The 115,343-nt window shown below is 53.3% G+C and carries 105 protein-coding genes, 10 tRNA genes, 5 rRNA genes, 1 other RNA gene, 3 pseudogenes and 1 riboswitch (2 of these 125 cut by a window edge); of the genes and pseudogenes, 11 read left to right on the top strand and 113 right to left on the bottom strand.

The window, feature by feature from the left end:
- From ABC395_RS01480 to ABC395_RS01425, 12 genes are all read right to left on the bottom strand, one after another.
- Nucleotides 1-216: the beginning of an S-layer homology domain-containing protein gene (locus ABC395_RS01480; protein WP_413000275.1), read on the bottom strand. Its footprint begins 5,535 nt before the window's first position; only the first 216 of its 5,751 coding nucleotides appear in the window; its start codon is at nt 214-216; its stop codon lies off the left edge, out of view.
- 489 nt (nt 217-705) lie between these two features.
- Nucleotides 706-1,071: a transfer-messenger RNA gene (gene ssrA / locus ABC395_RS01475) on the bottom strand.
- 164 nt (nt 1,072-1,235) lie between these two features.
- Nucleotides 1,236-1,715, bottom strand: a complete 480-nt coding sequence (gene smpB, locus ABC395_RS01470) for an SsrA-binding protein SmpB (protein ID WP_413000274.1) — start codon at nt 1,713-1,715, stop codon at nt 1,236-1,238.
- A gap of 478 nt (nt 1,716-2,193) precedes the next feature.
- Nucleotides 2,194-5,124, bottom strand: coding sequence for a ribonuclease R (gene rnr / locus ABC395_RS01465; RefSeq protein ID WP_413006665.1), 2,931 nt, complete (start codon nt 5,122-5,124; stop codon nt 2,194-2,196).
- A 508-nt stretch (nt 5,125-5,632) separates the two neighbouring features.
- Nucleotides 5,633-5,869: a preprotein translocase subunit SecG gene (secG, locus tag ABC395_RS01460; RefSeq protein ID WP_377630501.1), complete on the bottom strand. Its 237-nt coding sequence runs from the start codon at nt 5,867-5,869 to the stop codon at nt 5,633-5,635.
- A 181-nt stretch (nt 5,870-6,050) separates the two neighbouring features.
- Nucleotides 6,051-6,776 (bottom strand): M50 family metallopeptidase, encoded by a 726-nt coding sequence (locus ABC395_RS01455; RefSeq protein ID WP_413000273.1) that lies wholly within the window; start codon nt 6,774-6,776, stop codon nt 6,051-6,053.
- Between the two features lie 58 nt (nt 6,777-6,834).
- Nucleotides 6,835-8,127: a phosphopyruvate hydratase gene (eno, locus tag ABC395_RS01450; RefSeq protein ID WP_103998175.1), complete on the bottom strand. Its 1,293-nt coding sequence runs from the start codon at nt 8,125-8,127 to the stop codon at nt 6,835-6,837.
- A gap of 160 nt (nt 8,128-8,287) precedes the next feature.
- A complete protein-coding gene (gene gpmI / locus ABC395_RS01445; protein WP_413000272.1) occupies nt 8,288-9,829 on the bottom strand; it encodes a 2,3-bisphosphoglycerate-independent phosphoglycerate mutase in 1,542 nt (513 codons plus the stop codon).
- Nucleotide 9,830: 1 nt separating this feature from the next.
- Nucleotides 9,831-10,583, bottom strand: a complete 753-nt coding sequence (gene tpiA / locus ABC395_RS01440) for a triose-phosphate isomerase (RefSeq protein ID WP_103998173.1) — start codon at nt 10,581-10,583, stop codon at nt 9,831-9,833.
- A gap of 27 nt (nt 10,584-10,610) precedes the next feature.
- Nucleotides 10,611-11,792, bottom strand: coding sequence for a phosphoglycerate kinase (locus tag ABC395_RS01435; RefSeq protein ID WP_009674528.1), 1,182 nt, complete (start codon nt 11,790-11,792; stop codon nt 10,611-10,613).
- Between the two features lie 409 nt (nt 11,793-12,201).
- Entirely contained in the window at nt 12,202-13,206 is a 1,005-nt protein-coding gene (gap, locus tag ABC395_RS01430) for a type I glyceraldehyde-3-phosphate dehydrogenase (RefSeq protein ID WP_413000271.1), read from the bottom strand.
- A gap of 51 nt (nt 13,207-13,257) precedes the next feature.
- Nucleotides 13,258-14,286, bottom strand: coding sequence for a sugar-binding transcriptional regulator (locus tag ABC395_RS01425; RefSeq protein ID WP_103998149.1), 1,029 nt, complete (start codon nt 14,284-14,286; stop codon nt 13,258-13,260).
- A 241-nt stretch (nt 14,287-14,527) separates the two neighbouring features.
- Here ABC395_RS01425 and ABC395_RS01420 point away from each other — a divergent pair.
- Nucleotides 14,528-14,599: transfer RNA gene (locus ABC395_RS01420), tRNA-Arg, on the top strand.
- Nucleotides 14,600-14,670: 71 nt separating this feature from the next.
- Here ABC395_RS01420 and ABC395_RS01415 read toward each other — a convergent pair.
- A complete protein-coding gene (locus ABC395_RS01415; protein ID WP_413000270.1) occupies nt 14,671-15,321 on the bottom strand; it encodes a DedA family protein in 651 nt (216 codons plus the stop codon).
- A gap of 351 nt (nt 15,322-15,672) precedes the next feature.
- On the opposite strand from ABC395_RS01415, the gene clpP reads away from it, so the two are divergent.
- On the top strand, nt 15,673-16,275 hold the full coding sequence (gene clpP / locus ABC395_RS01410; protein WP_009676841.1) for an ATP-dependent Clp endopeptidase proteolytic subunit ClpP: 603 nt from the start codon (nt 15,673-15,675) through the stop codon (nt 16,273-16,275).
- Between the two features lie 84 nt (nt 16,276-16,359).
- Here clpP and ABC395_RS01405 read toward each other — a convergent pair whose 3' ends face one another.
- From ABC395_RS01405 to ABC395_RS01290, 24 genes are all read right to left on the bottom strand, one after another.
- On the bottom strand, nt 16,360-18,117 hold the full coding sequence (locus tag ABC395_RS01405) for a copper amine oxidase N-terminal domain-containing protein (RefSeq protein ID WP_413000269.1): 1,758 nt from the start codon (nt 18,115-18,117) through the stop codon (nt 16,360-16,362).
- Between the two features lie 150 nt (nt 18,118-18,267).
- Nucleotides 18,268-18,537 carry an HPr family phosphocarrier protein gene (locus tag ABC395_RS01400; RefSeq protein WP_016423762.1) on the bottom strand — a complete coding sequence of 90 codons (270 nt, stop codon included), beginning with the start codon at nt 18,535-18,537 and terminating at the stop codon, nt 18,268-18,270.
- A 269-nt stretch (nt 18,538-18,806) separates the two neighbouring features.
- Nucleotides 18,807-19,748, bottom strand: coding sequence for a DNA-binding protein WhiA (whiA, locus tag ABC395_RS01395; RefSeq protein WP_413000268.1), 942 nt, complete (start codon nt 19,746-19,748; stop codon nt 18,807-18,809).
- Between the two features lie 6 nt (nt 19,749-19,754).
- The gene (locus ABC395_RS01390) at nt 19,755-20,741 is read right to left on the bottom strand and encodes a gluconeogenesis factor YvcK family protein (protein WP_413000267.1); all 987 of its coding nucleotides are present in this window, start codon (nt 20,739-20,741) and stop codon (nt 19,755-19,757) included.
- 12 nt (nt 20,742-20,753) lie between these two features.
- The gene (gene rapZ / locus ABC395_RS01385) at nt 20,754-21,641 is read right to left on the bottom strand and encodes an RNase adapter RapZ (RefSeq protein ID WP_009676833.1); all 888 of its coding nucleotides are present in this window, start codon (nt 21,639-21,641) and stop codon (nt 20,754-20,756) included.
- A gap of 67 nt (nt 21,642-21,708) precedes the next feature.
- A complete protein-coding gene (locus tag ABC395_RS01380) occupies nt 21,709-22,656 on the bottom strand; it encodes an ROK family glucokinase (RefSeq protein ID WP_413000266.1) in 948 nt (315 codons plus the stop codon).
- A 173-nt stretch (nt 22,657-22,829) separates the two neighbouring features.
- The gene (gene trxB / locus ABC395_RS01375) at nt 22,830-23,777 is read right to left on the bottom strand and encodes a thioredoxin-disulfide reductase (protein ID WP_413000265.1); all 948 of its coding nucleotides are present in this window, start codon (nt 23,775-23,777) and stop codon (nt 22,830-22,832) included.
- A gap of 131 nt (nt 23,778-23,908) precedes the next feature.
- A complete protein-coding gene (locus ABC395_RS01370) occupies nt 23,909-25,660 on the bottom strand; it encodes a CDC27 family protein (protein WP_413000264.1) in 1,752 nt (583 codons plus the stop codon).
- Nucleotides 25,661-25,732: 72 nt separating this feature from the next.
- Nucleotides 25,733-26,683: a ribose-phosphate diphosphokinase gene (locus tag ABC395_RS01365; protein WP_009676852.1), complete on the bottom strand. Its 951-nt coding sequence runs from the start codon at nt 26,681-26,683 to the stop codon at nt 25,733-25,735.
- A gap of 321 nt (nt 26,684-27,004) precedes the next feature.
- The gene (hisIE, locus tag ABC395_RS01360; RefSeq protein WP_413000263.1) at nt 27,005-27,682 is read right to left on the bottom strand and encodes a bifunctional phosphoribosyl-AMP cyclohydrolase/phosphoribosyl-ATP diphosphatase HisIE; all 678 of its coding nucleotides are present in this window, start codon (nt 27,680-27,682) and stop codon (nt 27,005-27,007) included.
- Entirely contained in the window at nt 27,679-28,437 is a 759-nt protein-coding gene (gene hisF, locus ABC395_RS01355) for an imidazole glycerol phosphate synthase subunit HisF (RefSeq protein ID WP_413000262.1), read from the bottom strand. The genes hisIE and hisF overlap by 4 nt, the downstream gene beginning before the upstream one ends.
- Before the next feature lie 99 nt (nt 28,438-28,536).
- A complete protein-coding gene (gene hisA, locus ABC395_RS01350) occupies nt 28,537-29,262 on the bottom strand; it encodes a 1-(5-phosphoribosyl)-5-[(5-phosphoribosylamino)methylideneamino]imidazole-4-carboxamide isomerase (RefSeq protein WP_413000261.1) in 726 nt (241 codons plus the stop codon).
- A gap of 42 nt (nt 29,263-29,304) precedes the next feature.
- A complete protein-coding gene (gene hisH / locus ABC395_RS01345) occupies nt 29,305-29,922 on the bottom strand; it encodes an imidazole glycerol phosphate synthase subunit HisH (protein WP_413000260.1) in 618 nt (205 codons plus the stop codon).
- 2 nt (nt 29,923-29,924) lie between these two features.
- Complete coding sequence (gene hisB / locus ABC395_RS01340) at nt 29,925-30,632, bottom strand: imidazoleglycerol-phosphate dehydratase HisB (protein WP_413000259.1); 708 nt, start codon at nt 30,630-30,632, stop codon at nt 29,925-29,927.
- Nucleotides 30,625-31,914: a histidinol dehydrogenase gene (hisD, locus tag ABC395_RS01335; RefSeq protein ID WP_413000258.1), complete on the bottom strand. Its 1,290-nt coding sequence runs from the start codon at nt 31,912-31,914 to the stop codon at nt 30,625-30,627. Before hisD ends, hisB begins: the two co-directional genes overlap by 8 nt.
- 101 nt (nt 31,915-32,015) lie before the next feature.
- The gene (gene hisG, locus ABC395_RS01330; RefSeq protein ID WP_413000257.1) at nt 32,016-32,651 is read right to left on the bottom strand and encodes an ATP phosphoribosyltransferase; all 636 of its coding nucleotides are present in this window, start codon (nt 32,649-32,651) and stop codon (nt 32,016-32,018) included.
- Between the two features lie 216 nt (nt 32,652-32,867).
- On the bottom strand, nt 32,868-34,091 hold the full coding sequence (locus ABC395_RS01325) for an ATP phosphoribosyltransferase regulatory subunit (RefSeq protein ID WP_413000256.1): 1,224 nt from the start codon (nt 34,089-34,091) through the stop codon (nt 32,868-32,870).
- 191 nt (nt 34,092-34,282) lie between these two features.
- Nucleotides 34,283-34,867, bottom strand: a complete 585-nt coding sequence (locus tag ABC395_RS01320) for an acyltransferase (RefSeq protein WP_413000255.1) — start codon at nt 34,865-34,867, stop codon at nt 34,283-34,285.
- Nucleotides 34,864-35,517, bottom strand: a complete 654-nt coding sequence (gene ppaX, locus ABC395_RS01315; RefSeq protein WP_413000254.1) for a pyrophosphatase PpaX — start codon at nt 35,515-35,517, stop codon at nt 34,864-34,866. Before ppaX ends, ABC395_RS01320 begins: the two co-directional genes overlap by 4 nt.
- 33 nt (nt 35,518-35,550) lie before the next feature.
- A complete protein-coding gene (lgt, locus tag ABC395_RS01310; RefSeq protein ID WP_413000253.1) occupies nt 35,551-36,486 on the bottom strand; it encodes a prolipoprotein diacylglyceryl transferase in 936 nt (311 codons plus the stop codon).
- A gap of 48 nt (nt 36,487-36,534) precedes the next feature.
- On the bottom strand, nt 36,535-37,476 hold the full coding sequence (gene hprK / locus ABC395_RS01305) for an HPr(Ser) kinase/phosphatase (RefSeq protein WP_042232344.1): 942 nt from the start codon (nt 37,474-37,476) through the stop codon (nt 36,535-36,537).
- Between the two features lie 194 nt (nt 37,477-37,670).
- On the bottom strand, nt 37,671-38,795 hold the full coding sequence (locus ABC395_RS01300; RefSeq protein WP_413000252.1) for an ABC transporter ATP-binding protein: 1,125 nt from the start codon (nt 38,793-38,795) through the stop codon (nt 37,671-37,673).
- A 106-nt stretch (nt 38,796-38,901) separates the two neighbouring features.
- Nucleotides 38,902-40,017: a PucR family transcriptional regulator gene (locus ABC395_RS01295; protein WP_413000251.1), complete on the bottom strand. Its 1,116-nt coding sequence runs from the start codon at nt 40,015-40,017 to the stop codon at nt 38,902-38,904.
- A gap of 119 nt (nt 40,018-40,136) precedes the next feature.
- Nucleotides 40,137-41,084 carry an MraY family glycosyltransferase gene (locus tag ABC395_RS01290; RefSeq protein ID WP_413000250.1) on the bottom strand — a complete coding sequence of 316 codons (948 nt, stop codon included), beginning with the start codon at nt 41,082-41,084 and terminating at the stop codon, nt 40,137-40,139.
- A gap of 257 nt (nt 41,085-41,341) precedes the next feature.
- On the opposite strand from ABC395_RS01290, the gene ABC395_RS01285 reads away from it, so the two are divergent.
- Genes ABC395_RS01285 through ABC395_RS01275 form a run of 3 tightly spaced genes read left to right on the top strand, consistent with a single transcriptional unit; the run spans nt 41,342 to nt 43,892 of the window.
- Nucleotides 41,342-41,734 (top strand): hypothetical protein, encoded by a 393-nt coding sequence (locus ABC395_RS01285; protein ID WP_413000249.1) that lies wholly within the window; start codon nt 41,342-41,344, stop codon nt 41,732-41,734.
- 5 nt (nt 41,735-41,739) lie between these two features.
- The gene (locus ABC395_RS01280; protein ID WP_413000248.1) at nt 41,740-42,336 is read left to right on the top strand and encodes a gluconate 2-dehydrogenase subunit 3 family protein; all 597 of its coding nucleotides are present in this window, start codon (nt 41,740-41,742) and stop codon (nt 42,334-42,336) included.
- A complete protein-coding gene (locus ABC395_RS01275; protein ID WP_413000247.1) occupies nt 42,333-43,892 on the top strand; it encodes a GMC family oxidoreductase in 1,560 nt (519 codons plus the stop codon). Before ABC395_RS01280 ends, ABC395_RS01275 begins: the two co-directional genes overlap by 4 nt.
- A 51-nt stretch (nt 43,893-43,943) precedes the next feature.
- Here ABC395_RS01275 and ABC395_RS01270 read toward each other — a convergent pair whose 3' ends face one another.
- Nucleotides 43,944-44,168, bottom strand: a complete 225-nt coding sequence (locus tag ABC395_RS01270; protein WP_413000246.1) for a hypothetical protein — start codon at nt 44,166-44,168, stop codon at nt 43,944-43,946.
- A 97-nt stretch (nt 44,169-44,265) separates the two neighbouring features.
- Here ABC395_RS01270 and ABC395_RS01265 point away from each other — a divergent pair, with 97 nt between their 5' ends.
- Nucleotides 44,266-44,574, top strand: coding sequence for an MTH1187 family thiamine-binding protein (locus ABC395_RS01265; RefSeq protein ID WP_413000245.1), 309 nt, complete (start codon nt 44,266-44,268; stop codon nt 44,572-44,574).
- 373 nt (nt 44,575-44,947) lie between these two features.
- Here ABC395_RS01265 and ABC395_RS01260 read toward each other — a convergent pair.
- From ABC395_RS01260 to pth, 49 genes and pseudogenes are all read right to left on the bottom strand, one after another.
- A tRNA-Lys gene (locus tag ABC395_RS01260) sits at nt 44,948-45,020 on the bottom strand.
- Nucleotides 45,021-45,030: 10 nt separating this feature from the next.
- Nucleotides 45,031-45,116: transfer RNA gene (locus ABC395_RS01255), tRNA-Tyr, on the bottom strand.
- A 42-nt stretch (nt 45,117-45,158) separates the two neighbouring features.
- Nucleotides 45,159-45,234, bottom strand: a tRNA-Phe gene (locus ABC395_RS01250).
- Between the two features lie 29 nt (nt 45,235-45,263).
- A tRNA-Asp gene (locus ABC395_RS01245) sits at nt 45,264-45,340 on the bottom strand.
- Between the two features lie 16 nt (nt 45,341-45,356).
- Nucleotides 45,357-45,432: transfer RNA gene (locus ABC395_RS01240), tRNA-Val, on the bottom strand.
- 14 nt (nt 45,433-45,446) lie between these two features.
- A tRNA-Met gene (locus ABC395_RS01235) sits at nt 45,447-45,523 on the bottom strand.
- A 7-nt stretch (nt 45,524-45,530) separates the two neighbouring features.
- Nucleotides 45,531-45,621, bottom strand: a tRNA-Ser gene (locus tag ABC395_RS01230).
- 173 nt (nt 45,622-45,794) lie between these two features.
- A 23S ribosomal RNA gene (locus ABC395_RS01225) occupies nt 45,795-48,711 on the bottom strand.
- 198 nt (nt 48,712-48,909) lie between these two features.
- Nucleotides 48,910-48,985 (bottom strand) — tRNA-Ala (locus tag ABC395_RS01220).
- 31 nt (nt 48,986-49,016) lie between these two features.
- Nucleotides 49,017-49,093 (bottom strand) — tRNA-Ile (locus ABC395_RS01215).
- Nucleotides 49,094-49,184: 91 nt separating this feature from the next.
- A 5S ribosomal RNA gene (gene rrf / locus ABC395_RS01210) occupies nt 49,185-49,301 on the bottom strand.
- 147 nt (nt 49,302-49,448) lie between these two features.
- Nucleotides 49,449-51,002: ribosomal RNA gene (locus ABC395_RS01205) — 16S ribosomal RNA — on the bottom strand.
- Together the 16S, 23S and 5S rRNA genes with 9 tRNA genes alongside form the textbook arrangement of a ribosomal RNA operon.
- A 288-nt stretch (nt 51,003-51,290) precedes the next feature.
- The gene (gene lysS / locus ABC395_RS01200) at nt 51,291-52,790 is read right to left on the bottom strand and encodes a lysine--tRNA ligase (protein WP_413000244.1); all 1,500 of its coding nucleotides are present in this window, start codon (nt 52,788-52,790) and stop codon (nt 51,291-51,293) included.
- A gap of 203 nt (nt 52,791-52,993) precedes the next feature.
- Nucleotides 52,994-53,470, bottom strand: a complete 477-nt coding sequence (gene greA / locus ABC395_RS01195) for a transcription elongation factor GreA (protein WP_103997943.1) — start codon at nt 53,468-53,470, stop codon at nt 52,994-52,996.
- A gap of 147 nt (nt 53,471-53,617) precedes the next feature.
- A complete protein-coding gene (gene dusB / locus ABC395_RS01190; RefSeq protein ID WP_413000243.1) occupies nt 53,618-54,628 on the bottom strand; it encodes a tRNA dihydrouridine synthase DusB in 1,011 nt (336 codons plus the stop codon).
- An 11-nt stretch (nt 54,629-54,639) separates the two neighbouring features.
- Nucleotides 54,640-54,852 carry a helix-turn-helix domain-containing protein gene (locus ABC395_RS01185; RefSeq protein ID WP_009671865.1) on the bottom strand — a complete coding sequence of 71 codons (213 nt, stop codon included), beginning with the start codon at nt 54,850-54,852 and terminating at the stop codon, nt 54,640-54,642.
- Complete coding sequence (gene folK / locus ABC395_RS01180; protein ID WP_413000242.1) at nt 54,804-55,340, bottom strand: 2-amino-4-hydroxy-6-hydroxymethyldihydropteridine diphosphokinase; 537 nt, start codon at nt 55,338-55,340, stop codon at nt 54,804-54,806. Before folK ends, ABC395_RS01185 begins: the two co-directional genes overlap by 49 nt.
- Nucleotides 55,337-55,705 (bottom strand): dihydroneopterin aldolase, encoded by a 369-nt coding sequence (folB, locus tag ABC395_RS01175; RefSeq protein WP_413000241.1) that lies wholly within the window; start codon nt 55,703-55,705, stop codon nt 55,337-55,339. Before folB ends, folK begins: the two co-directional genes overlap by 4 nt.
- Before the next feature lie 86 nt (nt 55,706-55,791).
- Nucleotides 55,792-56,622, bottom strand: coding sequence for a dihydropteroate synthase (gene folP, locus ABC395_RS01170; protein ID WP_413000240.1), 831 nt, complete (start codon nt 56,620-56,622; stop codon nt 55,792-55,794).
- A 21-nt stretch (nt 56,623-56,643) separates the two neighbouring features.
- Nucleotides 56,644-57,522 carry an aminodeoxychorismate lyase gene (gene pabC / locus ABC395_RS01165; protein ID WP_413000239.1) on the bottom strand — a complete coding sequence of 293 codons (879 nt, stop codon included), beginning with the start codon at nt 57,520-57,522 and terminating at the stop codon, nt 56,644-56,646.
- On the bottom strand, nt 57,523-58,110 hold the full coding sequence (gene pabA, locus ABC395_RS01160; protein ID WP_413000238.1) for an aminodeoxychorismate/anthranilate synthase component II: 588 nt from the start codon (nt 58,108-58,110) through the stop codon (nt 57,523-57,525).
- A gap of 23 nt (nt 58,111-58,133) precedes the next feature.
- Complete coding sequence (locus tag ABC395_RS01155) at nt 58,134-59,732, bottom strand: anthranilate synthase component I family protein (RefSeq protein WP_413000237.1); 1,599 nt, start codon at nt 59,730-59,732, stop codon at nt 58,134-58,136.
- 288 nt (nt 59,733-60,020) lie between these two features.
- Nucleotides 60,021-60,959, bottom strand: a complete 939-nt coding sequence (gene cysK / locus ABC395_RS01150) for a cysteine synthase A (RefSeq protein WP_218231769.1) — start codon at nt 60,957-60,959, stop codon at nt 60,021-60,023.
- A gap of 126 nt (nt 60,960-61,085) precedes the next feature.
- Nucleotides 61,086-62,021 carry a peptidylprolyl isomerase gene (locus ABC395_RS01145; RefSeq protein ID WP_413000236.1) on the bottom strand — a complete coding sequence of 312 codons (936 nt, stop codon included), beginning with the start codon at nt 62,019-62,021 and terminating at the stop codon, nt 61,086-61,088.
- A gap of 18 nt (nt 62,022-62,039) precedes the next feature.
- Nucleotides 62,040-62,915: an Hsp33 family molecular chaperone HslO gene (hslO, locus tag ABC395_RS01140; protein WP_413000235.1), complete on the bottom strand. Its 876-nt coding sequence runs from the start codon at nt 62,913-62,915 to the stop codon at nt 62,040-62,042.
- Between the two features lie 23 nt (nt 62,916-62,938).
- Complete coding sequence (locus ABC395_RS01135; protein WP_413000234.1) at nt 62,939-63,712, bottom strand: type III pantothenate kinase; 774 nt, start codon at nt 63,710-63,712, stop codon at nt 62,939-62,941.
- Nucleotides 63,709-64,578 carry a carboxylating nicotinate-nucleotide diphosphorylase gene (gene nadC / locus ABC395_RS01130; protein ID WP_413000233.1) on the bottom strand — a complete coding sequence of 290 codons (870 nt, stop codon included), beginning with the start codon at nt 64,576-64,578 and terminating at the stop codon, nt 63,709-63,711. The genes ABC395_RS01135 and nadC overlap by 4 nt, the downstream gene beginning before the upstream one ends.
- Nucleotides 64,559-66,190, bottom strand: coding sequence for an L-aspartate oxidase (gene nadB / locus ABC395_RS01125; protein ID WP_413000232.1), 1,632 nt, complete (start codon nt 66,188-66,190; stop codon nt 64,559-64,561). The genes nadC and nadB overlap by 20 nt, the downstream gene beginning before the upstream one ends.
- A 40-nt stretch (nt 66,191-66,230) precedes the next feature.
- Nucleotides 66,231-67,169 (bottom strand): quinolinate synthase NadA, encoded by a 939-nt coding sequence (gene nadA / locus ABC395_RS01120; protein WP_413000231.1) that lies wholly within the window; start codon nt 67,167-67,169, stop codon nt 66,231-66,233.
- A 213-nt stretch (nt 67,170-67,382) separates the two neighbouring features.
- Entirely contained in the window at nt 67,383-69,359 is a 1,977-nt protein-coding gene (ftsH, locus tag ABC395_RS01115) for an ATP-dependent zinc metalloprotease FtsH (protein WP_413000230.1), read from the bottom strand.
- Nucleotides 69,360-69,454: 95 nt separating this feature from the next.
- A complete protein-coding gene (hpt, locus tag ABC395_RS01110; RefSeq protein WP_009671909.1) occupies nt 69,455-69,994 on the bottom strand; it encodes a hypoxanthine phosphoribosyltransferase in 540 nt (179 codons plus the stop codon).
- Between the two features lie 40 nt (nt 69,995-70,034).
- Nucleotides 70,035-71,552, bottom strand: coding sequence for a tRNA lysidine(34) synthetase TilS (gene tilS / locus ABC395_RS01105; protein WP_413000229.1), 1,518 nt, complete (start codon nt 71,550-71,552; stop codon nt 70,035-70,037).
- Between the two features lie 83 nt (nt 71,553-71,635).
- On the bottom strand, nt 71,636-72,556 hold the full coding sequence (locus tag ABC395_RS01100) for a protein kinase domain-containing protein (RefSeq protein ID WP_413000228.1): 921 nt from the start codon (nt 72,554-72,556) through the stop codon (nt 71,636-71,638).
- Nucleotides 72,540-73,259, bottom strand: a complete 720-nt coding sequence (locus ABC395_RS01095) for a vWA domain-containing protein (RefSeq protein ID WP_413000227.1) — start codon at nt 73,257-73,259, stop codon at nt 72,540-72,542. Before ABC395_RS01095 ends, ABC395_RS01100 begins: the two co-directional genes overlap by 17 nt.
- Before the next feature lie 324 nt (nt 73,260-73,583).
- Nucleotides 73,584-76,076, bottom strand: coding sequence for a stage II sporulation protein E (spoIIE, locus tag ABC395_RS01090; protein ID WP_413000226.1), 2,493 nt, complete (start codon nt 76,074-76,076; stop codon nt 73,584-73,586).
- Nucleotides 76,077-76,406: 330 nt separating this feature from the next.
- Entirely contained in the window at nt 76,407-76,889 is a 483-nt protein-coding gene (locus ABC395_RS01085) for a S1 domain-containing RNA-binding protein (RefSeq protein ID WP_016424266.1), read from the bottom strand.
- Nucleotides 76,890-76,995: 106 nt separating this feature from the next.
- Complete coding sequence (locus ABC395_RS01080) at nt 76,996-77,337, bottom strand: FtsB family cell division protein (protein ID WP_413000225.1); 342 nt, start codon at nt 77,335-77,337, stop codon at nt 76,996-76,998.
- Between the two features lie 55 nt (nt 77,338-77,392).
- Nucleotides 77,393-77,974, bottom strand: coding sequence for a spore cortex biosynthesis protein YabQ (yabQ, locus tag ABC395_RS01075; RefSeq protein WP_413000224.1), 582 nt, complete (start codon nt 77,972-77,974; stop codon nt 77,393-77,395).
- Nucleotides 77,971-78,252 carry a sporulation protein YabP gene (gene yabP, locus ABC395_RS01070; RefSeq protein WP_009671862.1) on the bottom strand — a complete coding sequence of 94 codons (282 nt, stop codon included), beginning with the start codon at nt 78,250-78,252 and terminating at the stop codon, nt 77,971-77,973. The genes yabQ and yabP overlap by 4 nt, the downstream gene beginning before the upstream one ends.
- A 130-nt stretch (nt 78,253-78,382) precedes the next feature.
- Nucleotides 78,383-78,643 (bottom strand): RNA-binding S4 domain-containing protein, encoded by a 261-nt coding sequence (locus ABC395_RS01065; protein WP_387544093.1) that lies wholly within the window; start codon nt 78,641-78,643, stop codon nt 78,383-78,385.
- Nucleotides 78,643-78,916: pseudogene (locus ABC395_RS01060) on the bottom strand (HU family DNA-binding protein). The gene ABC395_RS01065 and the pseudogene ABC395_RS01060 overlap by 1 nt, the downstream one beginning before the upstream one ends.
- Before the next feature lie 87 nt (nt 78,917-79,003).
- Entirely contained in the window at nt 79,004-80,512 is a 1,509-nt protein-coding gene (gene yabN, locus ABC395_RS01055) for a bifunctional methyltransferase/pyrophosphohydrolase YabN (protein ID WP_413000223.1), read from the bottom strand.
- A gap of 124 nt (nt 80,513-80,636) precedes the next feature.
- A complete protein-coding gene (locus ABC395_RS01050; RefSeq protein ID WP_413000222.1) occupies nt 80,637-82,442 on the bottom strand; it encodes a polysaccharide biosynthesis protein in 1,806 nt (601 codons plus the stop codon).
- Nucleotides 82,443-82,488: 46 nt separating this feature from the next.
- Nucleotides 82,489-83,031: a stage V sporulation protein T gene (spoVT, locus tag ABC395_RS01045; protein ID WP_413000221.1), complete on the bottom strand. Its 543-nt coding sequence runs from the start codon at nt 83,029-83,031 to the stop codon at nt 82,489-82,491.
- A 157-nt stretch (nt 83,032-83,188) separates the two neighbouring features.
- On the bottom strand, nt 83,189-83,731 hold the full coding sequence (gene spoVT / locus ABC395_RS01040) for a stage V sporulation protein T (RefSeq protein ID WP_009671922.1): 543 nt from the start codon (nt 83,729-83,731) through the stop codon (nt 83,189-83,191).
- A gap of 231 nt (nt 83,732-83,962) precedes the next feature.
- Nucleotides 83,963-85,141, bottom strand: coding sequence for a peptidylprolyl isomerase (locus ABC395_RS01035; protein WP_413000220.1), 1,179 nt, complete (start codon nt 85,139-85,141; stop codon nt 83,963-83,965).
- Nucleotides 85,128-88,649 (bottom strand): transcription-repair coupling factor, encoded by a 3,522-nt coding sequence (mfd, locus tag ABC395_RS01030; RefSeq protein ID WP_413000219.1) that lies wholly within the window; start codon nt 88,647-88,649, stop codon nt 85,128-85,130. Before mfd ends, ABC395_RS01035 begins: the two co-directional genes overlap by 14 nt.
- Nucleotides 88,650-88,777: 128 nt before the next feature.
- Nucleotides 88,778-89,009, bottom strand: a pseudogene (gene fin / locus ABC395_RS01025) (anti-sigma-F factor Fin).
- Between the two features lie 218 nt (nt 89,010-89,227).
- On the bottom strand, nt 89,228-89,797 hold the full coding sequence (gene pth / locus ABC395_RS01020) for an aminoacyl-tRNA hydrolase (RefSeq protein WP_413000218.1): 570 nt from the start codon (nt 89,795-89,797) through the stop codon (nt 89,228-89,230).
- A gap of 231 nt (nt 89,798-90,028) precedes the next feature.
- On the opposite strand from pth, the gene ABC395_RS01015 reads away from it, so the two are divergent.
- Nucleotides 90,029-90,229 carry a hypothetical protein gene (locus tag ABC395_RS01015; protein WP_413000217.1) on the top strand — a complete coding sequence of 67 codons (201 nt, stop codon included), beginning with the start codon at nt 90,029-90,031 and terminating at the stop codon, nt 90,227-90,229.
- A gap of 117 nt (nt 90,230-90,346) precedes the next feature.
- Here the strand turns inward: ABC395_RS01015 and ABC395_RS01010 are convergent, their stop codons facing one another.
- From ABC395_RS01010 to ABC395_RS00955, 12 genes are all read right to left on the bottom strand, one after another.
- On the bottom strand, nt 90,347-90,976 hold the full coding sequence (locus ABC395_RS01010; protein WP_413000216.1) for a 50S ribosomal protein L25/general stress protein Ctc: 630 nt from the start codon (nt 90,974-90,976) through the stop codon (nt 90,347-90,349).
- An 81-nt stretch (nt 90,977-91,057) separates the two neighbouring features.
- Nucleotides 91,058-92,455 (bottom strand): bifunctional UDP-N-acetylglucosamine diphosphorylase/glucosamine-1-phosphate N-acetyltransferase GlmU, encoded by a 1,398-nt coding sequence (gene glmU, locus ABC395_RS01005; protein WP_413006664.1) that lies wholly within the window; start codon nt 92,453-92,455, stop codon nt 91,058-91,060.
- A gap of 115 nt (nt 92,456-92,570) precedes the next feature.
- Nucleotides 92,571-92,855 carry a septation regulator SpoVG gene (gene spoVG, locus ABC395_RS01000; RefSeq protein WP_009671859.1) on the bottom strand — a complete coding sequence of 95 codons (285 nt, stop codon included), beginning with the start codon at nt 92,853-92,855 and terminating at the stop codon, nt 92,571-92,573.
- 114 nt (nt 92,856-92,969) lie between these two features.
- On the bottom strand, nt 92,970-93,356 hold the full coding sequence (locus ABC395_RS00995) for a RidA family protein (protein ID WP_009671871.1): 387 nt from the start codon (nt 93,354-93,356) through the stop codon (nt 92,970-92,972).
- Nucleotides 93,357-93,372: 16 nt separating this feature from the next.
- Entirely contained in the window at nt 93,373-94,197 is an 825-nt protein-coding gene (gene purR, locus ABC395_RS00990; protein WP_413000215.1) for a pur operon repressor, read from the bottom strand.
- A 171-nt stretch (nt 94,198-94,368) separates the two neighbouring features.
- Nucleotides 94,369-95,223 (bottom strand): 4-(cytidine 5'-diphospho)-2-C-methyl-D-erythritol kinase, encoded by an 855-nt coding sequence (gene ispE / locus ABC395_RS00985; protein ID WP_413000214.1) that lies wholly within the window; start codon nt 95,221-95,223, stop codon nt 94,369-94,371.
- A gap of 327 nt (nt 95,224-95,550) precedes the next feature.
- Nucleotides 95,551-95,730, bottom strand: coding sequence for a small, acid-soluble spore protein, alpha/beta type (locus ABC395_RS00980; protein ID WP_413000213.1), 180 nt, complete (start codon nt 95,728-95,730; stop codon nt 95,551-95,553).
- A gap of 178 nt (nt 95,731-95,908) precedes the next feature.
- On the bottom strand, nt 95,909-96,190 hold the full coding sequence (veg, locus tag ABC395_RS00975; RefSeq protein ID WP_103997908.1) for a biofilm formation stimulator Veg: 282 nt from the start codon (nt 96,188-96,190) through the stop codon (nt 95,909-95,911).
- A 383-nt stretch (nt 96,191-96,573) separates the two neighbouring features.
- Nucleotides 96,574-97,452, bottom strand: a complete 879-nt coding sequence (gene yabG / locus ABC395_RS00970; RefSeq protein ID WP_413000212.1) for a sporulation peptidase YabG — start codon at nt 97,450-97,452, stop codon at nt 96,574-96,576.
- A 62-nt stretch (nt 97,453-97,514) separates the two neighbouring features.
- Nucleotides 97,515-98,435: a 16S rRNA (adenine(1518)-N(6)/adenine(1519)-N(6))-dimethyltransferase RsmA gene (gene rsmA / locus ABC395_RS00965; RefSeq protein ID WP_103997906.1), complete on the bottom strand. Its 921-nt coding sequence runs from the start codon at nt 98,433-98,435 to the stop codon at nt 97,515-97,517.
- A 48-nt stretch (nt 98,436-98,483) separates the two neighbouring features.
- On the bottom strand, nt 98,484-99,029 hold the full coding sequence (gene rnmV, locus ABC395_RS00960) for a ribonuclease M5 (RefSeq protein ID WP_413000211.1): 546 nt from the start codon (nt 99,027-99,029) through the stop codon (nt 98,484-98,486).
- A gap of 105 nt (nt 99,030-99,134) precedes the next feature.
- Nucleotides 99,135-100,256: a resuscitation-promoting factor gene (locus ABC395_RS00955; RefSeq protein ID WP_413000210.1), complete on the bottom strand. Its 1,122-nt coding sequence runs from the start codon at nt 100,254-100,256 to the stop codon at nt 99,135-99,137.
- A 286-nt stretch (nt 100,257-100,542) separates the two neighbouring features.
- A riboswitch (cyclic di-AMP (ydaO/yuaA leader) is annotated at nt 100,543-100,738 on the bottom strand.
- 288 nt (nt 100,739-101,026) lie between these two features.
- Between ABC395_RS00955 and ABC395_RS00950 the strand changes: the two genes are divergently transcribed.
- A complete protein-coding gene (locus ABC395_RS00950; RefSeq protein WP_413000209.1) occupies nt 101,027-101,770 on the top strand; it encodes an ABC transporter ATP-binding protein in 744 nt (247 codons plus the stop codon).
- Nucleotides 101,767-103,029, top strand: a complete 1,263-nt coding sequence (locus ABC395_RS00945; RefSeq protein WP_413000208.1) for an ABC transporter permease — start codon at nt 101,767-101,769, stop codon at nt 103,027-103,029. Before ABC395_RS00950 ends, ABC395_RS00945 begins: the two co-directional genes overlap by 4 nt.
- Here ABC395_RS00945 and ABC395_RS00940 read toward each other — a convergent pair.
- On the bottom strand, nt 103,012-103,779 hold the full coding sequence (locus ABC395_RS00940) for a TatD family hydrolase (protein WP_413000207.1): 768 nt from the start codon (nt 103,777-103,779) through the stop codon (nt 103,012-103,014). The two genes, ABC395_RS00945 and ABC395_RS00940, sit on opposite strands and share 18 nt — an antisense overlap.
- Nucleotides 103,780-103,814: 35 nt before the next feature.
- Nucleotides 103,815-105,090, bottom strand: a pseudogene (locus ABC395_RS00935) (HD domain-containing protein).
- A gap of 340 nt (nt 105,091-105,430) precedes the next feature.
- Here ABC395_RS00935 and ABC395_RS00930 point away from each other — a divergent pair.
- Nucleotides 105,431-105,685: an AbrB/MazE/SpoVT family DNA-binding domain-containing protein gene (locus tag ABC395_RS00930; RefSeq protein ID WP_009671874.1), complete on the top strand. Its 255-nt coding sequence runs from the start codon at nt 105,431-105,433 to the stop codon at nt 105,683-105,685.
- Between the two features lie 483 nt (nt 105,686-106,168).
- Here ABC395_RS00930 and rsmI read toward each other — a convergent pair whose 3' ends face one another.
- The 10 genes from rsmI to ABC395_RS00880 form a co-directional block, all read right to left on the bottom strand.
- Nucleotides 106,169-107,002 (bottom strand): 16S rRNA (cytidine(1402)-2'-O)-methyltransferase, encoded by an 834-nt coding sequence (gene rsmI, locus ABC395_RS00925; RefSeq protein WP_413006663.1) that lies wholly within the window; start codon nt 107,000-107,002, stop codon nt 106,169-106,171.
- A gap of 296 nt (nt 107,003-107,298) precedes the next feature.
- A complete protein-coding gene (locus tag ABC395_RS00920) occupies nt 107,299-108,096 on the bottom strand; it encodes a tRNA1(Val) (adenine(37)-N6)-methyltransferase (protein WP_413000206.1) in 798 nt (265 codons plus the stop codon).
- 74 nt (nt 108,097-108,170) lie between these two features.
- Complete coding sequence (gene yabA / locus ABC395_RS00915; protein ID WP_103997897.1) at nt 108,171-108,509, bottom strand: DNA replication initiation control protein YabA; 339 nt, start codon at nt 108,507-108,509, stop codon at nt 108,171-108,173.
- Nucleotides 108,510-108,545: 36 nt separating this feature from the next.
- Nucleotides 108,546-109,349: a PSP1 domain-containing protein gene (locus tag ABC395_RS00910; protein WP_016424270.1), complete on the bottom strand. Its 804-nt coding sequence runs from the start codon at nt 109,347-109,349 to the stop codon at nt 108,546-108,548.
- Nucleotide 109,350: 1 nt separating this feature from the next.
- The gene (holB, locus tag ABC395_RS00905) at nt 109,351-110,328 is read right to left on the bottom strand and encodes a DNA polymerase III subunit delta' (RefSeq protein WP_413000205.1); all 978 of its coding nucleotides are present in this window, start codon (nt 110,326-110,328) and stop codon (nt 109,351-109,353) included.
- A gap of 20 nt (nt 110,329-110,348) precedes the next feature.
- Entirely contained in the window at nt 110,349-110,795 is a 447-nt protein-coding gene (locus ABC395_RS00900; RefSeq protein WP_413000204.1) for a YaaR family protein, read from the bottom strand.
- A 58-nt stretch (nt 110,796-110,853) separates the two neighbouring features.
- Nucleotides 110,854-111,183 (bottom strand): cyclic-di-AMP receptor, encoded by a 330-nt coding sequence (locus ABC395_RS00895; RefSeq protein WP_009671881.1) that lies wholly within the window; start codon nt 111,181-111,183, stop codon nt 110,854-110,856.
- Nucleotides 111,184-111,202: 19 nt separating this feature from the next.
- Nucleotides 111,203-111,868: a dTMP kinase gene (tmk, locus tag ABC395_RS00890; RefSeq protein ID WP_413000203.1), complete on the bottom strand. Its 666-nt coding sequence runs from the start codon at nt 111,866-111,868 to the stop codon at nt 111,203-111,205.
- A 51-nt stretch (nt 111,869-111,919) separates the two neighbouring features.
- Nucleotides 111,920-113,299 carry an aminotransferase class I/II-fold pyridoxal phosphate-dependent enzyme gene (locus tag ABC395_RS00885; protein WP_413000202.1) on the bottom strand — a complete coding sequence of 460 codons (1,380 nt, stop codon included), beginning with the start codon at nt 113,297-113,299 and terminating at the stop codon, nt 111,920-111,922.
- Nucleotides 113,300-113,544: 245 nt separating this feature from the next.
- Nucleotides 113,545-113,730 (bottom strand): sigma factor G inhibitor Gin, encoded by a 186-nt coding sequence (locus tag ABC395_RS00880; protein ID WP_009671897.1) that lies wholly within the window; start codon nt 113,728-113,730, stop codon nt 113,545-113,547.
- 271 nt (nt 113,731-114,001) lie between these two features.
- Between ABC395_RS00880 and ABC395_RS00875 the strand changes: the two genes are divergently transcribed.
- A complete protein-coding gene (locus ABC395_RS00875) occupies nt 114,002-114,517 on the top strand; it encodes a hypothetical protein (RefSeq protein ID WP_413000201.1) in 516 nt (171 codons plus the stop codon).
- 253 nt (nt 114,518-114,770) lie between these two features.
- Here the strand turns inward: ABC395_RS00875 and rrf (ABC395_RS00870) are convergent.
- Both rrf (ABC395_RS00870) and ABC395_RS00865 read right to left on the bottom strand, forming a co-directional pair.
- Nucleotides 114,771-114,887: ribosomal RNA gene (gene rrf / locus ABC395_RS00870) — 5S ribosomal RNA — on the bottom strand.
- A 134-nt stretch (nt 114,888-115,021) separates the two neighbouring features.
- Nucleotides 115,022-115,343, bottom strand: a 23S ribosomal RNA gene (locus tag ABC395_RS00865) (it continues 2,595 nt past the right edge of the window).

Below are 115,343 nucleotides of genomic sequence, written 5' to 3'. Positions count from 1 at the left end.
CCAACTCACTCCGTCACTGGAGGTCAATATCCTTCCAGCTTGTCCCACAGTCACATACGTACCGTTGTTATAGGCAACGCCATTTAATCCAATTGCGGTTCCCGCCGTGCGGGTCATCCAGTTCATCCCGTCACTGGAGGTCAACACCGCTCCACTTGTCCCCACAGCCACATACATGCCGTTGCCATAGGTCACGCCAACCAAATTATGTCCCATAGACCGTACATACCAATTATCAAGGGAACTCGCAATCGGTGCTGCATTTGCTTCTTGTCCCCAATTGATCGACATAAACGTGCTAAAAAGCAACAAAAACGACAATTTTAGTCGAATGATTTTAGAAGCCATTTCCCTCCAAGCAGGAAAATTCGTGTTAAATTTTCTTGCTGTTTCTCCTTTATTCGACAACTTTCATCTTCCTTCCCCAAGTCTCTATACTTTAGCTCGCTTGACCATATCACATCATTCTGAACAAATTCTGAGCAATAAAAAAAGCAACTCACGCCTTCGACTCATCCTGGGGGTATCGCACCCTCATCCAACCTGCTTTCGCATCCCCACCGCTCACTACCTTAGCGGTCCATTGCAATCCCGTGCTCTTCAGCTGCCGCTCCGTCCGCGCGGACTGAACCCGCGGGCTTCTCCTCCCGCCTCCCGGAACAACAAAAAAGCCCCAGCCTCTAAGGCTGGGACCTTTCTGTTGTTGTATGGAGGCGAGGGGAGTCGAACCCCTGTCCGAAGATAACGACACATAAGCTTCTACGGGTGTAGTCACGGGTTTGATGTCACCCAAGCAAGCGCCCCGTAACCGGCTCTCACTAAGGTCAGCCTGATTGTCTTCTTCAGCACACCCCAGGCGGAGATGTGACAGCGTATCCCACTAAAGGTTAGCCCCTACATCCGGCACATGGGCGATACAGGAGAGGAGCACGCTCACAGGTTATTAAGCTGCGAAAGCGTAGTTTTGTTGTTGTTTGCCGTTTAATAGGCTTTAGCGTTGATGAAGCGGACGCGTCCCCACTACCCGCTACCCATGCTCGAACTACCCCCGTCGAATCCAAAAACGCCCCCGTAATAGAAAAGGAACTCGGATGCAACGGCTCATCGAGCCGGATGCTGTGTTCTTCTTACTCTTTTATTATACCACATTTCCCGCCAAAAGCAGGTGCTGATCCATGGAAGTCCAGGTTCAGTTTCCCACCCGCTCCGCAAGGAGCAGTTAATAAACAAACTTTTTACCTAGCGACCTTCTGCTTCTCACGCAGAGCCCGCTGGATATCGCGCTGAGCATCACGTTTAGCTGCCGTATCGCGCTTGTCGTACTGTTTCTTACCTTTACCGAGTCCGATCAGCAGTTTCGCGTAGCCGTTGCGGATATAAATCTTGAGCGGGACCAGCGTGTAGCCTTCCTGCTTGGAAGCGCCGATCAGCTTGTTTATTTCCGCCTTCTTTAAGAGCAGCTTTCTCGCTCTCGTTGGATCGGTCGGGTTATTTCGGTTCCCCTGTTCAAAAGGACTGATGTGCATATTATGCACGAACGCTTCGGCATTACGTATCGTTGCGAACGAATCCGAAAGATTCGCCCGGCCGTTCCGCAGGGATTTGATTTCCGTACCCGTCAGCACAAGCCCGCACTCGTAAGTGTCTTCAATGAAATAGTCATGCGAAGCTTTCTTATTCTGTGCCAGCACCTTGCCGTCGGCTTTCTTGCTCACGGTCATCCCCTCCCAGTCGTCCATGCTATTAATACCCCATCCGTGCCTTTTTGAAAAGGCGGAGTGTTCTTTATTGTAGCAACTTCCCTGCCAAAAATCAAGAAACGCCCGGAACATGGCATGTCCGATAAAAAGACAACGCGCATCATCCGGGCCGTTTCCTTAATTCTCATTTATTTATTGCCGTGTAAGTATTTAACGGACCAAATTGCTAAGCATTTCAAACTCTGTTTATGCAAAAAGGAAAAAAACTCACCGGCTGCGTACAATCCGCCATCATAATAATAGGCTAACCGTTGCCGCTCCGCGCGCGGGTCGCCACCTGCGCATCTTCGCGCCTCCCTAAGCCGCCGCAAATCACAGCGGCTTAAGACCGCTCAGCCGCGCAGTCAGGGCTAGCACCTTCCCGTTCGCGCCGCCAGAACAGCAGCTTCCGCTCGCACCGCACAGGGCACCCTTCCCCGCCTGCCCCGGCCCGCTACCGGCGCGGACGTCCCCGCCGGCCGCCCGGCTCGGACGGATCGCGCCCGTCCGGCGTGTGCCGGTCGCCGCGCACCGTCTTCGTCAGCGCGTTCACGGACGACGCCCAGTTGCCGGAGTACGTCGACTCCGTCCGCGCGCCGCCGCTCTCGCGGCCTGACGCCGCACCGTCGCCGGCGCCCCGGCTCCGCCGTCCGCGGCCGCCTTGGCCGCCGCCTTCGCCGGACTCGCCGCGCAGCGAGACGCCGCGTGCCGGTCCGTCGCCTTTGCGGCGCTTGCCGCCCGCTTCGGTGCCCGGTGCCGGCGTTACGGCCGCTTCGCCTTCGGCTCCGCCGCCCTTGCGCTTCCGGCGACGCCCGCCGCCATTCTCGCCGGACTCGGACCCGCGTCCGTTTTCGCGGCCTGTATCGGGCGCTGCGGCCGGATTGCCGCCTTTGCGGCGCTTGCGGCCTCTGCCGGCTCCCGGCGCCTCTTGCGCCACGCTGCCGCCCTCAGACGGCGTATCGCCCGGTACCGCTGCCGGCGTAATTCCGAGCGGCGCTTCACCCGACGCGCCTTTCTTCTTCCGTCTGCGGCGCTTGGTACCGCCGCCTTCGGACGCTCCCAGCGCATCTGCGGCACCGGCTGTTCCGGCCGCCGTACCCGGCTTGACGAGGACGTCCCGCACACGTCCGCGGTCTTTGCCGCGTCCGCCTTTGACCGGACGCCCGCCCGCAACGCGCTTCTTCTGGCCGCCGCGGCCGCCGGACTTGCTGCGGTCGAGCATGCTGAACTTGTTGGAACGAGGCTTCATATCGACCATTTCGAAGTCGATGGTTTTCTCATCCATATTGACCCGGCCAACACGGACTTTAACTTCGTCCCCGATCCGGTATATTTTTGAGGTGCGCTCCCCGATTAGGGCATGCTGCATCTCATGATAATGGTAGTAATCGTCGGTCATGTCGCTCAGGCGGATAAGGCCTTCGACCGTGTTTTCCAGCTCCACGAAAATCCCGAAGCTTGTCACACTCGAAATAATGCCCTCGAATTCCTCGCCCACTTTATCCAGCATGAATTCCGCTTTTTTCAGCGCATCGGTTTCACGCTCGGCATCAACGGCCACACGCTCACGCTGCGAAGACTGCTCGGCGATATCGTCCATCCGGCCGCGCAGATATTCACTGCGCTTATCGGTTAGAGCACCACCGTTCTCCAGTACTTCACGGATTACACGGTGAATGATCAAATCCGGATAACGCCGGATCGGAGAAGTAAAGTGGGAGTAAAACTCCGCCGCAAGGCCGAAATGCCCGATGCTGTTGGAATCGTAGCGGGCCTGCTTCATGGAACGGAGCATCACCGTACTAATGACGGTTTCTTCCTTCGTTCCTTTGATCTCCTCAAGAAGAGACTGAAGCGCGCGTGGATGAACGGTATTGCCGCGTCCGCGCACCACGTAGCCGAAATTCGTAATAAACTCCATAAAGTGCGACAGCTTCTCCGCATCCGGATCTTCGTGAATCCGGTACAGGAACGGCACCTTCAGCCAGTGGAAGTGCTCGGCAACCGTTTCGTTGGCCGCCAGCATAAACTCTTCGATAATCATTTCCGCAATGGAACGTTCACGCTTAACGATATCGACCGGGGTTCCGTCCTTATCGACAATAATTTTCGATTCCTGGAAATCGAAATCGATCGCGCCGCGCTGAATACGGCGATTCCGCAGCTTCATGGCGAGCTCTTCCATCAGCTTGAAATCGTCTACCAGATAGCCGTAACGCTCCAGAAGTTCCGCATCGGGCTCTTCCTCGGTCAGCAGCTTGCGGACGTTGTTATACGTCATTCTTTCGCTTGTTTTGATCACGCTTGTAAAAATGTCGTGCCTCACCACATTAAGCTCGGCATCGAATTCCATTTCGCAGGACATGGTCAAACGGTCTACCTGCGGATTGAGCGAGCAGATACCGTTGGACAGCCGGTGCGGCAGCATCGGAATGACGCGGTCCACCAAATAAACCGAGCATCCGCGGTTGTAGGCTTCACGGTCCAGCGCTGAATTTTCCGTCACGTAGTAACTTACGTCCGCAATGTGGACGCCCAGCACATAGTTGCCGTTCGGCAGCCGTTCCACGTTCACGGCATCGTCAAGATCCTTCGCATCCTCGCCGTCAATGGTCACGATGCGTTTACCGCGCAAATCCCGGCGTTTCTGGCTGATAATTTCCTCTTCCGTGATGGAATCGGGCACGCTCTCCGCCTCCGAGATCACTTCTTCGCTGAACGCCTCCGGAAGCTGGAACTTGCGGATGATAGACAAAATGTCCACGCCCGGATCATCCTTGTGGCCGAGAATTTCGATCACTTCGCCTTGGGCAGCCGCACGTCCTTCGGGATACTGGACAATGTTGACGACAACCTTTTGACCGTCGGCCGCACCGAGGAAGGCATTCTTCGGAATAAAAATATCCCGCTGAACACGTTTGTCATCCGGAACGACAAAACCGTAGCTTTCGTGATTTTGGAACGTACCCACGATTCTTGTGTTGGCCCGTGTGACGACGCGGTCCACTTCACCCTCGAGCTTGCCTCCGGCGGCGCCTTTGCTCGTAACGCGGACGAGAATAATATCGTTATTCATGGCTGTATTCATATCGTTGGCATGAATGTACACGTCAGGGTGATCCCGGTCGTCCGGGATCAGGAAGCCGAATCCTTTGGGATGAGCCTGCAGCCGGCCGCGGATGAGATTCATCCGTTCCGGCACTCCGTAACGGTCGTTGCGCGTGCGCAGTACGTGTCCGGATTGCTCCAAATCGTTAAGCAGCTTAACGAAATCCTTAAATTCCGAAGCGCTGTCAATGCCGAAATGCTTTTCAAGCTCCTGATACGTCATCGGCTTGTACGCATTTTCGTGCATAAAGTTTAATATATCCTGCTCTGTCACCATAGTTGTCACCTTCTTATTAGGTTGAGCTTCTCCGTATTCATACCCGATAACCATTTCTTTGAACAGGTTTAGCCGCTGCTGCAAATCGCATTCTCCGCCCGCTGCCGGGCATCTTAAGGGATTTCCAGGTACCTGTCTTCCGCTTCCCCCCTGCCTCCGGGGCATCTCGGTCTGGCGGATGTATGATGTCTGCGGGTGTCCCTGCCGGCCTTTACGGCCGCGGGTAACGGGAGTGCCTTCGTTGGGTCTTCTTGCAGCTTTCCGGTCGTTGATTCGTTTAAGCTTCTGCCTTATCATTCCTCACGGTTCCCGGCGAGACCCACAATTAACCGGTTGACAAGCAGGTGCAAGTTACTAACCAGTATATCCTGAAAAGACGAAAACATAAACAAATCAATTCTTTTCACCGCTGCGCGTCAGTATCCACAATCGGCAAAACTCCATGAAAAAACAGCAGGAGTAGCATCCCCCTGCTGTTTGCAATTTATGTGCACCGTCTGTTCAGTTGTTATATCTTCACTACGTAGGCCACGATGACCGTCAATACAATAAAAATAGCCGCCAAAACCACAGTAATCCGGGCAAGAACCAGGTCCATGCCTCTAGCTTTCGTTTTACCGAATAAATGCTCGGCTCCACCGCTGATTGCACCGGAAAGTCCCGCACTTTTACCCTTTTGTAGTAATACCGTTACAATTAAGCCCAGCGAGGCGATAACCAACAAAACTTTTAACAGGATAACCAATTCGACACCTCATTAGCATGTTCTTATTTTTAGAATGTGCATTAAAAGTCTATCATAAAAGGCCTTTTTCTGCAAGATTCTGGTTGGACATCCTAATTAATTTTCCCTGCTTTATAAAAGAAAACCCGCTGACGGAACAGAACTTCCATACAACGGGTCATTGATTTCTTAAATTACGAGGTTAACGTTCCCCGGGGCCCATCGGATAAGCTCTTTCGGACCTTCGGGCTTTCCTCCGCCTGTTTGCGTCGCCGCCCAGAAAATATTGAATGGCCGCTTTGGCGCACCAGAGGGAAATAATCAGGAAAATAACGCCCCAGATCAGAGCAGGCACAGGCGTGATGGACGCCAGATTCGTTGCGTCTCCCGCTTTGTTCGGGTTGCCCGCCGCAAGCAGCGACAGTGTCAGCGGCCCGTAGACCGACTCCTCCAGACAAAGAAAGGCGACAAGCAGGTAATAGGCGTTGCGTATAAACCCGCTCGTAAAAGCGAGCACAATGATGTTCAGCGCGATAAAGCCGATCAGCCAGCCCACTCCGAATTCATTGCGTACGAACAGCACCAGAGACAGCACGGCGATCACCGTCATCACCTGGAGTCCCAGTCTCTGCTTCCCCCGGGCATACGCCCAGAAAAGAAAAACCGCAAACAAGGACGCCGTCACATAGCCTGCGACCGAAATCGGCAGGAGTTTCCACGAGCCGCTGACCGACGAGTAAGTAACCCCGCTGTGATCGGCATTGAGCACGATAGCCATGACTTTTCCCGAGAGAATCATCGTCATTGCAGCGTGCCCGAACTCATGGACCATGGTGTCCAGGTTGCGGAAATAGGCCGAGAAAGGGATGAATTGAGTTAGTAAAGCCGACCCGATTAACAGCAAAATCGTTTTTACCCAAGCACTCATATTCATAACCCTCCCCGACGTTTAAAAAGCTAAACCGTTAATCTTGTGAAAGGTTTTCTTACTTGAATTTTTTCAAGTTGTAGAAAGCTTCTTTGCCGGCGTATTGAGCAACGCCTTCCAGTTGATCTTCGATGCGAAGCAGCTGGTTGTATTTCGCTACGCGGTCCGTACGGGACGGTGCGCCTGTTTTGATTTGTCCTGCATTGGTTGCCACGGAGATGTCGGCAATCGTGCTGTCTTCGCTCTCGCCGGAACGGTGGGAGATAACAGCCGTGTAGCCTGCGCGTTTTGCCATTTCGATCGCGTCGAATGTTTCGGTCAGCGTACCGATTTGGTTTACTTTAATCAGGATGGAGTTACCGATGTTCTCGTTGATGCCTTTGGACAGACGCTCGGTGTTCGTTACGAACAGGTCGTCGCCGACGAGTTGAACTTTACCGCCCAGTTTGTCGGTCAGCAATTTCCAACCTTCCCAATCGTCTTCGGAACAGCCGTCTTCGATGGTCAGGATCGGGTATTTGTCTACCCAAGAAGCAAGCAGGTCAACGAATTCAGCCGGCGTGAAGGATTTGCCTTCGCCTTCGAGCTCGTATTTGCCGTTCTTGAAGAACTCGGTGGAAGCAACGTCCATACCCAGGAATACGTCAACGCCAGGCTTGTAACCGGCGCGCTCGATAGCGGTGATGATCGTTTGGATCGCTTCTTCGTTGGAGCTCAGGTTCGGTGCAAAACCGCCTTCGTCGCCGACAGCCGTGTTCAGGCCTTTATCTTTAAGTACGGATTTAAGGTTATGGAAAATCTCTGCGCCCATGCGGAGAGCTTCTTTGAATGTTGGAGCTCCTACCGGAAGTACCATGAATTCTTGAACGTCAACGTTGTTGTCGGCATGCTCGCCGCCGTTGATGATGTTCATCATTGGAACCGGAAGAGTTTTGGCGTTGAATCCGCCCAGATAAACGTAGAGAGGCAGTTCCATCGCTTCAGCTGCAGCGCGGGCAACCGCCATGGATACCGCGAGGATCGCGTTGGCGCCCAGCTTGCCTTTGTTATGCGTGCCGTCCAGTTCGATCATTTTCTTGTCGATGGACACTTGATCCAAGGAGTTCAGACCGATGATTTCAGGCGCGATGATCGAGTTGACGTTGTCAACGGCTTTCAGTACACCTTTACCCAGGTAACGGCTTTTGTCGCCATCGCGAAGCTCGACAGCTTCATGAGCGCCTGTGGAGGCACCGGAAGGTACGATTGCGCGGCCTACAACGCCGGATTCAAGATATACTTCAACTTCAACAGTCGGATTGCCGCGGGAGTCAAGTACTTCGCGAGCATAAACGTCGGAAATGATAGTCATTGTGTTTGAACACTCCTTAACAAGGTTATGTGTATGAAAAACTTCGGGAACTCATTCCCTTAAAGGGCAGCGGCGCACCTTACCGATCAAAATAAGATGCTGTATTCCAAGGAATGGTTCCCGAAAACTTGCTGTCTTAATCAAAAAGCGGGAGGGTTACTTATTTCTTCTCTTCGATGATCGAAAGACCTGTCATTTCCGGCGGCTGAGGCAGCTTCAGAAGGTGCAGCAGCGTCGGAGCGATGTCGGCCAGAACGCCGCCTTCGCGCAGAGTGACGTCGTTCGATGTAACAATAAACGGCACCGGGTTCGTCGTATGAGCGGTGAACGGACGTTCGGCATCGTCCAGGACGAGGTCCGCGTTGCCGTGGTCGGCCGTAATGCAGACAACTCCGCCCTTGGCGAGAATGGCTTCAACGACTTGGCCCAGGCACTCGTCCGTGGCTTCAACGGCTTTGATAGTCGGCTCCAGCATGCCGGAGTGGCCTACCATATCCGGGTTGGCGAAGTTCAGAATGATGACGTCCTGCTTGTCCTCATTGACTTCCTTCACCGCTGCGGCCGCAACCTCGTAAGCGCTCATTTCCGGTTTCAGGTCGTATGTGGCGACTTTCGGCGACGGAATGAGAATACGGGTTTCGCCCGGCAGTTCCACGTCACGGCCGCCACTAAAGAAGAAGGTAACGTGCGGGTACTTCTCGGTCTCGGCGATACGAAGCTGTCTCTTGTTATGCTGAGCCAGAACCTCGCCAAGCGTGTTATCGAGATCTTTCGGTTTATACGCGACGTAGCCTTCGACCGTTTCACTGAACAGCGTCAGACAGACGTAGTACAGATCTTTCGGGTAAAGCTCGCCGCGGTCAAAACCACGGAAATCTTTATTCGTAAATACCTGCGACAATTGAATCGCACGGTCCGGACGGAAGTTGAAGAAAATAACCGCATCGCCGGATTCAACGAGTCCCACCGGCTTGTCGTTCTCATCCGTGATCACAGTCGGCATCACGAATTCGTCGAATACGGACTTCTCGTACGATTCGGTGATCGCTTTGACCGGGTCCGTGTAGTGCGGGCCGTCTCCGTACACCATCGCACGGTAAGATTTCTCGGTCCGCTCCCAACGCTTGTCCCGGTCCATCGCATAGTAGCGGCCTTGCACCGTCGCCACTTTGCCGACGCCGATTTCGGCGATCTTGGCCTGGAGTTGCTCCATGTAGTTCTTCGCGGAATCGGGCGCTACATCGCGTCCGTCCAGAAAAGCATGGATGTAAACTTCCTGCAGATCTTCTTTCTTCGCCAGCTCAAGCAGCGCGAACAAGTGCGCGATGTGGCTGTGTACGCCCCCGTCGGAAAGCAGCCCGTACAGATGCAGCTTCTTGTTGTTCTGCTTCGCATGACGTACGGCGCCGATCAGCGTATTGTTGTCGAAAAACTCACCGTCCCGGATCGACTTGGAAATACGAGTCAGATCCTGGTAAACCACACGGCCGGCACCGATGTTCAGGTGCCCCACTTCAGAATTACCCATTTGGCCTTCCGGCAAACCTACGGCTTCGCCGCAGGCAGTCAGCGTCGTATGAGGGAACTGGTTCCAATAGCGGTCGTAGTTCGGTTTCTTGGCTTGAGCCACGGCGTTGCCGTGAACCTCGCCACGAAGTCCGAAGCCGTCCAGAATAATCAGCGCTACCGGTTTAGTCGCCATCTTACTTCGCCCCCTCAACGAGTTGGATGTAAGAAGCCGGCTCCAGGCTGGCGCCGCCCACAAGAGCTCCGTCGATATCAGGCTGAGCCATGTACTCGGCGATGTTACCCGGTTTTACGCTGCCGCCGTATTGAATGCGGACCGCATCGGCTACGGAGGAATCGTACAGAGAAGCGATCAGCTCGCGGATGTAAGCAATAACTTCGTTGGCGTCTTCAGCCGTGGAAGATTTGCCCGTACCGATAGCCCAGATCGGCTCATAGGCCACGATGACTTGTTTCGCCTGATCGGCGCTGAGGCCTTTGAAAGCCGCTTCCGTCTGTACGCGGCAGACTTCTTTCGTTTGTCCCGCTTCGCGCTCTTCGAGCTTCTCGCCTACGCAAACGATCGGCGTCAGACCGTAGTTGAAAGAAGCGAGAACTTTTTTGTTAACCGTTTCGTCGGTTTCGTTAAAATAAGCTCTGCGCTCGGAGTGACCGATAATCACATACGTGACGCCGAGATCTTTGAGCATAGCGCCGGAAATTTCGCCGGTGTATGCGCCGTTTTCTTCCCAGTGAAAGTTCTGAGCGCCGATTCCGATCGACGTGCCTTTCACAGCTTCGACAAGCGCCGGAAGATTAGTGTAAGGAGCGCAAATTACGCTCTCTACCCCTGCCACTTCCGCCTTGCCTTTTATATCATTCACGAAGCTTGCCGCTTCGGAAACGGTTTTGAACATTTTCCAGTTACCTGCGATAACGGGTTTTCTCATGATCTTCAAAACTCCTCTCTGTATCTCTTACTTGTCGTTAAGAGCGACTACGCCGGGCAGAACTTTGCCTTCCATGAACTCCAGGGAAGCACCGCCGCCTGTGGAGATATGGTCCATCTTGTCGGCGAGGTGGAACTTCTCGGCTGCCGCCGCGGAGTCGCCGCCGCCGATGACGGTGTAAGCGGATGTGTCGGCACAAGCCTGGGCTACCGCACGCGTACCGTGGGAGAACGGCTCGATTTCGAACACGCCCATAGGTCCGTTCCAGACGACAAGCTTGGAGTTCTTGATAACGTCGGCGTAAAGTTCACGTGTTTTCGGACCGATGTCGATGCCTTCCCAATCGGCCGGAATGGAATCGATTCCGACGATGTTGGTGTTGGCATTCGCGCTGAAGTCATCCGAAATGACGATATCTACCGGCAGAAGGAAGTTCTTGCCGAGTTTTTTCGCCTTTTCGATGAAGCCGAGTGCCAGATCAAGTTTCTCGTTGTCTACGAGAGATTGTCCGATTTCATGGCCTTGTGCTTTAAAGAAGGTGTAGGAAAGGCCGCCGCCGATAAGGATGTTGTCGGCAATTTCAAGCATTTTATTGATAACATCGATTTTGTCTTTAACTTTGGATCCGCCGACAATCGCGGTAAATGGACGCTCCGGATTGTTAAGCGCTTTGCCCAGCACGTCCAGCTCTTTCTCCATCAAGAGACCGGAAACCGCCGGAAGCTGATGAGCGATGCCTTCCGTGGAAGCATGCGCGCGGTGAGCGGCGCCGAAAGCATCGTTCACGTACAGGTCGGCCAGTGCCGCGAATTGTTTAGCCAGCTCCGGATCGTTCTTCTCTTCACCCGGGTAGAAGCGGACGTTCTCAAGAAGCAGCACGTCGCCGTCTTTCAGCTCGTTTACTTTCGCTTGAACCGCTTCGCCGACAGCCTCGTCCGCTTTCGCTACAGGCTTGCCGAGAAGCTCGGACAGGCGAGCCGCTACCGGCGTCAGACGCAGGTCTTCGTTGACTTGGCCTTTCGGGCGGCCCAGATGGCTCGCAAGGATAACTTTAGCGCCTTTATCGATCAGGAACTTGATCGTCGGCAGTGTTTCACGAATACGTGTATCGTCCGTAATTTGGCCGTTTTCGAGCGGCACGTTGAAATCGACGCGTACAAACACGCGTTTACCGTTAACTTCTACATCGCGAACACTTTTCTTGTTCATGAAATATCCTCCTCAAAGCTTTCCGAAGGAAAGCTGGCATCGTAAGCATTAACTGAGCTTTCCGAAGGGAAAGCTGGCGTCGTAAGCATTGGCTGATCTTCCAGTAGAACTGTCGTCGTAAACTAAAGCCTATCCTTTCCCTTTAAGGGAAGGACGGCAAGCGTGCAGCGGACCCGGGCTCTCCGAATGGACAACCGGAACCGCATATGAGGCACACCGGCAAAAACCGGCGGTCGAAACGGAAAAGCTTTCGTTCAGGAAAACCTTCTTCGCAAGACCTTTGGGGCCAGGCTTTCCTGAGGAAAGCTTCGGATATCCCCTGGGGCTTCCTATATGTAATATTCATGCCCCGATAAGCAATGGGAAGAGGAGAATTTCTTCTCCTCTTCTTGCATGGCTTATTTAAGGATTACAGACCTTTTTTAGCGATGAAAGCGGCCAGGTCAACGACACGGTTGGAGTAGCCCCACTCGTTATCGTACCAGGAAACGACTTTCACCATGTTGTCGCCTACTACCATAGTCGACAGAGAGTCGATTGTGGAGGAAGCAGGGTCACCGTTGTAGTCGCTCGATACAAGCGGCTCGTCGGAGTAGTTCAAGATGCCTTTAAGCGGGCCGTCGGCAGCTTCTTTAAGAGCATTGTTCACGTCATCAACGGTTACGTTGGCGTTCAGCTCGACAACCAGATCCGTTACGGAAACGTTTGGAGTCGGAACGCGCATAGCCATACCGTTCAGTTTGCCTTTAAGCTGCGGCAGAACCAGGGAAACGGCTTTAGCTGCACCCGTAGTGGAAGGAATGATGTTCTCGGCTGCCGCACGAGCGCGGCGAAGATCCTTATGAGGCAGGTCAAGCACTTGCTGGTCGTTCGTATAGGAGTGAACAGTCGTCATCATGCCTTTTACGATACCGAACTTCTCGTCCAATACTTTAGCGAAAGGAGCAAGACAGTTAGTCGTACAAGAAGCGTTGGAGATGACCGTATGAGCGGAAGGATCGTATTTCTCTTCGTTAACGCCCATAACAACTGTGATATCTTCGTTCGTAGCCGGTGCGGAAATGATAACTTTCTTTGCTCCGCCTTTCAGGTGAGACTCAGCTTTCGCTTTGTCTGTGAAGATACCAGTGGATTCAACGACGATTTCAACGCCGTATTCAGCCCAAGGAAGGTTTCCAGGGTCGCGCTCTGCAAATACCTTGATGGATTTGCCGTTAACTTTAATCTCGCCTTCGCCGGCTTCAACCGTAGCGTTAAGTCTGCCGTGAGTCGTGTCATACTTGAGCAGGTGCGCAAGCGTGCTTACGTCCGTCAGATCGTTGATTGCTACGATTTCCACTTCAGTGTTGTTCAGAGCGGCGCGGAATACGTTACGTCCGATACGACCGAAACCGTTAATACCCACTTTTACCATTGTAATTCCTCCCAGTAGAAAGTTTATATTTCAAGACGCGCCTGTGGCCCGTCAAGATAACGTGTACTTTAACATCTCCACGGCTGCCGCTTCGTCCGTCACCAGGATATCCTCCTGGCCGTATTTTAAAACCGAAGCTACAGCCGCGCCTTTGCTTTTGCCGCCGGCTACGCCGATCACGACTTCGCAGTGCTGGATATCTTCCAGCCGAAGCCCTACGGTCGGCATCTTATGGACAACCTTGCCCTCGGGGTTAAAATAGTAGCCGAACGCTTCGGCCAACGCCCCTTCGCCGCGCAGGCTGTCTATCGTCTCGGAGTCTACCTTGCGCCTCTGCGCCATGACGATAGCATCTCCAATGCCGTGAATGACGATGCGGCTGCTGCGGACCACGTCCATCATCTCCTGGATGTTCGGTTCCTGGATCAAAGACTGGTAAGCCTCTTCGCGGAGATGATCCGGAACATGCAGGAGGCGGTACTGCCCGCCGGTCTTTTTCGCCATCTTGGAGGCGATCATGTTCGCCTGCAGCTCCACGCTTTCGCCGAGCCCTCCGCGGGCCGGAACGAACAGGCTGCCCTTGAGGGCGCTCGTCGTGGACAGGTGCTCCGCCACTTCGGCCATTGTGGAGCCGCCGGTAACCGCGATCACGTCATGCTTCGTGACGTGCTTGCGCAGCATCAGCGCGGCCGCCCGGCCCAGCTCCTTCTTCGCAAACAGCGAAGAATCCGAATCGCCGGGCACGACTACGACCTGCTCCAGGCGGAAATGGTCGCGAATCCGCTTCTCCAGCTCGTTGAGTCCGAGCATCTCCTTGATAAGCGGCTGAAGCTTCTCCAGCAGTTCCCTGCCCGATTCGCTGATGCGCATGCCCGATGTTTCCGTTTCAATCAGGCCTTGGCCTTTCAGAAACTCCACTTCGCTGCGCAAAACCCGCTCCGTCATATCGAGAGCGCCGGCCAGGGTTCTGCGGCCCACGCTTCCGAGCAGGAAAATATGCTGCAGAACGGTGTAACGCTTGTTCAGAACCTCCAGCAAGTCCGGCAGGAGCTGTTTCTGGACGTCGAGAATATCTCTCATGCCTTACACTCCTATTGATCGTGTTGGGACCCAAAATGTCCCGCGAGTGCATTTTAAGTCCCACATGGATCAAAAAAAACTTGCCTTGCACATCCCCATTATACCCCAGTTCGCATAAAAGAATCAATGTGTGCAAAGTTTGATTTTTGTAAATGGGCGTCCGAAAAAAAACTGAGCCGGAGGACTTGCTTTTTTTATACCTCTATCATATAATAACCTTTGCTGTTACTTAATGAAACATGCGCCCGTGGTCCAATGGATATGACGTAGGCCTCCGGAGCCTGAGATCGAGGTTCGATTCCTCGCGGGCGCGTCCTGCTTTACACCAAAAAGCTTCTGTCTTCGGACAGAAGCTTTTTTTGTTGCACCCGGCGGCTTCAACCGCTATTCCGCCGAGCCCATAAACATTTTTTGAATTCCCGCATACCGTGCGCGGAGCCAGCCCAAAACGGTTTCCTTGTTCCTTTTTACGACAACCAGACCCGTCAAAGCGATAGCGGCCGCAATAATGGCAACCGTCGAGTACTGGGAAATCACATGCAGCAGTTGCTGGATTTTCGTACCGAACAAGAAACCTACCATCACGTACGTAATGACCCACAGCACGCCGCTCAACCCGTTAAATATCAGGAAAGTCTTCAGGCGGATTTTCAAAATCCCTGACACATACCCTGTAAAATGCCTCAAACCCGGAACAAAATAACTGACGAGAATAATTTTGTCCCCGTACTTATCGAACCATTTTTTTATTTTCAAAAGTCTCTCCGGATTGAGAAGCACATACTTGCCGTACTTATCGAAAAAAGGCGTCCCCAACTTCCGTCCAAGCACATACGTAAAGATGGTTCCCGCAAAAGCTCCCGCAAATGAAACGCCCATAACACCAGCCATATTAAACGTGTTTACATGTACCATATGTCCCGAAATCATCATAGCCAGTTCCCCGGGAAAAGGCAGGGCCACCGATTCTGCGAAGAGGCCCAGGAAGAGCACCAGATACCCGTATTGTGCGAAAAGATCACTAATCCACTCCATAGTCCGCTCCTTAATTCCAATTAATTTCCTCTCTTTGTTAGCCAGTATACCTTTTAAGGAGGAGTTTAATAATGGTCCCCGGTTTAGTTTGGAAACTGGACTTTGGTCGTGGCAGGAACCAGACCCCCTGTCATTTTGTGGATTTAATCCCTGGATTTACGGGCGGCTTGATACATGAGCCTTGCGGAGCCTGAAATGTTTCACCCGTTCCGCTTGAGGGGAAAGAACGAGAGAGGTTTTTCCAAATAAGTTTGACCTTTCTTGACCTTTTGACGTTTTTTCGTTATCATATTTGTAGATACTGAAAATTAACGCAGTTATAGCGGCGTATTATCGAAGGAGGTAACATTAATGAGTTTTATTCCAATGGTTGTCGAGCCTGATGCAAGAGGAGAACGCGCTTACGATATTTACTCCCGTCTTCTTAAAGACCGTATTATTTTTCTGGGTACCCCGGTAAATGATCAGGTCGCCAACGCGATTATCGCCCAACTGCTGTTCCTAGATGCGCAGGACCCCGACAAGGATATTCATTTGTACATTAACAGCCCCGGCGGTTCCATCACAGCTGGAATGGCGATTTACGACACGATGCAGTTTATCAAATCCGACGTTTCCACGATCTGCGTAGGGATGGCGGCTTCCATGGGCGCTTTCCTGCTTGCGGCAGGCGCCAAAGGCAAGCGTTACGCCCTGCCGAACTCCGAAGTCATGATTCACCAGCCGCTCGGCGGTGCGGAAGGTCAAGCGACGGATATCGAAATTCGCGCGAGACGCATTCTCAAAATGCGTGAGAACTTGAACAAAATTCTCGCGGAGCGTACAGGCCAGCCGCTGGAACGTATCGATAAAGATACCGACCGCGACTACTTTATGAGCGCGGCCGAAGCAAGTGCCTACGGTCTTATCGATAAAGTGATCGAGAAGACAACCGAAGGCGGCAAGGAAGCTTAATTTTCTCAGCCAAAAAACCCCGGACTATCGACTTTCGTCGGTAATCCGGGGTTTCTTTTTTCGTGCGGGCGAAATTAAAACGGATCAGTCCAGATCCGCAAGCGGATAGAAAATCAGATCGATCGGGAAAGCCGAACCGGCCGGAGGCGTAAACTCGATATCGAGCGACTTCTCCGTCCCTGTGGTGCGGTGGAGAATTTGCATGCCGTCAAAAGCGGTGATGACACCGGAATACGGGATCGATTGGATCTCTCCGTTGATCTTGATCGGCCCTTTGAAAACACCGCCGCGGGCCAGCAGCATAATCGCCATCTTGCGCGGTTTGTCCGCGTGAATCTTGTAGACAACGCCGTAGTTGCCCCCATTCTTCACGTTTTCCTTACGCATCACGTCGTAGCCGTCCACGAAAGGATCGGTTTTCCCATCCCCGATGACCAGCTTGGACGCTTTGGTGAAGGAAGAGGCGTCGATATTCCACTTAATCTCGGAAACGTCGAATGAGCCCCTTACATGCCCTGTAAAGCCGAGCTGCTTGCTTTCGGACAGTGTCGTGCTCGACAGCTCATCGGCCGCCAGGAAAGAAAACTGCACTTCTCCCGAAGTTTCCAAATCATAGAACAGATTTACGCCCTGACCGGGATAGAAATCCGGAAGCTGGCGGTAAACGAGTGTATCGTGCGGCGGAATGGTCAGCTTCTCGTTATATGTATTGCCCAGCAGGAAGTCTACGGAAGCCTCGCTGCCGATCAGGTTCGCATATACGGAAGGCCATACTTCGCCTTTGTTGGTCGTTTTGACCGTGACGGGCTTATCCGTCGTGTTCGTTGCCATAATGGCGAACGTTACTTTGTTCTTCGTTCCGTTGATGTGGTCCGCATACAGACGGCCCTTGCCGTTAATCATGTCCTGATACAGGATGCCCGGCTCCGTAAATTCTTCGGGGCTATCGCTGACGAGCAGCTTGCGGCCCGGTACGTTGGTCGTTTCTTTGGGAAGCATCGGCAAGTTGTAGAAGTGGGAAGTCAGCGTATCCCAGCTCAGTTTGTAGAAGCTGCCGATCTCATTGTGATAAACCGGATATTCGGCTTCCGATATATACGGGATATCTTCAACGATAACGTTTTTAGTGAAGACCTTGCTCACATGTCCGTGCTTGTCGTAGACTTTAAGGCTTACCGGATAGGAACCCGGCTTGAAGAACGCGTCCTGCTTGCCTGTCCATTCGTACTTCGCCATGCCTTCCGCATCCGGATCGTAGCAGAGGTCGATGTACTTGACGGTCTCGCCCAGGCGGTATTTCTCTTTGTGAGTCGTAAACTTGGCAACGGGATTCGAATTGTTCACTCCGTTGTCGTAAATGCCTTCCGGCTTGGGAACGTAGATGATTTCCACTTTGCGCGATTCGTGGTAATACGTATACTTGGCGCCCATATAATCGGCAACCCAGGTCAGTTTGACGAGCAGCTTGCCCTTTACGATCGCCGCAACCGAATCGAACGGTACTTCCTCGCCGTTGATGTAGGCTTTCTTCAGATCGCTGCTTAAAACGATGTTATAGCCCGGAGGCTGCATCGTGATCGTTCTGGCCGTATTGTCCCACGTAACGGGGAACCCCAGACTGTCACCGATAAATTTAGCCGGAACGAATGTTTTGTCCTTGATGATGGTGGCCGGCGATTCCAGCTCCACTTGATCTTCATTGACGAACGCCTGCTTGTTGTCCAGGTACAAAACAATTAACTGTGATGAGGACGAGATTGCGCGCGCCTGAATCGGCATCAGGAAAACTGCGAACAGCACCAGCGCCATCAGAAGCGAAACCTCTTTCTTCCATTGAATCATGCTCCTACTCCTTTTCCTTCCTTTTTCTAAAAAACGACATGACAAAAAAGCCTTCTCCCGAAAAATCGCCCAATCTTTAGACGTTTTTTGCTGGAAAAGGTTTCTGTTTGACCAAAAATAAAAAGCTCCCTTGGCAGGAAGCCTTCGTTCTTACTGATTTTCAAGTTCTTCTTTGCTGACCAGCGTGACTAAAGCGTTTACAGCCTGTTCAGCGTCCGAACCTTCTGCACTTATGTAAATTTCAGTTCCTGTGCTGATCGCGAGGCTCATAATTCCCATAATGCTCTTGGCGTTTACCTTCTTCTCGTCCTTCTCTACAAAAATCTCGGACGAAAATTTATTGGCTTCCTGAACAAATAAAGCAGCGGGTCTAGCGTGAAGGCCGGTTTTCAATTTCACCACTACTGGGCGTCTCGACATGGATTGGATTCCCCCTACGTTCTTAATTTGCAGTCTATAATGCATCCCCGGCAATATCGCTCGGAGGTTCCCCTTACGTGTAACTTATGTCGGTTAAGCATCAGGCATGATGATTTCTATCCAATTCATGTTGGATGTTCATCGAACGGGGACCTGGCACCGGGCTGCGCTTGTCCGTTCAAGAACCGCGAGTGCCGTAAAATGCGTAATCTGCTTCATATTATACCATTTTACGTCGAAATACTCTAGGAAAAAGTTCCCGTATAGGTCTAACGGATGGCTGCGCCGTTGCGAATTTTGTCGGCCAGTTCGTCTATTTTCCGCAGACGATGATTGACACCCGACTTGCTGACGCTTCCCTTCAGCATGTCTCCGACCTCTTTGAGGTTCAAGTCGGGGTGCTTCATACGGATCTCCGCGACTTCACGGAGTTTTTCCGGAAGGCTGTCCAAGCCGACTTCCCGTTCGATAAGACGGATGTTATCGATCTGACGGACAGCCGCTCCGATCGTTTTATTAAGATTCGCCGTTTCGCAGTTTACGATACGGTTTACCGAATTTCGCATATCCTTCATGATCCGGACATCCTCGAAACGCAACAGGGCCTGGTGTGCGCCAATAATGCTGAGAAATTCAATAATCCGCTCGCCTTCCTTGATGTAGAACACGAACCCTTTCTTGCGCTCAATGCATCTCGCGTTCAAATCGAATCGGTTGGCCAGCTGACAAAGCGCCTGACAGTGTTCTTCATACATGGAGGCAATTTCGAGATGATACGAAGAACCCTCCGGATTATTGACGGAGCCTCCCGCAAGAAAAGCCCCCCGAAGGTAGGCCCGCCGGCAGCAGTTTGTTTTTACGATGCCTTTATCTATGCCCGGAGTAAATTGAAAGCCTTCCGACACGATGTAAAGGTCGGAAAGCAGCTCTTGTACCTGGTTCGGCACGCGGACGATATAGACATTATTCTTCTTAAGACGCATTTTCTTACGGACGAGCAGCTCGGTATGAAGCTCATACCGCTTTTTAAGCAAAGAGTAAATCCTCCTGGCAATAGCGGCGTTTTCCGTTGAAATATCAAGAACGACGCGCTGATTCGTCAGCTGGACGGAACCGTTCATGCGGATAAGAGCCGATAATTCGGCTTTCTCGCAGCAATCCTCCGCTTCGATTAGGGTCAATTCCTTCTTCGTTTGCGCCGCAAAAGACATGGGGACTCACCTCTTCCTGAGCATCCAGCTCTCCACGATCTGATAGATATGCTCGCTTAATTTATCCGCATCATGGCGCAGATAGGTCCGGAAAAGCACCAGCTTGTCGGCGATGACGCGGTATCCGCGCTTCGTCACCTCATCGAGGTCCAGATGGACGGCTTTGGCGCCTTTCTCGGCATATTTATTCTGTACCTGGGGAGGAATCTCCCCGTTGTTTACGATGACATAATCAAACAAATGATGGCCTATATGGTTATGAATGGCCGTCAGATGATCTCCGACGGAGTAATCGTCCGTCTCGCCCGGTTGGGTCATCACGTTACAAATGAACATTTTGACCGCATCGGATTTGAGAATCTCCTCCGCTATTCCCGGCACGAGCAGATTAGGAAGGATACTCGTGTACAGGCTTCCGGGTCCGCACAGGATGGCATCCGCATCGCGGATAGCCTCGACCGCTTCCTCCAGCGGCTCGATGTCCGCCGGCTCCAGCATAACCCGCTTGATGCGTCCTCCGGCTTGGGGAATCTTCGACTCCCCTTCCACGATCGTGCCGTCCTCCATCAGCGCCCGCAAATACAGCTCCTGCCTGGAGGCAGGCAGCACACGGCCGCGTACCGCGAACACGCGGCTCATCTCACGGATACCGGTGACGAAATCACCGGTGATGTCCTTCATCGCCGCGAGAATCAGGTTTCCGAGGCTGTGGCCCGCGAGTCCGGTTCCGGCCGGAAACCGGTACTGCAGCATCTCGGAAAGCAGCGGCTCCACATCCGCCAGTGCCGTAAGCACATTGCGGATGTCGCCCGGCGGAGGGATTTGCAGCTCGGAGCGCAAAATGCCGGAGCTGCCTCCGTCGTCGGCTACCGTTACGATAGCCGTGATATCCAGCGGTTTCTGTTTCAACCCCCGGAGCATGACGGACAATCCTGTTCCGCCCCCTATGACGACTATCCGGGGGATATCGGCAGGGCGGTAAACTTTAGACATGGTTTCACCCTCTTATGGTCGGTCGCGTTCCGCATCTCGATGATTGACTCTGACGATTTCCGTCTCGCTGTTTCCCATAACCTTGCCCAAATACTCGGCAATAGCCACGGACCGATGCTTGCCGCCCGTACAACCGATGCCTACGACAACCTGGCTTTTGCCTTCTTTTTTGTACTGAGGAACAAGAAAATGAAGCATATCGAGCAGTTTCGTCAGAAACTCCTGCGTCTCGTTCCACTTCATCACGTAGTCATATACATCCGCGTCCTGCCCCGTATTCGGGCGAAGCGTCTCCACATAATGCGGATTCGGCAGGAAGCGCACGTCGAAAATAAGATCGGCATCAATCGGGATGCCGTATTTAAAGCCGAATGAGATGACATTTATAGATATGCCGCCGCTACCCATATTGGTGAAGCGGGAAGCGATTTTTTGTTTGAGCTGCGCCGGCTTCAGCGCACTTGTATCGATAACCTGCGAAGCGTGGCCCTTTAATTCTTCCAACAGCTTGCGCTCCAGCAGAATGCCCTCCAGCGGAGCATCGTTGGGAGCAAGCGGATGGCGGCGTCTGCTTTCTTTGTAACGCTGAACCAGCGTGGAATCCGTTGCGTCGAGAAATAAAATCTCGTACGTCAATGTGTAATCTTCCTTGATAGAGCGCAGCGATTCCTGCAGCGCCGTGAAAAATTCCCGGCCGCGGAGGTCGATCACCAGCGCCACTTTGCCGATTTTGCCGTGGGATTGCTCGATTAATTCCGCGAATTTCGGAATCAAGACCGGCGGCAAGTTGTCCACACAGAAAAATCCGAGATCCTCGAGACTTTGTACGGCAATTGTTTTTCCTGCACCGGACATGCCGGTAATAATGACAAGCTTGGCCGCCGCTTTGCTTTCTTCCATGAGTTCACCTTCCTCATCCGTTATAGGGTACCCTTCCGGGTGGAAGCCGCATTGTAAGCTTTGGTTGCTAATGAAGGTTTAAGCCTGCCGCTCCTACGATGCCCGCATCGTTGCCCAGCGTGGCCGGCACAATTTCAACGCCGGTATAGGCGCGTTCCGGAGTCAGCTTGCGGAATGTCTCACGGATCGGGTTGAACAGGATTTCTCCCGCTCTCGACACGCCGCCGCCGATAATAAACCGCTGCGGATTAACCGTTACCGCTACCGCCGCCATCGACTTACCGATATAGTAAGCGGCACGGTTCACGATGCGCACGGCTACCTCGTCTCCCGATTTGGCCGCATCGAATACGTCTTTCGCCGTGATCTTCTCGATCAGCGCCAGGCTCGTACGGTCGCCGCGTTCCTTGGCGTCGTTGGCCATTCTGACGATACCCGTCGCGGAAGAGACCGTTTCCAGGCATCCGGATTGTCCGCAGTTGCAGGCAATCGCTTCAATATCGGGAACAACGGACATATGACCGAGCTCGCCTGCCATCCCGTTGAAACCCTGATAAATTTTTCCGTTTATAATAAGGCCGCCGCCCACGCCCGTTCCAAGCGTATAACAGACCAGGTTCGGGATACCCCGCCCGGCTCCGCCCCACGCTTCTCCAAGCGCCGCGACATTGGCGTCATTGTCTATTTTTACGGTTTTGCCGAGCTTCTCCTCAAGCGTCTTCTTGACTGCGACATTGCGCCAGCCCAGATTAGGCGACAATTCCACAAAACCTGTCGGAATGTCCATAAAGCCAGCGATTCCGGCTCCGATCCCCGCAACTTGTTCCCATTCGTATGGCGATTCGTCTACGATCCTGTGGACGTACTCGACAATACGGTCAAGCACAAAATCGGGACCGTGCTCGGTTCCGGTAGGACCTTCGTAAGTCTGAATCAATTTTCCTTCTTCGTCGCAGAGGCCTACCTTGATGCTGGTGCCCCCTAAGTCCACTCCGACATAAATCCGTTGTGTCATGCTAAATGTCACCTCAGTGAAGAGTTAAGTTATTTCATAAGTCTTTCGCTATGGGTGTTGCTCCTGTACCCACTATAAGCGAACCCCCTAGGAAGGTCAAGGACGGCAAATTGAAAAAACGTGGAAGGGTATACGCCGTTCCACGCCTTTTCGTATGAGTCTAATAATCCGTATTACAGGGACTTGCTCCAATCGTGAACCATGTTGCCTTCAAGGAACTTCTCGCAGTCCAAAGCCGCCATACAGCCGCTTCCCGCCGCCGTAATCGCTTGACGGTATTTCAAATCCTGAACGTCGCCGCAGGCGAACGCGCCAGGGATATTGGTTTCCGTAGTTCCCGGTTTAACGAGAATGTAACCCGTTTCGTCGGTCGTGATCTGTCCGCCGAGGAATTTCGTGTTCGGAGTATGTCCGATCGCCACGAAAATACCGTCGGTCTCAAGAACTTCTTCGGAGCCGGTTTCGTTGTTGAGAACTTTAAGGCCGGTTACGCCTTTGTCTCCCGCAACGACTTCAAGCGGAGTGGAGTTCAGGCTCCACGTGATTTTCTCGTTTTCACGCGCACGATCCTGCATGATCTTCGAAGCGCGAAGCTCGCTTCTGCGGTGTACGAGACGAACTTCGGAAGCGAAACGTGTAAGGAAGTTCGCTTCTTCCATTGCGGAGTCGCCGCCGCCGACTACGATGATTTTCTTGCCGCGGAAGAAGAATCCGTCGCAAGTGGCGCAAGTGCTCACACCTCGTCCGATATTCTCGCGCTCGTTCGTAATGCCGAGCAGCTTGGCGGAGGCGCCGGTGGAGATGATCAGAGATTCGGTCTCGATCTCGCCAAGACCTTCTACATTAAGCTTGAACGGACGCTCCGTAAGCTCTACGCTGTTAACCCAGCCGGTTTTGAACTCGGCGCCGAAACGTTCGGCCTGCTTGCGCATGTTGGCCATAAGTTCCGGTCCCATGATCCCTTCGGGGAAGCCCGGGAAGTTCTCTACCTCGGTCGTTGTCGTCAGCTGTCCGCCAGGTTCCGGACCTTCAATAACCAAAGGGTTAAGATTGGCGCGTGCCAGATAGATGGCTGCTGTTAATCCGGATGGCCCGGTTCCTACCACAATTGTTTTATACATGGATCGATCTCTCCTTCTTGGGAACAAATCAGAATTCGTATGATCGCGGGTGAGTGTTCAATCATCACTTCCTGCAATCATTCTCTATTTAAAATAATTCTAATTAAAATTATTCTAATTTGCAAGTGTGATTAATCCCGGCCCTTCTTTTCCACGTTCCAGAGCTTCGGCAGAATCGCATCCATCTTCTCCTTAAGCCCGCATGCTTCGTCTATCAGCTTCACATTCTTGCTTACGGTCGAAACGGTCGTATGGTAGCGGCTGGCTACCTCGTGATAGGAAATCGACCTGCGGTGCATTTTGGCGACCAGGTATTCGAGGGCGGCCGACCAGCCCTCCACTTTCGTAATCCTCGGTACGCTCGGATACACCCTGCTCAAATATTCTACCCACAGTGTCTGCAGGTCATGCTGCTGGATCATGTCGTACCGCTGGTGCATATGCCGGTGAGCCGTTTCCATTACGGTCTGCCATTTAGGCTCCCATTTCGGAAGATCGGTCGTGTGCACGGAGTTTTCCACGGTTTTCAGCGTTCCGTCCAAATGAGCTTTCAACGGCTCTTCGACTCCGATGGTCCGCAATACGAAGATAGCTACCTTTTTCAGATAGTCGTCCTCTTTGGAATCACCGATAAACTCGATGAGCGCCTCTCTCACTTCATTGTCGCCGATATAGACGAACGTCTGAAGCACCTGAAGCTTCGTTTCCACATCCCCATGGCGGAGCGCCCAGAAGAAAGAGCTGCGGACAAGCGGGTCCTTGGCAATCTGGTCGGGGATCGATTCGGGCGACTGTTCCAATTGGCGGAACTGCTCCTCGAACGGAAGGTTATAGTGATAGCTGAGCGAAAGCGGGCGTTCGTCGGAACGCCGATTCAGCTGCTCCAGATAAAAGCGGGCGATATCCGACCCGTTCTCCAGCTTATCCACCTGGTTCCAGAGAACGCGCGCCTCCTGAAATCTGCCGATATTGCAAGCGGCCACGGCCGCATAATGATAAACGCACGGATCCAGACCGCTGTCGTTGGAACGGGAGATCCTCCTGAAAAGCTGGTAGGCTTTCTCGTGATCGCCCAGAATCCCCATCGTGGTCGCAAGCTTAAAGACGTGCTCCTGCTGGAAAGGAAACGTCTTGCGCAAAGTTTCCATCAGTTCGGCAAGTTCTTCCTTGCGTCCGAGATGCTGGTAAAAAATCGCCATATTGCACAGCGCGTGAAGATTGCCGGGATCTATGTTCAGCACTTCGACAATGGCATCCAGCGATTTCTGAAAATGACCGGTGTAATAATAAGCCAGCGCCAGATTATTACGGGCCGCCAAAAAATCGCCGTGCTCTTCGACGATATCTTCCAGAACGCGCACCGCTTCCGCGAACTTGCCTTCTTCCAGAAGCAGACGCGCCTGATCATGCTCATACAAACCCTCGCGGGATTTAATGGTCTTAAGCTTGGCCGGGCGCTCCAGTTCGTAGCTGAGGAAATCAAGCATTTCCTCGGCTTCTTCCAGATAATGCCCGTTTGTATCATTCTCCAGGTAACGGACAAGAGCGCCCTCCGCCTGTTCGTACTGATCCATATTGGCGTAATTGTTCGCCATATAGAAGTGGCATTCGGTCATCGAGGGATCGATCCGGTCGAGAACATCTTTCAAGATGTCGTTGGATTCCTCGTACTTGCCCAATTCGGAGAGAACCCCTGCAAGGTTGCAGTGGTTCACCGGGTTATCGTATTCGTATTCTACCGCTCGCCGGAAATATTTCAACGCCTTATCGTAATGGAAACGATCGAGCGATTGAACCGCTCTTTCAAAAAAGAACGTGGCATCCATGCTGATTGGGATAATTTTCGGTTCCGGCTTTACGGAGACACGCTTTTTCTTTTCCATGATTAGGCACCTCCGGTACTTTGAGATCTATGATCAAGTATAGCACAGTCCCCGAGGTTTCAAAAACACGATTTAAACGCCGCCGTACTTGAACAGCGAAGAGAGAGAGCCGCCGTCACTGACGATACGAACCGCATGCGAGAGCAGCGGAGCGACGGAAAGCACCTTGAAACGTTCCGCGTGATCGTCCGGAATCGCGAGGGAATCGGTGATCACGACTTCACGGATATTCGGGTGATCCAGACGCTGGAGCGCCGGGCCCGAGAATACTGCGTGAGTGGCGCAAACATAGATATCGTTCGCTCCGCGTTCCTTCAGTCCTTCCACAACGTTCACGATCGTCGTGCCGGTATCGATCAGATCCTCGATGATGATCGGCGTACGGCCTTTAACGTCCCCGATTACGTGAGTAACGACCGCTTCATTGTGAGCCGGGCGTTTCTTGAACATCATCGCGAACGGAGCGTCCAGAATGTTGGCAAGACGCTCAGCCGTCGTAGCGCGGCCGGCATCCGGAGATACGATGACCGGATCGACGATGTTTTTCTTCGTGATGTAGTCGCTGATAAGATCAAGAGCGGTCAGGTGATCGACAGGGATGTCGAAGAATCCTTGGATCGCCGGTGCGTGCAGGTCGATGGTGATAACGCGGTTCGCCCCTGCGGCACTGACCAGATCGGCGACAAGTTTCGCGGAAATCGGTTCGCGCGGCGCGGCTTTTCTCTCTTGGCGGGAGTAACCATAGTAAGGCAGGATCAAGTTGATCGTGCGGGCGGATGCACGCTTGGCCGCATCCATCATAACCAATAGTTCCATAAGGTGTTCATTGATCGGATGGGAAAACGTTTGTACTAAAAATACATCGCAGTTACGGACACCTTCTTCATACAAACAATAAATTTCCCCGCTTTTGAAGCGAGACAGCTTGATTTTACCGAGCGGAACGCCCAGGTCGTCGCAAATGCTCTGTGCCAGCTTCGGGTTGGAAGAGCCGGAGAAAATTTTAATGTTGTTGAGATCCATGGTTATGGTTACCTCCGAAATGTTTTTGATTATTGGGACTGCAGACGGGTCAAACTTCTGTATAGAACGCTGCGCATACGTTTTCATGCGAAAGCGCTTTTTAGCGTGTAAGCCAGAAAAAAGATGCCCCCTCTGTCTAGTGTCTAGTACCAGGGACATTCTCCTACCCCACTATTATACATGAAACTTGTCGAAATGAAAAAGCGCAGAGGACGCCAAATCGAGGTAATTGTGGCTAGTTTATGAACTTCGGAAACAAAAATCGGTACCCGTTCCTCTAGCTGGCATATTTGCCTTCAGAGCCGGATACCGAGATTTCCTTTACTTGGCTTTGCTGATGTGGCGCCGCTCCAGCTCTGCCATGACATCGTCAAGCGGAAGCTTGGACTCGCGCATAAGAACCATCAGATGAAAAATGAGATCGCTCGTTTCGTACCGGAGTTCGTCGTGGTCTCTGTTTTTGGCCGCGATAATCACTTCTGCGGTTTCTTCGCCTACTTTTTTGAGAATTTTGTCGATTCCTTTCTCAAACAAATAGGTCGTATAGGCACCTTCCGGTCTTTCCGCTTCGCGGGAAGCGATAATGGACTCCAGCCTCGACAAAATGCCGAAACGGTCGGCGGAAGCAGGCACGGCTGCCGGATCTGCGGCTAAACCGGACTCTGCGCCATTCACCGGAATTTCACTGCCGAAGCAGGTGTAAGATCCGGTATGGCAGGCAGGCCCGGTCTGTTCCGCAAGCACCAGAAGCGTGTCCGCATCGCAGTCATACTTGAGCGAAACCACGCGCTGCGTGTGCCCCGAGGTCGCTCCCTTGTTCCAAAGCTCCTGCCGCGAACGGCTCCAGAACCAGGTTGTGCCGGTGGCTACCGTTTTTTCAAGCGATTCCTTATTCATATAAGCCAGCATCAGAACGTCTTTGCTGACGGCATCCTGCACAATAGCGGGAACGAGACCCTGCGAATCGTAGCGGATGCTGTCCAGTTGTGTGCCTGTCATCGAATCTCCACTCCTTTTTTCTTCAAGCTCTCTTTGACGCCCTGAACCGTCAGTTCTTTATAATGAAAGATCGTCGCGGCCAGGCCCGCATCGGCGCGGCCTTCGGTGAATACTTCGTAGAAATGTTCTTCGTTTCCGGCACCGCCGGACGCGATGACGGGGATTCCGACAAATCCGGAAACCGCTTTGGTCAAAGCCAGATCGAAGCCGTCCTTCGTGCCGTCCGCATCCATGCTGGTAAGAAGCAGCTCGCCGGCGCCCGCCGTCTCCATCCGCTTCGCCCACTCGACAGCCCGGATGCCGGAAGCCGTCCGGCCCCCGTGGGTATAGACTTCCCATTCGTCCCAGTCCGGGTTGAACTTGGCGTCAATGGCGACGACGATACACTGGGACCCGAATTTGCGGGCTCCGTCCGATACAAGCTGCGGATTCTTGACCGCCGCCGTATTGATGCCGATTTTATCCGCGCCGGCACGGAGCAGACGCTTCATATCATCCGTAGTCGAAATTCCTCCTCCGACCGTGAACGGGATCGTGATTTCGCCTGCCGTTTTTTTCACGACCTCCACCATCGTCGCCCGTCCTTCAACCGAAGCCGATATGTCCAGGAAAACAAGCTCGTCGGCCCCTTCGCGGTCATAAATGGAAGCAAGCTCGACCGGATCGCCCGCGTCTCTCAAATTCACGAAATTTACACCCTTGACGACCCGGCCGTCTTTCACGTCCAGACAGGGAATAATCCGTTTAGCCAGCATTCTGACTTCCCCCTTCAACTCAGTACCACAATATATCGGAGCATCTTGATGCGTAAAGTGTGCTTTTAAATGCGCTGCCCTGTCTAAACGCCCTGCGGCCTAAACCAGCTTCAGCGCTTCCTCCAGCCGGATGCTGCCTGTGTAAAGCGCCTTGCCGACAATGGCGCCGCCTACACCGTTCACTGCCTCGGCGGCAAGCCGCTCCAGATCTTGCGGACGGCTTACGCCGCCGGATGCGATAACCGTCTGGCCCGAAACTTTAGCCAGCCGTACGATAGCCTCCACATTCGGGCCGCCCATCATGCCGTCCCGCGAAATATCGGTGAAGATAAACGTCTTCGCTCCATGTTCGGCAAGCTGAACGGCCAAATCTTCCGCTTTTACCGATGAAGTTTCCAGCCAGCCCCGGGTCGCGACGAAACCGTCCCGGGCATCAAGACCGATGGCGACATTCTCGCCGTGTTTAGCCAGCAGAGACTGAACGAAAGCACGGTCTTCGATGGCCGCAGTCCCGAGAATGACACGGGATACGCCCAGCGACAGCAGACGGTCCACATCCTCCTCCGTGCGCAGTCCGCCTCCGACCTGGACCGGAACTTTCACCGTGCGGGCGATTTCGCCGATCAGCTTGTCGTTAACCGGCCGGCCGGCCTTCGCGCCGTCCAGATCAACCAGATGAATCCATTGTCCGCCTTGAGCTTCCCAAGCTTGCGCGACCTCAAGAGGATTTTCGTTATAGACCGTTTCCTGATTATAATCGCCTTGAACGAGACGAACGCACTTGCCGTCCCGGATATCGATTGCCGGATAAATAATAAAGGACATTTTTCGTTACCTCCACCTGATAGGCCGCAGGGCCGGTTAATCTTAGGCCCCCGCCTTGCTTTGACAAAGCCCTACGAAATTTTGAAGCAGCCGCATGCCCAGCTCACCGCTTTTTTCCGGATGAAACTGCATGCCGAAGACAGTATCTCTTCCCACTACAGCCGTAACCGGCTGATGGTAATCCGTGACAGCCAGAAGGTCTTCCTGACGTTCCGGCTTCACATGATAAGAATGAACAAAATAAACGTGGCCCTCTTCAAGCCCTTCCAGAAGCGGGCTGGACTGCTTGAACTCCAGACGGTTCCAGCCCATATGCGGCACCTTGTAGTCCCCTCGGAACTTCACGACTTGACCGGGCAGCAGATTGAGACCTACATGCTCTCCGTACTCTTCGCTGGATGTGAAAAGCAGTTGCATGCCGAGGCAGATACCAAGCAGCGGCTTGCCTTGGACGGTCTGTTCACGCAGAAACCCGTCGAGACCGAGCGAGCGGAGCTGTTCCATGGCGTCCCCGAACGCTCCTACTCCGGGCAGAATGAGACCTTCGGCCTTCGCGAGAATATCCGGATCGGATGAAACCACGGACTCGCATCCGAGACGTTCCACGGCCTTGCTCACACTATGCAGGTTGCCCATGCCGTAATCGATGATGGCAATCATGCTTAGAGAACTCCCTTCGTCGAAGGTACTCCCTTAACGCGGGGATCAATGGAAGTGGCCTCATCCAGAGCGCGTCCCAGCGCTTTGAACACCGCTTCGATCATGTGATGCGTATTCCGTCCGTAATGAACAATAACGTGTAAAGTAATCCGGGCCTCCAAGGCAAACTTCCACAAGAACTCGTGAACCAGTTCCGTCGTGAAACTTCCGACCTGCTGGGACGGATACTCCGCCCGGTATTCGAAATGAGGCCGGTTGCTGACGTCAATAATCACCTGCGCAAGCGCTTCATCCATCGGGATAAAGACGCTGGCGTAACGTTTAATGCCTTTTTTGTCCCCCAGAGCTTCCCTGAGCGTCTGGCCTAGACAGATTCCGATGTCCTCTACCGTGTGGTGATCGTCGATTTCAACATCGCCGCGAGCTTGAACCTTGAGATCAAACTGGCCGTGCTTGGCAAAAAGATCGAGCATATGGTTCAGAAAAGGAACATCCGTCTCCAGCTCCGAGACACCGGTTCCGTCCACGCCGAACGACAGTTCGATGTCGGTTTCGTTCGTTTTGCGCGCTACGCTGGATACGCGTGCCCTGCCGGTAACCGGCAAACCTTCGCCCGCACCCGTGTCTACTGCTTCAGCGTTACCGGGTTCAGCAGGGTTCCCGCCTACCAGGCCCGCTTGTTGTGCGTTCTTGTCCACTTGTTCAGCCATGAAAGTTCCCTTCTTTCTGCAATCGAACTTGTATCGCTCTGGCGTGCCCTTCGAGTCCTTCGTTGCGGGCGAGCGTCATAATCTGCTCTCCGTTTGCCAGCAGAGCTTCCTTGCTGTATGAAATCACACTGGATTTTTTGATAAAATCGTCAACATTCAGCGGCGATGAGAACCGGGCCGTACCGTTCGTCGGCAGCACATGATTGGGTCCGGCAAAATAGTCGCCGACCGGCTCCGGGCTGTACGCGCCGAGGAAGATCGCCCCGGCGTTCTCGATTCGCGGCAGCACCGCGAACGGGTCGTCCACGAGCAGCTCCGTATGCTCCGGAGCGATCGCGTTGACGACGCGGATGCCTTCGTCGAGGTCCCCGACGAGGACGATCGCGCCCTTGTTCGCCGTAGACACCTCGGCGATCGCTTTGCGCGGCAGCACCTGAAGCTGCCGCTCCACTTCTTCGCGGACCCGCTCCGCGAGCGCGCGTGACGGCGTCACCAGGATAGCCGGTGACAGCTCGTCATGCTCCGCTTGGGCCAGCAGGTCCGCGGCGATGTATTCGGGGTCCGCCGATTCGTCGGCCAGGACCACGATATCGGTCGGCCCGGCAATCATGTCGATATCGACGACGCCGAATACGGCGCGTTTCGCGAGTGCGACGTAGATATTGCCGGGTCCGACGATCTTATCGACGGCACGAATCGTATCCGTGCCGTAAGCGAGCGCCGCGACGGCCTGCGCGCCGCCGACGCGGTAGATTTCCCGCACGCCGGCCTCGGCTGCCGCCACCAGGATGTGCGGGTTGATGCCCTCTTCCCCGGCTGTAGCAGGCGGCGTCACCATCACGATCTCGGGAACGCCGGCGACAACGGCCGGGATAGCGTTCATGAGCACCGATGACGGGTAAGCCGCCTTCCCTCCGGGGACGTACAGACCGACGCGCTGCAGCGGCCGGATGATCTGGCCCAGCAGGGATCCGTTGTCCTGCAGGTCCATCCAGGACACGCGTTTCTGCTTTTCGTGAAACGCGCGGATATTGGCGGCGGCTTGCCGCAGCGCCTTCAGAAATTCGGCGTCCACACGTTCGTACGCCGCCTGGATTTCGGCTTCGCCGACACGAAGTTCCCCGAGGTCTACGCCGTCGAACTTCTTGGACAGCCGCCGGAGAGCGGCATCGCCTTCGCCGCGTACGGCCGCGATGATCGATTGTACGGCTTCGTTCTGCTCCGCCGTTCCGTAGTCCACTTCCCGGGCGAGTTTAAACTCTTCCGCAGGCACGATTTTCATGCGCAATCATCCTTTCGTAAATGCCGGCTTTCGCCTTCTGGTCGTTTTTCTTTTAAGCCGGATACGGGTCTATGTCATTCATCGGTTCGGAAAGCAGGCTCTTATTCCGGCAAAGCGATCGTTGCCTGCAAAGCATCGCACAGTTTCTGAATCTGATCGTTTTTCATCCGGTAGCTGACGCGGTTCGCGATAAGCCGGCTCGTAATCGGGAATATTTCCTCGTATTCGACCAAGCCGTTTTCCTTCAAGGTCTGGCCGGTCTCGACCATGTCGACGATCCTGTCGGCCAAGCCGATCAGCGGCGCCAGTTCAATAGATCCGTTCAGCTTGATGACCTCGACCTGCTGCCCTCTTTCCCTGAAATACTGGGAAGCTACCCGGGGATACTTGGTCGCGACGCGGGGATTAAGAACGGGCTGCCAGTCCGGCAGTGCGATAACGGACATGCGGCAGCGGGCGATACCGAGATCGAGCAGCTCGTAGACATCCCGGTTTTCCTCCATGAGCACGTCCTTGCCCACCACTCCGATATCCGCCACACCGTACTCGACATAAGTCGGAACATCTACGGGTTTGGCGAGAATGAACTCCATGTTGGCTTCCGGAAAAGTAACGATCAGTCTTCTGGAGTCGTCACCGCTATCTTCAGGCATCGGCAATCCCGCCCGGCGGAAAAGTTTGAATGCCTGTTTATATATACGCCCCTTGGGCATGGCTACCTTAAGCATTTCCTGCATGCCTTCAGCCTCCTGTCAGCAGCCTCTGTCGAAGCTAAATGATGGCGGAACCCGGTACGGCTCTTAAGCCGCAAGGAAGCCCGCTGTGTAACCGGAAAGGCCGGTTTGGACGGCCCCAATCGTTTGTTTATTTCAATCGTCAACCGGTTTAGGCTGTCGCATCGTATGATTAACAGCTCTATACCGGCCGCAAGTTTATCAGCTCAGGCGCTGGAATTAATCCGTCAGGTAAAGCAGGGCGTCCGAATAGAGATTGCCTTCGAACCGGTAACGGCCCTGTCCCAGGTCTTGCAATGCTGCCGGATCCCACGACGCACCGGATCCGCTGCCGGTGCCGGCATGACGGGTTACGACGACTTTCCCCGGAAGGGCTCTCAGCTCGCGGGCTTTGCCCAGCGCTTCGCCCCGGCGCGAATCCCCGTAAACGATCAGTACCCGTTCCTGCTGCCTGCGGACCGAATCTCCCGCCGCTTCCAGAATGCGGTTCGTCTTCAAGGCAAAGCCCGTTGCCGGTGCGGGACGTCCGAACTGGGCTAGCAGATTGTCATATCTGCCTCCGCTGCACAGCGGGAATCCGAGATCCGCGGCGTACCCTTCGAACGTAAGACCTGTATAGTAAGAAAAGTTTCCGATCATCGTCAGATCGATAAGTACATGCTCGCTTACCCCGTAAGCCTCCAGAACGTTCCATACCTCGCACAGATGGGAGATAGCCGCCTGAGCCGTCGGATCGGATGTTACGCTGAGTGCCTGTTCACAGATGTCTTTCCCTCCGCGCAGCCTCAGGATGCTCTCCAGTTCACCGCGCCGGGCTTCATCCAGTCCCATCCGCCGGATGGCCGTCCGGTAACCCACATAATCCCGGCCAAGCAGACAGCTCTTAAGCTCTTCCTGTGCTTCGGGATGATCTTTGAGCGTTTCGCCGAACAATCCGTGCAGAAATCCGACGTGCCCCAAGGCAAACTTGAACGTCTTTACGCCCGCGGCCTGTAAGGAGGCAATCGCCAAAGCCACGACCTCGGCATCCGCTTCCGCGGATGGATCGCCCACGAGCTCTACACCCGTCTGCACGAATTCCGAATCGCGTCCGGCTTCTTCCTCCATCGCCCGGAAAACATTGCCGTGATAGCTGAGACGGAGCGGAAGAGGCTCATCCCGCAGAAGAGAGGAGACCACCCGTGCGATCGGAGCCGTCATGTCGGAACGAAGTACAAGCGTTTGCCCGTTGCGGTCAAGCAGCTTGAACTGCTTCCGGTCTTCGATGGAGCTGGCCATCCCTACCGTATCGTAAAATTCCAGCGTCGGAGTCACGATTTGACTATAGCCCCACCGGTGCATACAATCCAGCACGCTGAACTCAATCTCACGGATTCTCGCTACCGATTCCGGAAGCAAATCTTTAAAACCCGTAGGCTTTTCAAACACTTTAGGTTTAGACATTCATGTTCCTCCTTGCCCTGCCGGTACACCTCTATTTTCAAAACGCTTTAGCACGCTACCATACTACCAAATTGAAGGATATCCGTTAGTTTATCACGGAATGTCAGAGGCGTCAATTTGCAGATTCATTCCCATTCGTTTCTCCGGGGCCAATGTCCTCTTTCGCCACAAACAAAAAAACAGTTCTCTTCCTAAGAAGAGGAACTGTTTTTATTTAAGCTGTTGACGTAAGCGGTGTCCGGCTCCGTATTTTCCGCTGAAGTTTCCAAAACTCCCGCTTCTTCAATATCGCCTGCCCCCGTACGGATTACCCGCATCGGATTACCCGCTACGAAGCTGTAGGGCTCGACATCCTTGTGAACGACGGATCCCGCACCGATTACGGCGCCATCCCCTATCGTTACACCGGGCAGAATGGTCGTGTTCGCGCCGACCATCACATTCGATCCGATTCGGACTTCACCCAGCCGGTATTCCTTGATCAAATACTCATGAGCGAGAATCGTTGTATTGTACCCGATGATCGAGTTGCGGCCGATTTTTATCTTTTCCGGAAAAAATACATCCACCATGACCATTAAAGCGAAAGCGGTGTGCTCTCCCACTTCCATGCCCAGCATTCGCCGGTAGATCCAATTCTTTAGCGGAAGCGACGGACAGTAGCGGCTGATTTGTATCCAGACAAAATTTTTGACCGCTTTCCATTTGCTGACTGTCCGGTAAATCTGCCAAAGGGCGTTAGATCCGTCGACCGGATATCTGTCGGTTTTCCTCAAACGCTTTCCTCCGTAATGCCGAAAATCATATACAGTTCACGCATATCGCCGATCATATGCTCCGGATTGTACTGTTCCAGGTAAGCCTGTCCCTTCAAAGACCAGTTGACGGCCACGGCTTCAACGCCAGCGGCTTTGGCCGCTTCGATATCGTAATGGCTGTCTCCCACCATGACGGCTTCTTCCGGTGTTGAACCCAGTTCATGGAGAGCTTTCCTTATTCCTTCCGGATCGGGTTTCGCGTTCGTGACATCATCGACGGTCACAATGCTTTGGATATAAGGCAGCAGCTCGCAAAGCTCCAGGCCCAGCATCGTTGTCAGCCTGATTTTACTCGTTACGACGCCGATTTTTACTCCGTAGGCATGCAACTTGGCCAATACCTCTTTTACATAAGGAAAAGGCTTCACCAGTTCGTCGTGGTGCTTGAGATTATAGGACCGGTAAAGGGTCAGAAGATCCGTCACTTCATCCAATCCGCTGAAAAACTGGAGCTGCTCGATGAGAGGGCGCCCCATATGCGGGATGATATTTTCTCTTGTAAACAGCTCGGGGGTCTTTCCTTCCAGCGCATGCAGGAACGACTGGATAATGAGCTCGTTGGTGTCCAGAATGGTGCCGTCCAGGTCAAACAATACCGTATGCTTCATGCTGTGCTCCTTATTTTCAAAAATTCTTTCCCGTTAGGAATGGCTTGCATTGGCCGAAGCCGATGTTCCGCCGATTTTCTCGATGGGATCGCTGTACTTGGTTTTCGCATAGCCCATACGGCGGCGCAGGACAATGATGATAATGGCCGCGATGATAATGAGCACGGCAAGAAGCTGGGAAATACGGATGTTACCGCCGTATGTCATCGTACCCGCTTCACCGAACAGCAGGGACATCGGCGACCAGAGTCCGTTCAGCAGAGAAGCCAGCCAAGCCGGTCCCGTAAAATCGAGACTGTCCGTACGCAGGCCTTCGATAAAGAAGCGGCCCAGCGAATACCAGATAAAATAGCTCATAAACAGTTCGCCCGCACGAAGGAACGGACGGCGGCGCAGCCAGAAGAGCAGCAGCAGCCCGACGAAATTCCATATCGATTCATACAGGAAGGTGGGATGATAGAAAATGCCTTCGATGTTCATCTGGTTCACGATCCAATCGGGCAGATGAAGCCCGTTTCGCAGGAAAGATTCGCTGACCGGGCCGCCGTGGGCCTCCTGGTTCACGAAGTTTCCCCAGCGGCCGATCATTTGGCCGACAATGAGTCCCGGAGCGCAGATGTCAGCGATCCGCCAGAACGAGTACCCTTTACGGCGCACATAAATGAGCGCTGCGATGATCGCTCCGATCAGTGCGCCGTATATGGCGATCCCTCCGTGCCAGATGGCGATGATTTCGCCCAGATTGTTTTTGTAGTTTTCCCATTGGAAGGCCACATAATAAATACGAGCGGCTACAATGGCGGATGGAACTCCGATCAGCAGCAGATCCATGAAAAATTCGGGCTGCAGCTTAAAGCGCTTGCCTTCGCGGATGACAAGCAGCAGCCCGATCAGGGCCGCTGTGCCTAATATAATGCCGTACCAATGCACGGAAACCGGGCCTAGCTTAAAAGCGACTGGATTTAGCATAAACGGTCGATATCCTCCTATTCCTTACCTGTGGGTATGAACCGGTTCTCAGTCCATGTCGTCCAAATCTTCGGCCAGCGTCTCCGTCAGCTTGTTGGTGAACTGCAGGGCCGCGTTGAAACCCATCCGCTTGAGCCTGTAGTTCATCGCCGCCACTTCGACGATGACCGCCAAGTTCCGTCCGGGACGAACCGGGATGGTGATCAGCGGCACGTCCGCCTCAATAATCCGGGTCGTTTCTTCATCCAGTCCGAGGCGGTCATACTGTTTATCCTGCTGCCAGGTTTCCAGACGGGCCACGACGGATATTTTCTTGACGTTCCGCACTGCACCCGCACCGAACAACGTCATCACGTTGATAATGCCGACGCCGCGGATTTCAAGCAAATGACGAATAAGGTCGGGCGCGTTTCCGTACAGCATATAATCGGCCGTCTGGCGGATTTCAACGGCATCGTCCGCTACCAGACGATGTCCCCGTTTGACCAGCTCAAGCGCCGTCTCGCTTTTTCCGATTCCGCTGCCTCCCGTAATAAGCATTCCGACGCCGTACACATCCACCAATACACCATGAATGGTAGTGGAGGGAGCAAGTTTGTTTTCCAGGAAGTTGGTCAGCCGGCTGGCGAGAATGGTAGTTGCTACCTGACTGCGGAGAACGGGAAGCTGGTGCTTCTTCGCTTCCTCTACCAGTTCCGCGGGAATATCCAGTCCGCGGGTGACGATAATGCAGGGCGTCTCTTCGCTTGCGCAGAGCTGTTCGGCACGGTGCAGCCGGACCGTTTCGTCCAGCGTTTCGAAGAAGGACATCTCGGTACGTCCCAGCAGCTGTACGCGCTCCTGCGGATGATAATTGAAATAACCCGCCATTTCCAGACCGGGCCGGTAAAGATCGGCAACCGTTACGGTCCGCTTTAACCCGTCTTCGCCGCAAATGACTTCCAGGTTGTAATGTTCAACCAGCTCAGACACTCTCACTTTTTTGCCCATCGTTCATTCCCCTTTGTTTTCCCAATAGTTCCATCGTAATTCAACTGCCGGGTGAAAATCAACCTGCCTCCCGGCCGGACGGCCGGAATACTGCCGTGCAGGCGCTGCTTCGCCATCGTATTGTATGCCCGCCTTCTCAACCCTAATACGTCAAAAAAGCCAGTCACGATGGACTGGCTTTAAATTAATGATTCTTACGAGTTCAGAAGAATGGAGTTCGTCGTTTCTTTATCGAAGAAATGAACTTTGTTCATGTCCAGAGCAAGCTTCACGTTAGCGCCGTCTTTCAGACCGGAGCGGCCGTCAACACGTGCTACGACTGTACCTTCGCCGATACCGGCAAGGTGAACTTGCATTTCGTGACCCAGGTTCTCGGACACTTCGATCAGGGCGTTAACCACTGTCTTAGCGGAAGCTTCCAGGAACACAGGCTCATCATGGATATCTTCAGGACGAATACCCAGAATAACATCTTTGCCGGCATAGCCTTTGTCGCGAAGAACTTGAGCTTTGCCTTGCGGAATAATTACGTCTACGCCTTTGGCTTTGAAGTGAAGCTCTCCGCCTTGATCGCTCAGCGAACCGTTTACGAAGTTCATGGAAGGAGATCCGATGAAGCCCGCTACGAACATGTTGACCGGGAAGTTGTAGATCTCTTCCGGAGAAGCCGCCTGCTGGATGATGCCTTTGTCCATAACGACAATCCGGCTGCCCATCGTCATAGCTTCCGTTTGGTCATGTGTTACGTAGATGATCGTTACGCCGAGACGTTTGTGAAGTTTGGAAATTTCGGCACGCATTTGTACACGAAGTTTAGCGTCCAAGTTGGAAAGCGGCTCATCCATCAAGAAAACTTGCGGTTCACGGACGATTGCGCGGCCCAGGGCGACACGCTGACGCTGACCACCGGAAAGTGCTTTCGGCTTGCGGTCCAGAAGGTGTTCGATATCGAGAATTTTAGCCGCTTCACGCACGCGTGCGTCGATGTCGGCTTTTTTGAATTTACGGAGTTTAAGGCCGAACGCCATGTTCTGGTACACGTTCATGTGCGGGTACAGGGCGTAGGACTGGAATACCATCGCGATGTCGCGGTCTTTAGGAGCCACGTCGTTCACGAGACGGTCGCCGATGTACAGTTCGCCTTCGGAGATTTCTTCAAGACCGGCAATCATCCGCAGAGTTGTGGATTTACCGCAACCGGATGCTCCTACCAATACGAGAAATTCTTTATCTTGAATATCGAGATGGAAATCCTTAACGGTTGCTTCTTGGTTGCCTGGGTACCTCTTTACGATATGGTTAAGACGAACGCCTGCCATAGTTCATTCCCCCTGGTTCTTGAATGTTCTTGCTTGATTTGGAATCTGTACATTTATCTTAGCTTAAATGCCCGAAGACTGACTATGCACAATCTTCACAAAAAACTCACTTTCTTTTTGTTACTTTGTACAATACGAGCGCCAGCTTCACCAGGACGGCGTCATGAAAAGTCCTTACGTCCAGCCCCGTCTCGTTTTTGAACTTGTCCAGCCGGTATAACAGCGTATTGCGGTGAATATACAGCTTTTTGGCCGTCTCGCTCACATTGCAGTCCAGCGCAAAAAAACTTTCCAGCGTAGACTGGGTCTCCGCATCCATGGAATAATCCTTCAGTACATGTTCCAGAAACTGATGTTTCTCGGATTCGGGTATCGGGTGCAGCAGCTTTTCCATTTGTAAATGCCAAGGCGTGTGGATATTGTTCGTCACATTGTACAACCGGCCGAGCATAATCGTCGAGCGCAGAGACAGCATGGCCGTCAAAAGCGTCTGGGCGGGCTGGATGGGATAGTGAATCCCAAGATGGCTCTCCCCTACCCATTCGGTAGCCAGCATGTCGTGAAGTCCTGAGGCCAGGGCATCGAGCATCTGCTCGGTGCTCTCTTCCTGAGTATCCGTTTTGTCTTCCTGCCCCACGGTAAGCAGATAATCGGGCGCGAGAATCAGCCATTCCTTATCCAGCAAGGGGATCAATATAATTTCCGCGTCAAAAAACGTCTCCAGCAGCCTTTTCAGCTCCCGGTAAGACGCCCGTACGTTGGAAGAATAATCTCCATACAGGAGAAAAGGTATTTTGGTCGAATAAAGCCCGGCCTGGGAGGAGATCGTGTCGGGAACCTCCGCTTGGGTGTCGGTTTCGGCATGCTGCAGCAGCCATTCCCTAAGCGCGGAAAGCTTTCTCTCTTCTTCGAGCAGAAGAGTGCCGCCCTTCCTTTTCTCCGGCTGTGCGGATTCAATGAGCCACTCGACCAGATGACGTTCGTCCCCGGCCAAGTTCCCCGCAGGAATAGACAAAGCATGGACTTGATTTCCTTCCCTGCTCAGCAGGAAATAGACTTCTTTTCCGATCAGCATGCTGCTCTTATTCTGCCCCTGCCTGTCCCCGTTATTTTTCCCGGCGTTTCTTGTAAGGGCTTCCCACTCTTCCGGCGTCTTTGCAATCAGTTGGACCGGGCCTTTGCCGATCGACTCCAATTGTTCTTTCAGCCTTTCCCATTCCATCCGCATAGCTCCCTATCTGTGTAATATCGAGGCTGCCATGGTGCTTCCTGTTATTGTAACACAGCTAGGTAAGCGTTTCACTTATAGATGCCTTGATAGACCCGGACGCGGGATGCGGCTCATACGCCCATAAGCACTACAATAATGGAAAGCAGAGAGAACAGGGCGCCGACCAGGTACAGGAAAGAAACCGTCTGGGTTTGGGACAACCCCCACTGCATCAGGCTGTGATGCGTATGCAGCTTATCGGCCCGGTGCAGCCCTCCACCCTTGAGAAGCCGCCTCGTAAACACGATGACCGTATCCAAAATAGGCACGCCCAGCGCCAGCACGGGAACCAGGATGGAGACAAACGTCGCACTTTTGAACGCTCCGTCCACAGCGACGACCGCGATTGTATAACCCAGGAATATCGCGCCCGCGTCACCCATGAAAATTTTGGCGGGATAAAAATTGAACGCCAGAAAAGCGAGGCAGGCGCCGACCAGAATTCCCGCAATCAAAGCGGAATCCTCCTGCCTTTTGACTATGGCCGCTACAAGCAGCGCCGCAGAAGCGATCGTGACGATACCCGAAGCGAGACCGTCCACCCCGTCGATGAAGTTGATCATATTGGTAATCCCGAAAATCCAGGCCATCGTACCGAGCCAAACAAGCCAGACCGGGAAGAAAATCATGCCGCTGAAGTGAAGATTCGATACCCCGATAATTTGAATGCCGAAAAAAAGCGGCACCGCAGACACCGCGATATAGATGATCAGCCTTGGCCAGACAGGAAAGTCCTTGCTCCGCGTTTTGAACCAGTCGTCCGTCAAGCCGGTCAGCATAAGGACCGTTCCGCCGATCAGCACCGCATAGGATAGATTGCCGTTGCGGCTGAACAATAAAATAGATGCCGCGCACGCGATGTAAATCGCCACTCCTCCCAGCAGGGGGATAGGGGCTGCATGAATTTTACGCGTGGACGGCCGGTCGACAAATTCTGCTTTTACAGCGATCCGCTTCATGACGGGCACCAGCAGCGCCACCAGAATAAAGCTGGTCAGCATAGGGAGTAGATAGTGCATACGCTCGATTCCTCCTGCCTATCGTTACCCTGACGGATGACGATGGATAAATGGCTTTTCACCGCATCTGTTAGCGTCTCCCAATCGAATTCCGCCCATACTTGCCGCCCTTTGGTAAAGGTTTCGTTCTCTCTCCGGCTCAAATCTCAAGAACATTTCGCCTATAGCGAGTTAACTCCCCCTTTTATGGAAAAAATAAGAGCGACCTCACATTTACAAACGAATGTTCAAAACGACACAAAGGAGCCCTCTCTACTATGATCTGGAACAGCTGGACGTTAGACCGGTCCGTTATTTTGTTTACGGCTTTCGCTTATTTGTTTATCGCGGCTCAAGTGGCCTTGTCCCATTACCGGCAAAATTTTCACCGCAAAGTCATGCTGGTTCCCGTTATTACGGCTCCGCTGTACTTTCTGGCCGGGTTACTAGCGGTTTTCCTTAACCGGACTTGGCTGCTCCAGCTTTTTCATATCGGCATGTGGCTGGGGATCGTCACGGGTCTAATCGGGCTGTACCTTCACGTCCGTGGAGTCGGCAAAAGGGTCGGGGCCTATGCTTTCCGCAATTTCCTTATCGGACCTCCCGTTCTGATGCCTCTGCTTTACTCAGCTATCGGCGTTCTCGGGTTAATCGCTGTCTATGGAAGGTGACTTGTATGAGTAAAATGCCAAAATACCCTTCTTTCGATGTTATGAAGGAGCAAAACCACTGGGATCCCCACACCCGGTCTATCGTCCGTGCACGTTTGCGGCGGCACCGCGAATATCGGCTGTTAACGCTGCTTGAGGCGGAACAGCTCAGAAGCATATGCTCGCTGCTCGTGGACGACGACCGGTCCGAAATCCTGACTTACGTGCTTGAGCATATAGATGATACATTGTACGGGCAAAAGGAAGAAGCCCAGAGAGGGCCCGATACCCCTCCTCAGTCCGAATTAATCCGCTTAGGGCTGGAGGCCCTTGAAACCATGTCACACGGATTTCATTCGAAACCTTTTCAACAACTTTCGCCAGAGGAGCAGAAGGAGCTTCTCACGAATATTGCCGAGGTTCGTCTGTCCCTGCGGGGCGATTGGCCGGTACCCGTGCAAAAAGCCTTCTTCAACAGGCTGCTCGCGCTGACCGTAGAAGCCTACTATTCTCACCCCCAAATATGGTCCGAAATCGGCTATGCAGGTCCGGCCTATCCAAGAGGTTACATCCGGGCGGACCGGGGAAATCTTGATCCGTGGGAGGCGAAACCGGAACGATGAAATGGAACACTCAATCGGAAACCGTTGATGTGGTCATAGTAGGCGCCGGAGCGGCAGGCGGTGTACTTGCTCAAGAACTCAGCGAAGCCGGGCTGCAGGTTGTTGTATTGGAAGCCGGACCGCTGCGGGATCCTCAAAGGGATTTCGCGAGCGACGAGCTGGCCATGAAGTGCTTGGGCTGGCAGGATACGCGGCTTGTGGACGGGAAGCACCCTCTAACAATGGGGCACAATAATTCAGGTTGGGGAGTGGGCGGCGGAACCCAGCATTTTACCGGGGTGTTTTTGCGATTCCATGAATCCGACTTTAAGACGAAATCGATCGACGGAGTCGGCGAAGATTGGCCGATTCACTATAAAGATTTGGAGCCGTACTATTCCCGGATCGAAAAAGAAATCGCGGTTTCGGGTCCCCGGCATTTTCCATGGGGGAATTTCCGGGGGCCATATCCTTATCCGGAGCGGGACCCTCTAAGCCCGAATGCCTATTTGTTTCAAAAAGGCTGCGAAAACTTGGGGATCCGCTCTGTTACGGCCCCCTTGGCCATTCTTTCTGCACCTTTTGAAGGCAGGCCCCCGTGCATTAACCGGGGCTTCTGCCAGCAGGGCTGCATGCCTAACGCTAAATTCAGCACCCTCATTCAGCATATTCCGAAAGCCGTGCAAGCAGGAGCTACCGTGATTACCGGCAGCAGGGTCACTCAGATTGAGACAGGGCCGGATGGTAAAGCTGCCGGTGTTCTTTTTGTAAAAAAAGGAGTCGAATACCGTCAAAAAGCGAAACTCGTGATCATCTCGGCCTATGCGGTCGAAACGCCCCGCCTGCTGCTGAATTCCGCGAACAGCCGGTATCCGGAAGGACTTGCCAACAGCAGCGGCTGGGTAGGCAAGGCACTTATGACGCATAGCAGTCATGACGTGTATGCCAAGTTCGAGGAAGAAGTGCGGCTGTACAAGGGGACCCCTGTCCTGGCTACTACTCAGGAGTTTTACGAATCGGACAAGGACCGCGGCTTTGCACGCGGATATTCCCTGCATGCTCATGGTACGCGCCCTCTCGCTTTCGCCCAAGGGATCGTCAAAACAGGCGAATTCCCCGTCTGGGGATCTTCGCTGCGAGAGGCCATGCTGGACTACAACTTTTACGGCCGCGTGACACTCGTCGGAGAAGTCCTTCCCGAGGAGCATAACCGCGTAACGTTATCCGGCGAAAAAGATGCCTTCGGTCTGCCACGAGCTAAAGTATCATTCAGCTTTGGCGAAAACGACACCCGCCTCATTGAACATGCGGTTTCGAACATGGAGTCTATTTTGCGCGCCGCCGGAGGTACACCCGAATATGTAGTGCCGGATACCGCCCACCTGATGGGGGGCTGCCGGATGGGCAGTGATCCTTCGCGTTCCGTCGTCAACTCATTCGGCCAAACTCACGATATCCCGAATTTGTTCGTATGCGACGCCAGCATATTTGTCACTTCCAGCGGAGTGAATCCCACGAATACCGTAATGGCTCTAGCTGCGCGAACAGCCGATTACATCTTAAGCGAGATCATTTGAATCGCACTATGTAATTTCTCTGATTGGGTAAGGTCGCTCCTGAGAAAAAGGTTAATACTCGCGGATATGCCGGACTTCAGGTCCGTTTAAGCCCTGAAACTGTTCAAAGTTCCTTAGGGATGATGGAAGTAACGATGCAGCCAAAGCTGCTATCGTGCCGTTATATGCAGCCATTCTCGATGGATATGGCGCCCCGTTCATCCTGTCGTTTAGCCTGTTATTTTCCGGAATGCATGCTTCTTTTCCTTCATGCAGAGACGGTTGCTCGTATTCCAAACACAACCTCCCTCGTCATAAAGCAGGTAGCAACCGGTCGCCAAATCCATTACAATAAGAGGATAAAGCTGCCACTAAACCAAGGAGGATCAATCTCATGGCAATCGCGGAAATTACAGTTGTTCCCATAGGCACAGCCTCTACAAGCTTAAGTGAATATGTAGCTCATCTGCAAAAGATATTGGACAACCAGCCTCTTCATTATGAGCTTACTCCAATGAGCACCATAATCGAAGGTCCCCTGGATCAACTGATGGAAGTCATTCTTAAGCTTCATGAGAGCCCTTTTGAAAATGGCGCTCAACGCGTTTCTACCTCCATCAAAATTGACGACCGGCGCGATAAAACGGCATCCATGCAGCAAAAACTCCAGTCCGTTGCCGACAAACTGGAGCAGCTTCAATAGCTCGGAAGTCTTTACTTCATTATTTGCCGTGAACTTATTCGGTCACTCTGAATAACGCCGATATCACTAAAAACAAATTCCCCATGGTCGAATGTCAGGCAGGGCCTATAATTCAGGACGGCTTGGGCAGGGATCAGCGAAAACAAAAGACTATCCAACGCGGTTATAACCGAGAAGAGCGATCACTGGGACTTTCCAGCACAGTTAAACCGGGAACAGCGGCCCCCCCAGATTTTTCAGTTTCAGCCTAAACCGAGAATTTGGACTCAATAGTTTGTTTTAAGAGACATTTCCTTTTCGCGGCTAAAAAGACAACAAAAAAAGAGACCGATTAAGGTCTCTTTTATATGAAGAGAATTGTTCACATGGCATGTGAGCCATGAAGGACTCGAACCTTCGACACCCTGATTAAAAGTCAGGTGCTCTACCAACTGAGCTAATGGCTCTTGGAAAAACTGGTGGAGGCTGATGGATTCGAACCACCGAACTCGTCAGAGAACAGATTTACAGTCTGCTGCGTTTGGCCACTTCGCTAAGCCTCCACAATACTGCCAAGCGCCGTTATTGACTAACTTGACTAAAAGTGGTGGCTCGGGACGGAATCGAACCGCCGACACGAGGATTTTCAGTCCTCTGCTCTACCGACTGAGCTACCGAGCCATACTATGAAATTGTCATACAAATTAAAATGGCGGAGCTGACGGGATTCGAACCCGCGGTCTCCTGCGTGACAGGCAGGCATGTTAGGCCTCTACACCACAGCTCCGTGCTTATGATTTGTATGGTGGACGCTGACGGGATCGAACCGCCGACCCTCTGCTTGTAAGGCAGATGCTCTCCCAGCTGAGCTAAGCGTCCTTATGTAGTTGTTATGGTAGCGGCGGAGGGGCTCGAACCCCCGACCTCACGGGTATGAACCGTACGCTCTAGCCAGCTGAGCTACGCCGCCTTAAAACTGGCGGAGAGAGAGGGATTCGAACCCTCGCACCACTTACGCAGTCTAACCCCTTAGCAGAGGGTCCCCTTGAGCCACTTGGGTATCTCTCCAATGTGTAAAACAAACTTTTCAGGTTGCTCCCTGAAAACTAGCAGCGAAACAAGCAGTCGATCCATCCAAAGATCTTGTGGTGCATACGCTGGGTATGCTTCCGATGCGGCATTTACTGTCGTAAGTGCCTAAGTATATGCTTTCGAAGTAACCTGTACTCCGCACATGTTTGGTGGTCAAGCCCTCGACCGATTAGTATTGGTCAGCTCCACACATTGCTGTGCTTCCACCTCCAACCTATCTACCTCGTCGTCTTCAAGGGGTCTTACATACTGGGAAATCTCATCTTGAGGGGGGCTTCACGCTTAGATGCTTTCAGCGCTTATCCCTTCCGTACATAGCTACCCAGCGATGCCTCTGGCGAGACAACTGGTACACCAGCGGTACGTCCATCCCGGTCCTCTCGTACTAAGGACAGCTCCTCTCAAATTTCCTGCGCCCGCGACAGATAGGGACCGAACTGTCTCACGACGTTCTGAACCCAGCTCGCGTACCGCTTTAATGGGCGAACAGCCCAACCCTTGGGACCTACTTCAGCCCCAGGATGCGATGAGCCGACATCGAGGTGCCAAACCTCCCCGTCGATGTGGACTCTTGGGGGAGATAAGCCTGTTATCCCCAGGGTAGCTTTTATCCGTTGAGCGATGGCCCTTCCATGCGGTACCACCGGATCACTAAGCCCGACTTTCGTCCCTGCTCGACCTGTATGTCTCGCAGTCAAGCTCCCTTATGCCTTTGCACTCTTCGAATGATTTCCAACCATTCTGAGGGAACCTTGGGGCGCCTCCGTTACTCTTTAGGAGGCGACCGCCCCAGTCAAACTGCCCACCTGACACGGTCCCTCTACCGGATTACGGTAGTAGGTTAGAACTCCGATACGATCAGGGTGGTATCCCAACGGCGCCTCCACCCAAGCTGGCGCTCAGGCTTCAAAGGCTCCCACCTATCCTGTACAGATCGTACCAAAGTCCAATATCAAGCTGCAGTAAAGCTCCATGGGGTCTTTCCGTCTTGTCGCGGGTAACCTGCATCTTCACAGGTATTAAAATTTCACCGGATCTCTCGTTGAGACAGCGCCCAAGTCGTTACGCCATTCGTGCGGGTCAGAATTTACCTGACAAGGAATTTCGCTACCTTAGGACCGTTATAGTTACGGCCGCCGTTTACTGGGGCTTCGGTTCACAGCTTCGGACTAGTCCTAACCGCTCCCCTTAACCTTCCAGCACCGGGCAGGCGTCAGCCCATATACTTCGCCTTGCGGCTTCGCATAGACCTGTGTTTTTGCTAAACAGTCGCTTGGGCCTTTTCACTGCGGCCCCCTCGTGCTATTCACACTACCGGGGCACCCCTTCTCCCGAAGTTACGGGGTCATTTTGCCGAGTTCCTTAACGAGAGTTCTTCCGCGCGCCTTAGAATTCTCTTCTCGCCCACCTGTGTCGGTTTGCGGTACGGGCACCTTCGCCTGGCTAGAAGCTTTTCTCGGCAGTGTGAGATCAAGACCTTCGCTACTGTAATTTTCGCTCCCCATCACAGCCCAGCTTATGCGATGTGCGGATTTGCCTGCACATCAGCCTCACTGCTTGGACGGACATCCATCAGTCCGCGTCCCTACCCTGCTGCGTCACTCCATTGCTCATAACGGCTTACGGTGGTACAGGAATTTCAACCTGTTGTCCTTCGACTACGCCTTTCGGCCTCGCCTTAGGTCCCGACTTACCCTGAGCGGACGAACCTTCCTCAGGAACCCTTAGGCTTTCGGCGGATCAGATTCTCACTGATCTTTTCGTTACTCATACCGGCATTCTCACTTCTGTACAGTCCAGCAGTCCTCACGATCTACCTTCACTCCGTACAGAACGCTCCCCTACCCATGCACGCAAGGTGCAAGTCATAGCTTCGGTGGTGTGTTTAGCCCCGTTACATTTTCGGCGCAGAGTCACTCGACCAGTGAGCTATTACGCACTCTTTAAATGGTGGCTGCTTCTAAGCCAACATCCTGGTTGTCTGTGCAACTCCACATCCTTTCCCACTTAACACACACTTGGGGACCTTAGCTGATGATCTGGGCTGTTTCCCTCTTGACAATGGATCTTAGCACTCACTGTCTGACTCCCGGGGTAATGTCTGTGGCATTCAGAGTTTGACTGGACTTGGTAACCCTTGGCGGGCCCCGCACCCAATCAGTGCTTTACCTCCACGACACATCCCCCGAGGCTAGCCCTAAAGCTATTTCGGGGAGAACCAGCTATCTCCGAGTTCGATTGGAATTTCTCCGCTACCCCCACCTCATCCCCGAATTTTTCAACATTCGTGGGTTCGGGCCTCCAGTGCGTGTTACCGCACCTTCACCCTGGACAGGGGTAGATCACACGGTTTCGGGTCTACGCCTGCATACTCATTCGCCCTATTCAGACTCGCTTTCGCTGCGGCTCCGCCTTTTCAGCTTAACCTCGCATGCAAACGTAACTCGCCGGTTCATTCTACAAAAGGCACGCCATCACCCGTTAACGGGCTCTGACTTCTTGTAGGCACACGGTTTCAGGTTCTTTTTCACTCCCCTCCCGGGGTGCTTTTCACCTTTCCCTCACGGTACTGCTTCACTATCGGTCGCTAGGGAGTATTTAGCCTTGGCAGATGGTCCTGCCGGATTCCGACGGGGTTTCACGTGTCCCGCCGTACTCAGGATCCGTCTAGGCATACGTTCACTTTCGGCTACAGGGCTGTTACCTTTTGCAGCGGACCTTTCCAGATCACTTCACCTAATGAACTTTTGCCATGTTGACGTCCTACAACCCCAAGGAGCAAGCTCCCTGGTTTGGGCTAATCCGCGTTCGCTCGCCGCTACTGACGGAATCACTATTGTTTTCTTTTCCTCCAGGTACTTAGATGTTTCAGTTCCCTGGGTGTGCCTCCAATGCAGCTATGTATTCACTGCATGGTAACTGCGCATTACCACAGCTGGGTTCCCCCATTCGGACATCCCCGGATCAAAGCCTGCTTACGGCTCCCCGAGGCATTTCGTCGTTCGCCACGTCCTTCTTCGGCTCCTAGCGCCTAGGCATCCTCCGTGTGCCCTTATTAGCTTGACCTCTCATCAATAGAATATTGATGAACACATCAAACCATCAAGGTTTTGGATGATTCTAGTTACATGTTTCGCTATCTAGTTTTCAAGGATCAACTTGCTTCGTTACCGCTCAAAGCGGCAAGAAGTATCTTACCATATCACGCATCTTCAGATCAACCCGTAATTTACTGGAAATTACGATGCTGTCAAAGACGGTTTTTGGTGGAGCCAAGCGGGATCGAACCGCTGACCTCCTGCTTGCAAGGCAGGCGCTCTCCCAGCTGAGCTATGGCCCCAAAAGAGTTCCTTATATGGTTGTCAGGAAAATGGTGGGCCCTAGTGGACTCGAACCACCGACCTCACCCTTATCAGGGGTGCGCTCTAACCAGCTGAGCTAAGGGCCCGTATGTTGTGAGTGTTCACTCACTTTGGTCTTGCATGCCAGCAAGCAACTGCCTGCTCTTTTCGCAAAATAAAAACCCACAAAGTGGGTTCGCTTGGCAACGTCCTACTCTCCCAGGACCCTTCGGTCCAAGTACCATCGGCGCTGGAAGGCTTAACGGTCGTGTTCGGGATGGGTACGCGTGGTTCCCTTCCGCCATCGTCACCAAACGAATTGCGTGGTCTCCGGAGTCGCCAAACTCCAGAAAGGTTTGTAGCTTGAAAGGTTCTTGCCCTTTCAAAACTGACAACGAGTGATTGAAGGTTGAAGGCATTGCCTTCTTGACTGGGTCCGTTGCAGGACCCGAGTCTCCATAGAAAGGAGGTGATCCAGCCGCACCTTCCGATACGGCTACCTTGTTACGACTTCACCCCAATCATCTACCCCACCTTCGGCGGCTGGCCCCTTGCGGTTACCTCACCGACTTCGGGTGTTGTAAACTCTCGTGGTGTGACGGGCGGTGTGTACAAGACCCGGGAACGTATTCACCGCGGCATGCTGATCCGCGATTACTAGCAATTCCGACTTCATGCAGGCGAGTTGCAGCCTGCAATCCGAACTGAGACCGGCTTTTCTAGGATTGGCTCCGGATCGCTCCTTCGCTTCCCGTTGTACCGGCCATTGTAGTACGTGTGTAGCCCAGGTCATAAGGGGCATGATGATTTGACGTCATCCCCGCCTTCCTCCGGTTTGTCACCGGCAGTCAACTTAGAGTGCCCAGCTCTACCTGCTGGCAACTAAGTTCAAGGGTTGCGCTCGTTGCGGGACTTAACCCAACATCTCACGACACGAGCTGACGACAACCATGCACCACCTGTCACCTCTGTCCCGAAGGAAAGGCTTATCTCTAAGCCGGTCAGAGGGATGTCAAGACCTGGTAAGGTTCTTCGCGTTGCTTCGAATTAAACCACATACTCCACTGCTTGTGCGGGTCCCCGTCAATTCCTTTGAGTTTCACTCTTGCGAGCGTACTCCCCAGGCGGCATGCTTACTGTGTTAACTTCGGCACCAAGGGTATCGAAACCCCTAACACCTAGCATGCATCGTTTACGGCGTGGACTACCAGGGTATCTAATCCTGTTTGCTCCCCACGCTTTCGCGCCTCAGCGTCAGTTACAGGCCAGAAAGTCGCCTTCGCCACTGGTGTTCCTCCACATCTCTACGCATTTCACCGCTACACGTGGAATTCCACTTTCCTCTCCTGCACTCCAGTCTCCCAGTTTCCGGTGCGAACCGAGGTTGAGCCTCGGGATTAAACACCAGACTTAAAAAACCGCCTGCGCGCGCTTTACGCCCAATAATTCCGGACAACGCTTGCCCCCTACGTATTACCGCGGCTGCTGGCACGTAGTTAGCCGGGGCTTTCTTCTCAGGTACCGTCACCCAAAGAGCAGTTACTCTCCTTGGCGTTCTTCCCTGGCAACAGAGCTTTACGATCCGAAAACCTTCATCACTCACGCGGCGTTGCTCCGTCAGACTTTCGTCCATTGCGGAAGATTCCCTACTGCTGCCTCCCGTAGGAGTCTGGGCCGTGTCTCAGTCCCAGTGTGGCCGTTCACCCTCTCAGGTCGGCTACGCATCGTCGCCTTGGTGAGCCGTTACCTCACCAACTAGCTAATGCGCCGCAGGCCCATCCGTAAGCCACAGATTGCTCCGTGTTTCACAGTCTCTCCATGCGGAGAAACCGATTATCCGGTCTTAGCTACCGTTTCCGGTAGTTATCCCGATCTTACAGGCAGGTTGCCTACGTGTTACTCACCCGTCCGCCGCTAACCATCCGAGAAGCAAGCTTCTCTTCAAGTCCGCTCGACTTGCATGTATTAGGCACGCCGCCAGCGTTCGTCCTGAGCCAGGATCAAACTCTCCGATAAAGTTGTGCTAGCCGCAAGGCCAGCGGTTTATCTCAAGCTGATTAAGCTCAAAAAATTCGTTGCCGACGAGAATTTCTTCTCATTTATTGTCTCATTACTGAGACGCTTCAATCACTCGTTGTTCAGTTTTCAAAGGACAATCTCGGCTTGTCAGCCTCGTTGTCGGCACCGTGTTTCAGCGGCGACTTAAATAAGATACCACGCTGACAAAAAGAATGCAAGCCCAATTTTTGGACAAGCCCAAAAAATTTAAAAAGGCGCCACATCGGCGCCTTTTTACAACCAAATTTATTCTCCCTGACGCTGCTCACGCATATGAGGGAACAACAACACGTCGCGGATAGAGGGAGCGTTGGTAAGCAGCATAACCAGACGGTCAATACCGATGCCCAGTCCTCCTGTCGGCGGCATGCCGTACTCAAGCGCACGAATGAAGTCATCGTCCATTTCATGCGCCTCGTCGTTGCCGTGTTCGCGCTCAAGCAGCTGCGCTTCGAAACGCTGACGCTGGTCGATCGGATCGTTTAGCTCCGTGAAGGCGTTGGCGTGCTCGCGCGCTACGATAAAGAGCTCAAAGCGATCCGTGAAACGCGGATCTTCCGGATTCTTCTTCGCAAGCGGCGAAATTTCAAGCGGGTGCCCGTAAATAAAGGTAGGTTGAATAAGCGTTTCTTCCACAAACGTTTCGAAGAACTGGTTCACGATGTGGCCGAAAGTCATATGAGGCTCAACCGGAACCTTATGTTCTTTTGCCAGACGCTGGGCTTCTTCATTGCTCATGTGTACGCTGAAGTCAACGCCGACTACTTCTTTAATCGCATCTACCATAGAGATCCGTTTCCAAGATGGGGCAAGGTTTACTTCATGTCCTTGGTACTGAACCGTCGTCGTTCCCAACACTTCCTGTGCGATATGGGCGACCATATTCTCCGTCAGCGCCATAATATCCTTGTAATCCGCATAAGCCTCATACAATTCGATCATGGTGAATTCAGGATTATGACGGGTGGAAATACCTTCGTTGCGGTAAACACGCCCGATTTCGTATACTTTCTCCAAACCGCCTACAATCAGGCGCTTCAGATGCAGCTCAATAGCGATACGCATGTAAAGCTGCATATCGAGCGCGTTATGATGCGTGATAAAAGGCCGTGCGGCAGCACCTCCGGCAATAGCGTGCAGAGTCGGGGTTTCCACTTCCAGATAGCCGAGACCGTCCAGATAACGGCGCATGGATTGAATGATTCTCGAACGCAGAATAAAGGTTTCCTTCACTTCCTGGTTCATGATCAGATCGACGTAACGCTGGCGATAACGGGTTTCGACATCCTTAAGACCGTGATATTTCTCGGGGAGCGGAAGAAGGGACTTCGTCAGCACTTCCAGCTCTTTTACCTTAATGGAGGTTTCGCCGGTTTTCGTTTTGAAAACGGTACCTTTGACGCCTACCATATCGCCGATATCCAGCAGATCAAAAGCGCTGTACTTCATGTCGCCAAGGGCGTCCTGACGAACGTATATTTGAATTTTGCCCGTGATGTCCTGGAGATGAGCAAAGCTCGCTTTACCCATTGCACGTTTCTGCATGATACGTCCGGCAATGCTGACTTCAACCGTCTGCTGCTCCAGTTCTTCCTTAGGCGTTTCTTCGTAAGCGTCCAAAATTTGTTTGGCCGTATGCGTCCGTACATATTTATCGCCGAATGGATCTACGCCCAGACCACGAAGCTCGTCCAGTTTGTCGCGGCGAATTTGTAACAATTCGTTTAACTCGAGTTCCTGACTCATGCTTTCAACTCCTATATGTTATAGCTCCGGTTTGCGAAGCCTTTAGCATGCCCTTCCCGCTCCCGATAATGCTCTCAAGAGGAGAAAAACAGCGCTTATTATGCGGGCTGCCCGTAATTATACGGTCTATTTTACGCGAAAAAAGCTTCCAAAGGAAGCTTTTCCTGCAATCGCTGCTCCGGATGATCCCCGAAAGAGCGGTTTTATTTTTTGATGTCCATAATTTCGTATTGGATAACGCCGGCTGGTACCGTCACATCGACTTTAGCGCCCTTCTGCTTGCCAAGGATCGCTTTGCCTACAGGACTTTCGTTGGAAATTTTATTCAGAAAAGGATCGGACTCGGCTGTGCCGACAATCGTATACTCGACAAGATCGCCGAATTCGAGATCTTTGAGCGTTACGATGGAGCCCACGCTGACCGTATTAGTGTCAACTTCGTCTAAATTTACGATACGGGCGTTGCGGAGCATTTTCTCCAAAGTAATGACGCGGCCTTCAATAAAAGCCTGCTCGTTCTTCGCATCCTCGTACTCGGAGTTCTCGCTGATATCCCCGTAGCCGATGGCTACTTTAATCCGTTCGGCCACCTCGCGGCGTTTAACCGATTTCAAATGCTCGAGTTCTTCCTCAAGTTTTTTGAGGCCTTCCTGGGTAAGGAGCACTTCTTTTTCACTCATACAAACCTATCTCCCGTCGTGTAAATTCAAGGAAATGCTATACGAATTCACGCATTTATTCAAAAAACTTAACGTAAAGATGCAACTTATTGCCTGATTATAGGGCAACCAATTGCAATTGTCAATGTAACCCAGCGCCCCCTTTACTTAGTGCAAAGCAGGCTGTTCTTCCTGATTATCGGACATTTTGTCGAAAGAAGACGCATATTCGTCCAGGATCCCGACCATGCCGTCGCGGGTCGTCTGTTCCATTATGGCGTCCTTCAGACGGGCGGCGCCTTTCATGCCTTTGAGATACCATGCCATGTGCTTACGCATTTCCTTGATGGCCACGTTCTCGCCCTTCAGCTTGATCAAACGGTCCATATGAAGCGTCGCGATGCGCATCTTCTCTTCGGCTTGCGGCTCGGGCGGCAGCTCTCCTTTGGTCAGATACTGCACGGTGCGATACAGCATCCAAGGGTTGCCCAGTGCGCCGCGGCCGATCATGACGCCGTCTACACCGGTTTCATCGATCATCCGCTTGGCGTCTTCAGGCGTGACGACATCTCCGTTACCGATTACGGGAATGGAAACGGACTGCTTGACGTCGCGGATGATGTTCCAGTCCGCTTTGCCGGTATAGAGCTGTTCACGCGTACGTCCGTGCACGCTGACGGCGGCGCCGCCTCCGCGCTCGACCGCCTTGGCGTTCTCGATCGCGTATATATGCTCGGAATCCCAGCCGATCCGCATTTTGACCGTAACGGGTTTGTTCACGGAGCCTACTACCGTCCGGACCATCTCTTCGATTCTCGAAGGGTCGAGCAGCCAGCGTGCCCCCGCATCGCATTTCGTGATTTTGGGTACGGGACAGCCCATATTGATATCGATAATATCGGCATTCGTATTGGCGTCGACATATTTAGCGGCTTGCACGAGCGTATCGGTATCGCCGCCGAAAATTTGCAGGCTGAGCGGCTTCTCGCGTTCATCTACGTAGAGCATCTCCATCGTACGGGAGTTGCCGTGCACAATCGCTTTGTCGCTGACCATCTCAGCGCAGACCAGGCCGCATCCGAATTCTCTGGCGATCAGACGGAAAGCGGGATTGCATACGCCGGCCATCGGTGCCAGTACAACGTTATTCGGGGCGACGACGTCGCCTATTTTTAACATGTGTTCTCCTCCTATTTGCCGGAGGGCGGAAGAAGCTCCTCCGGTTCAATGCCCAGGGCATTGGATATTTTCTGAATCATCCGGGTGTCCGGTTTACGTGTTCCCCGTTCAATCGAACCGAGAACGGCTATTGAAACGCCGAGCAGTTCGGCGAGTTGGTTCTGGGTGTATCCTTTCAGCTTGCGGAATGCCCGGATTCGCTGGGCCACTGCATTTTTTTCCACAACATAACGCCTTCCTTTCCATCCAGTTTAGCCAACTGTTTCTCTATGGATGCAAACGATGTGTTCGGTATATGGGAAAAAAGATCTGCCAAGGGGACTAACACAAACGCTCGCTCCTGCATACGGGGATGCGGGACAATCAAATCCGGCGTGCGGATCTCCCGCTCCCCGTAAAGCAGCAAATCCAAGTCAATCGTTCGGGGACCGAAGCGAATGTCTCGGACTCTGCCCAGCACTTGCTCGATGTTCTGCATGGCCGCAAGCAGCTCTTCCGGAGAAAGGCTCGTATGAACGGCTGCAGCCATGTTTAAAAAGGCATCCTGGTCCACATACCCGACCGGATCCGTCTCGTAAATGGCCGAACAGGCCAGCACTTGAATATGCGGATGTTCATCCAGCTTCTTAAGCGCTTCGGTCAGGTACCATTCCCGGTCTCCGATGTTCGAGCCAAGCGCGATGTACGCGGTTGTGATGTCGGCAGGACTCATGATTGCGCCCGCTTCCGGCTTATCTCGACTGTCACACCCGCGAAATGAATATCGAATGGCGGATGAGGTTTGATCACCCGTACCGTCACTTCTTCGATACTAGTATAAGTTTCAAGAAGGGAGGATGCAACCTGCTCCGCCAGAGCCTCGATCAAATTGAAGGTTCTTTTCTCCACAACCTCTTTAATAACGGCATAAGCCTCCGCATAGTTGATGGAATCTTCTATGTTGTCGGTACGGCCGGGCTTATCCAGCGGCATGTGCAGCTCGGCATCCACATAAAAACGCTGTCCCAGTTTATTTTCTTCCGCAAAAACGCCGTGATATCCGTAAAACTCCATGCGTGTCAGTATAAGTTTGTCCATTACGCGTCTTCCTCCTCAGGCCTCAAAACAAATAGGTGCAAAAATGTCCGTCCGGACTTCCGAAAGCTCCCGGTCGGACTTATGCTCTACATACTCCCCGTTCCGCGAACGATTGCGTCCGTCATAACCGCTACCCGCTTCATTGCCCGCACATCGTGTACACGGATGATATCGCACCCCTGAGCAATCCCGAGTGCAGTCGTGGCCGCCGTTCCTTCAACGACATCATCGGACGGGAGTCCGAGCGTCGTGCGGATCATGCTTTTGCGGGAAGTTCCCAGCAGGACGGGATACCCCAGTTCCGAGATTGCCTCCAGCCGGTTCATCAGCCATAAATTCTGCTCGTAGCTTTTGGCGAATCCGATACCGGGGTCTAGGATGATATTCGACCTCTTTACTCCCGCACTCAATGCGAGATCAACGCTTTCCCGGAGATCCTGCAGAACATCCGCCAGAAAATCCATATATACCGCCTCCCGGCGGTTATGCGTCAGAATAACCGGACAGCCGGCTTGAGCGGCCACGCCGGCCATGTCCGGGTCCGCTTGGAATCCCCATACATCGTTAATGATATGGGCGCCCGCTTCGATCGCCTGCCTGGCAACTTCGGCTTTGTAAGTATCTACCGAAACCGGAACCTTCACGTGCCGGACCAGTTCCCGGATAACGGGCACGACCCTTTCCAATTCCTCCTGGAGGGAAACAGGCGCGTGTCCCGGACGGGTCGACTCTCCGCCGATGTCGATCATATCGGCGCCTTCTTCCACCATGCTCAGCGCGTGTTTTACGGCATGCTCCACGGTGGTATAAGAGCCTCCGTCGGAGAAAGAATCAGGCGTAACGTTCAGTATCCCCATAAGGAGAGTCCGTCGTCCGAGTTCAAAGCTTGTCTCTCCTGCTGCAAACGTTCGAATCATTCCAAAAGTCACTTCCTAAGGCTAGAGTAATCTCGTGTATTCCCGATACAACTGAGCCAGGCGGCTCGTAACAGGCCCGGCCTTTCCCCGTGGGACGGTTACCGAGCCGCCCCGTTCATCAAAAAGTTCATTTACGGAAACGATTTCCTGGATGGAGTTCGTCACAAAAATTTCATCGGCCTCACAAAGCGCGGTCCAAGGAAATAAGCCTTCCCTCACTTCCAGACCTTCCTTTTCCGCAAGCTTAAGGACAAAAGCCCGCGTTATGCCGGGAAGAATTCCCGCCGCCAAAGAAGGAGTGAAACAAACGGACCCTTGAATCCAAAAAATATTGCTTACGATTCCTTCGGCTACAAATCCTCCGTTATCCGTAAGAAAAAGTCCCTCCGCCCCGTGCGCCCACGGATAATTCATCATTTCCCTCTTGGCAAGGATATTGTTCATGTAATGAAAGGACTTGTGCCTGCGTCCGCTTTCCGGCGTATTTCTCCTTAGAGTCAGAAGCTGAAGGGGGCGTGAGGCAGGCTCATCCTGGCTGCGCTGCGGAAGACTTTTGATATAAAGAATCTCGCCGGGATTTTCATATAAAGCTCCGCCCGGCAAACCGAGCATGTCCACTCCGGCCGAAACGGCATACCGGAAATAGGCATCTTCCATACCGTTAGCCTCAAGCAGCTCCTTCACTCTGTCTCTCATTCCGCTCTCGTCCGTAAGCAAGGGAATGCCCAGCTCCTCACAGCCCGTGCGAATTCGTTCCATATGCTCCCGAAGTAAAAAAGGGTGTCCGTTGTACGTGCGAAACGTCTCGAACAGCCCCATGCCATATAAAAATCCGTGGTCGTAAACGGAAACGACCGCTTCTTTTTCTTCTATCAAATCTCCGTTCATCCAAATCTTCATTTAAGCCCCGGTTCCCGCCGATACGGGTTGACCCAGGAAATTGCGGAGCAGAGTCAGGCCGTGGTCCGTAATGATGGATTCCGGATGAAACTGCACACCCTCGATCGGGTATTCCTTATGACGCAGCGCCATAATTTCTCCTTCATCCGAGGTGGCGCTAATTTCCAGACAATCCGGCAGCGTTTCTTTGCGGACGATCAGGGAGTGATAGCGCGTTGCCGTGTAGGGAGAAGGAATGTCTTTGAAAATCGTTTTGCCGTCATGGTTAATCGGGGAAGTCTTGCCGTGCATCAGCTTGCCTGCCCGCACCACTTCTCCGCCGAAAGCCTGACCGATGGCCTGATGGCCCAGGCAGACGCCGAGAATGGGAATGCGGCCTTTGAAATGCCGGATCACGCCAAGGCTGATGCCCGCTTCGTTCGGGGTACACGGCCCCGGAGAAATCAGAATATGATCCGGAGAAAGCTCCTCAATTCCGGCCAGATCGATGGCATCGTTGCGCTTCACTACGATTTCCTGCCCTAATTCACCCAGATATTGAACCAGATTGTACGTAAAAGAATCGTAATTATCAATGACAAGAATCATGCTCGTCTTCCTCCTCTACTCTTCTACAGGACTTCTGTCCCTGCTCGGCTCATGCTGTGCTCGCTGAATTGAATCGCTTTCCATAACGCCCGCGCTTTGTTCAGGGCTTCTTCGTATTCGCGGTCCGGGACGGAATCGATCACAATGCCCGCGCCCGCCTGAATATACCCGCTGCCTCCGGCCGCGACAAGCGTTCGTATAAGTATATTAAATTCCATATTGCCGTTGTAGTCAATCCATCCCATCGATCCCGTATAAGGGCCTCGCCGGACCGGCTCCAGTTCTTCGATAATTTCCATCGTCCGGATTTTCGGCGCCCCCGTAATCGTTCCCCCCGGGAATGCGGCCGCAATAACATCGAAAGCGTCCAGTCCTTCCCGCAGCTCGCCGGTAACCTCCGAGACGAGGTGCATCACGTGAGAGTACCGCTCGATCACGAAAAACTCATCGACCTTGACGGAGCCGTACCGGGCGATCCGTCCAAGGTCGTTGCGCTCCAGGTCCACGAGCATCACGTGCTCCGCACGTTCCTTCTCGTTGGAAAGAAGCTCTTCCCCGAGCCGGGCGTCCTCTTCCGGCGTGCGGCCTCTGGGTCGCGTGCCCGCGATGGGCCGGGTGCGCAGGTGCCTGCCCTCGAGCTGGACCAGCAGCTCGGGCGAACCCGACACAAGCGCGAAGCCGGGGAACCTCAGCAGCCCCATGTAGGGCGACGGGTTCACGATGCGCAGCGCTTCGTAGATCTGTTCGGGCGATGTTCGGAGCGGTCTGCTTTGGCGGACCGACAAATTCACCTGGAAAACATCCCCCTGCCCGATGTAAGCCTGAATCCGCTCGACGGCGCGGATGAAAGATTCCCGCGGAAAGGCGCGGCTTGCCCCTTCCGCCGCTTCCGCCTCCAGCGTGGAGTCTTCGCCGGCGCTCACAAGCGCCTGCCACTCCGCTTCACGGCGGAGGCGGCTTGCACCGGCCCCGGCGTCCACGGCCAGCCCGCGCCAGAGCCGGAGCATGCTCTCCGAACGCTGCACCGCGGCTTGGTAAAGCCGCGAAAGATCGGAGGCGGAAGGCTCAGCGGGCAGCGGGGTATGCACGGCCGCGTAAAGCCTGCCTTCCTCACGGTCGAAGACCCAGACTTCGTCGTAGCGGGCGAAGCTGTAATCCGGCAGCGGAAGGTCATCTTCCGCCAGTTCCGGAAGCTTCTCCATGCTCCGCACGACGTCGTAGCTCCAGAATCCTACGCAGCCGCCCGTGAACTTGGGGACAGCCGCCACATCCGGAGAGCGCCAGGGAGCCATCCACCGCTTAACGGCATCCAGCGGGGCGCCCTGAATGGGAACGGTCCGCCAGCCGTGCGGGAGGGTTCCGTCTCTTTCGGCGGCCTGAGCCGATGTCCCACGGCCGCTTATCGTCGCAACCGGATGCAGCCCAAGGAAGGTATACCGTCCTCCTCTGCCGCTCTCCAGCACGAATGCGTGGGTGCCCGCCGCTCTCCAAGCCTGTTCCCACGTGCTGATTTCTTCCGTCCACGGGACAGCGGTTATATAAGGAACGGATGTGTAGGCGCCCGCTTCGGCCCATTCCGCCCAGTCAGCCAAGGAAGTTAACGTTATTGTTGTCGCAGACATGCAGCCAGCTCCTCATTCTGCTCTATACTCATGCGGTAAGGTAATAGATAATAGATAGCTTCGCGTTCAGGTGGTATTTCGACAAATTCCGTCTGTCCATTCATTATCTTCAACCTGGAATACCGGAAACATTACGTTTGAAGCTTTAAAGCATGGTCTAAAACGGACCCGGCGGAGGTTGGATTCCGTGCCGGATTTGTCCCTTAGTATACTTGAATTGGCCCAAAATAAAAAGCCTCCAGCAAGATCTGCTGAAGACTTTTAGAGCGTTCCCGGTAGGATCCGGTTCTATTCGTCGAATTGGTAAAGCGGTGTGCTCAAGTAGCGCTCGCCGTTGCTTGGGATGACGGCAATGACACGTTTGCCGGGTCCGAGTTCTTTGGCGACCTTGAGGGCGGCGAAGATCGCCGCACCGGAAGAAATACCGCCCAGAATTCCTTCTTGACGGGCTACGCGGCGCGATGTTTCGAAAGCATCCTCGTTGTCCACCGGAATGATCTGATCGTAAATTTCCGTGTTCAAAATATCCGGTACAAAGCCCGCGCCGATACCCTGGATCTTATGGGGGCCGGGTTTGCCGCCCGACAGAACCGGCGAAGCGCTTGGCTCTACCGCTACGATTTTGATGCCAGGGAAGTTCTCGCGAAGCACTTCACCCGTACCGGTGATCGTTCCGCCCGTTCCGATACCCGCGATAAAAGCATCCAGCTTGCCGTCATGGCCTTTGATGGCTTCGACAATTTCCGGTCCTGTCGTTTCACGGTGAATTTTAACGTTCGCCTGGTTTTTAAACTGCTGAGGAATAAAATAGCCCGGGTTCTCCGCTTGAAGCTCTTCCGCTTTACGGATGGCGCCCTTCATGCCTTCGGCTCCGGGTGTCAGAACAAGCTCGGCACCGTAAGCGCGCAGCAGATTGCGGCGCTCCATGCTCATCGTTTCCGGCATAACCAGAATGGCACGGTATCCTTTTGCCGCCGCTACCATAGCCAGACCGATCCCCGTGTTGCCGCTTGTCGGCTCTACGATCGTGTCGCCCGGCTTCAGCTTGCCTTCCTGTTCAGCGGTTTCGATCATGCTGATGGCAATCCGGTCTTTTACACTTGCACCCGGGTTCTGGAACTCGAGTTTTACGTAAATTTCCGCGCTATCTTCCGGAACGACCCGGTTTAATTTTACAAGCGGAGTATTCCCGATTAACTGTGTAATGCTTTCCACCAATTTAGCCATTCGTGTCACCCTCCCAGGTTTGGAAAAAAGGATTTATATCCGAGTTATTAGGTTGGTATTATAATCCTATATTATCAGTGCCTAAGACCCTTGTCAACACCTTACAATTCTCTAAGAATTCGGGTTTTATCCCGGGTCGGCCATGGTCGCTTTCCACTTTTGACGGAGGGACAGCAAATACTCGTTAAGAGGAGGCGCTTCCTGCAGGGCGAGCTGTTTCCGTACACTCTCCCGGATAGCCGCTTCGTCGGGACCGGTATTCAATCTTTTCTCCGTGATTAAAATAAGGGCATATCCTTCCGCGGTCTTGATTGGCGCACTCAATTGGCCGACCCCTAATTTACGGGCCGCCTTCATGATTTCCGCCGGCTGGAACGGATCGTCCTCCCCCATCCAGCCCAGATCTCCCCCCTGGCTCCCGGAATCGTCCAAAGATCGGTCCCTCGCCAAAGTCGCGAAGCTCTCCCCGCCTTTATAGGCGGCCGTGGCCTTTTTTGCCTGATCCAGCGTGGATAAGATCATTTTATTGAGATGAATTTGAGCAGTCTGCTTAAATTCTTCAGGATGGCCTTGTATGTATTTCGTGATCCGGTCATCGGCTATCTCGACGTTATGCGTCGCAAGCTTTTCGAGCAAGAGTTTATAGAGAATATCTTCCCGGACGTCCTCTTTGCTCATTCCGAGCTGTTCTTTCATCGAGTCGTAAAAGTTTCGTTCGTTTTCGTAGCCCTGCTGCATCCGCTTCAGCTCGCGGCTGATTTCCGCTTCGCCGATGTCCACTCCCTGCTCTTTCGCTTCGAGGCGGAGTGTTTCGCGGTCCAGCATCTGATTGAGCATTTCGGCACCGTAGTGTTTGGTCAACTTCTCCGTCAATTCGCCTTGTGTAAATTCACGGCCCGTGATCCGGGCCACAACGTGATTGTCGGCAGGAGTATCCCCAGAACGTCCGCCTGCCGCCGACTTCTTCCCTAATCCCGTGTCCGACAAATAGAGCGACAAGAGAACAATGACTCCTATCGACAAAGCGAGGATAGCTCCCCACAACACTTTTACATTGTGCATGCTCTCTCCCTCGATTTGTTACTTATTGATGGAATCCAACATAGTCTGCAGATCTTCCCGTTCAAACTGATAAGCCTCGTTACAGAAATGGCAGACGACTTCCGCGCGTCCGTCCTCATCGATTAAGGATTGCAGCTCATCCCGGCCAAGGCTGATGATAGTCTGCTCCACTCTTTCACGCGAACATTTGCATTTAAAAGATACGTCCGACCGTTCCATAATCTCCACAGACGGCAGAACCTCTTTGAGCACCTCTTCAAGCGATGCGCCGCGGTCCAGCAAAGTTGTAATCGGCGGAATCTGTGCCAGCGTCTTCTCGATTTCGGTAATTTCGTCGTCCGTTAAGCCCGGTAGCAGTTGAATAATGAATCCTCCTGAGACTTTAACCGTCCGGTCGACGTCCACAAGTACACCAAGGGCTACAGCCGAAGGTGTCTGTTCGGATTTGGCGAAGTAGTACGTAAAGTCCTCGGCCAGTTCACCGGAAACGATCGGAATGCTGCCGATATAATTTTCTTTAAGCCCAAGATCCTTCGTTACATATAAAAAGCCTTCGGTTCCCACCGCTCCCGCCACGTCCAGCTTACCCTTGGCGTTTAACGGCAGGTCCACGTTCGGATCGTCCACATACCCCCGCACTTCGCCTTTGGAATTGGCGTCAACGACGATAGAACCGATAGGGCCTCCGCCCTTAACCTGTAGGGTCAGCTTTTCTTCGCCCTTCAGCATGGCTCCCATCATCAGCCCTGCGGCGGCCGTTCTTCCCAGGGCAGCGGTGGCTGTCGGTGTCGTATTGTGCCGCCGGCGGAGTTCTTCCGTAATGGAAGTCGTCAGGACGGCAAAAGCCCGGACTCTTCCTTCCAGCGCAGTTCCCCGGATTAAATAATCACTCATCACGTTACCCCGTTTCTTGGAAGCTATTCCTGCTTCGTATTTTTAACATAAATTAAGCGCAGGCCTTCCAGGGTCAGCATAGGATCGACGACATCGATCGCGCGGGATTCGCTTGCGATCAGCTCGGCATGTCCTCCGGTCGCGATAACCTTAGGCGCGATACCGAATTCCTGCTTGACCCTGTCCACGATTCCGTCTACCTGGCCGACGTAGCCGAAAATAATTCCGGCCTGCATGGACGATATCGTGTTGCGTCCGATAACACTCTTGGGCTTGATCAGTTCGATACGCGGCAGTTTGGCCGCCCGCTGATACAGTGCCTCTGTTGAAATACCAATGCCAGGCGCAATCGCACAGCCGATGAGCTGCCCGGCCTTGTCTATATAATCGTACGTGGTCGCCGTACCGAAATCAACAATGATGCACGGAGAGCCATACAGCTCAAGCGCGGCCACGGCATTGACGATCCGGTCCGCGCCCACTTCCTTCGGATTATCGACCCGGATGTTGAGTCCCGTTTTGATGCCGGGACCGACAATAAGCGGCGTTTTCTTCACATATTTTAAACAAAGGTGTTCCAGTGCAAACATCAAAGGCGGTACGACGGATGAAATAATGACCCCTTCAATCTGCTGGATTTCAATTCCCGCATACTGGAAAAGGTTATGGAACATCATCCCGTATTCATCCACGGTCGCAGAGCGATTCGTGCTGAGCCGCCAGTGATGAAGCAGTTCGGTACCCTGGTAAATGCCCAAGACTATGTTCGTGTTGCCAACGTCTACGACTAAAATCACAAGGAAACTCCTTTCTGCTCGTTCAAATCCAGACTGATATCAAGCGCAGACACGGAGTAGGTCAGTCTTCCGACGGAAATAACATGTACCCCGGTTTCCGCCAGCGACTTGATCGTTTCCAGCGTAACGGAACCTGAACCCTCGACCAGCACATGAGGAGCCTGACTTTTAACGATGGAAACGGCTTTGGCCATATCCGACGCTTTCATATTGTCCAGCATAATGATATCCGCGCCAACCGCGATAGCTTCGTCCAGTTGCTCGAAGTTCTCCACCTCTACTTCGATTTTCATCGTATGGGGAATTCGCGACCGTGCCGCACGGACAGCTGCCGTAATGCTGCCTGCGCCTTTAATATGGTTGTCCTTAATCATGACCGCATCGTACAGGCCGTAGCGGTGATTGAATCCTCCGCCGACTCGTACGGCGTACTTCTCCAGCATCCGGTGTCCCGGTGTCGTTTTCCGCGTATCGACGAGCCTTGTGGGAAGCCCCTCCAGCGCATTCACATATTGACGCGTACGCGTGGCGATACCGGACATCCGCTGGAGAAGATTGAGAGCCAGCCGTTCTCCTTTCAGGATGCTGCGCGTGTTTCCGGTAATCACGGCAATAACCGTTCCTTTGGAGACAAATTCGCCGTCTTTCACTTGGGGCAAGAATGCCAGGTTCTCGTCCACTTCCGCGAATACTTCCTCCGCCACGCGCAGGCCGGCCACAATTCCGGAGTCTTTCATATGAATGATCCCTTTGCTCTGCTGGTCCGCGGGGATGGTGTACATCGTGGTCACGTCACCGGTTCCGATATCTTCGTCGAGCCACAGCCTGATGTTTTGCCGTATTTGTTTAAAGTTTAATTCCATCATTAAGTATCCACTCCTCCGTCAGACCACATTCACGGTTGAATACGGTATGTTTAAGCCAGTGCTCGTCATTGCGCTGCGGATAATCTTCCCGATAATGTCCGCCCCGGCTTTCCTCGCGGCGCAGCGCGGCTTCGGCTGTCAGCAGCGCGCAGGTCAATAAATTGGCAAATTCATAATCTTCCCTGCGCGTAAGGCAGGTATCAAAGGACGGCAGATGCCGTTTGAGTTCGTCAAGTCCCCGCTGAAGTCCGGACGCGTCCCTGCGCACTCCCGCATAACGAACCATGATTTTTTGCAGCTTCAATTTCTTCTCGACAATTGCCTGCTTCGGCAGCTCCGTACGGACAGCCGTCTCGTCACCCGTTTGCGGCACCTGATGCAGGAGAGGGGCAAGCATGCCGATACGGTCTATAATCCGGCGGCCGAAAACAATCGCTTCGGATAACGAATTGCTCGCCAGCCGGTTGGCTCCGTGTACACCGGTCGAAGACACTTCACCGCAGGCAAAAAGCCTCTTGATGTTGGTTTCCCCATGCAAATCGGTCTTTACCCCTCCCATCATATAATGAGCGGCAGGGGCGACGGGAATCCAGTCACTTGTTAAGTCCAAGCCGAATGACAGGCACGTTTCATAGATGGTTGGGAACCGGTGCCGGATCATCTGTTCCGACTCGTGGGTAATATCCAGGTAGATAAAACTAGAACCCGTCTCCTCAATTTCGCTGACGATCGCGCGGGCCACTATATCGCGGGGGGCGAGCTCAAGCTGGGGATGGTATTTTTCCATAAACCGTTCCCCTTTGATGTTACGCAAATAGGCGCCTTCACCGCGGACCGCCTCCGAGATAAGAAAACGTGGTGCTCCCGGGTAAACAAGCACGGTCGGGTGAAACTGGATAAATTCCATATCACGTATATCCGCCCCGGCACGGTAGGCAATCGCCACCCCGTCTCCGGTAGCGACGTCCGGATTGGTCGTATAGCGGAATAATTGGCCCGCACCGCCCGTGCACAGCACGGTCGCGTTGCCTTGGACATATAGGCGCTGACCATCGGGTTTCTGAACCAGAGCGCCATGGCACTCTCCATCCACCGTAATCAGATCAATCACCATATGATCGTCCCAAATTTCAATAGACGTGTTATTTTTGGTATTTTCGGAAAGCGCCCTCACAATCTCCGCGCCGGTTGCATCCCCATTCGCATGAAGAATTCTCCGTTGGCTGTGAGCGCCTTCTTTCGTCAAAGCGATTTCCCCATTTTCCAAATCAAACTGCGTACCCATACCGATCAGGTCCTGTACGCCCTGCGGTCCTTCATGAACCAGTATGTCCACAGCTTCCCGCGAACACAACCCGGCTCCGGCGACAAGCGTATCCTGCAGATGATACTCAGGTGAATCTTCATCGGAAATCACCGCGGCAATCCCTCCCTGGGCATACCGGGTGTTGCTGTCCAGAAGCGATTTTTTTGTAATCAGCAGGACGCGCTGTGAAGCACTGGCCTGCAAAGCCGTGAATAAACCGGCAATTCCAGCGCCAATAACGATTACGTCGGTTGTATAGTGCGGTATGGCGGACAAATCCGTATCCGTTAAGTATCTAGGTATCATGGCGGTTCACCCGTGCCTTCAACAAAGAGAGTAGCGCATGCTACTTAACTTGTAACATGCGCTCTAAGGAAAGCTTTGCTTTTTCAGCCACTTCCGGTGCCACATAGATTTCAGGCTGCATAGTTTCCAGACACCGGACGACTTTTTTCAAGTTGTTCACTTTCATATTCGGGCATACCAGATATTTCGTGGCAAAGTGAAAAGTTTTATCAGGGCTGTCCAAACGCAGCTGATATCCGGTACCGTCCTCCGTTCCGACGATAAACTCCTGACAATCGGATTCGCGGCAGTATTTGATAATGGCCGTCGTGCTGCCTACAAAATCTCCGAGCTTAACGACCTCCGGCCGGCATTCCGGGTGAACCACGAATTGAGCATGGGGATGAGCTGCCTTCATTTCTTCGACATCTTTCACAGTCAGCATATCATGAGTATTGCAGTAGCCTTCCCAGATGATCATCTTTTTGTTTGTGAATTTTGATACATAGTCGCCTAAATTTTTATCCGGTACCCAGATAATTTCTTCTGCATCAATGGATTCAATGACTTTCCTTGCATTCGCGGAGGTACAGCAGATATCCGTTTCGGACTTCACTTCCGCCGATGTGTTAATGTAGGCGACAACCTTCGCATTGGGATGCTCTTTCTTCAAAGCCCGCAACCCTTCCACGTTCACCATGTCGGCCATTGGACAGCCGGCCCGTTCGTCGGGAATAATCACTGTCTTGGTTGGAGCGAGAATTTTAGCGCTTTCCCCCATAAAGTGTACTCCGCAAAAAACGATAACATCTGCGTCGGTTTCGGCGGCTTTCTGAGCCAGAAGAAATGAATCCCCGCGGAAATCGGCGACTTCCTGAATCTCGTCACGCTGGTAGTAATGAGCGAGAATAATGGCATTGCGTTCTTTCTTAAGCTCTAAAATTCGCTCTTTCAGCAGTCTGTTCTGCTCGGCTTTTCTTTCGAGAGCCAATGCCTCCATGAATGCATCCTCCTTATATAAAGCGGCACGCCCTATGTTCATATGCCAAGGCGATCGCCTTCTCACCCTTATGAACTCTTTGTAAAAGGCAATTCAAGTATCACAACTAAATTTACACAACATGTTTAGACGTGTCAATCCGCAAATCCGGCCGCTAAAATGAAAAAACCGGACGTCCGCGAGGACATCCGGTTGTATGCTCGGTTCTTTCGGCTATGCCTTGTTGTTGCTTTCATCATCCGGGTTATCCGGATTCAGTTTGGTCCGTTCAGGCGTTTCGGTTTTCAGTTCGATTTCAGGTGTAGGTTCCGGCTTAACGCTGTCATCCTGTCCCTGGATCGTCACTTTAATATCCTCATTGCCAGAAATCTGACCTTTCTCAAGAAGTTCCACGATCTGTTCCTTATCGAGCGTTTCTCTTTCAAGAAGCGTTTGGGCGACAAGGTGGACTTTGTCCTTATGAGTGTTCAGGATCTGCTTCGCCCGGTCGTAGCACTCCCGGATGATCAGCTGCATTTCCTGATCGATTTCATATGCGATCGCATCGCTATAGTTTTGCTCGTGACCGATATCACGGCCCAGGAATACTTGACCCTGGCTGCTGCCGAACTGCATCGGTCCGAGCTTATCGCTCATACCGAATTCCATAACCATCTTGCGAACGATTCCGGTCGCTTTCTGGAAGTCGCTGTACGCTCCCGTTGCGATCTCGCCGATAAAGATTTCTTCGGCAACACGACCGCCAAGAAGTCCGGTGACCTTATCGAGCAGCTCGGTCTTGGTCTGCATCATCCGGTCTTCGCCTTCTTTAGGAAGCATCATGACGTAACCGCCTGCGCGGCCGCGTGGAACGATCGTCACTTTATGAACCATATCCGCGTTCTCGGCATAGTAACCGATGATGGCGTGACCGGATTCATGGTAAGCTACCGTACGCTTCTCTCGCTCGCTGATTACGCGGCTCTTCTTCTGCGTACCGACGATAACACGGTCGAAAGCTTCTTCGATCTCGGCCATCGAGATATCTTTGCGGTTGCGGCGGGCTGCGATAAGCGCCGCTTCGTTAAGAAGATTCTCCAGGTCGGCACCCGTAAAACCGGTGGTATAACGAGCAATGGAATCCAATCTTACGTCTTTGGCCAGCGGCTTGTTGCGCGCGTGAACCTTGAGAACCGCTTCGCGGCCTTTCACATCCGGACGGTCAACCGTAATCTGACGGTCGAAACGTCCCGGACGAAGAAGCGCCGGGTCCAGAATGTCCGGACGGTTGGTTGCCGCGACGATGATGATTCCCTCATTCGCACCGAAGCCGTCCATCTCGACGAGCAACTGGTTGAGCGTCTGCTCACGTTCGTCGTGTCCGCCTCCGAGGCCTGCGCCCCGCTGACGACCGACGGCGTCAATCTCGTCAATAAAGATAATACAAGGCGCGTTCTTCTTCGCATTCTCGAAGAGATCCCGTACACGGGAAGCACCGACACCGACGAACATTTCCACGAAGTCGGAACCGGAGATGGAGAAGAACGGAACGCCGGCTTCACCCGCAACTGCACGGGCAAGCAGGGTTTTACCGGTACCCGGAGGACCGTTGAGAAGCACGCCTTTCGGAATGCGGGCTCCTACTGCAGAGAATTTACGCGGATCTTTAAGGAACTCGACGACTTCGACCAATTCCTGTTTCTCTTCATCCGCGCCGGCCACGTCTTCGAACGTGACGCGCTTTTTCTCTTCATTATATAAGCGTGCACGGCTCTTGCCGAAATTCATGACTTTGCCGCCGCCGCCCTGAGCCTGGTTCATCAAGAAGAAGAACAGGACGAAGATGATCACAAACGGAATGATGGACGTCAGGAACGAAATCCAAACGCTGTCGCCTTCCATTTTCAGATACTCTTCTTGAACCCCCGCTGTTTCGATCAGCTCTACTACACGTGAATCAAACGGACCACGGGTAACGAATGTGGATTTATCCGCCGCCTTAGGATTCTTGTATTGCCCGTTGATCAGGTACGTGCCCCCGTCGACTTTAATTTGAAGCTTCTCGACGTTCTTGGACGTTAACTCCTGCCGGAACTGGTTGTAGGTAATCGCTTCTTTTTGATCGTTCTGCGTACTAATGAAATGCACAATACCGACTGTTACCAGGAAAATCAATAAATAAAAACCGGTATTCCGGATAAAGCGATTCATCCGCTACCTCCTCTCAAACGACACACTTTTTATATTTTACCACAGCATGTCTTAGCATCACAACAAAGCCGGCCGTGGGACATACCCGGGTGTTCTTAAGAAGAGTAAATCTCGGGTTTCAGAACACCGATGTAAGGAAGATTGCGGTATTTCTCGGCGTAATCGAGTCCGTAACCGACGATAAACGCATCCGGAATTTCGAATCCGGCATAATCGGGCTGCAGATCGACGGACCGTCTGGCAGGTTTGTTGAACAGAGTAACCACAGACACGGACTGGGCGTTTCTTCTCTCAAGCACGTCAATGAGGTAGCTCAGGGTCAAACCGCTGTCGATAATATCTTCGACGATCAGTACGTGACGTCCTTCTACGGATACGTCCAAATCTTTAATGATTTTGACGACACCCGACGATTTGGTCGATTGTCCGTAGCTGGATACCGCCATAAAGTCAAGCTCAAGCGGAATCGTGACCTGTTTCACGAGGTCCGCCATGAAAATAAAAGCTCCTTTAAGCACACAAATCACAAGCGGATTGCGGCCTTCGAAGTCTTTGGATATTTGCGCTCCAAGCTCCTGTACCTTAGCTTGAATTTGTTCCTCCGAGTAGAAAACTTCTTGAATGTCGTTAAACAAGGATGCTCCCCCTACTTAATAATATGAAAACTGTGACAAATCATTCTCCAAGGCCGTTTCCCTCAGTCACCGGGGGCTCAATCCGGATGTGCAAACAACGTGCGGTTCCCGGTCCGACCAGCGCGTGGCGGGAACGACGAACGCCCGGTATCCACAGAACCCTTCCTTCTGCATCCATAAGCAGCGGAAGCCGGTCTCTGCGGCTGGGCGGTATTTTGGCATCCATGAGAATATCTTTTACTTTTTTGGTGCCGTTTAAACCAAACACGTCCAAACGGTCCCCGGCTTGCCGGTTTCTCGCCGACAACGGCATCCGAAGGGCATCAAGGTCAAACCAAGCCTCGTCGGGGCAGGTTCCCTGAATATCGGCACTGCCGACTCCATCCCGCTCCGCGGCCGTGAAAACAAAGGTCATTCCGGCTTCCGGAATAGGCAGAAACGGCTGCTGCAAGTCCACTTGATGCAAAAAAGCCGCATCCCCCGACCTGGCTGATGTCTCGGATCGAAAGCAGATACGTTCGTACTCACGAATCAAGGCAATTCGTCCGTCGATTGGCCATGTGAGATTGGAGGGACTGTCCTGCACGATTGCCGTACGAATCGCCTCTAATCTTGCATAATCGACGTTTTCCTCTTGAAAAGCGAGATAATTTAATATTAGTTTAATCACACGCCTTTGTAAAGCGACGTGCAAGTGAACAAAATCACCCCGATCCAAGCTCGCCGCACCCGCTCCGTCCCTGACGGCGGAAGCATACACGCGTTCAGCCTCGCGTTCCATGTAGTCGTTCTCGGCCGTCATGATTTCACCCAGCCGGTTCAAGGACTCCGGAAGCTGATCGTTATATCGGCGCAAATAGGGCATCGCATCCAGCCGTATCCGGTTCCGGAAATACTTCCGCGAATCGTTGCTGCTGTCCCGGCAGTAGGCAAGCCCCAGGAATTCACAATAACTAATTACCTCTTTCTTGTATATACGAAGCATAGGCCGGACGAGTTCCACTTTTTTTTCGCTTCTCCTCTCGGGTATTCCCGTCAACCCGCCGGGCCCGGTTCCCCGTAAAATCCGCATCAGAATCGTTTCGGCCTGATCGTCGGCGTGATGAGCCAGCGCGATTTTATTCGCCTCATATTTACGAGCCGTCTCATAAAGAAACTCGTACCGTTTCCGCCGCGCGGCGACCTGAGAGTTCAAGGCTGTTTCTTCTATATAAGCAGGCACATCGATAAAAGCCGACTCGCAGGGCAATCCGAGACGTTCCGCAAAGGATGCGACGAATGCGGCTTCTCTGTCGGATTCCTCTCCCCGGAACCGGTGATTGACGTGCGCTACAATGAGGCGCCAATTTCTTGGACCCGACAGGCCGTGCAGCAGATGAAGAAGCGCCACCGAATCCGGTCCTCCCGAAACGGCGACAACGATAGTATCGCCAGTCTCCAGCAGCCTCTCCTCGGCAATCCGTTTCTCGACGGCCGCACGCACCCGGAATCCCGGGTCTAGCCCTCTGTTACCGGACTCTATGTGGTCAGCCTCGCCGGGCTGCCGCTTCCCTTCCATGATTCTTTCCCCGCTTTCCGCCAGCGCTGCAGCACCCTGTTATTCGGCCCTTGTTTTCGGAAGGGCAGGAGCCGATCCTTTTTTCATTCCAGGTAAAAATAAACGATCGTCCCGAGTAAGATGACCAAGGATATCGTCAAAAACAGGACGATTCCGGGAGCTTCCCTCCGTCCGGACGGGACCTGGATGCCGCGCGCCTTCTTCGCCTGTTCCCTCCATACGGCAAGCGCTTCTTCCGAAGAAGCGAACCGGTTATTCAGAGCCTTCAGCAAAAAGGGAGCCAAACCTCTCATCCGCTCGCTGCTTTTGACGATATCCTCCAGCATGGAGATACTCCGGTTCTGGGGAAGCGCCTGCAGGGCAGGGCGGAAGGCGTCGCTCTCATCCAGCGTTTTGATGATCAGAACGGCGAACGAGAACAAATCGTAGCTCTCCTCCGCAACCCGTTCTCCCGCACACCAATAACCGCGGTCAAAAATCTCCGTAAACTGCTTAACCGCACGTCCCTTGACCGTCATGCCGCCGAAATCTATCAGCTCCACGCTTCCGTGCTCCGTAAGAACGAGATTGTCGGATTTCAAATCTCCGTAGACAAAGCCGCTCCGGTGCAGCTCCGTAAGCTTTTTGAGCAGATTCGATCCGATCACGTAAATCCAGTCTTTGCCGTAGGTACGTATGTATTTCGATAAAGAGAGGCCTTGTATGTAAGGCATGATAAAAAACGACAAGCGGCGTCCCTCGAATTCCGCATCGTCGGCATCCAGCAGAAACCGGCTGAAAGACGTATCCGTTTTGGAAAGGGACTGCAGGGCGTTCACTTCGAACTGATGGTCGAGAGGATCGTATCCGATCTTCATCGCATACCGACGCTCGCCTCTGCGTACAAGCAGGACTTGACCGTTCGCTCCCGAACCCAGCCCGCGCACAACCGTATAAGTTCTGCCGTTCCAGATCCCCTTGAGGGTCGTACCGAGCGGCAGGGCGGGCTCATACGACGTAGTCACGCAGCATCCCGTCCTCATCGTCTGAATAGATAGGTTTACCCGATACGTACTGCGCCACTTTGAGCATGGCGGGTCCGGTAGGGGTGGTGCCCTTCATGTTTAATTTATAGAACATCTTATCCAGATTTGCAAGATTTGACGTCCAGCCCGAATCCATCACCACATCAGGATCACCGTCATGCCGGCCCGGAAAATGAAACACCGCCAGCTCGCTTGTTCCGCTTCGCGCCTTGAGACTCAGCAGCAGATCGGAGATGGCCTCGCGCACCGCCGCCATCTTCGGCTTCATGCTGGCGCTGGCATCCACCAGCAGCGCGACGCGGAGGGAGCCGCTCTCCGCGAGCTCGTCTATGACGCGCACGACCTCGGAGCGCTGTGCAGGAGGAAGCTCGGTCATGTCACCGCTGCCGAGTATGCTCTGCAGCTCCCGGCTGACCGCCTGCTGCACCGTCTGCGTCACGGTCTTGCGCGTCATCATCTGCACGGTTTGCGACAGCTGCTGCGGAGTTGCGATCCGGCTCATGCCGCCGCCGGCCTTCGCAATCTCGCGGATTTCCTCGGTGCCGAGCAGACCGAGCTCTCCCTGGTCAACGACACCGATCACGTTGACGGTAATGCCTTCGGCGCGGGCTTCCGCGGCAGCGGCCGCCGGGCTGATTCCGACGTTCGAACAGCCGTCGGTGATTAGTAGGATCTGTTTCATGTCTTCCGCCTCCAACCTATGAATGTTCTTACTAGTTTCGCCAAGTCTGCGAGATTCTAATCATAGGGGCGGAAGAAATCAGACGCCGTTCAGCGCGAAGCTCCCAGCGCGTGGTTCTCGGCGTCACATGACGGTGGACAACCATAAGCCGGCTGGGCCCCATGACCGCCTGACGCTGATGGGGGTTAGCGCGGAACTTTTTCAAGAAAAAGCAGCGAGGCACCCGCTAGGATACTCCGCTGCATGTCAGCACATCCGAAAAATTCAGCATTCGGCCTCCTTTCTATGCATAAAATTCAGGTCAAAACGTTACCGCTCCCGTTCTCAGCTCACCACCTTCGGCCGCTCGATCCGGTTGACGCCGGGCCAGCGGAATGTCGCCCATTCCGGCTGATGCTTTTCGACACGCGCCGCGACTACGGTCATATCGTCGATAACTTCCCCGTGATGACAGCGCATAACGCGTTCAAGCAGACTGTCGGCGAAGTCCTGGGGAATATCCGTGTCGATTTCCTGAATTACCCGCTTCATCCACATTTCCTTGTTGACCGCGTGTCCCGGTGCGTCATAAATGCCGTCGGTCATCATGATCAGCAGATCGCCGTGCTGAAGGGAACGCGAGAGCAGGTCAACTTCGATGTCCTGCAGAATTCCGACCGGCAGATTGTTGGCCATCACCGGAATGACCTCGCTGCCTCTTTTAATGAAGCTCGGTGTAGAGCCGATTTTCATAAACGTCGTCTCCGCACTGTACAGATCGATCAGGGCCATATCCACGGTGGCGTACACTTCGTCGGAAGAACGAAGCAGCAGAACGGAGTTGACCGATTTGATCGCAATTTTCTCGTCCATGCCCGATTGAAGAAGCTGCTGCAGGATAGTCAGCGCAGCCGAGCTTTCCGCCCTGGCCCTCTCGCCGTTGCCCATCCCGTCGCTCAGCGCCACGACGAATTTGCCGTTGCCGAGCTCCGCCACGGAGAAGCTGTCCCCCGAAAGCAGCTCCCCGCCTTTGGCCGCTCCCGCGATTCCCGTCTCCACTTCGAATTCTTTGGCCGAGCCGAACAGTACCGTGCTGTAGCCTTCTCCCCTCGGGAGCATTTCCTCATTTTTCACCGCAATATGTTCTCCGAGAATTTCACTTAACAGAGGCGCTATGATTTTGCGGCATTCATCGAAGCCTTTTGTATACTGGTGGATAATTTCGATCTCCACGTTACCTTCGTCCAGTGAAATAACGTCAATACTGTGTATGGACAGTCCGAGATCCTCCAGAGCCTGACGAATCTGCTCCTCCTGCAGAAACAGCTCCTGGCCCTCCCGCTTGATCTCCTTCGCCAAATCCTCCATGACCTGGGACACTCCGCTCAATTGATCCGCCACAATTTGACGGCTGTCCGAAATCTGCTTTTTCCAGTGCCTATCATTCTGATATTTCGCATACTGGTTCTTCATAACCTCCAGCACCTGATCCGGCTTTGTACAGGCCTGCTTCCAGTCTATCGGAATCTGCTTCCGCGAAAAATTCGGGTTAAGCTCGATTTCCGTCATCATGCTCGTCATAAACTGATAGGTCTGATAAAAACGCTGATCCCAGCACCGTACCCGCTTCGGGCACATCTGGCAGGTCTGGCAGGACACCGCCTCCATGAAATGGCTGATCTCCTCTTCTTTCGGAACCGGCTGACTCTCGACCGTAAGCTGCTTGAAGCTTCGGGCCAGCTGCATAAACACCTGCGAAAACTGCTCGACTCTGCCGGCCGTGATATCCCTGACGCGTTTGGCGTAATCCTGCTGGGATTTGAGGTTTTCCTGGGTGCCCGGCACGTATTTGGCCAGCGTCTGCAGAACACTCTTGGGTGTGAGCAGGAAAAGCGCCACCGCCGCAACGGATTCCCAGGTGGAGTTCATGACTTCCCCCTGCGTCCCGATATAGATGGAGAGGATAGAGGAACCGAGAAGCATGCCGAACGCTACGGCCATCCTTTTCCCTTCCTTGAGCAAACCGGCCAGCATGCCCGAAAAGGCCAGCAGACTCATCTGATAAATCGCATTTGTATTGGCGAGGCTTAAAATAAGTCCCGTCACCACACCGACCGAGGCTCCGAACGGCGCTCCGCCCACCAGGGCGAATAATAGAATCAGGTAACGGGAGACAACGTGCTCAACCGTAACCGGTCCGATCGTCCAGCCCACCGTGCCGGTCATCATGGACGCCAGCAGAATGATCAGACAAATGATCTCCTCATGCTTGAGCTGATAGTTTTTGCGGGTCAGGGTGAAGACGGGGACGGCTTGTACAAATATAAGCGTAAGCACCAGACTCAGCACCGATTCCACTCCCGTCATCGTTAAGGAGTACCAGGATAGATCCGAGCTGACCAGGTGAGCGAACATCTGCACGAGCAGTGTCGTGATAAAGACGAGTACCGGTGCCAGAGAGATATCCGAGCGCTCGTATTTCTCCAGTCCTTTCTGGATGAGAAGGAACACGATCATTTCCGTCAGGATAAACCCGCTCTGGGGCTGTACGGCAAGCAAGCTTCCGGCGAAAAGAAAAACGCCTGTCCATAAGAGCAAATCACGGCGCTGGAAATACATCACGGCAAAGAAAGCTATCGAAAACGGAGCAAGCTCCTCAAGGATCATGGCTCTCCCCAGCAGAAAGGCCATCAGCAAGAGCAGGATAGACCATTTCTTGGCTACAAACGATTGAATCAGTCTGTTTTCCGCCACTCTGCCCTGAGCTGCCGATTTCGTCCGCTGCACCGCGCCTGCCCACTGCAGACCGATGGAAAGTGCACCATTTCGTTTTTCCATGTTCAGACACCACCATTTCTCTTAGTGGTGTTTATTATAGGCGGCCTCTATCATAAATTTTGTCATAATGAGTTACTAGGGTTTAAGAAATTTCCGACAAAAAAGGGGGGCCTGTCAGGTCGCGCTAACCCCTACCCCATGGGCGCTTCTCACCTCCCTTCCGAACAGCCGTTCCGAAGCGGGGCCAGCTTTTTGCCCGTAAAAGGGATGCGTATGCGGTAAGCTCATGTCGATTCCCCGAATAACCGCATGTTAATCGACGCAAAAAAACCACATCCGCCGAAACGGAATGTGGTTGTAGATTTGTGTAAATAGTAGAGCGAGGAACAATTAGTCGCGGCGTCCGCCACGTCCACCACGCTTGGAGTCTTGCTTCTTCAGCGAAGAAATGCGTTCTTCACTGTCCTTGAGGAAACGGTTCATCTTGTCTTCGAAAGACAATTTGCCGGGGGCGTTACGGAAGCCGCCACCGCGACCGCCGCGATCTCCGCGGTTACCGAATCCGCCACGATCTCCGGAACGAGGGGAGTCGAACTTGCCATTGCCTTGTCTTTCAGGGCGAGCAGGTTCAGCGGGCTTTTCAATCGTCTGCTTGATGGATAAGCCGATTTTCCCGTCCTTGTCCACGTTGATGACCTTGACCAGAACCTTGTCTTCCAGCTTGAGATGGTCGTTGACATCCTTTACGTAGTTGTCGGCAATCTCCGAGATATGCACCAATCCGGTGACACCTTGTTCAAGCTCGACAAATGCCCCAAAGTGAGTGATCCCGGTCACTCTTCCTTCTAATTTGCTGCCCACTTCTATTGCCATAAAATACAATGTTCCTCCCTTAGATTGTTCAAAAGAATGGCTATGCCGATTATACCCCATTGCTGAATACACGGTCAACATGGAGAAAAGCCCAAATAATCCGGTTTTACGGATTTTGTGATTTGGACGTCGGAATAAAAAAACGTGTTTCTCCTTCACGGGCGTAATTCAACTCGCTGCGGATAACTTGCTCCAAATACTCAGGGTCGTGCAAACGGGCAATTTCCTGCTGAAGGTCCGCTTTACGCTTCTGTTCGCCGGTTAACTGCTGTTTGATCTGCTGCATTTCTGCACGCTTCTCGCTGATCTTGCCATGCTGTCCCCAGAATGTGAATCCCGCCCACGTCAAGAAACCGAGCAGAATGACGGCGGCAATACGGAATCTGCGGCGCGTGCCTTTGCTATTCGATTTAGGTTGCGTCTGCGTTGATTTGGGTGAAACAGGCATTAATCTCTGAGCCTCCCGATCGTGCAGGGCCATAGGAAAACCGACCCATACCCGGTTACTTACCCTTGCGAAACCACTTCTGAAACAGGTGCTTCAAAAATTGTATCCACCGGAGCACTCGGGCAGGTACCCGTAAATGCTTGTACAGGGGACGTGTCAACCAGAGCAGCAATTTCCACAAAGGGTAAACCAATTGTACCACAACTCGGAACAGGAACATAGCCAGCGCCGTCAAAAAGCCCAGCAGCACCCAGGCCAGCTTGTATAACCCGATCGCAGGCTTGATAAAGAGCAGCGTAAACATTCGCCTGAGGAACCCGAGGAGCCACTTAACGGCCCGGATCAGGACCGCAATAAGCTTACGGACAGTGCGGCTCATCGTCATCATGTAAACAAGCAGGCCGATAATCAAGCCGACAAAGACGAAAAACCGGACTTGTCCCTGATTGCTGTGCACGAGCGTCCCGAACACGCAGACGATCGCCGTCATCCAGTAAACCACATCCGCAAGCGGGAAAGTCCAGCGCGGCAGCCGCAGCTGCACGAACACCACCCGGAAGGCGTCGTAGAGCATCCCCAGCCCCATCCCGCTGACGAACATTAACCACAAGGTCAAAAACTGGACGTTCAGTGTCACTTGAACAGCTTACCCAGAAACCCTTTGTTTTTCTCCGGGGAATTCGCGTCCACGTAAGACAGGGCGTTGACGTATCCTTCTATCGCCACCAGACCCTGCTCCAGACTCAAATTCTTGATATGCAGATTCTGTCCCTTAATAAGCAGAAACCCGCAGTCCGTCTCCAGCAAAAATTCCTCGCTGTCAAAGCTCTCCACATTCTTCACACCGGAGATCTCGAGCAGCTTGCGGTTGAGCATTTTCACTTCCTGCCGTTTGGTCTTTCCGGCCTCCATCATGGCGAGTCCCCCCTACAGCTTTTCCTACCACTACGATATGGGGGGATGTCCGTTTTTAGAACACCCGGAATGATCCGGAAGCATGTAAAAAAGAGGCCTAGTCGGCGTAAGCCGCCTTTCAGCCTCTTGGTTATCCGTTATTCGCTTCTTCCCGCAGAAGCGTGTACATGTGAGCCGCGTCCTCTTTACGAGTCGACTCCGTCAGCTGTTCCACGCGAACGGTCACTTTCTTCTGCCCGAATTGAATGGTAAGCTCATCGCCCACCTTCACCGTCGAGCTCGGTTTCGCATCCCGCCCGTTGACCCAGACACGTCCCTGATCGGAAACGTCTTTGGCCACCGTACGGCGTTTGATCAGCCGGGATACTTTTAAAAACTTGTCGAGTCTCATTATTTTACGGCTTCTTTAAGCTTGTTGCCCGCTTTGAAAGCAGGAACATTCGATTCCGGAATAGAAATTTCTTGACCGGTTTGCGGGTTGCGGCCCGTACGTCCGGAACGTTTGCGGGTTTCGAATGTACCGAAGCCGATCAGTCTGAACTTTATCTCCTGTGGACAGGGCGTCCGTAATTTCACCGAGGAAAGAGTTAAGGACGGTTTCCACGTCTTTCTTGGTGAGTCCGCTCTTTGTGGAAATGTTGTTGATCAGATCTGTTTTGTTCATGATTCGAATACCTCCTAAAGTGAATGACAATATGTAGCTGGTTTTGAATCTCACAGAAAAGCCGCTTCCGAAACTAAGTATTCTTGCTCAGCTTGGAAAATCCTGCTGAAAACCCTGCGTGGATTGAAGTTTTTTTGCTTCCTGCCACAATTCTTCCATCTCTGGCAAATCCGCCTCTGCCAGGGATTTTCCCCGGGCTTCCAGACGCTCTTCAATGTACTGGAAACGGCGTACGAATTTGCGGTTGGTCGAAGCCAGCGCCTCTTCCGGATCGATTTTGAGGAAACGCGACAGATTGACGACGGCAAAAAGAAGATCTCCGAGTTCGTCCAGTCGTTCCGCCGCCGCTCCGCTTTCCATAGTTTCCTGCACTTCACCCAGTTCCTCGGTGATTTTGCCGATCACTTCTCCGACTTCGGACCAGTCGAAACCGACGCCCGCGGCTTTTTTCTGCAGCTTCAAGGCTTTCATCAAGGCAGGCAAATCTTTGGGCACGCCCGCCAGGGCCGACTGCTTCGACGGATCAATCCCTTTGCGGCGTTTCTCCTCGTCCTTCATCTGCTGCCAGTTGGCCAGAGCCTCCTCCGCATTCTCCGCACCTTCCGTGCCGAACACGTGGGGATGACGCCGGATCAGCTTCTCGTTGAGCCCCGCGATTACGTCATAGACGGTAAAAGCGCCGGTCTCCTCTTCCATCTGGGAATGGAGCATTACCTGCAGCAGCAGGTCGCCGAGCTCCTCGCACATATGGTCGGGATCGTCCTCATCGATCGTCTCCAGAACCTCGTACGCTTCTTCGATGAGATTTTTGCGGAGGCTGGCATGCGTCTGTTCGCGGTCCCATGGGCAGCCTTCAGGGCTTCGAAGAATCGCCACAATCTCATGCAGCCGCTCCAGCGTACGGTTGCGGAGCTCGTCCCGGTCGCTGCGCGGCACCCATACAAGAGAAAGATTGCCGTAGCCCTCGATCCGGTCAAGCTCGTAGAGAGGAACCCGGACGACCGATTCCTCACCCGACACGCCAAGGGAGTGCCCCGCATAGACGGTATAATCGTCGGGGTAAAGCTCCATCAGCGTAAGCTTCACATCAGACGCCGTAAATGTATCGTACACTTGTCCGATCACCGTATGCAAGCGGGGGTTCAGCATACCGGGCCGCAGGTCCGTCGCATCCAGAAGCTGCATCCCTTCTATGGGGTCGAAGCCGAACCGGAGAAACGCCTGATCGAGGAAGCTTTCTCCCCCCACAATCTCCAGCGGAATGCCCGCGTCCGGGCATTTAGCCCTCAGCAGCTGTACCGTGTATTCGGCCACCATAGGATGTCCGGGAACGGCGTACACGACAGCCTGTGTACGTGCCGACTCCAGCAGCGAGGCCGCTATCGCCTCATACGTATCGTCAAAGCGGTCCTTCGCTTCATATATCGCGTCAAAAGTTTCATACCGGATTTCCTCCGCCCGGAGATAAGCGGCAACCGGATGATGATCGGTGCGGAGAATCAGCTTCGGAGCCTGCCGCAGCCGGCGCAGCACGCCGAGCGTGAGCTGGTTTTCGTCCCCGGAACCGAGTCCGAGAACCGTAATTCCTTGCGTCATAGTCCTTGCCTCCCATGCGTTTTCCGGTTCACGCGTCAGCGGAGCCGGTGTTTTCGCTGCTATTTTACGCCGAAACGGCGCGGTCTATCACGATGCGGGCGAGAGCGCCGTTCGCGGCCCGCTTCTAGGGCCGCTCCCCCTGCGGAAGCAGGCGCAGCTTCGTCAGCGCCGAAGCCAGCTTGCCGCCGGCGGGGAGCTGCTCCAGCTCCGCGCGGTTCACGGCGCCGAGGCGCAGCAGCGCGAGCGCGTATACGGCGGCGCCGAGCGCCACCCCGGCCAGCGCCAATACGCTGGCCTGTCCGCGCGGGCCGAGGCCCGGTGCGGCGGCGCCGAGCAGAGGCCCGCCCGCGAGCTGGAGCGCGCCAAGGGCGGCGCACATGAGCGCCGCGGCGGCAAGCGCCCCCAGGGCGGAAGCGCGCCCCCGCTCCGGTGCGCCGGTCAGCCGCCGCACCTCGGCGAGGCCCAGGGCGGACGCCGCAGCGAACGCGAGCACTGCCGACACGGCTGCGCCGGCGATCCCCCAGCGCGGCACGAGCAGCAGGCTGCCGCCGATCTTGACGGCGGCTGCGGCAAGCAGGTGCAGCGCGGGGGCGTTCACGGCGCCGAGGCCCTGCAGCACTCCGGCAAGCACGATGTTGAGCGTGCCGAACAGCGCCGTGAGCGCGAGCAGGGCCATCGTGCCGGACGCTTCTTCGCTCTGATAGAGCATCACGTTCACCGGCACGGTGAGAGAGGCCAGGCCGGCGGCCGCGGCCAGACCGAGCAGGCCCGTCATCCGCACGGTCCGCTCCGTACGGACTTGCAGCTGCGCGGGGTCCGCCGCCTTAGCCGCGGCGATTGCCGGCACCAGCACGGCCGTCAGCGAGGACGCGACCATCGTCACGGCCTGAACCAAAGGCAGGCCGTGGTTGTACAGCCCGAACTGGCGCATCGCTTCGGCCGGGTCCGCTCCCCCGCCGATGAGCAGGCGGGGAACGGTGAAGGCGTCGATGAGATTGAGAATCGGCGTCATGACGGAGCCGAGGCAGATCGGCAGAGCGTAAGCGCCGATAGAGACCATGAGCCGCCCGAACGGCTCTTTGGCCTCCGCGGGGCCGGGAGCGTCAGCATGGGCAGCCTCTTCTAGAGCGGCCGGTTTGTTGGCGGCCGATCGTCCAAGGCTGTTCGCAGCGCTATGCGGGGCGGCATCACCGGAGTCTGGACGACCCGGGATTTCCGCCGCCTTTGAAGCAGCCCGACGGCTTCCGGCTCTTCTCTCTTTGCTTCTCTGCCAATAAAACAGAAGCAGAAGCATGGCTCCCGCGCCCCCGGTTACGGAACCGAATGTGGCTCCGGCGGCGATATCGCCGTCTCCCGCGCCTTGTTTAGTCAGATACAGCAGAAGAAGAACCATCGTAAGCACACGAACCGTCTGCTCGACTACCTGCGATACTGCGGTGGGAACCATATTCTGATAGCCCTGAAAATAACCCCGGAGAACCGACAGGACAGGAACCAGCAGAAGCGCGTACGAAATGCTTCGTATGGCCGCTGCCGCATCCGCGGTGCCTATCCAGCCCGCAAGCGAATCCGCGCTAACATACAGCAGGAGAAAGCAAATCACGCCGGTGCCTGTCAGAAGCAGAGCGGCAGCGGCAGCCACCCGTCTTGCCCCTTCATGATCCCGTACGGCCGCCCGGTCCCCGACGAATTTTGCGACCGCGATCGGAAAACCCGCCGTCGCCAGGAAAAGAATCAGGAGGTACAGCGGATAAACGGCATTGTAGATGCCGAAAGCCCCGTCTCCGGCTATATTCTGCAGCGGAATTTTTTGAAGGGTACCGAGCAGTTTGGAGAATACCGCCGCGGCGGCCAATACCGCTGCGCCTTTAAGAAACAGGGAGCTTTTGACCGTCACGGGCTGTTTCCGCATTCGCTTTTCCATGGACATGGACGTCTCTCCTGCGATAATGAATTAAATAAGTCTGTCTTTGTATCTACACTTCCATTTGCTTGGACAAGAAGGAAGCTGCCGTTTCGGCCATGATCCGCTCGGTTTTTCCCATGACCACGTCATTTTCCCTGCTGACCAGCAGAACCGCGCCGATGGCATCCCCGTTATGAATGATCGGTGCGATCACGAATGAGCCGTAAGCATCTGCCGCATCCTTAACCAGCTCGTAGCTTCCGGCCGCTTCTTCCACCAGAGTCTGTCTCCCGTTCAAGGCGCGCTCCACAAGCTCGCCCACCGGTTTGCCGTCATATTCTTTACGCCCGCGGCCCGCCGCTGCGATGAAGGTCTCCCGGTCCGATATAACGGCCTGGTACCCCGTGCTCTCGTTTAACGATTCCGCGTATTCCAGCGCAAAATCTCCAAGTTCTCCGATCGGTGAATACTTCTGCAAAATGACTTCGCCGTCGGGGTTCACGAATATTTCCATGGGATCGCCTTCCCGGATGCGCATGGTGCGCCGGATCTCTTTCGGAATGACTACCCGTCCTAAATCGTCTATGCGTCTAACTATACCTGTCGCTTTCATACTGCTTAAAGCCTCGCTTTCCTTCTGGGGGTTTACACTAGGATGTTTGAAAAATACGGATTAAAGAGGACTCTTCCCATTATATATAAATTTCCTCATAAAACAAAAAAAGCCCCCTTACATCCGGAATTGGTTTCCAAGTAAGGGAAGCTTTCGGTTACTGCTCCATTTGTTTCGCCAAAAAACCGGCTGCAGTCTCCACCATTTTTGATTCCATGTTGCCCATCTTGACTTCTTCGTCCTTGCTCATCAGAATAACCGAACCGATCGGATCTCCGCCCGCAACAATCGGAGCGATGACGAAAGAACTGTAAGTTTCGGGATTGTCTTTGGAGATTTCGTATGTACCCGAACCGCTCTCGATCGTCGGTTTACGGTTTTCCATGGTGGTCTCCACGATCTGCCCGATCTGCTTGTCCATATACTCTTTCTTCGAACCGCCCGCTACGGCGATAACCGTATCCCGGTCCGTAATCAGTGTGATATGATTGGTGCTCTCATAGAGAGACTCGGCATATTCTTTGGCAAAATCCCCTAATTCGCCGATCGGGGAATATTTCTTCAAGATAACTTCACCGTCGCGGTCGACGAATATCTCGAGCGGGTCGCCTTCCCGGATGCGCAGTGTGCGCCGTATTTCCTTCGGAATGACAACCCTGCCCAGGTCATCAATGCGACGAACGATTCCAGTTGCTTTCATGACTCTTGTTGCCCCACTTTCACTTGAAGTTTTGGATACGACTGGACGCCGATCTGCGTGTATTTAAAAGAGAAGGGTGTAGCGATTCGATTCTGACCATAGTATTCATCCGCCCCCATATTCTTATACATTTCCCTCTTTCCATCCACGCAAAATAAAAAGCCATCCCGTCCGGCGGACGAGATGGCTTTCGTGGTATCAAGAATGTTCCGCGGGCTTCGCGGATAGGGCTTACTTCGCCGCCGGCGAAGGGCTTGCGGCCGGAGGCGTCGCTCCCGGCACGTCAGTCGGCGCCGCGCTCGGCGTCGTCTGCGGAGCCGGGCTTCCTGTCGGAGCCGGCGTGCTTTCCGGCGCCGTGCTGCCGGACGGTGCCGTGCTGCCGCCAGGTGCCGGGCTCGGATTGGCCGATGCGGCCGGAGTCGGGGTCGGCTTAGGGAGCTTGTTCGTTTCGATCAAGCCGGGAAGCTCTTTCTCCACGAACTCCTGCATTTTCACTTGCGCCAGTTTGGAGGCCAAGTCTTTCTTGGCGTCTTCGACGGTTTCGGTTTTACGGGATTCCACTTTCATGACGTGGTATCCGTAGTCGGTCTCAACCGGATCGCTGATCGTGTTCAGAGGCAGTTCGATAGCCGCTTTTTTGAAGCCGGCCACCCATTGGCTGACCTTGGCGTTCTCATACTTGCCGCCTTTATCTTTCGAACCCGGATCATCCGAGTATTCTTTGGCAAGAGCATCGAAGTCTCCGCCGTTTTTGAGCTTCTGCTGTACTTCTTTCGCACGCTTCAGAGCTTCTTCTTTCGTGCGGAGTTCTTTATTCGTAGCCGGATCGTTAAGACCGATCAGGATGTGACGGACAGTCGCTACATCGTAGGCGTTCGGGTCCGCTTTTTTGGCTTTTTCGTATTCGGCTTTGATTTCGTCGTCCGTAACTTGCTTCTCCAGGTGGCTCGTGGAATACACGCTGAGTCTCATGAGATCCTCAACGTCCTTCTCTTCGAGTTTAGCATCCTTCAGCTTCTTCTCCAGGCCGCCTTCCTGTGCGCCCAGGTAAGTTTTCAGCTGCGTAACCTGTTCGGTTACCTGCTTGTCCGCTTCTTTCTTCACGTCATCGCTTGCACGTCCGGAAAGGACCTTCAGCATGATATATTGCTCCAGCATGCTTTGCTGATAAGCCGGGTCGGTTTCGAACTGAGCGTATTCCGGATACAGAAGACGGTTGAAGGAAAGCAGCTTGTCAAACTCTCCGCGGGTCACTTTGCCCCCGTCTTTGTAAGTGGCGATAACCTCTTCCGGCGTGCCGGCTTTTCCTTCGTCCTTTTTGCCGCATCCGCTGGCCACGGCCAAAACAAGGACTAATACGGCAAGCAGCAGCCACTTGCTTTTGGCCCAACCTGATTTATTGTGTTGCATTCTGCAATTCTCCCTTCGTTTTCAAGGCTTCCCTGTATTGTAACAGAAAACGCTCCACCAATGCGATTGTGTCCTCAGGGGACAATCCTTTGCCGCGGATATGAACATGAATCTGAGGTCCGGCAATCAGCTTGACACGCCCGTCGAAGCCGTTCGAAATCGTAAACAGCTTCTGTCCGTCCAGTCTTTCCGTCTCATCGGGAGAAATCTTGATCTGATAATCGTCGCCCTTCTGGGAGATGGATTCGATTTTATATTCGGCTCCATACACCTTTAATCTGGCTACGGCCAAAAGATTGGAAACGGCAGGCGGTAGATCGCCGAACCGGTCCACCAATTCCTCGTCAAGGTCTTCCGCTTCCGCGAAGGAGCGGATATTCGCCACTTTCTTGTAAATCTCGATCTTCTGCATGCTGTCATAGATGTAATCCGACGGGAGGTACGCATCCAGATGAAGGTCAAGCTGCGTGATCCATTCCTTCTCCGGCTCCGCCTGCTCTCCGTCCAGCTCCAGCTTGCGCTTGGCGATTTCTTCGCTCAGCATCTGAGAGTACAGGTCGAATCCGACGGAAGCGATAAACCCGTGCTGCTCGGCTCCGAGCAGATTGCCGGCTCCGCGGATGGACAAGTCCCTCATGGCAATTTTAAACCCGGAACCAAGTTCTGTAAATTCTTTGATTGCCTGGAGACGCTTCTCCGCCACTTCATTCAGCACTTTGTCCCGCTGATACGTAAAGTACGCGTAGGCGATCCGGTTGGAGCGGCCGACCCGGCCCCGCAGCTGGTACAGCTGGGATAAGCCCATCTTGTCGGCGTCGTGGACGATCAGCGTATTCACGTTCGGGATGTCGACGCCGGTCTCGATGATGCTCGTGCTTACGAGCACGTCGAACTCGCCGTCCAGGAAGTCGAGAATGGTTTTCTCGAGTTCCTGCTCCGACATTTGCCCGTGCGCCACGGTCACGCGGGCCTCCGGCACGAGCATGGAGATCTGCTCGGCCATCTGGTTGATCCCCTGGACGCGGTTGAACAGGAAATACACCTGTCCTTCGCGCGCCAGCTCGCGTTCAATCGCTTCCCGTACGAGCGTCGTGCTGTATTCCAGCACGTAGGTCTGTACCGGGAAGCGGTTCTCCGGCGGCGTCTCGATGACAGACAGGTCGCGGACGCCCAGCATCGACATGTGAAGCGTGCGCGGGATCGGCGTTGCGGTCAGCGTCAGCACGTCGACATTCGTTTTCAGCCGCTTCAGCTTCTCTTTGTGCGACACGCCGAAACGCTGCTCCTCATCGACAATGAGCAATCCCAAATCTTTGAACTTCAGATCCTGGGACAGCAGACGGTGCGTTCCGATTACGATATCGACGGTGCCGGCTTTGACGCCCTTGGTCGTTTCATTCTGCTCTTTCTTCGAACGGAAGCGGCTCAGCACCTGAATGTTGAACGGATACCCCGAGAACCGCTCGCGGAACGTTTCGTAATGCTGCTGCGCCAAAATCGTCGTCGGCACCAGCACGGCTACCTGCTTGCCGTCGATTGCCGCTTTGAAGGCGGCGCGGATAGCCACTTCCGTCTTGCCGTAGCCGACATCGCCGCAAAGCAGCCGGTCCATCGGACGGGGTTTTTCCATATCTTTCTTAATTTCCCCAATTGCCCGGAGTTGATCCGTCGTTTCGTCATACGGAAACATGCTTTCGAATTCCTGCTGGTAGGCGGAATCGGAACTGAAGCCGTATCCCGTTGTCGCTTGACGGTCCGCGTACAGCTTGATGAGATCGTCGGCGATATCCTTGACGGAAGTCCGCACTTTGTTCTTGACCCGGTTCCAGTCGGCCCCGCCAAGCTTATATATTTTCGGCTCTTTTTCTTCGGAACCGACATATTTCTGAATGAGATCGATTTGGTCGATCGGGACGGACAGCTTGTCGCCGCCCGCATAGACAATATGCAAATAATCTTTATGAATGCCGCCCACCTCAAGAGTGCCGATCCCGACATACTTCCCGATCCCGTGATTAACATGAACGACGTAGTCGCCGACTTTAAGCTCCTGGTAGCTTTTGATTCTCTCGGCATTCTCGATCTTCTTGTCTACTTTGCGCGCTTTGCGCTGCTTCTGCGTAAACATCTCGCCTTCCGTTATCACGACGAGATGAATGGACGGCAGCTCGAATCCGGTCTGCAGGTTGCCGTTCATAATCTCGGGTTCCTCGATTTGATAGTCCCCGAGCACACGGCGGACACGCTCCATCCGCTCTTCGCCGTTGGCCAGGATGATTACGCGGCTCCCCGTTTTTTTCCACCGCTCCATTTCCGCTTTCAGAAGATTCATCTGCCCGTGGAAATTTTGCATGACCCGGGACATGAAATTAACGATATTCTGCGGCTGGGTCTGCGGAACTTGCCGCAGGAAAAGCGACATATAAAGCGTTGGATAGGTCCGGCGCTGCATAAGGGTCTCCAGCTGCTTCGAAAGCGTGAGAGCCGGAAGGGCCTTCCCGTCCTGAAGAGAGCTGGTCACCCACTCCGCTTCCTCGCGCTCCAGCTGCTTGGACGTTTCCACAAGCCTGGCCGGCTCGTCTATGAGCAGCACGGTATCTTCGGGCATGTAATCGGATAAGGTCTGCCGTTCCGGATAGAGCAGGGAGACATACTTGAACAGCCCCTGGAAGGTGTTCCCCTCACGGAGCAGTTCAATGTCATGTCCGATTCCTTCCAGCAGCCTGTCCTTGGCCTGACGGTCCGTCATTTTGGCAAGCTGGGCCTGGAGAAGTTCATAAGCATGCTGAGCCGCGCTTTGGAAACGCTTTCTATTTAAGAGAACCTCCCGGCACGGCTGGATCACGAACGAATCCAACTTGTCGATGGAACGCTGGTCCGATACGTCGAACGTACGGATCGAATCCACATCCACATCAAACAGTTCGATCCGGACGGCAGTGGAAGAAGTCAGCGGAAATAAGTCCACGATTCCCCCGCGGACGCTCATTTCCCCTTTTGCTTCCACCCGTTCCACGCGCTCGTAACCGAGTTCGGTCAAGCGGGTCAGAAATTCCTCCAGGTCAATTGTATCCCCCAAACGCACGGTGAGCTGGGCTTCCTCGAAAGTTTCTTTGGTCGGAAGCAGACGGCGGAACCCGGCATACGGCACAATGACCGCTCCCCGGTATCCGCCGGCCAGTTTCGTCAGCACATCGATCCGCTGCGCCAGCATTTCGGGACTGGCAATAGCCGCTTCGGCGGCAAGCAGCTCTTGTGCAGGATATAAGAGAACCCCGTCTTCCGGAAGACATTCGCTTAAATCCTCGAAAATCTTCTGGGCGGAGAACATATTATGCGTAACGATGAGAAGCGGACGCTGGAGCTGCTGCATCAGTGCGGCAAGCATCACCTGACGAGAGGAGCCGGTTAATCCGGCGATCAACTGCTCTTTCATACCGGAACGAATACCCGAAATCACACTTTGAAAATCGCGGTCCGCTGAAAAAGCTTGTATTAAAGCTTGCAAATCAAGTACACTCCTCTCACAAAAAGAAGCCTCGGCGCTTGCCTAGGCTGTCATGACACAATTTTTGGCACATGTCCGGAGTACGGGATAAACGCCCTAAGCAGCGCGCAGGCAGCGGCCGGATTCGGTCACTGCAGCGGGCTGCCGATCAGGTTAAGCTCCGGATTGGCGTCCAGTGCCTGCTTGCAGTAATCGCAAACCACCTTGACCGTAACGCCCCCGTCCATGTTATACGCTATTATATCGCTCCGCTCTTCGGGGGTCAAGAAATGGAAACCGAGACTGGTATTCGCTCACTTGATCCCGGCTGATTTCCCCGATAGACGATTGGCAGTGACGGCAAATATATTTTACTGACATCAATGTATGCCTCCTCGCAGGTTTCGATTACTCCTTAGTATGACCCGAACTTTAAAATCCTAGCCCACATAGGAAGTAATTTGCGAGCGCCTGCCCGGCATACAATGTGTCTTGGAGTAAGCGATAGCCCGGAGTACATCCCGCAAGCCAAGCACTGGGGGATACTCCCCTTATTCATAACACGGCACACTCCGTTTAAAGCTTCGGGGCCATCCGGCTTAATTTCCGCTTCCGTTGAAAACCGCCATCGTTTTCTCGAAAGGTTCGCTCAGACAGTGCTCCATCGCTTCGCACGTTTTGTCCAGAACGGCCGGGAGCGATCCCGTCTCCGTTTTACTGAAATTCGACAAGACATAGTCGACAATCGGATAGCCCGGATTCGGACGGTTGATCCCCATGCGGATGCGGTTGAACGTAGAGGTGCCCGTGTGGGCGATGACGGATTTGATCCCGTTATGGCCTCCGGCGCTGCCTTGGTAACGCAATCGGATATTCCCGAACGGTGTATCCATGTCATCGTACAAAATGACGAGATCCGACACATCGACTTTATAAAAGTCCATGAAAGCCCGGATCGATTCCCCCGACAAATTCATATAGGTCATAGGTTTCAGCAAGTAGGCCTTTGTACCGTTCACGCGCACTTCGGCCAGATGGCCTTTGCACTTGTTCTGGAACGAAGAGACGCCCCATTTCTCGGCAAAACGGTCGATCGCCATGAACCCGATATTATGCCGTGTATGCTCATACTGTTTCCCTGGATTGCCTAAACCGACAAAACATTTCACGTTTCACTCACTCCCAAAATTTTTTTACTTTTTTTAACTAGATACCGTAACGATTGCCTGCCGAAACTTGTCTACTATATAGTGGTATTTTGCGCGGACCGGGCATAGGTCTGCGGATTTTCGGCCGCTCGGCTCATTTGCCGGTCCCAGCCGCAAAGATAAAGTCATAAATTGGCGCAAATCAGCATGATTTACGCTTCACAAAAATACGGGTAGCAGGTGATGAATCTTATGTACGACAACGGCCAGCAGCTTTACCAGGACGATCATTTTCAAGATCATTTGGAAGCGGAGGTTCCTGTCCAAGTATACTATCTAAACTCCCACAAAGATATAGGCTTCGTCTATCACTATTCTTCCCACTTCATCAAGATCAACAACACGTTTTACAACCGGGGGATGTTCACATTCGTATCGAGACCCGGTTATTAGGCGTGTTTTGGCAAGCGCTTACATAGCTTGTCCATTTTCGCTGTTCCCTCGGTGAAAGATAAAAAAGACTGCTGCCGGAAAGCCGGCAGCAGCCTTTCTTTTTGCCCGGAGACCGGGTTATTCTTTCGGTTCCGCAGCTTCTTCGGCCGCAGGCTCGGCTTCGGCAGCCGGCTCGTCCGCAGTCGTTTCTTCAACTTCCTTCTGCGGCTGAAGCACGGTTACTACAACGTCTTGCGCTTCAGTCTTCACTTCTACGTTCTCAGGCAGCTTCAGATCGGATACGAGGATATTCTCCCCGATTCCGAGGCTGCTGATATCTACCTGAACGGAGTCCGGCAAATCGTCAGGCAGACAGCGGACATCCAGCTGCGCCGTCTCCACCTGGAGAATGCCGCCTTCCTTCACGCCCGCCGCTTCACCCACGATCTCGATGGCAACCGTGGCTTTAACCGGCTCGTTCATGTTGATTTGATGGAAATCGATGTGGATGACATCCTGACTCAGGCTGTCTCTCTGAACTCCACTGATAAGTACGGGGCGCTTGCCCACGCCTTCGATATTAAGATCAATCACCGCATTCGGGTGGCTTCTCAGCAGCGGCACGAGTTCCTTCCGCTCCAGAACAACCGTCAGGCTGTCCGTGGTTTTCCCGTAAACTACGCCAGGCACTTTGCCTTGTCTGCGCAGCTGCTTCGCCTCCGACTTGGTGGCATTGGTTCTGGTATTTCCTTTAAGAGCTACTCCCATACAAAAAGAACCTCCCTTTTAGATGGCTAAAGATAAATTACCCATCTTGGGGAGGTTTAAATCAATTATTTATAAAAAAGTTCAGGAGTGCTTGTTTTCTTTCTTCGCCTTCATCTTGCTGCGAATGCGGTCCGCATAGCCTTTTTTGTTCGTCTGACGCTCACGGGCGATCGCCAGGTCGTTCTCTTCCACGTTGTGCGTAATCGTAGATCCCGCCACCACGTAGGCTCCATCGCCGATTTTAACGGGAGCGATCAGGTTGACGTTGCTTCCGATAAAAGCATCGTCGCCGACTTCCGTCAGGCTTTTGTTGAAGCCGTCGTAATTGACCGTGATGGCGCCGCAGCCGAAATTGACGTTCTTGCCGATAACGGCGTCTCCCACGTAACTAAGGTGCGACACTTTCGAACCCTCGCCCAGCTTGGCGTTTTTGATTTCCACGAAATCGCCGATTTTGACGTGATCGCCCAGATCCGTTCCCGGACGCAGATAAGCGAACGGTCCCACATTGGCGTGGCTGCCCACTTTGGCCTCCTGAAGCACCGATTGCTTGACGGTTACTTCGTCGCCCAGCGTGCTGTCGCAAATCTCGGTATTCGGCCCGATCACGCATTCCGATCCGATGACGGTTTTGCCGCGCAGCGTAGTTCCCGGATACAGGATTGTATCCGCCCCGATCACGACGTCTTTCTCGATATACGTTTGAGAAGGATCGATGAACGTTACCCCGCCCACCATGTGGCCGCGGTTGATGCGCTGACGCATCAGCATTTCCGCTTCCGAGAGGGCGATCCGGTCGTTAACCCCGATCGCTTCCGCCTCGTCCGGCGTGCAGTACGCTTCGACGATCTCGCCCGCATTTTTCAGAATCCCGACGACGTCCGTCAAATAATACTCGCCCTGGGCGTTCTCGTTCTTCACGTTCTCCAGCGCTTCGAACAGCTTGCGGTTATCGAAGCAGTAGGTGCCCGTATTGATCTCGCGCACAGCCGCTTCTTCCGGGCTGCAGTCCTTCTGTTCGACGATCCGGTCCACCCGGCCGCCTTCGCCCCGGATGATGCGCCCGTAGCCCGTGGCATCCGTCATTTCCGCCGTCAGAATAGTACCCGCAGCGCCTTTCTCCTTATGCAGCTGGAGCATTTTCTCCAGCGTCTCCGGACGGACGAGCGGCGTATCTCCGCATACGACGAAGGTCACGCCGTCTTCCGCTCCGATAACGTCCTTCGCCATAAGGACGGCATGTCCCGTACCGAGCTGCTGAGCTTGTAAAGCATACTCCGCCCTGTCTCCCAAATAGCCTTTAACGGCTTCGGCCCCATGGCCTACAATTACGATCGTTTTCTCCGTTTGTATATGTTCAAGTGTATCGAGTACGTGTTCCACCATCGGTTTTCCGCAGACGGAATGCAGCACTTTGTACAGCTTGGATTTCATTCGTTTCCCTTGTCCTGCGGCCAGTACAATCGCCATCAGCTTCAACTTCAATCCACTCCTTCTTCTCCTCTGGGTTTCACCCATGACTATATCTTATCTGCCGGAAAAAGAAAAGAGAGCCCTGCAGGAACAGGACTCCTTCTGCCAAAACCGGCGTTGATTATGCGCCTTCTTCAATAACTTCCTCTTCCGCAGCCGCACGGTCGTACTCAGACAAAACCGCCGCTTGAATCTTCTCGCGGGTTGTGGATGAAATCGGATGGGCAATATCACGGAACTCCCCGTCCGGAGTCCGTTTGCTAGGCATTGCAACAAACATTCCATTATTGCCGTCAATGACGCGAATATCGTGTACGACGAATTCGTTATCGATCGTAATGGAAGCAATCGCCTTCATTCTTCCTTCGGAATTCACCCGGCGAAGTCTGACATCTGTAATTTGCACTGTGTTCACCACCTTTTTCCATTCGCAGGACTTGGTGTATACTTCCACATTTTCGTGCAAATTCCTTCTGGATAAAGAGGAAAAATTTAGATTTTCCTGAAATTAAATGTGCTCTTAAACGTTTTCGACAGCTATCGCCGCAATCAGTTCGATTTCGACAAGCACATCTTTCGGAAGCCTTGCCACTTCTACGGTAGAGCGCGCCGGCTTATGTTCGCCGAAGTAGGAAGCGTACACTTCGTTAATGGCTCCGAACTGGTTCATATCTTTAATAAAGACGGTCGCTTTGACCACGTTCTGGAGAGTCGCCCCCGCTTCTTTAAGTACCGCTTGAAGGTTCCGGAACACCTGATGCGTCTGCTCCGTAACGCCGCCCTCCACGAGCTGGCCTTCGGCATTTAACGGAATTTGCCCCGATGTGAAAACGAGATTGCCCACCTGTACCGCCTGGGAATACGGGCCGATAGCGGCCGGTGCTTCATTCGTTGAAAGGATACGCATAACTTTAAACTCTCCTTTATTCGGAATCGAAATAATTTCCAGGAACGACGGTTACTTGTTTCGTTTTGGAATCGACGCCGGTCAGCTTGGCCAGAGAGATGTAATCCTTCACCAGCTCTTCCTCGACCTCGTTCGATTCGATGAACACGCCGACACCGCCGACCGTCGCTTTGAATTCGCCCAGCAGGTCCACCATTCCCTGAATGGTGCCGCCCGCTCTTTTGAAATCGTCTATGATCAAGACCCGCGCTCCTTCCTGGAGCGTCCGTCTGGCCAGGGACATGGTTTGTATGCGTTTGCTGGATCCCGAAACATAATTGATGCTTACGGCGGACCCTTCCGTGGCGTTGCTGTCGCGGCGAACCGTCACGACGGGCAGGTTCATAAAGGAAGCCGTCGCGTAAGCAAGCGGAATGCCTTTGGTCTCTACCGTCATCACGACGTCCAGTTCTCTGCCCGCGAAAGCGGTAGCGAACGTTTTGCCGATTTCGTTCAATACTTGAGGCCGCCCCATAATATCGGCCATATACAAAAATCCGCCCGGCAGCACGCGTTCCGGCTGCTCAAACTGATTGCACAAATCCTGCACGAATGAAAGCGACGCTTCCTTGGCAACCTTCGGAATGAATTTCACGCCTCCGGCAGCACCGGCAAGTGTATGGAGTTCTCCGAGTCCTTCGTCCTCGAATACCTCTTTAATAATCGCCAGATCTTCACTGATCGAAGATTTGGCCGAACTGTAACGTTCCGCGAATGTAGTCAGCGGTATGAGCGTATGCGGCCGAAACAACAAATACTGCGTCATCTCAACCAACCGAGCGCTTCGCTTCAATTTTTTCATGACGCACCCCTAATAAAAACCGAATATTATAAAGAGAATATACCATTTTTGTCCGTCTTTGTACAACCTATACAAGGAAAACATCACATTCGGGACACGACCGTCCCCGTCGGGACAGAAAAAAAGCTCCTCACCGGGAGCTATCGCAGCGGATCTCGAATGCCCGCTGCCTTACGGAAGCATCCGTACAGCGTATACGTCCTTGCAGAATCCTCTCAGCCCGTTATAGATCCGGGCCACTTTGGCTTCCTTCGAGACGAGCCCGAACACGGTCGGGCCGCTTCCGGACATGAGCACGCCGTCAGCTCCGAGCCTCATCATCACTTCTTTCATCTGCCGGACTTGAGGATAAAGCTGGAGTGTCACCTCTTCGAGCACGTTGCCAAGGCTTTCGCACAGCTCGTCGAAACGTTTATGCCGGATGGCCTCCAAAACCTGCCTGGTGTCAGGATGATGGTTGATACCCGCGGCATTCAGTTTCCCGTAAACCTCGGAGGTCGACACGTTGATGGGCGGTTTGGCGAGAATAACCCAGCACTGAAGAGGGTTGTCCACCGGGTGCAAGATCTCTCCGCGGCCTGTTGCCAGCGCGGTCCCCCCCGTCACGCAGAAGGGTACGTCCGAGCCCAGCTCGCCGCCCAGCTTCTGCAGTTCCTCCGTGGGGATGCCGAGTCCCCACAGACGGTTCAGCCCGCGCAGCGTAGCCGCCGCGTCACTGCTTCCTCCGGCGAGCCCGGCGGCCACCGGAATTTTTTTGTCCAAATGTATATAGACGCCCTTGCGGACGTCATACCGATCTTTTATGAGCCTCGCGGCCTGGAAGGCGAGGTTCTTCTCATCAAGCGGGATGTAGCCGGCCTGACTCGAAATGATGATCGTATCCCGAGGAAGTTCCTGCATTTCGATTCGGTCGGCCAGGTCGACCATCGTCATAACCATTTCCACTTCGTGGTAGCCGTCTTCCCGTTTCCGTAACACGTCCAGGGACAGGTTGATTTTGGCCGAAGCTCTTTCGTATATTTTCACAACGGTCACCTTCTTTTGGGCGCTTTGCCGATAATAGCTTCACATATTATAGCAAATGCCTCTAAGAAAAGCTAAAGCTTCCGGCACAGGTCAAATACAGGCGGGCCGGGCATTTCCCATTTGTTCACTTATTTATTAACAATTGTATCCCACATTAAACATACAGCCGCGCACCTACGAATTTTAAGGCAGCAGGAACATTCCGCACCGGCCATTTTCGTATAACGCGGTTGAACGGAAAGAACGGCAATAAAGTAGTTCCCTACAAGATAAAAGCCCTATTTTCGCTTCTTCCCGACTTTAACGCTCCATGCTGACATCCGTGTCTTATGGACGGCGTTTTGCAGCCTGCTCGGCGATCTGGAGAGCTCTTTTCACCATATTCCCCGCATCTTTACTCCGTATCCCGCCCCAGCCTTCACGCTCGACGGTCTCATAGAAACCAAGGTCCTTTGCGAGCTCATATTTAAACTCATCGGACATGACGCCTCTTCTTCTTCTGCTCATCTTAGTTCCTCCTTTAGGGTGCGGTTGCGGTAGGGTTGCACCATTAGTATGCGTCGGGAACCGGAATGTCATTCATGCGGACCTGAATACGGACAGGAAAGCGCCGCTTGTCCCCTTCCGCTGCTCAAAAGCTCCCGGAAAAGCAAAAACGGCAGCTCCCAAAGGAGTGCCGCTGGTCTTAATGCTGTATATACGTGATGCGGAGTTCTTCTGCTGCGTCATCGTCACAAACCGTAACTTCAACGGATTCGGTCAAAATATCCGCGTAGCTGTACGAGACCCGCTTAAATGTTTGTTGTTCCTGGTCTAGCTTTACGATAAAAACAGAAGGGTAGGTTTCTTCCAAAACACCGAAACGCTCAATGGTTTTCCGACGGCCGCCATTTGCTTTCAACATGATTTTCTGTCCAACATGAGGCTCAAGACTGCGTTTGATTTCCAACAGCGCATTTTTAGCCATTGTGATCTACCACCTCTTTCTCTGTTTATTATACCTTAAAACAGTGTGTTTGTCAAACAAGCTAAATATTATATCAGCCGGACAAATACGTTGTCAACGGTATAAAATCCTATTTTTAAATCTTTACCTAAGCGTAGCTTTTGTCAAAACCTGAAGAATTATGCATCGCTGCCTTTTACGAAGCTCTGACAGCCCCAAGAAGCCACACTTCCGCTGATGAACTCATCCACATAAAAAAAGCGTACAGTCCCTTGTATCCAAGATACATGGTTCTGTACGCTTATTTTAAACGCCGGGCAGGTGCTGCTGAAGCCGCACCCTTTATTCCCAAACTTGCAAGCAGCGCTTCCTCTTATCGCCTCGCCAGGCACCCCGTCAGGAGCTTAAACAGTGGCTTCCGCAGTCAGATTCACGAGCCGGGGCACTCCCATCCGGTAACTGCCTCTCGTTTCAATGCCGCCGACTCCGTCAAGGCCCGTCACCGTAACTCCGGCCAGGTCTGCCATGGATACCGTGTCGCGAATCGATGTGTAGGACGCTTTGGCGGCTATGCACAGAGGGTCCAGCGCATGTATGAGCACACGGGCGGGGGAGCTTGCGAAATTCGCTCCCGCCTGCAGCAGCGCCTCAAAGTGGGACTGGCAGGCACCCGCTACGATCGTCAGGGCGTCCCGGTTGCTCTGGTACTGCCGCGCGACCTGGACGGCTCTGACGAAGTGAAGCGAGTTTTTATAGCTGTCGAGCTGGTGTACGTCCAGCTTCTTTCTGTTTTTCAGCAGGCCGTCATGTCCCGTGACAACGACGATGTCGGGCTTCACCTGCGGCAGAAGCCGCTGCAGGGTGACAGCCATCTGAGATTCGCTCACATAGAAGCCCTCCGCAGGAATGCGGAGCTCCCCGTACAAATTCATGCTTTTGCGCAGATAGTTCGGGTCGCCGTCCAGATGCAGGATTTTACCCGGCATCTCGAAATATTGCGTATTCTCGGGCAGCTTATTACGCACCAGATTATCGTTGAGCCGGTACAGCTCCTGACGAAACTGGCGGATGCTGCGGATTGTCTCGCCTACCCTGGGCAGATTTACTCTCGGAAAGTCCGAATCGCGGACGGCCGTTACGCGGGATAAATCGGCAATGGGAGCGTCCGCCAGCAGGCGAAAATCGACGCCCCGAAGAATCGCCCTTGTCGTATCGATCTCCTGGATTCGAAAAATGATATCGTTGCCGTAGGATTTGCGGGTCGCCAGATCGCCTTGCCTCATGAAGCCATCCCCTCCTAAGCCTATCGTATGGCAGGGGTGGGCAATTGGTGATTAGCCCGCTTCTATTTGCTGCAGGTGGGGCAGTTCCGCAGAGCTTCCGTCACGCGGCCGTATTCTTCCATGCTGAGCGTTTCGCCGCGGCGGCTGGGCTCGATGCCCGCCTCCAGCAGAAGAGCCTCCAAATCGCGCTTGTTCTCTTTGGAGAAGAACCGGGCTCCGAGGTTGTTATAGATCGTTTTGCGCCGCTGCGCAAAGCTGGCTTGTACCACCTCGAAGAAGAAGTCTTCGTCCGCCACTTCGACGGGGGGTCCTTTGCGCAGACGCAGGCGGATCACAGCCGAGTCTACGTTCGGCTGCGGCACGAAAACGGTGCGCGGAACGATCGTGACCAGTTCCGCTTCGCAGTAGAATTGTACGGCGATGCTGAGGCTGCCGTACTCCTTGCCGCCCGGCTTGGCCGCCATCCGGTCCGCCACTTCCTTCTGGATCATCACGACGATGTTTTCGAGCGGAAGCTTCTCTTCGAGCAGCTTCATGATGATCGGCGTCGTGATGTAATAAGGAAGGTTGGCGACGACGCTGATTCCGGACAAGCCGGAGAATTTCTCCTCGATCAGCTGTCTCAGATCGAGCTTCAATACGTCGCCGTGAACGACCTCGGCCGACGGATAGGGCGACAGCGTCTCCCGCAGGATGGGGAGCAGACGCTGATCGATCTCCACCGCGACGACACGCCCGGCTTCCTTCGCCAGCTGCTGGGTTAACGCGCCGATGCCGGGCCCGATCTCCAGCGCTCCCTTCTCGGGAGAGAGCTCAGCCGCGGAAATGATGTTGCGCAGGACATTCCCGTCCGTGAGAAAGTTCTGTCCCAGACTTTTTTTGAGCACGAGATTGTGCCGGTTTAGAATATCTTTGGTGCGTTTGGGCGTTGCCACATCTTCAGAAGCAAAGAACGGGCCGCCGCCTTGTCCATTTGAGTTCATAGTCATCCTCCAAGCTTCCGTTCCTGACGGAAGCCGCCTCTGCGTAAATTATTGCTCCGGACGGTCCAGCTGCTCAACGGCAGCCTCGAACTCTTCCCGGGAAATTTGAAAAGCGGCGCAGCGCTTGTAAAACTGCTTACCATTACAATACCCGATTCCGAGCTTTTTTCCTACTTCGAGCCTTCTGGCCGCGGCATCGGGGTGAACAATAAGGCCCGCCGCAATCAAATCTTCCCAGGTTAACAATGATACGGCGCCTTCATACTCAGTCTTCACGTTGGCCAGGGCCGATCTTATGGCCTCAGGCGTCGCGTTCTCCACTCCGATGTCGCCGCGCTTCTCCGCAAGTTCCTGGGGGAGAAAAGCGTGCTTGCAGCCGGGAACCTTGCCCGAAATGATTTTACGGATGCGTTCGCCCGCATGGTCCGGATCCGTAAAGACAATTACCCCTCTTCGTTCCTGGGCCAGCCGGATACGATCCAGAATCGCCCGGTTGATTGCCGATCCCCCGGTTTCGATCGTATCCGCTTCGACCGCCCGCTTGATGGCGGTTGTATCGTCTTTTCCTTCGACAACAATGATTTCTTTGATCATGTTCTTATCCTCTCTTAAGCGCACAAAAAGAAGAGGGCATCCCTCTTCTTTTTGCATACGGTTTGTTACCGGTTTGTAAATCTTCGTTACAGGTAACATGTTATCCTAATCTTGTGTCGGTTTATTCGGGCCGATGACATAAACGGTATATCCCCGTTTCACACCGAAAGTCTTCGCATAACTCATGCTGTCGAAATAAACGTCCATTTTCTGGTTTTTAATGGCACCGCCCGTATCTTCCGCACGGCGGTATCCGATTCCTTCAATGTACACCCACCAGCCTAACGGCACGACGGATGGATCCACGGCAATCGTTTGGCCCTGTACGGGTTTGGTTCCGCTGGCCGTCCGGTTACCGACGCCCGGCTCTTGGGAAGAGTAAGCGGTCAAGGTAACGTTCTTTAATATTTTCTTCGCGTCTATGTTGGTACCTGCTTTAGTTACCTGCTTAGGCTTAACCGGTTCGGATGCGGCTGCCACCGTAACGACCGGATTTTTTGTGCCTACAGCCACAATCTTATCCACACTGGCGTTTTTGACTGCTTGATCGATAACCTGCTCGGATACGAGTTTTCCGTTTTCGAAAATCTTCTCTTTCTTTTTGACCAATACGCCTTCCTGGCCCTCCTGTACGACCTGCTCCTTGCCTTTCAGCAGATCTTCATCGGATTTCTTGACCACACTGAAAGCGATCGGCTCCGAAATTTCTTCCGTTTCTTTCTTCACCCGGACAACTTCGATAGCCGCATTGGCTGAAAGCACCGTGTCTTTGGCCGGAGTCACTTTGTCGTGCTCACCCAGCGAAATATTTAAATCTTGCAGAACTCTATCTACCGTTTTCGCAGTGGTGTGCACCGTTTGTGTCTGCCCGTCGGCAGTTAGCTGCACGGGTGATGCATGATCGATGACAATCTTCTGACCGTCTTGAATCTTGCCGTCCAGCGGCATAGATACCTGATCGTGCTCACCGATTGTAATGGCTTGTTCATCCAGTAGGCGCTGCAGGACCCATTGTCTTGTTTCCACAACGGTTTCTCGTCCGTTTACCACCAATGATACGCTCTTACCAGCCGTACCGTATAACAACACCAAAAACATGAAAGTCAAAGCGAATGAAATGATAGCTGCAAGGATGATCATACGCAAGTTTTCATGCTTCCATCGCAATGCGAAGGACATGCTGGATGATCGCTTAACATGGGTCTCTGGTTGCGAGATATTGCCCACTTCTTCGGTCCTCCTTCAAAGCCTCGCCTCTGTGATACGCATGATGATTTGGACGCGACTTAGGTTTATTTGGCGGTTCCTAACGGAACCCTTGCAATTGGCTTCTTTCCCGCCGGCTGACCGGTTGCTCTCAGTCTTTACGGGGTCTGCATCACCTCCGCTTGATGTTTACCTGTATGCGGGTCGAATACCCGTCCGATATGGAACAAAAAAGGCCATCGGAAATAGAAAGCTTCCCGGTGGCCTGTGTGTGAGCGCGACTAAACAGAATGACACGACAGTTGGTTATCTCTCCCGGTACGCTTACGAGGTTAGCTGACGGATTCGGGCCGTGGGAGCTGCCCTACTCGCCGGCGGTGCTGCCTGCACCTGCCATTGAGATTCACCCCAAATTGTTTCCTGTTGTATCGGCTCAAAAGCTGTGCCGACCTTGACAGCGGTTCCCCCGTTTTCCTTTTACGGAAACTCAGCGTTAAAACTTGGCGTTTATTAAGTTATCATGAAAGTATATTACGCTCAAATATCCAACCTGTAAAGGGGTCATATTCCTTAAAAATAAGCAAATTTAACCAAACCAACGGCATTTATCTAATTATCTTGCAGTCGTTCTCCTTTTTTCTCCCGTTATCTCGCTTCTAGTTTTCCCCATTTCCGCCGTTCCGCTTGGGGATTGGGCTTCCAGGCATTTTTTGACTATAATAAAAGATACGGCAAACCGCCCGAAAAGGCCCGAAGCCGCAATAACCGATTGAAGAAAAGCAGGTGAAGGCATGGATCCAATTCTTCACATTTCCCGTCTCAGCGGAGGCTATTTACCCGGAAAACCGATTCTGCGCGATCTCGAAATTACAGTCGGACAAGGTGAAATGGTCGGTCTGATCGGACTCAACGGAGCAGGGAAAAGCACGACCATCAAACACATCCTCGGACTTCTGAAGCCCCAGGAAGGCAGTGTCCGCATCCGCAACCGGACCTTGGAGGAAGATCCTCTCGGCTACCGGTCGTCGTATTCTTTCGTCCCGGAGTCTCCCGAATTGTACGACGATCTGACGATTGAAGAGCATTTGGAACTGACGGCGATGGCTTACGATATTCCGAAGGAAGCGTTCAAGGAACGTGCCGGCCGCCTGATGAGCGAGTTCCAGATGGAGCCCAAGCGCAAAAGCTTCCCGGGCCAGCTCTCCAAAGGGATGAAGCAGAAAGTCATGATCATGAATGCGTTTCTTGTCGAGCCCGCGCTTTATGTCATTGACGAGCCGTTCCTCGGTCTTGACCCGCTGGCGATGCGTTCTCTTCTCGACATTATGGCGGATTTCAAGAGCAGAGGCGCAAGCTTCCTGATCTGTTCCCACATCCTGGCCACGATCGAAAGATACTGCGACCGGTTCGTCGTTCTCCATCAGGGGAGAATTCTTGCCCAAGGCACGCTGGAGGAATTGAGACAACAGACCGGGCTGTCCGATGCGACGCTGGACGAGCTGTTCTATGAGCTGGTGCGGAGGAATCCGGCATGAACCAGGAAGCAGCCGTTCACAGAGCGGGCACGGCCGGGGCTGTCCGCCAGCTGTGGAAGCGCAGATTCGACCATTACCGGCAGGAAACGTCCCGCTACTGGGCTTATGTCGCAAGAAGCCAGTTTTTCGGTTTTCTTTTCCTGATTTTTATCGTTTCTTCCTATTATTATGCAAAAATCCTTCAGCAGCTTCCGACATCTTTTCCCTACATTTGGATTGTTCTGCTCCTCCTCGTTCCGGCTCTTGCGGCCGGCTCGGTGCGAACCCTTCTAAAGAATGCGGACCGGGTATTTCTGCTGCCTCTGGAACCCGTTATGAATGTGTTCTTCCGGGCGGCTTTCCGCTACAGTTTGGGAATCCAGGCCGCACGCTCCATTGTCCTGATGCTGATTGCTTGGCCTTTGTACAAACACTGCACGGGCACGGAGGGACAGCCTTTATGGCTGATGGCGATTTTTGTTCTTCTAATAAAAACAGCCAACCTGCTCGGATCTTGGCAGGAAGGCCGTTTTTCTTCTCCCGGATGGCGTCTGGTCTCGGCGGGGTACCGCTGGATCGCAAGCGCGGCAGTCGTCTTCGCCTTGTTCGGTACGGGCCCGCTTCCGGGCGGAATCGTTCTCTTGGCGGGACTTGCCGTCTGGGCGGTCGCGTACAGGCTCGGGCCCGGACAACGGGCAATGGGCGTCGCCTGGGATTATCTCATCGACAACGACCGCAAGCAGCAGTACCGGCTGTACTTGTTTTTCAGCGGATTCGCCGATGTGCCGCAGCTTCCGGTGCGGGTGAAGCAGAGACAATGGCTGGCGGGCATTACGAACCGGTATTCGTTCCGTTCTTCCTCGCTTTACCCGTATCTCTTCACGAAGACGTTCGTCCGTTCGGAACTGCTCGGCATCGTGGTTCGGATCACGCTCGTGGCAGGTCTGGCGGCCGCGGCCGTTCAGTCCGCGCCGGTAGCCGCCGCCGTGTGCGTCGTGGCCCTGTTCATCTCGCTGATTCAGCTCACCTCTCTGGAGCAGTCGCACCGCTACACGTTCTGGCTGCAGACCTATCCGGTAGATCCGCGCCGTAAAGTGGACGCCGTGGTACGGATCATCAGTGCCGCCTTCGCCCTGCAGGGGCTCGTTTTGACCCTGCTGATGCTGTTAAGCGGAGCGGGCGTCTATGCAGCCGCTCCGCTCGCGGGCCTCGCGCTCGGCCTCGTGCTGTGCGCCACGGTCATGAAGCGGAAATTTACCGCTTCATTTGAGGCCGAGTAGGCGCACGGCATTGTCCGTCGTGACCTTTGCGAGCTCCTCGAGGCTCATGCCGCGCAGCTCGGCGGCCGCTTCGGCAACGAGACGCACGTAGGACGTCTCGTTGCGCTTGCCCCGGAACGGATGCGGCGTCAAATAAGGCGCGTCCGTTTCAATGAGCAGGCGGTCAAGCGGCACCTGTTTCAGAACTTCCTTGGGCTGCTTGGCGTTTTTGAACGTAATGGGCCCGCCGAAGGAAATATGAAAATGCATATCCAGACACATCTTCGCCGTTTCCCAGCTTCCGGAATAGCAGTGCATAATGCCGCCGACTTCGGCGGCTTTTTCTTCTCTCAGGATCTGGACGATATCTTGATGAGCCTCGCGGTTATGGATCACGATAGGAAGCCCGACCTTGCGTGCAAGGCGGATCTGCTCGCGGAACACTTTCGCCTGCACATCTTTCGGGGACGTATCCCAGTGATAGTCCAGCCCGATCTCCCCGATCGCCACTACTTTCTCGTGCTTGCACAGCTCCTCGATCCATTCAAGATCACCCGGCCGCATATCCACGGCATCCGTCGGATGCCAGCCTACCGTCGACCATATGAAATCGTACTTCTCGGCAAGCTCGATGGAAGAAGGAATGGTTTCGCGGTTGAACCCTACGTTAACGATCCGGGTCACTCCGTTGTCCCAAGCCCTTTGGATGGCTTCGTCACGGTCTTCATTGAAAGCTTCATTGTTCATATGAGTATGAGTATCGGTCAGCATAACGGGAACTCCTTTTGTTTCGTCTGTTTTTTGAGTTAGGCGTCGAACAGCTTCTTGCGGAGGGCCGAAGCCCTGCCGCCCTCTTTTTCAAACAACTCGGCGGGATAATAAATGCGGTGCTGTCCCATGTGGATACCCGAGATCGATTTGACGATTTCGGAGCGCACCGAAATTTCCGTCAGTTTATCCTGGCCATCAAGCAGCAAAATAGGCTGTTTGTCTTCCTTGCCCGTATCGGGCCGGTACACGTCATACGACTGGTCCGACGGGAAATCCAGCTCCAGGTAATAATCCGCATCGAATCCGGCCTCCTCCAAAGCGTCGCGGAATTCCGTCAGCAGCTCTTTGTCCCACTCTTCCACGGCGGTGAACTTAAACAGACGGCGGTGAAGAAAACGTCCGGACAAATCAGCCAGTACGGGATCTTTTTCCAAACTCCAATACATCAAAACCGTCTGCATCAAAGATTCGTCTAGAAGGAAATAATCGTCCAGCGACAGCTTCCCTTGGAAAAGATGAAGGATAGGTTCCGGCATAAACGTAAACGAGTAACCGTCTTCGAACAGTGCTTTGGCGCACTCCAGAACTTTCCCCAGCAAAATTTCCGCGCTCCTTGTAACCGGGTGAAAATAAACCTGCCAGTACATCTGGTAACGGGACATTAAATAATCTTCGACGGCATGCATCCCGCTCTCTTTTACGACAATTTTCCCTTTATAAGGCCGGACTACCCTTAGAATACGCTCCAGATCGAAAGTTCCGTAATTAACCCCGGTAAAATACGCGTCCCGCAGCAAATAATCCATCCTGTCGGCATCGAGACTGGGAAGAGACAAGACTCGTTACAATCTCCTTGCGATACGTTTTGCAAATGACACCGGCAACATCATGAGCAAATGTCGGCGAGACCTTCGAGAGCACCTGATTCACTTCACTGTCACCTAAAATGATCCGGCAGGACCAATTTTCGTGATTCGTTCCGAATACTTTTTCTATAGAGTGGGAAAACGGTCCGTGACCGACATCATGCAGCAGAGCGGCGCACAGGCAAAGCAGCCTTTCCTCCTCCGGCCAGTCCGCATACGAGTTTCTTTCAAACTGGGAAATAATCTTTCTCGTAATCTCGTAAACGCCAAGCGAGTGAGAAAAACGACTGTGCTCCGCACCGTGAAAAGTCAGGAAGGATGTGCCCAGCTGGCGGATTCGCCGCAGCCGCTGAAATTCCTTGGTGTTGATGAGGTCCCAAACCGTGCGGTCCTGCACATAAATGTATTTATGGACAGGGTCTTTAAAAACTTTTTCTTCTATCATTTTTGCGTCTCCTTTTCGACATAAAATCCGACTATTTGCTCATTTAAGCAAGTATTTTGTCGAATAATGTTACAAGTTATTTTCCAAACTAAGCGTTACTTGTCACAAAAATAAAACAATTGTCACTTTAGAAGAAAGCGTTTAACCGCAATAGATCCACTTATTTTTAAGGGTTAAGGAGGAATTCGGCTTTTCACAAAGAATTCATTAAATATAAAAACTGCAATTAGAGACCAATTTTGGGTTGACTATTTTGGGAATGCTTGGTATCATGAATATCGAAAACTATGTCGAATAATGACGATTAATTATTTCAGTAGATTGGAAGGAGCTTTTATATATGATGAAATCCACAGGTATTGTAAGAAAAGTCGACGAATTGGGGCGTGTCGTTATTCCAATCGAACTTCGCCGTACACTCGGTATCGGTGAAAAAGACGCGCTGGAGATTTATGTAGACGGCGAGCGCATCATGCTTAAGAAGTATGAGCCTGCTTGTATCTTCTGCGGAAACGCTGAAAATGTGACTTATTTCAAAGGAAAAATTGTTTGTCACGAATGTTTAAATGAAATGCCAATACCTGTGACAAAATAAGAAAAATAGTATATAATAAGAACTAGCAAAGTTCCCATTGGTAATTCTAACCTTTTTCATATCTCCTCTACGTCTCTGATCCCGGCGGACCACCGTCACGGATTGGGGACATTTTTTTGTCCGGAGGGATGAAAAAGCTTGCTTTAGAACAAGTGTACGACGCCCGGGTACTTGGGGCAGAAGGAAACTGTGAAAAGCTTCGACGTTTCCAAGCGTATGTCTCCGGCCTGGCCGTATGCTTCGCTTGATACGGATGAAGCATCCCAGTCCGGCTTTCGCTTAACACCTATGCGTATTTGGGACGCAGAAAGAAAAGTCCTGTGATCGGCACCGGTTATCCGCGTTCCTGATTGCTCGGGCGAAAATATACCGGCCCCAAGATTGCGTACCGCGTGCTGCCTGTGCCCGGTGCAGTATCACAGGACGGTGGTCAACCGTCTTGCCTCCCCGAAATCTCAGGTTGATTTCCCCACCGCCGGAGACTCAATTCTGAAGCAGTTCGTTGTAGACGTCCCGCTTCGGCAGCCCCCTGTCGGAAGCGGTCTTTTTGATCGCTTCCTTCTTGTTAAGCCCCTGCTCCATGTAATGGGCGGCATGCGCCTCCAGCGATAGCTCCTTCCACCATGCGGCTTCCGCCTCCGCCGTTTCGGCCGCGCTGCGTCCCTCCACGAGGACCACGTACTCGCCTTGAGGCGGATGCTCGGCGAGATGAGCCAGCGCACCGCTGATCCGGCCGCGCCCGAACTCTTCATAGCGCTTCGTCAATTCGCGCGCCAGGCAGATCTCACGATCCCCCCATGATTCGAGCATCTGCTCGAGCGTACGGACAACCCGATGGGGGGATTCGTAGAACAGCAGCGTGCCCTGCGCAGGCGCAAGCCGCGCCAGCTCCCGCTGCTGATCTTTCTTATCGCGCGGCAGGAATCCGATGAAAGTAAATTCATCGGTAGGGAGCCCTGAGGCGATAAGGGCCGACAAGGCCGCGTTCGCTCCCGGAACCGGCACGACCCTGACTCCGGCTTCTATTGCGAGCCGGACCAAATCGTGCCCGGGATCGGAGATCGCCGGCAGCCCCGCATCGCTGACGAGCGCGACGGTCTGCCCCTCGCTCATGAGCCGGATCAGCTCTGGGCCGCTCGCCTGCTTGTTATGCTCGTGATAGCTGACGAGCCTCCCGGAAATGTCGAAGTGAGTCAGCAGCTTGCGGGTCTGGCGCGTATCCTCCGCGGCGATTAGGTCCGCTTCCTTGAGGATGCGGACGGCCCGGTAGGTCATGTCTTCGAGATTGCCGATCGGAGTGCCGACCAGATAGAGCATTCCCGTACCCGCCGCCTTCTCCGTTTCCCGGCTGCGGCCCCTTCCCTTAATCTGATCCGGCGTAGATGAGACGGCATCGTGGCCGAACTTATTTTTGCCGATTGCTTTAGCCTCGGCCTGCTTTTCCGGGTTCAGTGAATCTTTTGATTCTAGGGCTGCTTGTTCCTTTGCTTTCCCGGCCCCATACTCATACTCTGTTTCCACCACCGCATTAGCCGCATCTCCCTCCTTCCCGAATTGGCGCTGATCGTCTTTCTTCATTATATAGCTTCGCTGTATGTTAAAATTCATGCCGGTTATCCTCTGTTTCTTTCGTTTTCCGGGGCTTTATTCCCGCCCGATTCCAGCTCATTTTTCTCTCCGTAAAACACGGCGTGGAGTTCGCCGCAATATCTTCCGCCTTCCTCGTGAACGAAGAGCGGTGGAAGAGTCCGCATATCCGCTTTGCCGTCACGGATGCCCTCGATCAGTACCATCATCGCCTCTTCTCCCTGCCTCGGATGAACGAAACGTACTCTTTTGGGCTCGATACGGTACTGTCTCATCAATGTGCAAATATCGACCAACCGGTTCGGCCGGTGTACCATGGCCATCTTGCCTCCCGCTTTGAGCAGTTTGGCCGAAGAAGCTACCACGTCCTCCAGGGTACAGAAAAGCTCGTGCCTTGCGGCAGCTACATGCTCATTACGGTTCTGTTCGCCCGCCGGGACCGGCAAATAGGGCGGATTGACCGTCACCAGATCATACTGCGAAGCTCCCAGCGTCCGGTGAATCTGCTTAAGGTCGGCATGTACCATATGAAGCCTTTGCTGCAAACCGTTCAGCTCAATATTGCGCTTCCCCATACCTGCCAAGCGCTCCTGAATTTCCACGCCCCAGATCTCGCCCCCGGCTGTTCTTGTAGACAACAGAAGGGGAATGACTCCGTTGCCGGAGCACAAATCGACAATTTTGCCCCGTGGGGGAACCGTGCAGAACCTTGCCAATAAAACCGCATCCAAAGAAAAAGCAAATACCTCTTCGCTTTGGATGATTTTCAAATCATGTGTCAGCAGATCGTCGATCCGCTCCGTTTCATGCAGTGCAACCTGCACACGGACTCCTCCTTTATTTTAACCGGAATTCTCATATGGAAAAAACCGTAGAGAAAAGTTCCCTACGGCTTACGTTATTTATTTAAGAAAGACAGGCAGAACAAACAGTCTCCTTCCGTCCGCAGGTGTCCGTAATAGACATTGCAGATATGGAAGCCTTCATAATACAGACGGGCCAGATTGTCGTATCCTTCGCCGATTACAGGCTCAATGCCTTTCTCGGGTTCGGAATCCGTCTCCTCGGCATCCCCCTGCTTCAGCAATTTGCGAAGCTGTTGATTTTCCATCATCAGCCTTTGGTTATCCTCAAGCAAAGAAATGATGGTTTTCTTCAAATCGCCAAGCTCTGCATATGCTTTTCCGATCTGCTCTTCCAAACCGTCGATTTGCGCAAACATTTCATGTTTCTCCACTGTCTCACCTCAAGTAACGCTTCCCGCATCCGTTAACTAATCTTGCTCCGCTACATCGTCAAAAGGAAGATCCATTATTTTGCCGATATCGTACAGCTGAACCTTACAAGTTTTTTCGTTCATATTCAGTGAAAGCACCTTGCCGTTGCCAAGTGAAGTAATCACATAAGTTCCTACGGAAGGCACGCTGTCTTTGGCGCTCTCGTAGTTGTCATGCTCGAACTTCAAGCAGCACATAAGCCGGCCGCACAATCCGGATATTTTGGTCGGATTCAGAGACAGGTTCTGGTCCTTGGCCATCTTGATCGATACCGGTTCGAAATCTCCCAGGAAGGAAGAACAGCACAAGATTCGGCCGCACGGCCCGATTCCGCCCAGCATTTTGGCCTCATCCCGCACCCCGATTTGACGAAGTTCGATACGCGTTCTGAAAATGCTCGCCAAGTCCTTAACCAGCTCCCGGAAGTCGACCCTTCCTTCAGCCGTAAAATAAAAAATAATTTTATTCCGGTCAAATGTATATTCCACGTCCACCAGCTTCATTTTGAGCTGATGATCCTTGATTTTATTCAAACAAATCCCGAAAGCATCTTTGGCCGCCTTCTTGTTCTCTTCAACAAGCTGGGCATCCGTCGGATTCGCAATCCGGATGACTTTCTTGAGCGGAAGGACAACGTCGTTCTCTTGAACGGTTTTCTTTCCGATGACCACTCTGCCATATTCGATGCCTCTGGCGGTCTCGACGATTACGGCGTTCTCTTGTTCCACAGGAAGGTCAATGGGATCAAAATAATACACCTTGCCCGCCTTTTTGAAGCGGACACCTACGACGGAATACATGTTACACCCCCTGTATGTCCACTAGCATTTTCTCGACAACCAGCTGCCGATTGGCATTGAACCGGAGCCGTTTTTGAAGTTCAACCGCACGGGCAAGCAAACGCACCCAATCCCCGGTTTCCCTTTTGAACGACAACGGGCCCATCCAGTCCATCTGGTCGATATATACGAAATTTTCCTTGCGACCGATTCGCAGGGAAACCATGTCTTTCAACCATAAAATCATGAGATCGAAAAGCAGAGCCGTATGATCGGCCAGCCCGGCTTTGATCCACTTCTGCTGCAGCGTAACAAAGGAAGACGGATAGCGTGTCAGCGTTTCCCTCAACAATTGTATCATTGTGCCGCGGATTTCGGCAAACCCATTTGTCTGGATCATTTCTTTGGCCGCTTGTATGCCGGCGGTCAGATGAATGGCAGGCTGCACCAGGGCAGCAGGGTGACCTTCTTCCAGCAGAACTCTCGCCATCTCCGCCCTGGGCATAGGTGTGAATGAAATCCACTGGGAACGGGACTGAATAGTCGGCAGCAGAGCATGTCCATTCTCCGTAATGAGTACCGCAACCACTTTCGAATTCGGTTCCTCCAAAAACTTAAGCAGGCTGTTGGCAGCCTGAACGGTCATTTTCTCCGCCTGGTTAAGAATATAAATCTTCGTGCCCGAACCGGCGGAACGATAGGCAAACTGCTTCTGCAGCTCACGAATCTGATCGATCTTGATGGAAGCCCCGTCGGGCTCGATTCTGTAAAGATCCGGATGGTTGCCATGCTCGACCTTCCTGCACTCCAGACATTCCCCGCAGGCGTCATCCTTGAGGTTCGTGCAGTAGATCGCTTTCGCCAGCATAAGGGCCGTCTGCTTCCTCCCCGTACCTACCGGACCGCTGAATATATAAGCGTGCGATATTTTATCCTGCCGCAAGCCGCTTTGCAATATGCGCTTGGCCGTTTCCTGGCCTGGGATCGTTTGAAAAGACATTTGTATATTCTCCACTGTCTTTAAAATAAAAAGTGGATCAGCATGCCTCGTATTTCGCCTATTCGCTGCAAAATTTCCAGACGTCCCTGCTCCGTTTCAAGCAGATCGTCCGCCATGCCGAGCAGTGCGCCGTCTACTTCCTCCAGCAGCTTGTACCTCTTCGTCCGGCCTCTCCTATCCCATCCGCGAGTCTCGCGCAAGCCGACGCCCTGACGGGCCGTTTCCTCCAGAAACTGCTTGATCAGCAGCTTGTACTGCCGAAGCTCCCGCAGCGTCATGGATCTGGAAAGACGGTCACCCTGAAGCCCGATCTGCTGAAGCATCCGGTTAAGCTGCTCCATGGTGACCTTTTCGTCATGCTTGAGCATAAAGGAGGAAAAGTCTTTGGGAGGCGATTGAAGAGTGGGCGCCGTTTCAGGGACCTTTACGTTCTTACCGATCGGCTGCCACCCCGGGTTGATTTTCAAGCTTCATGCTCCCCTTTTGTTGCGTATTGGCGGGTTCCGTCGGTCGGTTCCAGCCGCTTTAGAAGTGCTCAAAACGTTCGACCGGAAGCAGAAACACGGCGGCACCGCCGACCTGCACTTCAACCGGGAACGGAATATATGAATCTGTCGTACCGCCCATCGGCGATACCGGCGTCACAAGCTGATCACGGACTTTGCAGTTAGCCTTGATCACTTTGAAAACTTCCGGAACCCGCTCATCCTCGATACCGATCATGAACGTCGTGTTGCCCGCACGCAGAAAACCGCCGGTACTGGCCAACTTGGTTGCACGGAACCCTTCCTTGATCAAAGCATTGGAAAGACGATTGCTGTCTTTGTCTTGAACAACGGCGATTACGAGTTTCATCGCAGATCCCCCTCTTTCATTATACCTCAGGCTTTGGAAAAAAGACACGATCTAACAGTTGTTTACAATCCTGCAAAATATCACGGGCGATTTCATCCTGAGTGCGGTCTGCATCAATCAGACAAATCCGCTGCGGATTTTGTTCCAGGATCCTCATAAACCCTTCCCGGACACGGGTATGATACGCTTCGCCCTTCTGTTCGATCCGGTCCAGGCCTTCTCCGCCGGCTGACTGAGTCCTTGCCAACAGCCTGCGGCGGCTTGTTTCAACCGGAACATCCAGCAGGTACGTGCGCGTAGGCTCCAGCCCTCCGGTCGCGAAACGGTTAATCGCCGCTACCTCTTCCAGGCCGATCCCGAGTCCATAGGACTGATAGGCCAGACTCGCGTCGACAAAACGGTCGCAAAGCACGATCCGGTTCGCCTTCAGCGCCGGCATGATCAATTCCCGGACGTGCTGGGCACGAGATGCGGCATAGAGCAGAACCTCCGTATGGTCCGCCATTTCCTTGTAGTCCGGCGTTAGAACAAGACTGCGTATGTGGTCGCTGATCGGTGTGCCTCCCGGCTCCCGCGTTACGACCGTATCATATCCGAGCTCCTGCAGCGATTCGGCCAGTCTACGCAGCTGCGTCGTTTTGCCCGAGCCGTCAGGGCCCTCGAATGTAAGAAATAGTTCTTTCACATTACCCTCCTAAAAATAAAAACGAAACCAACCTTCAGGCCGGAAGTTATTCTATGTTGCTTTCACGGTATCTTCCGGAGTATCCGTCAGTACCTTCAGACGGCCCTTCGCCGCCTCCCGGCTTCCATGAAATCTCGCTCCCGAATCGGCCAGCCGCTTAAGCTCAGCCGCCGTATCCTCTTGAATAAGCTCTCCAGGATACAGCAAAGGAATTCCGGGCGGATAGGGGATCACCATTTCAGCGGATCTTTTACCGGCGGAACTCTCAATCGGCATGATGCATACAGTCTCCTGTACACGGTCCTTCCAGTCTCGGGTAACGGGTATGTTCAAGGGAACGGGTTTGGAAACGGAGTTAAGAAGAGGCTCATACATACTATTCGGGCTGATGCCCGGAAGTTCCTGCTTATTTGTCAAGTATTCCGTGGAAATGGCTGCACAAGCTTTCAAAACTCTTTCCGCGTCTTCCATTGTCGAGGCGGGCGTCAGCAGAAGCAGAACGGCTTTATCCGCGGCAAGCTCCACAAAACATCCGGCTTCTTCTAAAAGACCCTGCAGCTCTGAGCCGCTCAGCGTCCCTGTCCCGTCATAGATCGTCACTTTAAACGGATCCAAATGGTCATAGGCCGCTTGTCCCGAATGATGTTTCAACTGCCGGAAACCATACAGGTCTTCCAGCCCTTCACGAAGTCTCTGAACGGCTTTCAATCCTTCTTCGACTAGCTTTTTCCCGTTGAGATGCATCTGCCTCCTCGCCAGATCAAGCGAAGCCATGATCGGGTAGGACGGGCTCGAACTTTGGAGCATCGAAAGCAGCATCCGTATTCTTTCCCGGTCCAGCCGGTCGTGGCGGAGATGGAGCATCGCCCCCATTGTCATCGCCGTGAGCATTTTGTGGGTGGACTGGACCACGCCATCGGCGCCGCAGGCAAGCGCGTTCTCCGGCAGTGCCGGATGAAAGCCGTAATGCGCCCCATGCGCCTCATCTACCAGCAGCGGCAGGCCGTGCCGGTGCATCAGATCGGCGTAAGGGCGCAGATCCACTCCCATTCCGTAATAGTTCGGATTGGTCAGCAGCAGCCCCTTCGCCTCCGGATACCGGGAGAGCGCGTCTTCGACGTCGCTCAGCCTGACGGAGGCGGGTATACCGCTTTCCCCATCGGTCCGCGGGGAAATAAAAACCGCGTGCGCGCCGGCCAGCATTAATCCGTGAAGCACGGATTTGTGGGCGTTGCGCTGCACGAGAAGAATGTCGCCGGGCCCGCACAGCGACATGATCATGGCCAGGTTGCCGGCCGTACTGCCGCCAACGAGGAACAACGTCTCCTCCGCCCCGAAACAATCCGCCGCGAGCGCCTGCGCCTCGCGGATCGCCTCTTCGGGTTGGTGGAGATCGTCCAGGCCGCTGATCTCGGTATAGTCGAGTGCCATCAGCGGCCCAAAAAAGGAGCGGCCTCTCGGTCCGCTCCCCTGCCTGATTTATGACCGGGTACATGGAAACTGGCCGGTCTTCGTTCATAATGCTCCCTCATTTTTTCGAAAAGGGGTGCGTTTTCGCGATTTGGCATATCCAAGCATCCTTTGAAATCCTATATTCATGAAGTAAATTAAGCATACCTGTCAGCCGTCCAGAAAATCAAGGCATATTTCAAGCACTATGCTTACTGCGCCCCAGATCAGGCGTTTTGCTTATAAAAAATCTGTTTTAACTGGCGGATAAAAAAAGAATATTTAACATCCATCACATCGGTGCGTACAATTTCAGCCTCGCAAGCATCACAGATAAATTCCGAAGCGATCTGAATGCCTTCCTGCTTTTCTTCTCCGCATACGATACATTTCACCAGAACCGGGTCTTCCATACGGATCACCTCTACTTTTTTTCCTATTAGCAGTATGTCCGGTTTACGATTCTTTTAGACGCAAAAGAAAGGGTTGCAAGCACATCAGGGTGCCCTTCTCGCCACGAAATGCGGGGTCTTGGGGTTTTGCCTGCGTGCAAAGCTCTCATTGCAGCAATCTTTCTCCCCTTTAATCTTTAAAAAGCGACGCTTTAAATCCGATATAGATAGAGTACCCTGCTTATGAGATACTGACTAGGACAACAGACGGTTTATACGGAGGCTTTCCAATTTGAAAAACAACACTTCCAGCGATGCGATTATCTACACGTACACCCTTCTTCGGCGTATTCCGCATCATCTCCTGCTGCTCGGCGTTTATTACGCGTTTGCCGCGGTATGGGCGGTTAAAGCCCTGCTTACAAACAGTTTGCTTTCTTTATGTCTCGGCTATATTTTCGTTCAACTTCTTCATATGCTGGCAATCCGCGGTTATCTTCATTTTGTGAGAAAAGCGGAGCCTCAGGGCTGGTCTTTCCGTTTCGCTCATCTGTGGACGGGCTATATTCCCGAGCAGTACGTAATGCTGCGGTCTTTCGTCCGTCTTCACCTGCACCTTCTTATCTCGGGATTCGCCGGCATACTGCTTCTGTATCCTTGGCTCGGCGCCGCGGCCTTATCCAATATCCTGTTTGTGCACCTGTGGATTTTGGGGGGGCGGTTTTATATGTTTCTGATGTTCCGGAAACAATATGGAGTCGGCTGGCTGCGTCTCCGTGCTAATGAAACATCATGCTACAAGCAGTAAGTCCTCGTCCCTGCCTGCTCTGGAAATAAAATTGGTAAAAAGGCGTCTCATAATTGGAAATGATGAACCTTAGAAATGGAAAATATATCGTGGTGGTCGGCTAACGTCAAGCGATATCACACCCGCTTGGGGACTGTGCGGTACATAAAGATCGGATCCGAGGCTCTATCCTGGACCGGTCTTTTTTTAACTTGAATTTATCTTAAACAATAAAAAACCTTTTCGAATTGGAGTTCGAAAAGGTTTTATTTGTGCTTGGCAACGTCCTACTCTCCCAGGACCCTTCGGTCCAAGTACCATCGGCGCTGGAAGGCTTAACGGTCGTGTTCGGGATGGGTACGCGTGGTTCCCTTCCGCCATCGTCACCAAACAGGTGTCTATGTAGACACATCAGGGTTGCTCCCTGAAAACTAGCAGCGAAACGTGCAGTCGATCCATCCAAAGATCTTGTGGTGCATACGCTGGGTATGCTTCCGATGCGGCATCTACTGTCGTAAGTGCCTCGTGGTCAAGCCCTCGACCGATTAGTATTGGTCAGCTCCACACATTGCTGTGCTTCCACCTCCAACCTATCTACCTCGTCGTCTTCAAGGGGTCTTACATACTGGGAAATCTCATCTTGAGGGGGGCTTCACGCTTAGATGCTTTCAGCGCTTATCCCTTCCGTACATAGCTACCCAGCGATGCCTCTGGCGAGACAACTGGTACACCAGCGGTACGTCCATCCCGGTCCTCTCGTACTAAGGACAGCTCCTCTCAAATTTCCTGCGCCCGCGACAGATAGGGACCGAACTGTCTCACGACGTTCTGAACCCAGCTCGCGTAC

It is taken from the genome of Paenibacillus canaveralius (assembly GCF_047238265.1).
GTDB lineage: Bacteria > Bacillota > Bacilli > Paenibacillales > NBRC-103111 > Paenibacillus_F.
Note: the sequence above shows the minus strand (reverse complement) of the source record. Positions and strands in the feature narration are given on the sequence as shown.

What these genes read in the sequence shown, in the direction of transcription:
- rnr (WP_413006665.1), bottom strand. Translation starts at nt 5,124, where the DNA reads ATGGTGACAGAGCAGGATATATTAAACTTTATGCACGAAAATGCGTAC.
- ABC395_RS01455 (WP_413000273.1), bottom strand. Translation starts at nt 6,776, where the DNA reads ATGAGTGCTTGGGTAAAAACGATTTTGCTGTTAATCGGGTCGGCTTTA.
- eno (WP_103998175.1), bottom strand. Translation starts at nt 8,127, where the DNA reads ATGACTATCATTTCCGACGTTTATGCTCGCGAAGTACTTGACTCCCGC.
- gpmI (WP_413000272.1), bottom strand. Translation starts at nt 9,829, where the DNA reads ATGGCGACTAAACCGGTAGCGCTGATTATTCTGGACGGCTTCGGACTT.
- tpiA (WP_103998173.1), bottom strand. Translation starts at nt 10,583, where the DNA reads ATGAGAAAACCCGTTATCGCAGGTAACTGGAAAATGTTCAAAACCGTT.
- ABC395_RS01435 (WP_009674528.1), bottom strand. Translation starts at nt 11,792, where the DNA reads ATGAACAAGAAAAGTGTTCGCGATGTAGAAGTTAACGGTAAACGCGTG.
- gap (WP_413000271.1), bottom strand. Translation starts at nt 13,206, where the DNA reads ATGGTAAAAGTGGGTATTAACGGTTTCGGTCGTATCGGACGTAACGTA.
- ABC395_RS01425 (WP_103998149.1), bottom strand. Translation starts at nt 14,286, where the DNA reads ATGAGAGATATTCTCGACGTCCAGAAACAGCTCCTGCCGGACTTGCTG.
- ABC395_RS01415 (WP_413000270.1), bottom strand. Translation starts at nt 15,321, where the DNA reads ATGGAGTGGATTAGTGATCTTTTCGCACAATACGGGTATCTGGTGCTC.
- clpP (WP_009676841.1), top strand. Translation starts at nt 15,673, where the DNA reads ATGAGTTTTATTCCAATGGTTGTCGAGCCTGATGCAAGAGGAGAACGC.
- ABC395_RS01405 (WP_413000269.1), bottom strand. Translation starts at nt 18,117, where the DNA reads ATGATTCAATGGAAGAAAGAGGTTTCGCTTCTGATGGCGCTGGTGCTG.
- ABC395_RS01400 (WP_016423762.1), bottom strand. Translation starts at nt 18,537, where the DNA reads ATGTCGAGACGCCCAGTAGTGGTGAAATTGAAAACCGGCCTTCACGCT.
- whiA (WP_413000268.1), bottom strand. Translation starts at nt 19,748, where the DNA reads ATGTCTTTTGCGGCGCAAACGAAGAAGGAATTGACCCTAATCGAAGCG.
- ABC395_RS01390 (WP_413000267.1), bottom strand. Translation starts at nt 20,741, where the DNA reads ATGTCTAAAGTTTACCGCCCTGCCGATATCCCCCGGATAGTCGTCATA.
- rapZ (WP_009676833.1), bottom strand. Translation starts at nt 21,641, where the DNA reads ATGGAAGAAAGCAAAGCGGCGGCCAAGCTTGTCATTATTACCGGCATG.
- ABC395_RS01380 (WP_413000266.1), bottom strand. Translation starts at nt 22,656, where the DNA reads ATGACACAACGGATTTATGTCGGAGTGGACTTAGGGGGCACCAGCATC.
- trxB (WP_413000265.1), bottom strand. Translation starts at nt 23,777, where the DNA reads ATGTATAAAACAATTGTGGTAGGAACCGGGCCATCCGGATTAACAGCA.
- ABC395_RS01370 (WP_413000264.1), bottom strand. Translation starts at nt 25,660, where the DNA reads ATGGAAAAGAAAAAGCGTGTCTCCGTAAAGCCGGAACCGAAAATTATC.
- ABC395_RS01365 (WP_009676852.1), bottom strand. Translation starts at nt 26,683, where the DNA reads ATGGATCTCAACAACATTAAAATTTTCTCCGGCTCTTCCAACCCGAAG.
- hisIE (WP_413000263.1), bottom strand. Translation starts at nt 27,682, where the DNA reads ATGACAGGCACACAACTGGACAGCATCCGCTACGATTCGCAGGGTCTC.
- hisF (WP_413000262.1), bottom strand. Translation starts at nt 28,437, where the DNA reads ATGCTGGCTAAACGGATTATTCCCTGTCTGGACGTGAAAGACGGCCGG.
- hisA (WP_413000261.1), bottom strand. Translation starts at nt 29,262, where the DNA reads ATGTCCTTTATTATTTATCCGGCAATCGATATCCGGGACGGCAAGTGC.
- hisH (WP_413000260.1), bottom strand. Translation starts at nt 29,922, where the DNA reads ATGATTGCCATCATCGATTACGGCATGGGCAACCTGCATAGTGTGAGC.
- hisB (WP_413000259.1), bottom strand. Translation starts at nt 30,632, where the DNA reads ATGGCTGAACAAGTGGACAAGAACGCACAACAAGCGGGCCTGGTAGGC.
- hisD (WP_413000258.1), bottom strand. Translation starts at nt 31,914, where the DNA reads ATGAAAATCGTGCCTGCGGAAGAGTTTAAACTCGCCCGGGAAGTGGAC.
- hisG (WP_413000257.1), bottom strand. Translation starts at nt 32,651, where the DNA reads ATGCAGGAAATGCTTAAGGTAGCCATGCCCAAGGGGCGTATATATAAA.
- ABC395_RS01325 (WP_413000256.1), bottom strand. Translation starts at nt 34,091, where the DNA reads ATGTCTAAACCTAAAGTGTTTGAAAAGCCTACGGGTTTTAAAGATTTG.
- ppaX (WP_413000254.1), bottom strand. Translation starts at nt 35,517, where the DNA reads ATGAAGCATACGGTATTGTTTGACCTGGACGGCACCATTCTGGACACC.
- lgt (WP_413000253.1), bottom strand. Translation starts at nt 36,486, where the DNA reads ATGCTAAATCCAGTCGCTTTTAAGCTAGGCCCGGTTTCCGTGCATTGG.
- hprK (WP_042232344.1), bottom strand. Translation starts at nt 37,476, where the DNA reads ATGGGCAAAAAAGTGAGAGTGTCTGAGCTGGTTGAACATTACAACCTG.
- ABC395_RS01300 (WP_413000252.1), bottom strand. Translation starts at nt 38,795, where the DNA reads ATGGCAGGCGTTCGTCTTAACCATATCGTAAAGAGGTACCCAGGCAAC.
- ABC395_RS01295 (WP_413000251.1), bottom strand. Translation starts at nt 40,017, where the DNA reads ATGGAATGGGAAAGGCTGAAAGAACAATTGGAGTCGATCGGCAAAGGC.
- ABC395_RS01290 (WP_413000250.1), bottom strand. Translation starts at nt 41,084, where the DNA reads ATGCACTATCTACTCCCTATGCTGACCAGCTTTATTCTGGTGGCGCTG.
- ABC395_RS01285 (WP_413000249.1), top strand. Translation starts at nt 41,342, where the DNA reads ATGATCTGGAACAGCTGGACGTTAGACCGGTCCGTTATTTTGTTTACG.
- ABC395_RS01280 (WP_413000248.1), top strand. Translation starts at nt 41,740, where the DNA reads ATGAGTAAAATGCCAAAATACCCTTCTTTCGATGTTATGAAGGAGCAA.
- ABC395_RS01275 (WP_413000247.1), top strand. Translation starts at nt 42,333, where the DNA reads ATGAAATGGAACACTCAATCGGAAACCGTTGATGTGGTCATAGTAGGC.
- ABC395_RS01265 (WP_413000245.1), top strand. Translation starts at nt 44,266, where the DNA reads ATGGCAATCGCGGAAATTACAGTTGTTCCCATAGGCACAGCCTCTACA.
- lysS (WP_413000244.1), bottom strand. Translation starts at nt 52,790, where the DNA reads ATGAGTCAGGAACTCGAGTTAAACGAATTGTTACAAATTCGCCGCGAC.
- greA (WP_103997943.1), bottom strand. Translation starts at nt 53,470, where the DNA reads ATGAGTGAAAAAGAAGTGCTCCTTACCCAGGAAGGCCTCAAAAAACTT.
- dusB (WP_413000243.1), bottom strand. Translation starts at nt 54,628, where the DNA reads ATGTTAAAAATAGGCGACGTCGTCGCCCCGAATAACGTTGTACTGGCA.
- folK (WP_413000242.1), bottom strand. Translation starts at nt 55,340, where the DNA reads ATGAGTCCTGCCGACATCACAACCGCGTACATCGCGCTTGGCTCGAAC.
- folB (WP_413000241.1), bottom strand. Translation starts at nt 55,705, where the DNA reads ATGGACAAACTTATACTGACACGCATGGAGTTTTACGGATATCACGGC.
- folP (WP_413000240.1), bottom strand. Translation starts at nt 56,622, where the DNA reads ATGATTCGAACGTTTGCAGCAGGAGAGACAAGCTTTGAACTCGGACGA.
- pabC (WP_413000239.1), bottom strand. Translation starts at nt 57,522, where the DNA reads ATGAAGATTTGGATGAACGGAGATTTGATAGAAGAAAAAGAAGCGGTC.
- pabA (WP_413000238.1), bottom strand. Translation starts at nt 58,110, where the DNA reads ATGATTCTTGTCATTGATAATTACGATTCTTTTACGTACAATCTGGTT.
- ABC395_RS01155 (WP_413000237.1), bottom strand. Translation starts at nt 59,732, where the DNA reads ATGTCTGCGACAACAATAACGTTAACTTCCTTGGCTGACTGGGCGGAA.
- cysK (WP_218231769.1), bottom strand. Translation starts at nt 60,959, where the DNA reads ATGGCTAAATTGGTGGAAAGCATTACACAGTTAATCGGGAATACTCCG.
- ABC395_RS01145 (WP_413000236.1), bottom strand. Translation starts at nt 62,021, where the DNA reads ATGCACAATGTAAAAGTGTTGTGGGGAGCTATCCTCGCTTTGTCGATA.
- hslO (WP_413000235.1), bottom strand. Translation starts at nt 62,915, where the DNA reads ATGAGTGATTATTTAATCCGGGGAACTGCGCTGGAAGGAAGAGTCCGG.
- nadC (WP_413000233.1), bottom strand. Translation starts at nt 64,578, where the DNA reads ATGATGGAATTAAACTTTAAACAAATACGGCAAAACATCAGGCTGTGG.
- nadB (WP_413000232.1), bottom strand. Translation starts at nt 66,190, where the DNA reads ATGATACCTAGATACTTAACGGATACGGATTTGTCCGCCATACCGCAC.
- nadA (WP_413000231.1), bottom strand. Translation starts at nt 67,169, where the DNA reads ATGGAGGCATTGGCTCTCGAAAGAAAAGCCGAGCAGAACAGACTGCTG.
- ftsH (WP_413000230.1), bottom strand. Translation starts at nt 69,359, where the DNA reads ATGAATCGCTTTATCCGGAATACCGGTTTTTATTTATTGATTTTCCTG.
- tilS (WP_413000229.1), bottom strand. Translation starts at nt 71,552, where the DNA reads ATGGAAGGGAAGCGGCAGCCCGGCGAGGCTGACCACATAGAGTCCGGT.
- ABC395_RS01095 (WP_413000227.1), bottom strand. Translation starts at nt 73,259, where the DNA reads ATGAAACAGATCCTACTAATCACCGACGGCTGTTCGAACGTCGGAATC.
- spoIIE (WP_413000226.1), bottom strand. Translation starts at nt 76,076, where the DNA reads ATGGAAAAACGAAATGGTGCACTTTCCATCGGTCTGCAGTGGGCAGGC.
- ABC395_RS01085 (WP_016424266.1), bottom strand. Translation starts at nt 76,889, where the DNA reads ATGGCAATAGAAGTGGGCAGCAAATTAGAAGGAAGAGTGACCGGGATC.
- ABC395_RS01080 (WP_413000225.1), bottom strand. Translation starts at nt 77,337, where the DNA reads ATGCCTGTTTCACCCAAATCAACGCAGACGCAACCTAAATCGAATAGC.
- yabP (WP_009671862.1), bottom strand. Translation starts at nt 78,252, where the DNA reads ATGATGGAGGCCGGAAAGACCAAACGGCAGGAAGTGAAAATGCTCAAC.
- ABC395_RS01065 (WP_387544093.1), bottom strand. Translation starts at nt 78,643, where the DNA reads ATGAGACTCGACAAGTTTTTAAAAGTATCCCGGCTGATCAAACGCCGT.
- yabN (WP_413000223.1), bottom strand. Translation starts at nt 80,512, where the DNA reads ATGACGCAAGGAATTACGGTTCTCGGACTCGGTTCCGGGGACGAAAAC.
- ABC395_RS01050 (WP_413000222.1), bottom strand. Translation starts at nt 82,442, where the DNA reads ATGTCCATGGAAAAGCGAATGCGGAAACAGCCCGTGACGGTCAAAAGC.
- spoVT (WP_413000221.1), bottom strand. Translation starts at nt 83,031, where the DNA reads ATGAAAGCGACAGGTATAGTTAGACGCATAGACGATTTAGGACGGGTA.
- spoVT (WP_009671922.1), bottom strand. Translation starts at nt 83,731, where the DNA reads ATGAAAGCAACTGGAATCGTTCGTCGCATTGATGACCTGGGCAGGGTT.
- ABC395_RS01035 (WP_413000220.1), bottom strand. Translation starts at nt 85,141, where the DNA reads ATGCAACACAATAAATCAGGTTGGGCCAAAAGCAAGTGGCTGCTGCTT.
- ABC395_RS01015 (WP_413000217.1), top strand. Translation starts at nt 90,029, where the DNA reads ATGTACGACAACGGCCAGCAGCTTTACCAGGACGATCATTTTCAAGAT.
- ABC395_RS01010 (WP_413000216.1), bottom strand. Translation starts at nt 90,976, where the DNA reads ATGGGAGTAGCTCTTAAAGGAAATACCAGAACCAATGCCACCAAGTCG.
- ABC395_RS00995 (WP_009671871.1), bottom strand. Translation starts at nt 93,356, where the DNA reads ATGCGTATCCTTTCAACGAATGAAGCACCGGCCGCTATCGGCCCGTAT.
- purR (WP_413000215.1), bottom strand. Translation starts at nt 94,197, where the DNA reads ATGAAAAAATTGAAGCGAAGCGCTCGGTTGGTTGAGATGACGCAGTAT.
- ABC395_RS00980 (WP_413000213.1), bottom strand. Translation starts at nt 95,730, where the DNA reads ATGAGCAGAAGAAGAAGAGGCGTCATGTCCGATGAGTTTAAATATGAG.
- veg (WP_103997908.1), bottom strand. Translation starts at nt 96,190, where the DNA reads ATGGCTAAAAATGCGCTGTTGGAAATCAAACGCAGTCTTGAGCCTCAT.
- yabG (WP_413000212.1), bottom strand. Translation starts at nt 97,452, where the DNA reads ATGAGGCAAGGCGATCTGGCGACCCGCAAATCCTACGGCAACGATATC.
- rsmA (WP_103997906.1), bottom strand. Translation starts at nt 98,435, where the DNA reads ATGAACTCAAATGGACAAGGCGGCGGCCCGTTCTTTGCTTCTGAAGAT.
- rnmV (WP_413000211.1), bottom strand. Translation starts at nt 99,029, where the DNA reads ATGATCAAAGAAATCATTGTTGTCGAAGGAAAAGACGATACAACCGCC.
- ABC395_RS00950 (WP_413000209.1), top strand. Translation starts at nt 101,027, where the DNA reads ATGGATCCAATTCTTCACATTTCCCGTCTCAGCGGAGGCTATTTACCC.
- ABC395_RS00945 (WP_413000208.1), top strand. Translation starts at nt 101,767, where the DNA reads ATGAACCAGGAAGCAGCCGTTCACAGAGCGGGCACGGCCGGGGCTGTC.
- ABC395_RS00940 (WP_413000207.1), bottom strand. Translation starts at nt 103,779, where the DNA reads ATGCTGACCGATACTCATACTCATATGAACAATGAAGCTTTCAATGAA.
- ABC395_RS00930 (WP_009671874.1), top strand. Translation starts at nt 105,431, where the DNA reads ATGATGAAATCCACAGGTATTGTAAGAAAAGTCGACGAATTGGGGCGT.
- rsmI (WP_413006663.1), bottom strand. Translation starts at nt 107,002, where the DNA reads ATGCTCTATCTGGTCGGCACTCCGATCGGCAATCTCGAAGACATGACC.
- ABC395_RS00910 (WP_016424270.1), bottom strand. Translation starts at nt 109,349, where the DNA reads ATGTATTCCGTCGTAGGTGTCCGCTTCAAAAAGGCGGGCAAGGTGTAT.
- holB (WP_413000205.1), bottom strand. Translation starts at nt 110,328, where the DNA reads ATGTCTTTTCAAACGATCCCAGGCCAGGAAACGGCCAAGCGCATATTG.
- ABC395_RS00895 (WP_009671881.1), bottom strand. Translation starts at nt 111,183, where the DNA reads ATGAAACTCGTAATCGCCGTTGTTCAAGACAAAGACAGCAATCGTCTT.
- ABC395_RS00885 (WP_413000202.1), bottom strand. Translation starts at nt 113,299, where the DNA reads ATGGCACTCGACTATACCGAGATCAGCGGCCTGGACGATCTCCACCAA.
- ABC395_RS00880 (WP_009671897.1), bottom strand. Translation starts at nt 113,730, where the DNA reads ATGGAAGACCCGGTTCTGGTGAAATGTATCGTATGCGGAGAAGAAAAG.